The organism is Nocardia sp. NBC_01503 (assembly GCF_036327755.1).
Classification (GTDB): domain Bacteria; phylum Actinomycetota; class Actinomycetes; order Mycobacteriales; family Mycobacteriaceae; genus Nocardia.
In genome coordinates this window covers 461,087-573,752 of sequence record NZ_CP109596.1, presented here as the reverse complement: position 1 = coordinate 573,752, position 112,666 = coordinate 461,087, and the positions used below count along the sequence as shown (strand labels likewise).

At 66.9% G+C, this 112,666-nt stretch carries 107 protein-coding genes (2 of these 107 cut by a window edge); 64 read left to right on the top strand and 43 right to left on the bottom strand.

The genetic code is table 11. The features are described 5' to 3' along the window. On the top strand, window positions 1–1,068 hold the 3' portion of the coding sequence (locus OHB26_RS02565; RefSeq protein ID WP_330182628.1) for a glutamate ABC transporter substrate-binding protein. Its footprint begins 153 nt before the window's first position; 1,068 of the gene's 1,221 nt are visible here — the last part of the coding sequence; its start codon lies beyond the left edge, outside the window; it ends in the stop codon at window positions 1,066–1,068. 91 nt (window positions 1,069–1,159) lie between these two features. After that, window positions 1,160–2,380, top strand: coding sequence for an RtcB family protein (locus tag OHB26_RS02560; protein WP_330182627.1), 1,221 nt, complete (start codon window positions 1,160–1,162; stop codon window positions 2,378–2,380). Window positions 2,381–2,383: 3 nt separating this feature from the next. Here the strand turns inward: OHB26_RS02560 and OHB26_RS02555 are convergent, their stop codons facing one another. The 5 genes from OHB26_RS02555 to OHB26_RS02535 form a co-directional block, all read right to left on the bottom strand. After that, window positions 2,384–2,863: a hypothetical protein gene (locus tag OHB26_RS02555; protein ID WP_330182626.1), complete on the bottom strand. Its 480-nt coding sequence runs from the start codon at window positions 2,861–2,863 to the stop codon at window positions 2,384–2,386. Window positions 2,864–2,966: 103 nt separating this feature from the next. Continuing rightward, on the bottom strand, window positions 2,967–3,428 hold the full coding sequence (locus tag OHB26_RS02550) for an MBL fold metallo-hydrolase (protein WP_330182625.1): 462 nt from the start codon (window positions 3,426–3,428) through the stop codon (window positions 2,967–2,969). A gap of 33 nt (window positions 3,429–3,461) precedes the next feature. Beyond that, window positions 3,462–4,424: an alpha/beta hydrolase gene (locus OHB26_RS02545; RefSeq protein ID WP_330182624.1), complete on the bottom strand. Its 963-nt coding sequence runs from the start codon at window positions 4,422–4,424 to the stop codon at window positions 3,462–3,464. 117 nt (window positions 4,425–4,541) lie between these two features. Next, entirely contained in the window at window positions 4,542–5,294 is a 753-nt protein-coding gene (locus tag OHB26_RS02540; RefSeq protein WP_330182623.1) for a glucose 1-dehydrogenase, read from the bottom strand. Window positions 5,295–5,314: 20 nt separating this feature from the next. Further along, window positions 5,315–6,442 (bottom strand): LLM class flavin-dependent oxidoreductase, encoded by a 1,128-nt coding sequence (locus OHB26_RS02535; RefSeq protein WP_330182622.1) that lies wholly within the window; start codon window positions 6,440–6,442, stop codon window positions 5,315–5,317. 175 nt (window positions 6,443–6,617) lie between these two features. On the opposite strand from OHB26_RS02535, the gene OHB26_RS02530 reads away from it, so the two are divergent. From OHB26_RS02530 to OHB26_RS02515, 4 genes are read left to right on the top strand one after another with little or no spacing between them, the layout of a single operon-like run. After that, window positions 6,618–7,373, top strand: coding sequence for a glucose 1-dehydrogenase (locus OHB26_RS02530; protein WP_330182621.1), 756 nt, complete (start codon window positions 6,618–6,620; stop codon window positions 7,371–7,373). A 13-nt stretch (window positions 7,374–7,386) separates the two neighbouring features. Continuing rightward, the gene (gene kstD / locus OHB26_RS02525) at window positions 7,387–9,138 is read left to right on the top strand and encodes a 3-oxosteroid 1-dehydrogenase (protein ID WP_330182620.1); all 1,752 of its coding nucleotides are present in this window, start codon (window positions 7,387–7,389) and stop codon (window positions 9,136–9,138) included. 9 nt (window positions 9,139–9,147) lie between these two features. Next, window positions 9,148–9,879, top strand: coding sequence for a glucose 1-dehydrogenase (locus OHB26_RS02520; protein ID WP_330182619.1), 732 nt, complete (start codon window positions 9,148–9,150; stop codon window positions 9,877–9,879). 11 nt (window positions 9,880–9,890) lie between these two features. Further along, the gene (locus tag OHB26_RS02515; protein WP_330182618.1) at window positions 9,891–10,706 is read left to right on the top strand and encodes an SDR family NAD(P)-dependent oxidoreductase; all 816 of its coding nucleotides are present in this window, start codon (window positions 9,891–9,893) and stop codon (window positions 10,704–10,706) included. Window positions 10,707–10,771: 65 nt separating this feature from the next. On the opposite strand, the gene OHB26_RS02510 is transcribed toward OHB26_RS02515, so the two are convergent. After that, a complete protein-coding gene (locus OHB26_RS02510) occupies window positions 10,772–12,394 on the bottom strand; it encodes a FadD3 family acyl-CoA ligase (protein ID WP_330182617.1) in 1,623 nt (540 codons plus the stop codon). Between the two features lie 703 nt (window positions 12,395–13,097). Between OHB26_RS02510 and OHB26_RS02505 the strand changes: the two genes are divergently transcribed. Together OHB26_RS02505 and OHB26_RS02500 are read left to right on the top strand one after the other, a co-directional pair. Continuing rightward, window positions 13,098–15,260, top strand: coding sequence for a pyruvate, phosphate dikinase (locus OHB26_RS02505; RefSeq protein ID WP_330182616.1), 2,163 nt, complete (start codon window positions 13,098–13,100; stop codon window positions 15,258–15,260). After that, window positions 15,250–16,023, top strand: a complete 774-nt coding sequence (locus OHB26_RS02500; protein WP_330182615.1) for a tyrosine-protein phosphatase — start codon at window positions 15,250–15,252, stop codon at window positions 16,021–16,023. Before OHB26_RS02505 ends, OHB26_RS02500 begins: the two co-directional genes overlap by 11 nt. A 55-nt stretch (window positions 16,024–16,078) precedes the next feature. Here the strand turns inward: OHB26_RS02500 and OHB26_RS02495 are convergent, their stop codons facing one another. Both OHB26_RS02495 and OHB26_RS02490 read right to left on the bottom strand, forming a co-directional pair. Further along, window positions 16,079–16,483 (bottom strand): hypothetical protein, encoded by a 405-nt coding sequence (locus OHB26_RS02495; RefSeq protein WP_330182614.1) that lies wholly within the window; start codon window positions 16,481–16,483, stop codon window positions 16,079–16,081. Window positions 16,484–16,492: 9 nt separating this feature from the next. Further along, complete coding sequence (locus OHB26_RS02490; protein WP_330182613.1) at window positions 16,493–17,584, bottom strand: winged helix DNA-binding domain-containing protein; 1,092 nt, start codon at window positions 17,582–17,584, stop codon at window positions 16,493–16,495. A 163-nt stretch (window positions 17,585–17,747) separates the two neighbouring features. Here OHB26_RS02490 and OHB26_RS02485 point away from each other — a divergent pair, with 163 nt between their 5' ends. The 4 genes from OHB26_RS02485 to OHB26_RS02470 all read left to right on the top strand — a co-directional run bounded on the left by OHB26_RS02485 (window position 17,748) and on the right by OHB26_RS02470 (window position 21,461). Next, window positions 17,748–18,887 carry a DUF6236 family protein gene (locus OHB26_RS02485; protein ID WP_330182612.1) on the top strand — a complete coding sequence of 380 codons (1,140 nt, stop codon included), beginning with the start codon at window positions 17,748–17,750 and terminating at the stop codon, window positions 18,885–18,887. Window positions 18,888–19,313: 426 nt separating this feature from the next. Then, complete coding sequence (locus OHB26_RS02480; protein WP_330182611.1) at window positions 19,314–19,676, top strand: hypothetical protein; 363 nt, start codon at window positions 19,314–19,316, stop codon at window positions 19,674–19,676. A 2-nt stretch (window positions 19,677–19,678) separates the two neighbouring features. Further along, on the top strand, window positions 19,679–21,181 hold the full coding sequence (locus OHB26_RS02475) for an FGGY-family carbohydrate kinase (RefSeq protein WP_330182610.1): 1,503 nt from the start codon (window positions 19,679–19,681) through the stop codon (window positions 21,179–21,181). Between the two features lie 109 nt (window positions 21,182–21,290). Next, window positions 21,291–21,461: a hypothetical protein gene (locus OHB26_RS02470; RefSeq protein WP_330182609.1), complete on the top strand. Its 171-nt coding sequence runs from the start codon at window positions 21,291–21,293 to the stop codon at window positions 21,459–21,461. Between the two features lie 75 nt (window positions 21,462–21,536). Here the strand turns inward: OHB26_RS02470 and xylB are convergent, their stop codons facing one another. The 5 genes from xylB to OHB26_RS02445 form a co-directional block, all read right to left on the bottom strand. Then, a complete protein-coding gene (xylB, locus tag OHB26_RS02465) occupies window positions 21,537–22,925 on the bottom strand; it encodes a xylulokinase (RefSeq protein WP_330182608.1) in 1,389 nt (462 codons plus the stop codon). Window positions 22,926–22,941: 16 nt separating this feature from the next. Continuing rightward, window positions 22,942–23,949, bottom strand: a complete 1,008-nt coding sequence (locus OHB26_RS02460) for a zinc-dependent alcohol dehydrogenase family protein (protein ID WP_330182607.1) — start codon at window positions 23,947–23,949, stop codon at window positions 22,942–22,944. Window positions 23,950–24,061: 112 nt separating this feature from the next. Then, window positions 24,062–25,066 carry a glycoside hydrolase family 172 protein gene (locus OHB26_RS02455; protein ID WP_330182606.1) on the bottom strand — a complete coding sequence of 335 codons (1,005 nt, stop codon included), beginning with the start codon at window positions 25,064–25,066 and terminating at the stop codon, window positions 24,062–24,064. A 115-nt stretch (window positions 25,067–25,181) separates the two neighbouring features. Then, window positions 25,182–26,123 carry a tyrosine-protein phosphatase gene (locus OHB26_RS02450; RefSeq protein ID WP_330182605.1) on the bottom strand — a complete coding sequence of 314 codons (942 nt, stop codon included), beginning with the start codon at window positions 26,121–26,123 and terminating at the stop codon, window positions 25,182–25,184. 251 nt (window positions 26,124–26,374) lie between these two features. Further along, complete coding sequence (locus OHB26_RS02445; RefSeq protein ID WP_330182604.1) at window positions 26,375–28,768, bottom strand: PEP-utilizing enzyme; 2,394 nt, start codon at window positions 28,766–28,768, stop codon at window positions 26,375–26,377. Between the two features lie 169 nt (window positions 28,769–28,937). Here OHB26_RS02445 and OHB26_RS02440 point away from each other — a divergent pair, with 169 nt between their 5' ends. After that, on the top strand, window positions 28,938–30,446 hold the full coding sequence (locus OHB26_RS02440; RefSeq protein ID WP_442942979.1) for an FAD-dependent oxidoreductase: 1,509 nt from the start codon (window positions 28,938–28,940) through the stop codon (window positions 30,444–30,446). 4 nt (window positions 30,447–30,450) lie between these two features. On the opposite strand, the gene OHB26_RS02435 is transcribed toward OHB26_RS02440, so the two are convergent. Then, on the bottom strand, window positions 30,451–31,062 hold the full coding sequence (locus tag OHB26_RS02435) for an SRPBCC family protein (RefSeq protein ID WP_330182603.1): 612 nt from the start codon (window positions 31,060–31,062) through the stop codon (window positions 30,451–30,453). Between the two features lie 92 nt (window positions 31,063–31,154). On the opposite strand from OHB26_RS02435, the gene OHB26_RS02430 reads away from it, so the two are divergent. From OHB26_RS02430 to OHB26_RS02420, 3 genes are read left to right on the top strand one after another with little or no spacing between them, the layout of a single operon-like run. After that, complete coding sequence (locus OHB26_RS02430; RefSeq protein ID WP_330182602.1) at window positions 31,155–31,709, top strand: TetR/AcrR family transcriptional regulator; 555 nt, start codon at window positions 31,155–31,157, stop codon at window positions 31,707–31,709. A gap of 38 nt (window positions 31,710–31,747) precedes the next feature. Then, window positions 31,748–31,906, top strand: coding sequence for a hypothetical protein (locus OHB26_RS02425; protein WP_330182601.1), 159 nt, complete (start codon window positions 31,748–31,750; stop codon window positions 31,904–31,906). Further along, window positions 31,907–32,656 (top strand): PCRF domain-containing protein, encoded by a 750-nt coding sequence (locus tag OHB26_RS02420; protein WP_330185468.1) that lies wholly within the window; start codon window positions 31,907–31,909, stop codon window positions 32,654–32,656. Here the strand turns inward: OHB26_RS02420 and OHB26_RS02415 are convergent. Then, entirely contained in the window at window positions 32,651–32,875 is a 225-nt protein-coding gene (locus OHB26_RS02415) for a hypothetical protein (protein ID WP_330182600.1), read from the bottom strand. The two genes, OHB26_RS02420 and OHB26_RS02415, sit on opposite strands and share 6 nt — an antisense overlap. A 282-nt stretch (window positions 32,876–33,157) precedes the next feature. On the opposite strand from OHB26_RS02415, the gene cutA reads away from it, so the two are divergent. The 3 genes from cutA (at window position 33,158) to OHB26_RS02400 (ending at window position 34,938) form a co-directional block, all read left to right on the top strand. Beyond that, the gene (gene cutA / locus OHB26_RS02410) at window positions 33,158–33,469 is read left to right on the top strand and encodes a divalent-cation tolerance protein CutA (protein WP_330182599.1); all 312 of its coding nucleotides are present in this window, start codon (window positions 33,158–33,160) and stop codon (window positions 33,467–33,469) included. Between the two features lie 68 nt (window positions 33,470–33,537). Continuing rightward, complete coding sequence (locus tag OHB26_RS02405; RefSeq protein WP_330182598.1) at window positions 33,538–33,756, top strand: hypothetical protein; 219 nt, start codon at window positions 33,538–33,540, stop codon at window positions 33,754–33,756. 177 nt (window positions 33,757–33,933) lie between these two features. Further along, entirely contained in the window at window positions 33,934–34,938 is a 1,005-nt protein-coding gene (locus tag OHB26_RS02400) for a PHP domain-containing protein (RefSeq protein ID WP_330182597.1), read from the top strand. Window positions 34,939–34,941: 3 nt separating this feature from the next. Here the strand turns inward: OHB26_RS02400 and OHB26_RS02395 are convergent, their stop codons facing one another. Continuing rightward, a complete protein-coding gene (locus tag OHB26_RS02395; protein ID WP_330182596.1) occupies window positions 34,942–35,301 on the bottom strand; it encodes a hypothetical protein in 360 nt (119 codons plus the stop codon). Between the two features lie 163 nt (window positions 35,302–35,464). Between OHB26_RS02395 and OHB26_RS02390 the strand changes: the two genes are divergently transcribed. The 4 genes from OHB26_RS02390 (at window position 35,465) to OHB26_RS02375 (ending at window position 40,082) form a co-directional block, all read left to right on the top strand. Then, on the top strand, window positions 35,465–37,222 hold the full coding sequence (locus OHB26_RS02390; protein WP_330182595.1) for an alpha/beta hydrolase: 1,758 nt from the start codon (window positions 35,465–35,467) through the stop codon (window positions 37,220–37,222). Between the two features lie 132 nt (window positions 37,223–37,354). Continuing rightward, window positions 37,355–38,515 (top strand): 3-hydroxy-9,10-secoandrosta-1,3,5(10)-triene-9,17-dione monooxygenase oxygenase subunit, encoded by a 1,161-nt coding sequence (gene hsaA, locus OHB26_RS02385; RefSeq protein ID WP_330182594.1) that lies wholly within the window; start codon window positions 37,355–37,357, stop codon window positions 38,513–38,515. Further along, the gene (locus OHB26_RS02380; RefSeq protein ID WP_330182593.1) at window positions 38,516–39,370 is read left to right on the top strand and encodes an alpha/beta fold hydrolase; all 855 of its coding nucleotides are present in this window, start codon (window positions 38,516–38,518) and stop codon (window positions 39,368–39,370) included. Window positions 39,371–39,560: 190 nt separating this feature from the next. Then, window positions 39,561–40,082 (top strand): DinB family protein, encoded by a 522-nt coding sequence (locus OHB26_RS02375; protein ID WP_330182592.1) that lies wholly within the window; start codon window positions 39,561–39,563, stop codon window positions 40,080–40,082. Here the strand turns inward: OHB26_RS02375 and OHB26_RS02370 are convergent, their stop codons facing one another. The 7 genes from OHB26_RS02370 to OHB26_RS02340 form a co-directional block, all read right to left on the bottom strand. Next, window positions 40,083–42,383, bottom strand: coding sequence for a LuxR C-terminal-related transcriptional regulator (locus tag OHB26_RS02370; RefSeq protein ID WP_330182591.1), 2,301 nt, complete (start codon window positions 42,381–42,383; stop codon window positions 40,083–40,085). Between the two features lie 324 nt (window positions 42,384–42,707). After that, the gene (locus OHB26_RS02365) at window positions 42,708–43,652 is read right to left on the bottom strand and encodes an alpha/beta hydrolase (RefSeq protein WP_330182590.1); all 945 of its coding nucleotides are present in this window, start codon (window positions 43,650–43,652) and stop codon (window positions 42,708–42,710) included. A gap of 23 nt (window positions 43,653–43,675) precedes the next feature. Next, window positions 43,676–44,266 (bottom strand): hypothetical protein, encoded by a 591-nt coding sequence (locus tag OHB26_RS02360; protein WP_330182589.1) that lies wholly within the window; start codon window positions 44,264–44,266, stop codon window positions 43,676–43,678. Between the two features lie 33 nt (window positions 44,267–44,299). Beyond that, the gene (locus OHB26_RS02355) at window positions 44,300–45,520 is read right to left on the bottom strand and encodes a bifunctional 3,4-dihydroxy-2-butanone-4-phosphate synthase/GTP cyclohydrolase II (protein WP_330182588.1); all 1,221 of its coding nucleotides are present in this window, start codon (window positions 45,518–45,520) and stop codon (window positions 44,300–44,302) included. Between the two features lie 131 nt (window positions 45,521–45,651). Then, complete coding sequence (locus tag OHB26_RS02350) at window positions 45,652–47,367, bottom strand: MFS transporter (RefSeq protein WP_330182587.1); 1,716 nt, start codon at window positions 47,365–47,367, stop codon at window positions 45,652–45,654. A 123-nt stretch (window positions 47,368–47,490) separates the two neighbouring features. Then, complete coding sequence (locus OHB26_RS02345; RefSeq protein ID WP_330182586.1) at window positions 47,491–48,120, bottom strand: PadR family transcriptional regulator; 630 nt, start codon at window positions 48,118–48,120, stop codon at window positions 47,491–47,493. 59 nt (window positions 48,121–48,179) lie between these two features. Then, window positions 48,180–49,016, bottom strand: coding sequence for an IclR family transcriptional regulator (locus OHB26_RS02340; protein WP_442942841.1), 837 nt, complete (start codon window positions 49,014–49,016; stop codon window positions 48,180–48,182). Window positions 49,017–49,264: 248 nt separating this feature from the next. Here OHB26_RS02340 and OHB26_RS02335 point away from each other — a divergent pair, with 248 nt between their 5' ends. The 8 genes from OHB26_RS02335 to OHB26_RS02300 all read left to right on the top strand — a co-directional run bounded on the left by OHB26_RS02335 (window position 49,265) and on the right by OHB26_RS02300 (window position 55,935). Next, on the top strand, window positions 49,265–49,801 hold the full coding sequence (locus OHB26_RS02335; protein ID WP_330182585.1) for a flavin reductase family protein: 537 nt from the start codon (window positions 49,265–49,267) through the stop codon (window positions 49,799–49,801). An 85-nt stretch (window positions 49,802–49,886) separates the two neighbouring features. After that, the gene (locus OHB26_RS02330; RefSeq protein ID WP_330182584.1) at window positions 49,887–51,032 is read left to right on the top strand and encodes a Rieske 2Fe-2S domain-containing protein; all 1,146 of its coding nucleotides are present in this window, start codon (window positions 49,887–49,889) and stop codon (window positions 51,030–51,032) included. Between the two features lie 11 nt (window positions 51,033–51,043). Next, window positions 51,044–51,289, top strand: coding sequence for a hypothetical protein (locus tag OHB26_RS02325; protein WP_330182583.1), 246 nt, complete (start codon window positions 51,044–51,046; stop codon window positions 51,287–51,289). A gap of 92 nt (window positions 51,290–51,381) precedes the next feature. Further along, window positions 51,382–52,461, top strand: coding sequence for a ferredoxin--NADP reductase (locus OHB26_RS02320; protein ID WP_330182582.1), 1,080 nt, complete (start codon window positions 51,382–51,384; stop codon window positions 52,459–52,461). A gap of 18 nt (window positions 52,462–52,479) precedes the next feature. Further along, a complete protein-coding gene (locus OHB26_RS02315) occupies window positions 52,480–53,358 on the top strand; it encodes a VOC family protein (protein ID WP_330182581.1) in 879 nt (292 codons plus the stop codon). A 96-nt stretch (window positions 53,359–53,454) separates the two neighbouring features. Beyond that, window positions 53,455–54,666 (top strand): LLM class flavin-dependent oxidoreductase, encoded by a 1,212-nt coding sequence (locus tag OHB26_RS02310; RefSeq protein ID WP_330182580.1) that lies wholly within the window; start codon window positions 53,455–53,457, stop codon window positions 54,664–54,666. Between the two features lies 1 nt (window position 54,667). Further along, window positions 54,668–55,699 (top strand): zinc-binding dehydrogenase, encoded by a 1,032-nt coding sequence (locus OHB26_RS02305; RefSeq protein WP_330182579.1) that lies wholly within the window; start codon window positions 54,668–54,670, stop codon window positions 55,697–55,699. Between the two features lie 62 nt (window positions 55,700–55,761). Further along, complete coding sequence (locus OHB26_RS02300; protein ID WP_330182578.1) at window positions 55,762–55,935, top strand: hypothetical protein; 174 nt, start codon at window positions 55,762–55,764, stop codon at window positions 55,933–55,935. 14 nt (window positions 55,936–55,949) lie between these two features. On the opposite strand, the gene OHB26_RS02295 is transcribed toward OHB26_RS02300, so the two are convergent. Continuing rightward, complete coding sequence (locus tag OHB26_RS02295) at window positions 55,950–56,789, bottom strand: class I SAM-dependent methyltransferase (protein WP_330182577.1); 840 nt, start codon at window positions 56,787–56,789, stop codon at window positions 55,950–55,952. A gap of 109 nt (window positions 56,790–56,898) precedes the next feature. Then, window positions 56,899–58,641, bottom strand: coding sequence for a nitroreductase family deazaflavin-dependent oxidoreductase (locus tag OHB26_RS02290; RefSeq protein WP_330182576.1), 1,743 nt, complete (start codon window positions 58,639–58,641; stop codon window positions 56,899–56,901). 118 nt (window positions 58,642–58,759) lie between these two features. Here OHB26_RS02290 and OHB26_RS02285 point away from each other — a divergent pair, with 118 nt between their 5' ends. Beyond that, window positions 58,760–59,338 carry a TetR/AcrR family transcriptional regulator gene (locus tag OHB26_RS02285; protein WP_330182575.1) on the top strand — a complete coding sequence of 193 codons (579 nt, stop codon included), beginning with the start codon at window positions 58,760–58,762 and terminating at the stop codon, window positions 59,336–59,338. 1 nt (window position 59,339) lies between these two features. Here the strand turns inward: OHB26_RS02285 and OHB26_RS02280 are convergent, their stop codons facing one another. Next, entirely contained in the window at window positions 59,340–60,197 is an 858-nt protein-coding gene (locus OHB26_RS02280; RefSeq protein ID WP_330182574.1) for a ribokinase, read from the bottom strand. Between the two features lie 111 nt (window positions 60,198–60,308). Between OHB26_RS02280 and OHB26_RS02275 the strand changes: the two genes are divergently transcribed. Then, window positions 60,309–60,965, top strand: a complete 657-nt coding sequence (locus OHB26_RS02275; protein WP_330182573.1) for an SgcJ/EcaC family oxidoreductase — start codon at window positions 60,309–60,311, stop codon at window positions 60,963–60,965. A gap of 16 nt (window positions 60,966–60,981) precedes the next feature. Here the strand turns inward: OHB26_RS02275 and OHB26_RS02270 are convergent, their stop codons facing one another. Continuing rightward, the gene (locus tag OHB26_RS02270) at window positions 60,982–62,502 is read right to left on the bottom strand and encodes an MFS transporter (RefSeq protein ID WP_330182572.1); all 1,521 of its coding nucleotides are present in this window, start codon (window positions 62,500–62,502) and stop codon (window positions 60,982–60,984) included. A 225-nt stretch (window positions 62,503–62,727) separates the two neighbouring features. Here OHB26_RS02270 and OHB26_RS02265 point away from each other — a divergent pair, with 225 nt between their 5' ends. The 4 genes from OHB26_RS02265 to OHB26_RS02250 are packed head-to-tail and all read left to right on the top strand — an operon-like array spanning window position 62,728 to window position 66,749. Beyond that, a complete protein-coding gene (locus OHB26_RS02265) occupies window positions 62,728–63,996 on the top strand; it encodes a glutamate-5-semialdehyde dehydrogenase (protein WP_330182571.1) in 1,269 nt (422 codons plus the stop codon). Window positions 63,997–64,022: 26 nt separating this feature from the next. Further along, on the top strand, window positions 64,023–64,904 hold the full coding sequence (locus OHB26_RS02260; RefSeq protein WP_442942839.1) for an AAA family ATPase: 882 nt from the start codon (window positions 64,023–64,025) through the stop codon (window positions 64,902–64,904). Window positions 64,905–64,953: 49 nt separating this feature from the next. Then, complete coding sequence (locus OHB26_RS02255) at window positions 64,954–66,405, top strand: vWA domain-containing protein (protein ID WP_330185466.1); 1,452 nt, start codon at window positions 64,954–64,956, stop codon at window positions 66,403–66,405. A gap of 11 nt (window positions 66,406–66,416) precedes the next feature. Continuing rightward, window positions 66,417–66,749: an MmcQ/YjbR family DNA-binding protein gene (locus OHB26_RS02250; protein WP_330182569.1), complete on the top strand. Its 333-nt coding sequence runs from the start codon at window positions 66,417–66,419 to the stop codon at window positions 66,747–66,749. On the opposite strand, the gene OHB26_RS02245 is transcribed toward OHB26_RS02250, so the two are convergent. From OHB26_RS02245 to OHB26_RS02225, 5 genes are all read right to left on the bottom strand, one after another. Beyond that, entirely contained in the window at window positions 66,746–67,795 is a 1,050-nt protein-coding gene (locus OHB26_RS02245; protein WP_330182568.1) for an ABC transporter ATP-binding protein, read from the bottom strand. The genes OHB26_RS02250 and OHB26_RS02245 overlap by 4 nt on opposite strands. After that, complete coding sequence (modB, locus tag OHB26_RS02240; RefSeq protein ID WP_330182567.1) at window positions 67,792–68,607, bottom strand: molybdate ABC transporter permease subunit; 816 nt, start codon at window positions 68,605–68,607, stop codon at window positions 67,792–67,794. The genes OHB26_RS02245 and modB overlap by 4 nt, the downstream gene beginning before the upstream one ends. Window positions 68,608–68,818: 211 nt before the next feature. After that, on the bottom strand, window positions 68,819–69,607 hold the full coding sequence (gene modA, locus OHB26_RS02235; protein ID WP_330182566.1) for a molybdate ABC transporter substrate-binding protein: 789 nt from the start codon (window positions 69,605–69,607) through the stop codon (window positions 68,819–68,821). Between the two features lie 5 nt (window positions 69,608–69,612). Then, entirely contained in the window at window positions 69,613–70,014 is a 402-nt protein-coding gene (locus OHB26_RS02230; protein WP_330182565.1) for a TOBE domain-containing protein, read from the bottom strand. Window positions 70,015–70,316: 302 nt separating this feature from the next. After that, window positions 70,317–71,633, bottom strand: coding sequence for a helix-turn-helix domain-containing protein (locus tag OHB26_RS02225; RefSeq protein ID WP_330182564.1), 1,317 nt, complete (start codon window positions 71,631–71,633; stop codon window positions 70,317–70,319). A 190-nt stretch (window positions 71,634–71,823) separates the two neighbouring features. Here OHB26_RS02225 and OHB26_RS02220 point away from each other — a divergent pair, with 190 nt between their 5' ends. From OHB26_RS02220 to holA, 9 genes are all read left to right on the top strand, one after another. Beyond that, window positions 71,824–72,177, top strand: a complete 354-nt coding sequence (locus OHB26_RS02220) for a hypothetical protein (protein WP_330182563.1) — start codon at window positions 71,824–71,826, stop codon at window positions 72,175–72,177. Window positions 72,178–72,451: 274 nt separating this feature from the next. Further along, window positions 72,452–73,096, top strand: a complete 645-nt coding sequence (gene nadD, locus OHB26_RS02215) for a nicotinate-nucleotide adenylyltransferase (RefSeq protein ID WP_330182562.1) — start codon at window positions 72,452–72,454, stop codon at window positions 73,094–73,096. Continuing rightward, complete coding sequence (gene rsfS / locus OHB26_RS02210; protein WP_330182561.1) at window positions 73,093–73,506, top strand: ribosome silencing factor; 414 nt, start codon at window positions 73,093–73,095, stop codon at window positions 73,504–73,506. The genes nadD and rsfS overlap by 4 nt, the downstream gene beginning before the upstream one ends. After that, on the top strand, window positions 73,506–74,165 hold the full coding sequence (locus OHB26_RS02205; protein ID WP_330182560.1) for a histidine phosphatase family protein: 660 nt from the start codon (window positions 73,506–73,508) through the stop codon (window positions 74,163–74,165). The genes rsfS and OHB26_RS02205 overlap by 1 nt, the downstream gene beginning before the upstream one ends. Further along, entirely contained in the window at window positions 74,155–75,021 is an 867-nt protein-coding gene (gene octT / locus OHB26_RS02200; protein WP_330182559.1) for a diglucosylglycerate octanoyltransferase, read from the top strand. Before OHB26_RS02205 ends, octT begins: the two co-directional genes overlap by 11 nt. A gap of 32 nt (window positions 75,022–75,053) precedes the next feature. Continuing rightward, window positions 75,054–75,896, top strand: a complete 843-nt coding sequence (locus tag OHB26_RS02195; protein WP_330182558.1) for a DegV family protein — start codon at window positions 75,054–75,056, stop codon at window positions 75,894–75,896. A gap of 149 nt (window positions 75,897–76,045) precedes the next feature. After that, window positions 76,046–77,332 (top strand): ComEA family DNA-binding protein, encoded by a 1,287-nt coding sequence (locus OHB26_RS02190; RefSeq protein WP_330182557.1) that lies wholly within the window; start codon window positions 76,046–76,048, stop codon window positions 77,330–77,332. Between the two features lie 319 nt (window positions 77,333–77,651). Next, window positions 77,652–78,932 carry a ComEC/Rec2 family competence protein gene (locus OHB26_RS02185; protein WP_330182556.1) on the top strand — a complete coding sequence of 427 codons (1,281 nt, stop codon included), beginning with the start codon at window positions 77,652–77,654 and terminating at the stop codon, window positions 78,930–78,932. Window positions 78,933–78,974: 42 nt separating this feature from the next. Continuing rightward, entirely contained in the window at window positions 78,975–79,946 is a 972-nt protein-coding gene (gene holA, locus OHB26_RS02180) for a DNA polymerase III subunit delta (protein ID WP_330182555.1), read from the top strand. A 134-nt stretch (window positions 79,947–80,080) separates the two neighbouring features. On the opposite strand, the gene OHB26_RS02175 is transcribed toward holA, so the two are convergent. Then, window positions 80,081–80,824 (bottom strand): LGFP repeat-containing protein, encoded by a 744-nt coding sequence (locus OHB26_RS02175; protein ID WP_330182554.1) that lies wholly within the window; start codon window positions 80,822–80,824, stop codon window positions 80,081–80,083. Window positions 80,825–81,150: 326 nt separating this feature from the next. After that, window positions 81,151–81,414: a 30S ribosomal protein S20 gene (gene rpsT / locus OHB26_RS02170; protein WP_067568804.1), complete on the bottom strand. Its 264-nt coding sequence runs from the start codon at window positions 81,412–81,414 to the stop codon at window positions 81,151–81,153. Window positions 81,415–81,623: 209 nt separating this feature from the next. Between rpsT and OHB26_RS02165 the strand changes: the two genes are divergently transcribed. The 4 genes from OHB26_RS02165 to OHB26_RS02150 all read left to right on the top strand — a co-directional run bounded on the left by OHB26_RS02165 (window position 81,624) and on the right by OHB26_RS02150 (window position 86,160). Continuing rightward, on the top strand, window positions 81,624–83,258 hold the full coding sequence (locus tag OHB26_RS02165; protein ID WP_330182553.1) for a circularly permuted type 2 ATP-grasp protein: 1,635 nt from the start codon (window positions 81,624–81,626) through the stop codon (window positions 83,256–83,258). Window positions 83,259–83,435: 177 nt separating this feature from the next. After that, window positions 83,436–84,404, top strand: a complete 969-nt coding sequence (locus OHB26_RS02160) for an alpha-E domain-containing protein (RefSeq protein WP_330182552.1) — start codon at window positions 83,436–83,438, stop codon at window positions 84,402–84,404. A gap of 70 nt (window positions 84,405–84,474) precedes the next feature. Next, window positions 84,475–85,317 carry a transglutaminase family protein gene (locus OHB26_RS02155; protein WP_330182551.1) on the top strand — a complete coding sequence of 281 codons (843 nt, stop codon included), beginning with the start codon at window positions 84,475–84,477 and terminating at the stop codon, window positions 85,315–85,317. Between the two features lie 63 nt (window positions 85,318–85,380). After that, a complete protein-coding gene (locus OHB26_RS02150; RefSeq protein WP_330182550.1) occupies window positions 85,381–86,160 on the top strand; it encodes an aquaporin in 780 nt (259 codons plus the stop codon). A 459-nt stretch (window positions 86,161–86,619) separates the two neighbouring features. Here OHB26_RS02150 and OHB26_RS02145 read toward each other — a convergent pair whose 3' ends face one another. From OHB26_RS02145 to OHB26_RS02125, 5 genes are read right to left on the bottom strand one after another with little or no spacing between them, the layout of a single operon-like run. Continuing rightward, entirely contained in the window at window positions 86,620–87,894 is a 1,275-nt protein-coding gene (locus tag OHB26_RS02145; protein ID WP_330182549.1) for a DUF7373 family lipoprotein, read from the bottom strand. Window positions 87,895–87,910: 16 nt separating this feature from the next. Continuing rightward, the gene (locus OHB26_RS02140) at window positions 87,911–89,524 is read right to left on the bottom strand and encodes a serine/threonine-protein kinase (protein ID WP_330182548.1); all 1,614 of its coding nucleotides are present in this window, start codon (window positions 89,522–89,524) and stop codon (window positions 87,911–87,913) included. 9 nt (window positions 89,525–89,533) lie between these two features. Then, entirely contained in the window at window positions 89,534–90,790 is a 1,257-nt protein-coding gene (locus OHB26_RS02135; protein WP_330182547.1) for a DUF7373 family lipoprotein, read from the bottom strand. Next, on the bottom strand, window positions 90,777–92,240 hold the full coding sequence (locus OHB26_RS02130; RefSeq protein ID WP_330182546.1) for a serine/threonine-protein kinase: 1,464 nt from the start codon (window positions 92,238–92,240) through the stop codon (window positions 90,777–90,779). Before OHB26_RS02130 ends, OHB26_RS02135 begins: the two co-directional genes overlap by 14 nt. A 55-nt stretch (window positions 92,241–92,295) precedes the next feature. Then, window positions 92,296–92,871, bottom strand: coding sequence for a type II toxin-antitoxin system PemK/MazF family toxin (locus OHB26_RS02125; protein WP_330182545.1), 576 nt, complete (start codon window positions 92,869–92,871; stop codon window positions 92,296–92,298). Window positions 92,872–92,996: 125 nt separating this feature from the next. On the opposite strand from OHB26_RS02125, the gene OHB26_RS02120 reads away from it, so the two are divergent. The 4 genes from OHB26_RS02120 (at window position 92,997) to OHB26_RS02105 (ending at window position 99,905) form a co-directional block, all read left to right on the top strand. Continuing rightward, entirely contained in the window at window positions 92,997–93,425 is a 429-nt protein-coding gene (locus OHB26_RS02120) for a hypothetical protein (RefSeq protein WP_330182544.1), read from the top strand. A 95-nt stretch (window positions 93,426–93,520) separates the two neighbouring features. Continuing rightward, window positions 93,521–95,374 carry a translation elongation factor 4 gene (gene lepA, locus OHB26_RS02115; protein ID WP_330182543.1) on the top strand — a complete coding sequence of 618 codons (1,854 nt, stop codon included), beginning with the start codon at window positions 93,521–93,523 and terminating at the stop codon, window positions 95,372–95,374. Between the two features lie 419 nt (window positions 95,375–95,793). Beyond that, window positions 95,794–98,091 (top strand): hypothetical protein, encoded by a 2,298-nt coding sequence (locus OHB26_RS02110; RefSeq protein WP_330182542.1) that lies wholly within the window; start codon window positions 95,794–95,796, stop codon window positions 98,089–98,091. Next, window positions 98,088–99,905, top strand: a complete 1,818-nt coding sequence (locus OHB26_RS02105) for a hypothetical protein (protein WP_330182541.1) — start codon at window positions 98,088–98,090, stop codon at window positions 99,903–99,905. Before OHB26_RS02110 ends, OHB26_RS02105 begins: the two co-directional genes overlap by 4 nt. A gap of 140 nt (window positions 99,906–100,045) precedes the next feature. Here OHB26_RS02105 and OHB26_RS02100 read toward each other — a convergent pair whose 3' ends face one another. After that, window positions 100,046–102,100 (bottom strand): glycoside hydrolase family 15 protein, encoded by a 2,055-nt coding sequence (locus tag OHB26_RS02100; protein WP_442942978.1) that lies wholly within the window; start codon window positions 102,098–102,100, stop codon window positions 100,046–100,048. 66 nt (window positions 102,101–102,166) lie between these two features. On the opposite strand from OHB26_RS02100, the gene OHB26_RS02095 reads away from it, so the two are divergent. Then, complete coding sequence (locus OHB26_RS02095) at window positions 102,167–102,403, top strand: hypothetical protein (RefSeq protein WP_330182539.1); 237 nt, start codon at window positions 102,167–102,169, stop codon at window positions 102,401–102,403. 151 nt (window positions 102,404–102,554) lie between these two features. Beyond that, window positions 102,555–102,809 (top strand): hypothetical protein, encoded by a 255-nt coding sequence (locus tag OHB26_RS02090; protein WP_157556817.1) that lies wholly within the window; start codon window positions 102,555–102,557, stop codon window positions 102,807–102,809. On the opposite strand, the gene OHB26_RS02085 is transcribed toward OHB26_RS02090, so the two are convergent. Next, the gene (locus tag OHB26_RS02085; RefSeq protein WP_330182538.1) at window positions 102,810–103,871 is read right to left on the bottom strand and encodes a M48 family metallopeptidase; all 1,062 of its coding nucleotides are present in this window, start codon (window positions 103,869–103,871) and stop codon (window positions 102,810–102,812) included. Window positions 103,872–103,939: 68 nt separating this feature from the next. Here OHB26_RS02085 and OHB26_RS02080 point away from each other — a divergent pair, with 68 nt between their 5' ends. The 7 genes from OHB26_RS02080 to OHB26_RS02050 all read left to right on the top strand — a co-directional run bounded on the left by OHB26_RS02080 (window position 103,940) and on the right by OHB26_RS02050 (window position 108,784). Beyond that, window positions 103,940–104,029: an Ms4533A family Cys-rich leader peptide gene (locus tag OHB26_RS02080; protein ID WP_328601465.1), complete on the top strand. Its 90-nt coding sequence runs from the start codon at window positions 103,940–103,942 to the stop codon at window positions 104,027–104,029. Window positions 104,030–104,219: 190 nt separating this feature from the next. Next, window positions 104,220–105,257, top strand: a complete 1,038-nt coding sequence (locus OHB26_RS02075) for a sulfate ABC transporter substrate-binding protein (RefSeq protein WP_330182537.1) — start codon at window positions 104,220–104,222, stop codon at window positions 105,255–105,257. A 123-nt stretch (window positions 105,258–105,380) separates the two neighbouring features. After that, window positions 105,381–106,181, top strand: a complete 801-nt coding sequence (gene cysT, locus OHB26_RS02070) for a sulfate ABC transporter permease subunit CysT (protein WP_330185465.1) — start codon at window positions 105,381–105,383, stop codon at window positions 106,179–106,181. Then, window positions 106,178–106,984, top strand: a complete 807-nt coding sequence (gene cysW, locus OHB26_RS02065; protein ID WP_330182536.1) for a sulfate ABC transporter permease subunit CysW — start codon at window positions 106,178–106,180, stop codon at window positions 106,982–106,984. The genes cysT and cysW overlap by 4 nt, the downstream gene beginning before the upstream one ends. Then, window positions 106,981–108,000, top strand: coding sequence for a sulfate/molybdate ABC transporter ATP-binding protein (locus tag OHB26_RS02060; protein WP_330182535.1), 1,020 nt, complete (start codon window positions 106,981–106,983; stop codon window positions 107,998–108,000). Before cysW ends, OHB26_RS02060 begins: the two co-directional genes overlap by 4 nt. 224 nt (window positions 108,001–108,224) lie before the next feature. Next, window positions 108,225–108,539 carry a MarR family transcriptional regulator gene (locus tag OHB26_RS02055; protein WP_330182534.1) on the top strand — a complete coding sequence of 105 codons (315 nt, stop codon included), beginning with the start codon at window positions 108,225–108,227 and terminating at the stop codon, window positions 108,537–108,539. Further along, the gene (locus tag OHB26_RS02050) at window positions 108,491–108,784 is read left to right on the top strand and encodes an MTH1187 family thiamine-binding protein (RefSeq protein ID WP_330182533.1); all 294 of its coding nucleotides are present in this window, start codon (window positions 108,491–108,493) and stop codon (window positions 108,782–108,784) included. The genes OHB26_RS02055 and OHB26_RS02050 overlap by 49 nt, the downstream gene beginning before the upstream one ends. 232 nt (window positions 108,785–109,016) lie before the next feature. Here OHB26_RS02050 and OHB26_RS02045 read toward each other — a convergent pair whose 3' ends face one another. Next, entirely contained in the window at window positions 109,017–110,381 is a 1,365-nt protein-coding gene (locus tag OHB26_RS02045) for a uracil-xanthine permease family protein (protein ID WP_330182532.1), read from the bottom strand. 182 nt (window positions 110,382–110,563) lie between these two features. On the opposite strand from OHB26_RS02045, the gene pucL reads away from it, so the two are divergent. Further along, window positions 110,564–111,484 (top strand): factor-independent urate hydroxylase, encoded by a 921-nt coding sequence (gene pucL / locus OHB26_RS02040; RefSeq protein ID WP_330182531.1) that lies wholly within the window; start codon window positions 110,564–110,566, stop codon window positions 111,482–111,484. 169 nt (window positions 111,485–111,653) lie between these two features. Here pucL and OHB26_RS02035 read toward each other — a convergent pair whose 3' ends face one another. Beyond that, window positions 111,654–112,666: the 3' portion of a PucR family transcriptional regulator gene (locus OHB26_RS02035; RefSeq protein WP_330182530.1), read on the bottom strand. Its footprint extends 505 nt past the window's final position; only the last 1,013 of its 1,518 coding nucleotides appear in the window; its start codon lies off the right edge, out of view; the stop codon is at window positions 111,654–111,656.

Genomic DNA, 112,666 nt, shown 5'->3' with positions numbered 1-112,666 from the left:
GCGGGCGGTAAACCGCAGGGCTTCGATGTGGATACCGCCGTCTATATCGCCGGGAAGCTCGGTGTCGGTCCCGAGCACATCACCTGGCGCGAGGCCCGCTCCGAACAGCGCGAAAACCTCTTGACCAGTGGTGCGGTCGATTTCGTCGTCGCCTCGTACTCGATAACCGCCGGCCGCCGGCAGCTGGTCTCCTTCGCCGGGCCGTATTTGATGGCCGGGCAGGACCTATTGGTCCGGGAGGGCGAGAGAGCCATCGAACGACCCGAAGACCTCAATGGCCGCACCGTCTGCACCGCCGAGGGCTCCACCTCCGCGGAGAAGATTCGCCGAAGTTTCGCTCGCACGGTAAAACTCGGTACCCGCGACACCTACGCGCAATGCGTCGCCGACCTGATATCCGGCACCGTGGACGCCGTCACCACCGATGATGTCATTCTCGCCGGATTCGCTCGGGAACATCCCGGTGTGCTGCGATTGGTCGGACATCGCTTCACCCGTGAACGCTATGGCGTCGGCATCAGAAAAGGCGATCTCGACCTACAGTCCCGAATTACCGATGCGATTCGCATGATGGTCGACGACGGCAGCTGGCGTCGCGCCATGCAGGTCCATCTCGTCGCCGATGGCTACCAACCACTTTCGCCACCCACCGTATTCAACGCACCCGACAAAGCTGTCGCCCCCGGCGACCCCACCACCCTCGACCCCGAATTGGTCAGCACCGCCCGCGCTGTCGCCGCCACCTCCAACGCTCGCGATTGGGAAGGCTTCCGCTCCCTGGTCTGCCCCGAGAACGCCGACGCCATAGACGAAATCGTCCTGCAATACACCCCGCAGTACGACCGGGATATCGGCACCGAGGTCAAATCCGCCGGTTTCACCAACAATGTCACCGGCATAACCCAAAACGACCCCGACTCCGCGACCTTCATCCTCCGCGAATCCTTCACCAACGTCCCCGAGAAATACAGCCACTACTTCAAGGACATCGACTACACCGGCACCATGGTCCGCCGCGCCGGCGCCTGGAAACTCTGTTCCCTGACAGCTGATTTCGTCGAACCCTGAGGTTTACGGGCGGCCCGGCACGCGGAAAATGCGATGCGCTCGGCCGGACCGCCACCTACGGTGAAGGGCAATCCGAAGGAAGGAATGTCCAATGTTTCCCGTCGAGCTGCGCGGTACCCGAGCGCAGACCCTCATGTGGGCCCATGAGTACGAGGTCGAGCCCGCCGCCCTGCAGCAGCTGCGCAATATCGCCGCGCTGGAGTGGGTATACGGGGTACGGGTCATGCCGGATGTGCACCTCGGCAAGGGGGCCACGGTCGGCTCCGTCATCGCTATGCGGGAGGCCGTTTCGCCCGCCGCGGTCGGGGTCGACATCGGCTGCGGGATGGAGGCCGTGCGTACTTCGCTGAAGGCTTCCGATCTGCCCGACAATCTGCATGCGCTGCGCTCGCGGATCGAGGCGGCGGTTCCGGTCGGCTTTGCCGCACATCAGGATCCGGTGAATGTGAATCGGCTCAATGCCGAGGTCTCCGGACACCGCGCGAGTAATACCCTGCGTTCGGGGTGGGACCGCTTCTGGAAGTCCTTCGATGCGTTGGATCCGGCCGTTCGGTCGCGGGAATCCAAGGCGCACAAGCAGATGGGGACGCTGGGCGGAGGGAATCACTTCTGCGAGGTATGTCTGGATTCAGACGGGCAGGTGTGGGTTCTGCTGCATTCCGGAAGCCGGAATATCGGTAAGGAATTGGCGGAGCGGCATATGGCTGTTGCGCGAGCCCTGCCGCATAACCAGGATCTGCCGGATCGGGATCTCGCCGTATTTGTTTCCGGGACACCGGAAATGGATGCGTATCGGCGCGATCTGACCTGGGCGCAGGAGTATGCGGCGCGGAATCGTGCCGTCATGCTGGCACTGGTCTGCAAGGCGGTGCGGGATGAATTCTCCGAGCGTGAGGTGTCTTTCGATCAGCCGATCTCGTGCCACCACAACTATGTGGCAGAGGAGATTATCGATGGGATGAAGATGCTGGTTACTCGTAAGGGTGCGGTTCGGGCCGGGACGGGTGATCTGGCATTGATTCCGGGGTCGATGGGTACTCGATCGTATGTGGTTCGGGGCAAGGGGAATCCGGACTCGTTCTACTCGGCATCGCATGGGGCGGGACGGCGGATGAGCCGGAACGCGGCCAAGCGGCAGTTCACGGTTGCCGACCTCATTCGGCAGACCGAGGGGGTGGAGTCGCGCAAGGATGCGGGGGTCGTCGATGAGATTCCGGCCGCGTACAAGGACATCGATCAGGTGATCGCGGCGCAGGGGAATCTGGTGGATGTGGTGCATACGCTGCGACAGGTGTTGTGCGTCAAGGGATGACCGCTATCGGCGTCGGAGGGTTGCGGCTCCTCCGGCGCCGATGAGCAGAATGCCGACTATCAGTGGGAATCCGGTTTGCAGCCATTGGAACAGGGCGATATGCATATCGTCGGAGACCGGGAGGTCGCCGATCAGGCGGAAGGTGTCGTCGGGGAAGATCAGGTAGATGATTCCCGGCAGTACGCCCCAAACCAGCCCTGCCACAATGGTTCCCGCCGCTGAATAGGCGGCCAGCGCCGCCACCAGCAGGAACAGCACCGCCGCCACCAGGATCTGCAGGGTGGCGCCCAGGCGGTCGGTGAGATCGCCGAGGATCACCCACTGCCGGGTTCCGGCGGCCCCGCGCGCCGCGAAGCCGATACCGATCGGCGTCACTATGAGACCGATGAGCGCACCGGCGATGGTTCGCGAAAACCCTCCACTGCTTCGAAACTGCGCCCCCGGCGGAGTCCACCCCGCGGGTGACGGAAACTTCTCCGGCATCACCGTCTCCCTGCTCACCGGCAGACCGCGCGCTCCCGGTACCCCATTGTCCGCCGCCCCGGAGGTTTCCGCGCGATCTTGACCGCACCGCAACCGAGAGCGATCAGACCGTGAGCGAAATGCCCGGATCCAGTACGTGCACCGTGGTTTCCGGCGCGAGATCGGCCGCGGCATCGCGATACAGATCCGGGCGATTGCGCACGGATTTGGTCATGACGCGATCGCCGAGCGGGCCACTGGTGAAGGCGTAGTGAATGGGAACCGCCAGACGCGGACGCAGTGCGCGGGTGAGATCGGCGGCCTCGGCGGCGTCCATGACGACCCGATGATTCAGCAGCGGCCGAATGCTCAGACCATTGATGGGCAGCAGCGCCAGATCGATCTCGGGGAAGCGGCGCGCGACCTCGTCGAGCTCGCGGATGCGCAGGGTGTCGGCCCCGAAATAGACGGTGTCGCCGTCGGCGCGCAGTACGAAAGTCACTTCGGGGACACCGTGTTTCGCGGGTGCGGCGGTCACCTGCACCGGGCCCAGGTGGGTGCGCTGCCAGGGTGCCAACTCGGTCATATTGGCGCACCTCGCGGCGGCTCGATAGCGGGATCAGCGGGCCTGGGAGGCAGTCCGGGCCAGTGCCTGTCGCAGTGCCGCGAAGGCGGTCGCGTTGGCGCGCTGGGTTTCCGGCAGCTGCCAGGCCATGGACATGAAGCCGTGGATGGTCCCGGCCCAGCGCCGGATTTCGGTGCGGACGCCCGCCTCGCGCAGCAGCTTCCCGTAGATCTCACCCTCATCGCGCAGTGGATCGAATTCGGCGGTGGCGATATGGGCGGGTGGGAGACCGGTGAGATCGGCGAGCATCGGATTGGCGTACGGGTCGTCGGCTGCGGTGGGGGAGTTCAGGTATTGCTCCCAGTACCAGCGCAATTGGGGTGCGGTGGTGAAGTAGCCCGCGGCATTCTCGGTATAGGAGGCGGTATCGCAAGCCGGGTCGAGCATGGGGTACATCAGCAGCTGGAACACCAGATCCGGTCCGCCGTTGTCGCGGGCCTGCAGGGCGGCGACGGTCGCGAGATTACCGCCCGCGCTGTCACCGGCGACCGCGATGCGGGCGGGATCGCCGCCGAGGGCCTCGGCATTGTCGGCGACCCATCGCAGTACGGCATAGGCGTCCGCGGCGGCGGCGGGGAAGCGGGCATCCGGCGCGCGGCGGTAGTCCACCGAAATCACCAGCGCCCCGGCCGCATTCGCCATGACGCGGCAGAACTTGTCGTGGCTGTCGAGATCGCAGAGTACGAAGCCGCCGCCGTGATAGAAGACGACCACACCGGGGACGTTCTCCGCGTCCAGCGGACGGTAGATCCGAACCGGCACCTCGGGTGCGTCGGCGGGCCCGGGTACCAGCCAATCCTCCACCGCCGCAACGGGAACGGGTTCCACGGCGGGCGGTGCGGGGCGCGCGGCCAGGAAAGCGCGCGCCTCGGCGGCATCGACCACCTCGGTGCCCAGTTCGGGGAAGGCGGCGGTCGCCGCGTCGACGAAGACTTGCCATTCGGGCGACAGTGGCATCGCGAACTCCTCAGCTGGACAACGATTTGCGAGTGGAGTGGCGCGCCGCCCGCCTCGCAGGCGCGGGCGGCGCACCGATCCGCGCGGAGCGTTCGAAGACAGCTCCGCGCGGATGGACTACATGCCGCGCGGAATGAACTTGCCCGCGGCCAGACCGCCGTCGATGGCGACCTCGGCGCCGGTGATGTATCCCGCCGCATCCGAGGCCAGGAATGCCACCAGTTCGGCGACCTCCTCGGGCAATCCGCTGCGCTCCAGCGGCAGGTTCGGGAAGCTGCCCGGACCGGTGGTCAGATAGGGCACCATCGGGGTGGCGATCGGGCCGGGATACACCGAGTTGACCCGGATCTGGGACAGACCCAGCTCCAGCGCGGCGACCTTGCTGAGCCCGCGCAGACCCCATTTGGAGGAGCCGTAGGCGGCATGGTTCATCAGACCCTCCAGCCCGGACTGCGAGGAGATATTGACGATGGAGCCGCCGCCGACGGCCTGCATGGCCGGAACCACGGCCTTGATGCCGTTGAACGCGCCGATCAGGTTCACTTTCAGAATCCGTTCCAGCTCAGCGGATTCGGTCTCCATGAGCGGCTTCATGGTGTAGATCGCGGCATTGTTGACCAGGACGTCGAGCTTGCCGAAGGTCGAGAGGGCCACCGCGACGGCGGCATCCCAGCTGTCGGTGTCCGAGACATCGTGCTTGACGAAACCCGCTGCGTCGCCGAGGGATTCGGCGAGCTCCTTACCCTCGGTCTCGAGTACGTCGGTGATGAGCACCCGCGCGCCGCGCTCGACGAACAGTCGGGCCTCGGCCGCGCCCTGGCCGCGCGCGGCGCCGGTGATCAGGGCGACTTTGCCTGTGAGATCAGCCATTTCGATTCCTTCTACTCGATCTACTTGTTGCGGAAGTGGGGAATGACGTGCTCGCCCCACTGACGGATGGTCTCCATACAGGCGTCCTGCGGCACCGTGCCCATCTGGATCAGGCACAGGATTTCGTCGGCACCGGCGTCCCGCAGTCGCTCCACATACGCGACGGCATCCTCGGCATTGCCGTAGGCGTGCTCGGTATTGAAGATGGCGGTGGATCCGGACTTCACCGGAATCTTGGCTTCATGCAGGTAGGCGACGTGTTCCTCGGCGGCCTCGCGCATCTTGGCCATTTGATCGACGCCCGGTTCGACCGCCTCGTCGGGCACCGGACCCGCACCGTAGTAGTGCTTGATCGCCTGTGCGAAGAACCGCTGCCCGCGCGCCCCGATCTGCCGGGCGCGCTCGCGATCATCGAGCACGATGGTCGGGCACAGCGCCGCGAAGTGATCATTGACCACGGTGGAGACGAAGCGTTCCCCGGTGCGCTCGGCAAGGGCGGTGTCGTAGATGCGCCGCAGTTCGGCGATCTCCTCGATACCGGCGAAGCCGAGTACCAGTGCGCCGATTCCGTAGTCGGCCGCCAGCTTCAGCGTGTCCTTCTTCGTGCACGCCATGAACAGCGGCGGATGCGGGCGCTGCACCGGCCGCGGCAGCAGATGATGCGGCTCGATATCCAAAAGCTCACCGTGATAGGAGAATTCGTTCTCCGGATGCTGCCAGGCGGCGGCGATCATCCGGAGTGATTCCTCCACCTCCTGATAGGTGCGCGCGGGATCGACACCGCACATGGAGGTCTCCACGGCGGTGGCTCCGCGCCCCGCGCCCAGGTTCACCCGTCCGCCCGACAGCACATCGAGCATGGCGGCGCGCTCGGCCGCCCGCACCGGATGGTTGAAGTTGAACGGCATACACACCACGCCGTGCCCGATGCGAATCCGCTCGGTCCGCGCCGCCACCCAGGTCAGGAAGATCTCCGGCGCGCTCATATGCGCGTACCACTTGAGCCCGTGATGCTCGACCGCCCAGACGGTGTCGAATCCGACCTGATCGGCGAGCACGGCCTGCTCGACGCTGTCGCGCAATACCTGCGCCTCATGCGCGGCGGTGGGGTCCGTCATCTGTGCTTCGAAGATCATCGAGAACTTCATCCGGGTACTCCTTGCCGCCTCGAGTCAGGCCGGTGCGGCCGCTATGCCTAACCGGAATAGTTCAGGACTCAAACCTTCAGGTCATTCGGTTGTCTCAGTGGCCGGGACCACACCGTGCCGCCCTTGCGCCCCGGTCTTAGCGTCGGTTCAAACGCTGAGGAAGGACGGTTCACCGGTGGGACAGCTGGACGGGAAGGTCGCCCTGGTTACGGGTGGTGCGCGCGGTATGGGTGCCGAGCATGTGCGCCGCTTCGTGGCCGCGGGCGCGCGGGTCGTGTTCGGTGATGTGCTCGACGACGACGGTAAGGCGCTGGCCGCCGAGATCGGCGACGCGGTCCACTACGTGCACCATGATGTCACCAGCGAAAGCGATTGGCAGGCAGCGGTTTCCGAGACGGTAACCCGTTTCGGCCGCCTCGATGTGCTGGTCAACAACGCGGGCATTCTTCGTTTCAGGAAGTTGCTCGAAATGAGTCTGGACGAGTGGAACCTGATGCAGGGCATCAATGTGACGGGCGCGTTCCTGGGTATCAAGAGCGCCGCGCCCGCCATGATCGAGACCGGCGCGGGCTCCATCGTCAACGTGTCCTCGGTAGAGGGTTTCGTCGGCGCTGCCGGACTGTCCGCCTACAGCGCGAGCAAGTTCGCGCTGCGCGGGCTCACCAAGTCGGCCGCTCGGGAGCTGGGGCATTCGGGTATCCGGGTGAACTCCATTCATCCCGGCGGTATCGCCACCCCGATGACCGCCTCCGTGGCCGGTGCCACCGGGTTGGACGGCAATAGTTTCTTCTCCGATCTGCCCATTCCGCGCTGGGGTCAGCCGGTCGAGGTGTCCGAGGTGGCACTCTTCCTGGCCTCCGATGCCTCGAGCTATTGCACCGGCGGCGAATTCGTCGTCGACGGCGGCATGCTCACCAGCTGCGGCTACTAAGGACTGATACGCAATGGAATTCGAATTCGACGTCGTCGTCGTCGGCTCCGGCGCGGCCGGTATGACCGCCGCCCTGACCGCCGCCTATCGCGGACTGTCGGTAACCCTCATCGAGAAGAGCCGGTTGTTCGGCGGCTCCACCGCGCGCTCCGGCGGCGGTGTGTGGGTGCCCAATAACCCGGTGCTGCAGGCCGCGGGTGTGCCGGACAGCCCGACCATGGCCAAGACCTACCTGAAAGCCGTTGTCGGCGAACGGGTTCCCGAGGCCAAGCAGCAGGCTTTCCTGGATCACGGCCCGGAGATGTTCTCCTACATCGGCGCTCGCTCCAAGCATTGGGAATTCGTATACGACCGTGGCTATTCCGACTACCATCCGGAGTTCCCGGGCGGTCTGGCACAGGGCCGCAGTATCGAGCCCGCCGTCATCGACGGCCGACTGCTCGGCGGTGATCTGCACAAGATCAATCAGCCGACCATGTCCGCGCCCAAGGGCATCGCCATCACGGTCAGTGACTTCCACGACCTGAATATGATCGCCCGCACCTGGACCGGCAAGAAGACCGCCATGAAGGTCGGCGCGCGCACCGCGCTGGCCCTGGCCAAGGGCGCGCTGCCGCTGAGCCTGGGCAAGGCCCTGGCCGCTCGGCTGTGGTTGTCGCTGCGCGATGCCGGGGTGCCGGTGTGGCTGAATACGCCGCTCACCGAACTGATTACGGAGAACGGTGTGGTGGTCGGCGTGCGCGCCGAACATGAGGGCCGCCCCGTGGTCATCAAGGCCAAGCGCGGCGTCGTACTCGCCGCGGGCGGCTTCGAGCACAACCTCGAGATGCGCAAGAAGTACATCTCCGGTCCGCAGTCCACCGAATGGACCGTCGGCGCGATCGAGAATGTCGGCGAGGGCATTGTCGCGGGCCAGAACATCGGCGCGGCAGTCGATCTCATGGATGACGCCTGGTGGGGTCCGTCGGTGCGCAGCCCCGAGGGCCGTCCGCCGTTCTTCTGCCTGGCCGAGCGTTCACAGCCCGGCGCCATCATGGTCAACAACAATGGTGAGCGCTTCGTCAACGAATCCGCGCCGTATGTGAATGTCGTGCACAAGATGTACGAGGACGAGGCGAACGGCACCGGCAGCATTCCGGCGCACTTCATCTTCGATCAGAACTTCCGCGACCGGTACCTGTTCCTCGGCAACTTCCCCAAACGTCCACTGCCCCAGGCGTACTTCGACAAGGGCATCATCAAGCAGGCCGACACCCTGGAAGAGTTGGCGCGCAAGCTGGATATTCCGGCGGAGAAGCTGGCCGCGACCGTGCGGCGCTTCAACGGTTTCGCCGAGGCCGGACGCGATGAGGACTTCCTGCGCGGCGACTCCGCCTACGACCGCTACTACGGCGATCCGACGGTGAAGCCCAATCCGACCCTGGCCCCGCTGACCCGAGGTCCGTTCTACGCGGTCGAGATGGTGCCGGGTGACCTGGGCACCAAGGGTGGTCTGGTCACCGATGAGCACTCGCGGGTGCTCGACGAGAACGGCTCCGTGATCGCGGGTCTGTATGCGGCGGGCAATAATTCGGCCGCCGTCATGGGTAATGACTACGCCGGCGCGGGCGCGACCATCGGCCCCGCCATGGTGTTCGGCTATATCGCCGCCAATCACATGGCCGATGCCGAGCCCGTCGAGGCGGTTCCGGCTCCCGTCAAGAAGACCGCGCGAGGTGGTGCGGCGCAGCGCAATGCGGCCTCGACCGCCGTGGCGCAGAACTAGGAGGACGAGATGGGACGGGTAAGCACCAAGAACGTCATCGTCACCGGTGGTGCGCGCGGTATGGGCGCGGCCTTCGCGCGCAAGCTGGTCGCCGAGGGCGCGACCGTGGTCATCACCGATGTGCTGACCGCCGAGGGCGCGGCTCTCGCCGCCGAACTCGGCGACTCGGCGCTGTTCCTGCCGCTGGATGTCACCGATGAATCGGCCTGGAATGATGTTGTCACACAGGCGGAATCGACGTTCGGTCCGGTCTCCGGCCTGGTCAACAACGCGGGTATCGTGCACGTCGACCCGATCGAGAAGCTGTCCGAAGCCGACTACCGCAAGGTCATCGACGTCAATCAGCTCGGCGTGTTCCTGGGTATGAAGGCCGTGATCGGCTCCATGCGCAAGGCCGGGGTCGGATCGATCGTGAATATCTCCTCGACCGGCGGCATCATCGGCTACTCGAACATCATCGGATATGTGGCCTCCAAATGGGCGGTGCGCGGTATGTCCAAGACCGCCGCACAGGAATTCGCGCCCGACAATGTGCGCGTCAATTCGGTCCACCCGGGCATTGTCGCGACCGAGATGGTCGCGACTTCCGAACGCTCGCAATCGATTGCGTCCAAGCAGCCGATCGCGCGGCCGGGCACCCCCGAGGAACTGGCCAATCTGGTCCTGTTCCTCATCTCCGACGAGTCCTCCTACAGCACCGGGTCGGAATTCATTGCCGACGGCGGCTTCACCACTCAGTAAAAGGAACAGCTATGAAGGACTTCCACGGCAAAGTCGCCGTAATCACCGGTGCCGGTGCGGGTATCGGCCGCGCACTCGCCCTGGAGCTGGCGCGGGGTGGCGCGCAGCTGGCGCTGTCGGGCCGCAATCTGGAGAGCGTCGCCGAGACCGCGGCGCTGTGTGAGAAGGCCGGCGCCAAGGCCCGCGCCTACAAGCTGGACGTGACCGATCGCGCCGCCGTCTACGCGCACGCCGATGCGGTCGTCGCCGACTTCGGCAAGGTCAATATCGTGGTCAACAATGCCGGAGTCTCGCTGACCGCCAATGTCGAAGACGTCAGCTGGGAAGACTTCGAGTGGATCTTCAATATCAACTTCTGGGGTACCGCGAACGGCACCAAGGCATTCCTGCCGCATGTCATCGCCTCCGGTGACGGGCATATCGCCAATGTGTCCTCCATGTTCGGGCTCGTGGCCTGCCCGAGTCAGAGTGGTTACAGCTCTTCGAAGTACGCCATGCACGCCTTCACCGACGCCCTGCGTCAGGAGATGATCATCGCGGGCCACAAGGTCGGCGTCTCATCCGTACACCCGGGCATGATCAAAACCGAAATCGCTTGGAAGGCAAGGGCTTCGGCCAATCGCGACCGGGACGCGCTGGCGCAGAACTTCGACGGCCTGGCCAAGACCACCCCGGAGCAGTGCGCCCAGATCATCGCCAACGGTATGAAGAAGAACAAACCACTCATCCTGATCGGCACCGACGCCAAGGCCATGAACTGGATGCGCCGTCTGCTCGGCTCGGCTTACATGAAGCCGCTGACCGCGCAGATGCGCAAGGAGATCTGAACCCGGTTCACGACCGCGATCCGCGACCGGATTCCCGACGCCTCGCACCCTCACCCGGTGCGGGGCTATCGGGTTATGGTCCGCAGCCGCCCCTTGTTCACCTTGCCGCCCGCGTTGCGGGGCAGACTCTCGGTGAACACGACTTCGCGCGGCACCTTGTAACCGGCGAGCTTCGCCTTCGACCACTCGATTATCGCGTCGGCATCCGCGTCGGCGGCGTTCTCGGGAACGATGACCGCGCGTCCGACTTCACCGAGTCGGTCATCGGGTACCCCGATAATGGCGACATCCCGAATTGCCGGGTGTTGCAGGAGAACTCGCTCGATCTCGGCGGGGTAGGCGTTGAATCCGCCGACAATGAACATGTCCTTGAGTCGGTCGGTGATGCGTAGGTAACCGTTCTCGTCCAGGGTACCGACGTCGCCGGTGTGCAGATAGCCGGCGGCGTCGATGACGGCGGCGGTGGCCTCCGGATCGTCCAGATAGCCGAGCATCACATTGGGGCCTTTGACGACGATCTCACCGGGCTCGCCCACCGGCGCATCCGAACCGTCCCGATCGACAATGCGGATTTCGGTGTCGGGCAGTGCTTTTCCGACCGTAACGGAGAGAAGTTCGGCGGGGGCATCGGGCGGGCAGACCGTGACGACGCCTATCGACTCGGTGAGACCGTAGGCCGTGAAGACGGAGGGCACACCGAGATCGGTGCGAATCCGCTCCACCAGCTCGGCGGGGATGGTCGAACCTCCGGTGCCCGCCAGCCGGAGTGAACCCAGCAGATAGTCGCTGTGATCGGCGTTCAGCAGATCGGTGAAGAGTGTTGGGGGACCGGCCAATACGGTGATCCGCTCGCTCTCGATCAGGCGAAGCGCGGCATCGGCGTCGAATCGCTCGACCGGGATCATGGTCGCGGTGCGTAGCAGGCAGGCGACGATGCCCGCTTTGTATCCGAAGGTGTGCGAGAACGGATTCACCAGCAGATACCGGTCACGCGGGCGCAGCGCCACCGCATCGGCCCAGCGCGCGAACACCGCCAAAGTCTGCTGGTGCGTGGCGAGTACGCCCTTCGGGACGCCCGTGGTGCCGGAGGTGAACAGAATGTCCGAGACGGATTCCGGATCGATCTGCGCCGCCCGTTCGGCGACCGCCTCCGGCGGCACCACCGTCTCGGGTGCGAGAAACCCTGCCCAGGAACTGATATCCCAGCGTTCGGCGGCCTCACCGCGCGAATCATCCAGCAGGATAAGGTGTTCCAGCGACGGCAGCGGATAGCCGGACTCCGCCAGCATTGCCGGATAGTCCCGGCCCAGGAACTCCTGCACCGTACAGACCGCCTTGGCCCCGCTGCGGGTGAGCACCTCGGCCGCCTCGGCCCCGCGCAGTCGCGTACTGATCGGCACCAGCGTCGCCCCCGCGCCGAGCATGCCCAGCGCCGTCACAATCCATCGAGTGCTGTTCGGCGCCCAGATCCCCACCCGATCCCCGGCCTCGATCCCCGACGCGATGGCGGCCCGAGTCACCGTACCCGCCGCATCGGCCAACTCGGCGAAGGTCAGCCGCCCCATCGGCCCGGCAATGGCGACCGCATCGGGATACCGCCGCGCACGATCGGCCACCAGGGCCGGAATTGTCGATACCGGTGCGGTCGCGGAACCGCCACCGATGGACGCCGCATGCCGCCGATCCATGCGCCCATCCTGCCGTACGACCCCGCCCTGGTTGCCCGTTTTTCGAGTGCCATCCCGCTGACCGGGCGGGCTGTGTCTAATTTGCCCTCCGCTTCGCTACGGGCGGGTCGCGGCCCCTGGAGGCTCGGTTCTTCACTCCTCCGGTCAGTCGCTCCAGAACCGAGCCGGGCCGCGACCTTGGGGTGGATGTTGCTGCCCTGTCATGTCGGGTGGAGGCCCCCGTGGTGCGGGCGTGCTTCGGTGGAGGTCCCGGTGGTGCGGGCGTGCTTCGGTGGAGGTCCCGGTGGTGCGGGCGTGCTTCGGTGGAGGTCCCGGTGGTGCGGGCGTGCTTCGGTGGAGGTCCCGGTGGTGCGGGCGTGCTTCGGTGGAGGTCCCGGTGGTGCGGGCGTGCTTCGGTGGAGGTCCCGGTGGTGCGGGCGTGCTTCGGTGGAGGTCCCGGTGGTGCGGGCGTGCTTCGGTGGAGGTCCCCGTGATCCGGGCGTGCTTCGGGTTGAGTTCTTCTGTCATCCCGGCATGGGTTCGGCCGGGATTCGCTTGCCGCGGGGTTCCGCTGATCGGGATGGCAGTTGGGGGTGAGGGGGGTCACGCGGCACGCTCGATGGCAGAGAAGGCCGCCGCGTCTGTGTGCGGCATGGGCCCGGCGGGCCGCGGTGAAGTGGCGAGCGCTGGAGTGCTGATGAATTCAGAACATCGAAGGAGTGACATGACCGCCGGAGCGGAGCTTGCGCAGCGACCCGATGTGGCGGCCGACGCCGTGACCGTCGTCGAACTCGACGGTGCGTGCGAGCTGTCGCGGCAGCGGATCGGCGGCAAGGCGTGGAGCATCAATCACATGCGGGCCCTCGGGCTGCCGGTGCCGCCCGCGTTCGTGATCACCACCGCGGGCTGGGCGGATTACACGCGGCGCGGTGCGATCGCGGCCGAGATCTGGGAGCAGGTGCGCGCCGGGGTCGCCATGATCGAGCGTGGCACCGGGCGGCGGTTCGGCTCGGCCGATAAGCCGCTGCTGGTGTCGGTGCGTTCGGGCGCGGCGATCTCCATGCCCGGCATGATGGATACCGTTCTGAATCTCGGCATGACCGACGAGGTGCAGCGGGCGCTCGCGGACGAGACCTCGAATCCGGTGTACGCCAACGACACTCGCCAGCGTTTCGTGCACCAGTACCGCGAGACCGTACTCGGCGACGCGAACGGCTCGGTGCCGGTCGATCCGTGGGATCAGCTGCGCGGCGCCATCGAAGCGGTCTTCCGCTCCTGGGATTCCGCGCGCGCCAAGACCTATCGCCGCAATCGCGGTGTTCCCGACACCCTGGGCACCGCGGTCACCGTGCAGGCCATGGTGTTCGGCAATCTCGACGAGCGCTCCGGTACCGGTGTGCTGTTCAGCCGCAACCCCAATACCGGTGACGGACCCGTCTACGGTGAATGGCTGGTCGGTGGACAGGGTGAGGATGTGGTCTCCGGCCGCCTCACCCCGCGCCCCCTCGATGAGCTCGCCGCCTCCCAGCCGCAGGTGCATGAGCGCCTGATCGCCGCCACCCAACTGCTCGAGCGCGACGGCCGTGACCTGCAGGATATCGAGTTCACGGTGGAGTCCGGGACGCTGTGGATGCTGCAGTCGCGGGCCGCCAAGCGTTCGGCGCGGGCCGCGGTGCGCACCGCCGTCGCCATGGTCGCCGAGGGGCTGATCTCCGCCGCTGAGGCGCTCGATCGCGTCACCGCCGATCAGGTGCGTGAGGTGCTGCGCCCCGCATCGGGTGAAGCCGCCGGTCACGAGCGGCTCGCCCGTGGTGAATCCGCCTGTCCCGGACTGGCTTCCGGTGTGGTCGTCACCGATCCCGATGAGGCCGAGGCCCGTTCGGAGGCGGGTGAGGATGTCATCCTGGTGCGCCCCACCACCAGTCCGGACGATCTGCACGGCATGATCGCCGCGCGCGCCATTGTCACCGAATTGGGCGGCACCACTTCGCATGCCGCGCTGGTGAGCCGGGAACTCGGCCGCCCCTGCGTGGTCGGCTGCGGCCCCGGCGTGGTGGACGCGCTGGTCGGCCGCACCGTCACCGTCGACGGCGGTGCGGGTCTGGTGCTCGCCGGTGAGATCGTCGCCAAACCGGTCGAGCGGATCATTCTCGACGATGTCGCCCAACTGGCCCAGTGGGCCGGGGTCGACGGCGCGCACCTGGCCGACCGCCTCGAAGAGCGTGCCACCACCCCGGAAAGCGCCGAGCAGGAAGTGGTTTCCGTGCACACCCCCGTCACCGAACTGGCGCTGCTGCGCCTGGTCGGCATCAAGGGCCGCGTGAACGCCGACAATCTGGCGCTCAGCCTGTTCGCCGATGCGGCCGAAATCGCCTCGCACTGTGCGGGTCTCGTGGATGCCGGACTCTGCGCCAGCACCCCCGCGGGCTTCCGCCTCACCCCGGAGGGCCGCCCCCGTCTGGAGCAGCTGCTCACCGCGGAGCGCGGCACCGTCGACGCGGCCGCGCTGACCGCCGCCTATGACGAATTCTGTGTCTACAACGCCGATCTCAAGGTGATCATCACCGATTGGCAGATGAAGGATCCGGCCACGGTCAACGACCACGCCGATGCCGATTACGACGCGGCCGTTCTCAACCGCTTGGCCGACACCCACCGCGCCCTGCGCCCCCTGGTGCGGCGACTGGGCGGCCTGGCCCCGCGCCTGACCGGCTACGCCGCCCGCCTCGACCGCGCCATCGAGCGCATCGCCGAGGGCGATCACACCTACGTGGCCCGTCCCATCATGGACAGCTACCACACCGTGTGGTTCGAACTGCACGAAGACCTGATCGGCCTGTGCGGTCTCACCCGCGCCGAAGAGGCAGCGGCCGGTCGTGCCCACTGATCCCGCGGCCGCCCTGGCCGCCGACCGCTGGATCGACTTCGCCGAGATCGACAATGTGCGCGATCTGGGCGGCTTGCCCGTAACCGGCGGTGGCACCACCCGTTTCGGCGTGGTCTTCCGCTCGAGCACCCTGCAACAGGCCACCTGCGAGGACCGCACCCGACTGCTGGAGCCTCTCGGCCTGCGCACGGTCATCGACCTGCGCCTGCCCGACGAGGTGGAGCGTGAAGGCTACGGCCTTTTCGCGGACGCGGGCGTCCACATCGCGAATCTGCCGATTCGCAAGTCTCCCCAGTCCTCGCTGGCCGCAAGGGATCTCGTTCCGGACAAGACCCGCGTGGACCTCACCGAGCTCTACGGCCTGCTACTCGCGGGCAGTGGCGACCACATAGTCGAAGCCGTCCGCCTCATCATCAACCCCGACCGCCGCTCGGTCCTATTCCACTGCGCCGCGGGCAAAGACCGCACCGGCGTCCTGGCCGCGGTCCTGCTCGACGCGGTAGGCGTCCCCGCCGACGTGATCGCCCACGACTACGTCCTGACCAACGACCGCATGCAACGAGTCCGCGACCGCCTCGACGCCCTCCCGTCCTACGCGGGCCTCCCGCAAGCGAACACCGGCATCCTGGCCATCACCGCGCAGGTCATGCTCGGCTTCCTGGAGAACCTCCACGCCGACCACGGCGGCGCGGCCGAATGGCTGCTCGCCAACGGCCTGTCGGAATCCGAACTCGAAGCGCTGCGGGAGGCCCTCGTAGCCTGACTCCTGGCGCAGACTGCTGTCAGGACGGTACCGACCATCGCATTAGTGTCGGCGTCTAACCGCGGACTTCGCCCCGGCGCATGCGTTCGATCGCCGACCCCGACGACAGTTCGTCCCGCAATTCCGGGTGCTGCCAATAGAACCGGAGGGTGTAGTAGAGCAGTCCGCCGTCGATCGGATAGACGGCGGGCTGAACGGAGATCACGTCGAGGAATGCGCGTTGGCGGTAGCGTCCGTAGCGGCCGAGTACCGCGACCTCCATTCCCTGGTCGGGACGAAGCAGCACCATGGGTACGCGTCGCCGATTACGGGCGTCGCCACTCCCGGTGGGATCGCGCAGAGTCGGTTGGACCGTAGCGACGGCGCTCCACGGCAGGTACTGATGCTGTGCGCCATTGTGCTGATGGACACCGGACGCCGTCAGTGCGAGTCCTCGTGGTGCCCGCAGCGAACTCGGCATGAGCGGTGTCTATGCGGGGGTGATGGCGACGCCGCCGGTGGTGTTCGGTAGCACCATCGGTAGGAGTTCCTCGGCGGCGGCGCGGACCGCGGCCTCGTCGGTGCTTGTCATGGGGTGCCACGGAGTGATGCGGAGGGTTTCGCCGCGCAGGTCCCAGCGGCCGTGGACGAAGCCGTCGACCAGGTACATGGGGACGCCGCCCGAGGCGATTTTGGTTATGCGGGAGCGGTCTTCGTCGGTGATGGCGCGGCGGCGGTCCTTGTGGGCCAGGAGTGCGTTGTCGAAGGCGGGGAGGAAGCGGACCGGGACCGGGAGGTTCGGGTCGGCTAGCGGGGCGTCCGGGATATCGAAGAGTTCGCGGCCGGTGTCGTCTCGCAGGACTCGGAGTTGGGGGCGTAGGCGAGCTACCACCTCCGCCAGTTTGGTTACCCCGGACCAGGATTGGATGTCCGCGACGGTGGCGGGGCCGAAGGCGGCGAGGTAGCGCAGGATCAGCTGCTCGGGGTCGGGGCGTTCGGCCAGGGGCGCGCCGATCCATTCCTCGGCGAGCGATACCGAGACCCGGCGGTTGCGCCAGGCGCCCCAGGTACCCGCCTCGGCGTGGTGTACCAGGGGGGTGATCTGGCCCAGGATCGCGGACAGGCGATCCGGGTGCGGGGTGGGGAACCGTTCGGCCAGGGTGCGGCCGATTTCGGTGCGGGTCAGGGTGCGGCCGGTGAGGAGTCGCCTTCCGGCGGTGGCGAATTCGGTGTGATCGAGGTGTTCGCAGGCTTCGCGGTAGTAGGCGAGTCGCAGGGACTGTTCGACCGTCGGGCGGACCGTCGGATACAGCCAGCGGTAGTCCTCGGCGTGCGCGAGGTGGACGGTGCGGCGAATCATGGTGCCGCGCACCACGGTCCGATCATGCAGGAGTGAATTCAGCTCCGCTGGTTCGAAATCGGTGAGGCGGGTCCACAGGCCGATGAAGGGCCAGTTGGCCTCTTGGCCCTGGACCGCGATCAGGTGGCGGATGAGGTCTGCCGCGGGCATGGATACGCGCTCGGTGAGCATTTGGCGCGCGAGCAGGGTCCGGTTCAGCTGGCGCAGGGAGAGCTCCTTCATGAACCCGGTGTCGAAGGTAACTAGGACAGGGAATGTCCTATCTCGGCGCGGGCTTTGCGGCCGCATTTCGACTGTGCATCTGCGAATTCGAATGCACTGGCGCGCAAGGGGAGTCGTAAAGAATCTGGAACCGGGGCGGTATCGGAGCTGTCATGCTGGGGCGGTGTCGACGATTGCGCTGTACTACCCCTGGATGCGTTTCCGAAGCGAGGAGTGGCTGAAGCTGGCCATGCTGACCTGGGATCAGGTGGGGCGGATTCGGCCTCGACTGACCATGGACACCGACTCCGACCTGGCCCGGCAGTTGCGCGCGGAAACGGATTTCCTCTTCGACCTGGAGCCGAGCGAGCAGGATCTCGACACCGTCGGAGAGCTGTTCGGGCAGATCGTCGAACTCGGTGGCGCGCGGCTGCGCGGCCGGTTCTCCGTGCGCGCGGCCGTCGAGGCGGCATCGCCGACTCCGGCGGCGACCGGCCTGCGCGCCAGGTATCCGGGTCTGGTGTGGGTGTACGCCGGTGGGGCCGGGCGCAAGATGACGCAATCGCTGCTGCTCGCGCTGGTCAACGCGGAGCTGGCCGTGGTCCGGGACGAGGACGGTGTCACCCATGTCGGGCTGCATCCGTTCCTCGCTCGGGTCTACATGACCGCGCTCGCGGATGCGGTGGCGGCGAACGCGCTGCTCTCCCCGGTCACCGACGACCTGGACGCGTACAGCGCGGTAGGCACCCTCGACAGGTTGTACGAACTGCTACTGGAGAAGGGCGCGGCGCGACCCGCCATCGGCGATCTCGACCATGCCTATATCCACCTCGCGGTGGAGGCCGTCGTCCGGCCCACGAATATCGCCGATGTCCCGGTGCGCAAACTGATCGACTTCCGCGAACGCTGTACCGGTGAGCTGGCGGCCTTCCGAAAACACGTCGGCTCGCTCTCGGAGGAGCTGGCCGCCCTCGCCGCCATCGAGAATCCCATTGCGGCACACGCGCATCTGCACAGCGTCTACCGCTCCACCACCCAACCGCAGCTGGACGAGCTGCGCCGCGCCATGCGCGCCTTCGGAGTCGAATCGAGCACCGGCATGCTCGGCCTGAAGGTGGATCTGGTCTCGGGCACCATAATCGGCGGTCTGGCGGCGACGGCCGGACAGCCGGTGGTGGCCGCCGCGGGGGTGACCCTTACCGTCGCCCCGTACGTGGCCGGGCGCATCAAGGCGCGGCGGCTACTGCGCGAACAATCACCGGTGGCCTACCTGCTGGCCGTGGACCAGCGCCTCGCCAGCAGATCCCTGTTCAAACGCCGCTGAATCGAGCAGGGCGCGTTGCCGAATCCCGCCGGGTGCCGCGCCGGCGCGCACACGCGGAGCATGAGTCGGCGGGTCACGGCGGGCCGGTTCCGGCGCATCTTCGAACCGGAGCGCGCTGCCGGTCGCTGGTACGTCAACGACCACACCGTGATTCGAGACGCCCGGGGCGTATGGGCACATGTTCGGAATCACCCGTCGCGAACCCGCGGACCCCTCGCGGGCCGGGTCGCGGCGCATGCGGCCGAGGTCATCCGCGATGGGAGACAGTATCGGATCTCCCGGGCGGGTTGGGGGCAGCGGGGAGTCCGGCTGGCCCCCTTGTCCTTCCCGTCCGCAGTCGATCTTCCGGATTCGGGCATGCGAGCCCCGGCGAGCTGAGATTCTGAAGGGGAGTCGAGAGTCCACCCACTGTGGGGAGGCAAGGCAATGGCCAGGATCGGCGTTATCAGCATCTCCGATGGTCGTGACCATGCGCACGGGGGAATCGTCGGATTCATTCGTACGGTGGAGGAGGCTCAGCACCTCGCCCGCGTGCACCTGTACCCCGCGATGTTCTTCGTCCCCGCCGGTGCCGCCTCCGTACATCACCTCGCCGCACCTGGGCAGCCGGCCCTGGCGCACCTGACCCGCAAGGACGGCGATAACCGAATGCAGTTGATACCGGGCGATTTCCGGCCCCGCTTCGGAGCCAACCACATTCACGCGATTCCGGGTGATCACAGCCCCGCCGTGCATGCGGCCTGTGAGCTGCTCGGCGTGACTGTGCACGAGTTCAGCAGGGCGGCCTGATCATGCTGCTCGGCATCGATATCGGAACCTCCGGATCCAAGGGTGTACTGGTCGACCACGATGGCATGGTGTCGCTGAGAGCCGAACGCCCGCACCGTGTTTCGACACCCCGGCCCGGCTGGGTGGAGCATGACGCGGAGACGGTGTGGTGGGCGGACTTCCTCGCCATCACCCGGGACCTGGTGGCCGCCACCGCCGGTGAGCCCATAGACGCCATAGCGGTGAGCGGTATCGGTCCGTGCCTGCTGCCCGCCGATCGGGACGGACGGCCGTTGCGGCCCGCCATCCTCTACGGCGTGGACACCCGCGCGGGCATCGAAATCGAGGAGCTGACAGCGGAATTGGGTGCCGACACGGTGCTGGAGCGCTGCGGTTCCCCGCTCACCAGCCAGGCCGTCGGACCCAAACTGCGCTGGCTCGCCCGACATGAACCGCAGGTTTGGAAGCAGACCCGAATGCTGTTGATGGCCAGCTCATTTCTGGTGCATCGGCTCACCGGGCGCTATGTGCTGGACCATCAATCGGCCAGTCAGTGCGTACCCATGTACGACCTCATGGCGTGCGATTGGGCCACCGACTGGGCCGATTCGGTCGCCCCTGGCCTACCACTGCCCGAATTGGCCTGGCCCACGGAGACCGTCGGACGGGTCACCCCGGAAGCCGCCGCGGCGACCGGACTTCCGGTGGGGCTGCCGGTCACCACCGGCACTATCGACGCCTGGGCCGAGGCCGCCGGTGTGGGCGTCCGCGCGCCCGGTGACGTCATGATCATGTACGGCACCACCCTGTTCCTCACCCAGGTGCTCACCGAACCGCGCCCGCATCCGGGACTGTGGACCACCTGTGGAACCTGGCCCGGCACATACACATCCGCCGCGGGCATGGCGACCTCCGGCGCGGTCACCGATTGGCTGCGCACCCTCACCGGCGGCGATTTCGACGATATGGTCGACGAGGCCGCCGATGTGCCGCCCGGCAGTCGCGGCCTGTTGGTCCTGCCCTATTTCGCGGGCGAACGCACTCCGCTCTTCGATCCGGACGCCCGCGGCATCATCGCCGGACTCACCCTCACCCATGACCGCGCCGACATCTATCGCGCGGTCCTGGAGGGCATCGGTTACGGGGTCCGGCACAATCTCGAGGCCATGGCCGCCGCGGGCGGCACCCCGACCCGCCTGGTAGCCGTCGGCGGCGGCACCAAGGGCGGCCTGTGGACCCGCATCGTCTCCGATATCACCGGTCTCGCACAGCAACTCCCCGCGGATACGGTGGGCGCGGCCCTCGGCGATGCCCTGCTGGCCGCCGAATCGATCGGCCTGGACACCTCCGCGTGGAATCCGATCACCGCGACCATCGAACCGGACCCCGCCGCCACCGCTCACTACGCCCCCTACTACCGCCACTACCGCACCCTCTACGAATCCACCCGCGCCACAACCCACTTCCTCGCGGCCGAACAACACCGCGCCGCCCACACCCACCCGAAGCGGACCGGCGGGAGCTGAGGGCGGCGAAACGCGAGTTCGCTCCGCCCCGAAGTCCCGTTGATCACATGACCAGATCGGCGTGGTCGATCGGAGGACACGGCGGCGGCGAGGTGGTACAACTTGCGCCGTGGCATGGACGTTGCGGCTCAGCGAGCACGAAGAGGCTGCGCTGCACGCGCAGGCGGTACTGGAGGGACGGTCGAAACAGGAGATCACCCGGGACGCACTGCGCACCTATCTGGAGCGCCAGCGCACCTGGGATGAATACCTCTCCGACGAACCGGTGGTGTTCAGCTAACGCGGGTGTGGAGCCCGGCCAAAGACATGCCGGGATGACGGGAGGGGTCGCCGCGACCGCGCGGGGCTTCCGCGCTCAGTTGTAGTAGCTGTCGCGGATCTGGGCATAGCGGGCACGGATCGCCGCGCCCGTCGCGGGCGTGGCGGTATGGAATTCGGTGGCCTGGGGAATCGGCCAGCGCGGTGGGCGCGGGCCGCCGCGCAGGGCCCAGGCGGCTTGGCGGGCCGCACCCAGGGCGACGTATTCGCTGGGGTTGGGGACCGTCACCGTGCGGCCGAAGATGGTGGCCGCGGCGTGGGCTATCAGGCGGGAGCGGGAGGCTCCGCCGATGAGCAGAATGCGCCGGGGTGTGGTGGGCAGGTGGTCGAAGGCTTCGGCGATATTGCAGAGCATGCCCTCGATGGCGGCGCGGGCCAGATGGTGCGGGCGCATGGTCGCGGCGCGCAGACCGTGCAGACTGCCGGTGGCGTTCGGCAGGTTGGGTGTGCGTTCACCGGCGAGGTAGGGGAGCAGGGTGAGGCCGTCCGCGCCCGCGGGGGATTGGGCGGCAAGCACTTCCAGGCCGGAGAGATCGGTGCCGAGCAGGACCGCGGTGGCCTCCAGGACCCGGGCCGCGTTCAGCGTGCAGACCAGGGGCAGGAAGGCTCCGGTGGCATCGGCGAAACCGTTCACCGCGCCGGAGGGATCGGCGCTGGGGGAGGGTGAGCGGGTGAAGATGGTTCCGCTGGTGCCCAGGGACACCACCACATCACCGTCCTCGATACCCAATCCCAGTGCGGCCGCGGCATTGTCACCGGTGCCGGCGGCGATCACCCGGCCGCCCGGGGTATGCCCGGCCACCCCGGCGGGTTCGAGAACCGTTGGGAGCCCCGGACTTCGCCCGCGCAGCGCCATGGTGAGCAGATCGGGCCGATAATGCCCGGTGGCGGGCGACCAGTATCCGGTCCCGGACGCCTCCCCGCGATCGGTGGTCGGCTCCGAGTCTGGGTCCCCGCCGCGCAACTGCCAGGTCAGATAGTCGTGCGGAAGCAGTACCCGCGCAGTGCGATCGGCCAACTCCGGCTCATGGTCGGCGAACCAGCGCAGCTTGGCCACGGTATGCGCGGCCAGCGGCACACTGCCCACCGCATCCGCCCACGCCTGCGGCCCGCCCAGCTCGGCGACCAGCTGCTCGGCCGCCTCCGCCGAGCGAGTGTCGTTCCACAGCAGCGCATCCCGCACCGGCATCCCGTTACCGTCCAGCGCCACCAGTCCATGCTGCTGCCCGGCGACCGCGATCGCCTCCACGTCACGCATCATGCGATCGCAGGCCGCGCGTAGTGCGTCCCACCACAGCGCGGGCGCCACCTCGGTGCCCTCGGGATGCGCGATCTGTCTCTGCCGCAACACCGTTCCGGTGTCGGCGTCGCACACCACAAGTTTGCAGGATTGCGTCGAAGAGTCCACTCCGGCAACGACCGTCATTGGTCCTCACCCGTCCCTATCGTGCCGCCCGTCCGGGATGCAGCTGGATTTTGCGGCCGGTGCCCGCGCGGAAAGTCCGCAGGGCATCACCGAATTCGTCGAGCGCGAAATCGTGGGTGATCATGGTGTCGGCGTCGATGACGCCTTCCCCGAGCAGATCCACGGCTCGCCCGAAACTGTGCAGGACCGCCATCGAGCCGACAATGGTGATCTCGTCGTTGTAGATGCGGAACGGGGAGATGACCGCGCGCGCGTCGGCCGCCGCGACCCCGAACTGCTGATACGTGCCACCGCGCCGCACCCGTGCGAGCCCGTCCTCGATGGCGGCGATCGTTCCGCTGCAATCGATGACGATCTCCCAGCCCTCCGGCCGATCCATAGCGGCGGCGGAGACGGTGGCCGCGTCCGCGCCGAGCGTGCGCGCCACCGCGAGCCGATCGGCATTGGTATCCACCATCGAAACCGAGGCCGCCCCCGCCGCGATGGCCAATTGCAGCATGAGCAGACCCATGGTGCCCGCACCGTAGATCAGATAGTGCGAGCCGAGTTGCCTTGGCAGCACATCGAATCCGTGCACGGCGCAGGAGAGCGGCTCAACCAGCGCACCGTGCGCGGCCGAGAGATGCCCGGGGAGTCGATAACAGTTGGCGGTGGGCACTTTCACGTACTCGGCCATCGCGCCGTCGACGGTATCGCCGATGGCACCCCAGTTCTCGCAGAGATTTCCGCGCCCGATCGCGCAGTAATGACATCTCCCGCAGAACAGTGACGGATCGACCGCTACTCGATCTCCGATGCGCACGCCGGTCGAGCCCGCACCGAGAGCCACGATCTCCCCGGCGAATTCGTGCCCGGGGATGATCGGATAGGGCGTGGGCGGGAATTCACCCTCGACGATATGGATATCCGTACCGCAAATCCCGACCGCATCGACCCGTACCACCGCTTCCCCCGCCGACGGCACGGGATCCGGCACCGTTTCGACCGAGAACTGCCCTGGCTTCTCGACCACCAACGCGCGCATACAAATACCATGCACCCGATCGCCGCCCGCCCGGCGCGTTTTACCCAATAGCAATCACATCGTCGATCTCATTTCGTCCTGATTGCGGGCGGCATCAGTGGATTCGGGGGCATTACCCAACCGATTGATACCACAGCGCGGTGGTCGCCACATGTGCGTGTTCGAGCGGCAGATAGTGCCCGTCCTCGCGCCAGCCCAGCGCCTGCACGGTCGCGCGCAGGCTGTGCTCGAAACAGATCGGATCGGGAATGTGCCAGCGGTACATGCCGAATCGCTGCTGCGGCTCGTAGATGCGATCGCGCGGCTGTACCTGCACCAGGCCCAGATACGGTGTCGAGTAGGGCACCTGCGCGCCATTGAGATCGAAATTCCAAGCGCCGCCGAAATAATCCTCGGTACCGGTACCGCAGATGGTCGGGAATTCGCCGTCGTCATCGAGATAGAACTTGAGCTCACCCTCACCCCACCAGCCGGGGACACGCGGTTCGATCGCCAAATAGGTGCCGACATAGCGACCCGGACCACCCATGACTTCGACGAGTGGATGTACCGCGGGTGAACCCAGAGGATCACTACAGCGCCAGCGCGCGTGCAGATATCCCGACTCGTGTGGTACCTCTTCTTCCAGATAGGTGATCTGGTAGTACACCGGTGCCGTGCGTTCGGTGCCATTGTGCAGGGTGATGAGCGCATTCGTACCGAACGGCATGGGCCAGTAGCTGTTCAGACCGCCCGCCGGCGCCACCACCACCATCTGCGAGTTGACCAGTGCGAGTTGCTCCCAGCCATTGCAGAAGAAATCGCCGAGCGGTACCGCGATGGCCGGTTCCAGCGCACCGTCCCAATAGACCTGAAGGGTGAAGTGCCGCAGCAGGGTGCGATCGGTGGTGAGCCAGATATGCCGGATCACGCCGGGTCCGGTGATATCGGCGAGGGTGACGGTCTGCCCGGGCCCGATATCGACCGAGGGCGAGACCTTCCACCCGCGACCCAGTCCGGCGGCCGCGTAGGCCCCGGTCCCGGAGATGGCCCGCCCACCCGCACCGGGCTCACCGGTGGGGTTTTCCGCGCTGATCGAGCGGGTGCGCCGCCCGTCGAGATGCCAGATCTCCTGCACCGTGCGAATTTTCGCACGCGGTATGCCCGGGTGTCCCGGACATGCGGTCCCGGGAGTGTCCCGGATATGCGAATGCCGACGCCATCCCACACGTGGCGTCGGCATTCGAGGTGGATCAGCTACCGAACGAACCGGTGGAGACGCCACCCTTCTCGATCAACTTGTCCTGCAGCAGCTTGTAGGTCTGCGCATCGATGCCCAGGCCCTTGGAGATGAAGTCGTTCACCGAACCGAAGGACGCCACGGCCTGCGAGAACGCCGCTTCCAGGTAGTCCTTCTGTACACCGAGAACCGGCTCGAGCAGCGTACGGTCCTTCACCAGGCCCTGCGCCACGAGCGCGTCGAGGGTGGCCTTGTTACTGCCCGCGAGGCGATCGTTGGAGAGCAGGAAGTTACCGAAGATCTGATCCTGCGGGGTGCCCAGGATGGTCATCAGGAACGCGGCCATCATGCCGGTCCGGTCCTTACCGGCGGTGCAGTGGAACAGTACGCCGCCGGAGGTGGTGGCGATCTCCTTCAGCGCGGTGCCGAACTGCGCGCGGGAGGTCGGGTCGTTGACGACCCACTTGTAGTAGTCGCGCATGTACTGCGCGGCTTTGCCGTCGCCGAGCGCCGCCTGCTGGGCGTCCGGACCCGCCTGGATGAGTCCGCCGATGTAGGCGTAGAAATCCTGGTCGGGGTTGTAGATCGGCAGGGTCATGGTCGAGATCCCCGGCGGCACCTTGTCGGGGCTGGCGGCGCGCTCGGCCGGGCTGCGGAAATCGATGATCTTGGTGATGCCCGCGGCGGTCAGCGTCGACTGATCGGCATCGGTGAGCCGGTTCAGCGCGTCGGTGCGGAACACCAGACCCGACTTGATCTTTCCGTTCTGCGCACCGACGCCGCCGATGTCACGGGCGTTCGGTGCGGCCTGGAGCTTGAAGTCCGCACCGACCGGAGCCTGATGCAGGATCGCGATCGGGGCGGCGGACGCGGGGGTCATCGCGATCGGGAAGACGGTGATGAGCGCGGCGGCTACACCGGTCAGTGTTCCGCGTACTGCGCGCGTAATCGTCACTAGCGGTATTCCTTTCAATCACGGGCCGGATAGTGGGTATCCGGCCCGGGTTCATGGGCGTGCTGGCGTGGTTCGCCTGGCGGCCTGCGTGCCCACGTCGCCCGGGTGTGCCCGGGCCAGAGCAGGTTCCTGTGGATTCTTGGCCGGATGGTGTACGGGGGATGAGATCCCGGCGAACTGGCCGGCCTGCGGACTTCCAGTCCCGCTCTGCGGGATTCGAGTTGCGGCCGGGTGTTTCCCCGGCCGTGCGCTCACTCCGCGTCGGCGAGCAGGGTGATGGTGCCCGCGGCACCGTCCACCCGCACCCGCTGTCCGTCCTTCAGGCTGGTGCTGGCGGTCTTGGTGTCCACCACGCAGGGCACGCCGAATTCGCGGGCCACGATCGCGGCATGGGAAGCGGCGCCGCCGATATCGGTCACCACCGCGCCCGCGTAACCGAACATGGCGGTGTGGCCGGTATCGGTGACGGCGGCGACCAGGATGTCGCCGGGCTCGATATCGTCGTCCAGGGACAGGATTCGCTTGACGGTGCCCTCGACCACGCCGGGGCTCACGCCCAGACCGGTGAGGGTCTCGCCGACCGGGAGCGCACCGGAGATCTCCTCCGGCTCCCAGACGCCGTTGATCACATCGGGCATGCGCACGCCCTGGAAGCGAATCCGCTCGGCGCGGCGGCGGGCCACGCGCTCCTTCAGATCGGCGGGGGCCCAGAGGATTTCATCGAGGGTCAGGAAGGCCGAATCCTCGATCTCGGTGAGCTTGCCCGCCTTGATCAGGCGCGCCGCCCGCTCCTGGGTGGCCAGGCGCAGGCAATTGGTCACGCGCACAACGGCATCGCGGGCGCGCTCGCGGTAGACGGTGGCGCCGACCGCCATCTTGGCGGTGCGGCCGGTCGGCTCGGCGACCGGTTCCCGGTGCGGTGCGGGCATCTCCGCGGCGCGACCGGCGGCGGTCACCAGCAGTTCGGGGCGATCACCGAAGGTGGCGTTGACGAGTTCGCACTCACCCGGGCCGCGGTGGCCGATCCGGGCCAGCTCCTGATCCAGGGCCTTGGCGAACTCCGGCGACTTCTCCCGGGCCGCCGCGACATCACCGCTCTTTGCGATGGCCTGCAGCCCGGAGTCCTTGCGGCACAGCGCCGCCAGGCGCTCCACGGCGAGCATGGTCTTGGCCGACTCCAGGCGTTCGAGGCTGATCTTCACCTCGCCCTTGTGTGCGGCGGTGGCGGCGCCCGTCATCATGACGCCGATGGAGGCGGCCTGCCACGCCTGGTTCAGGCGGTCCCGCCACAGCAGCGCGCGGGCATGCAGCTGCTCATCGGTGAGCTCCGAAATCCGGTCCCGGTCAAGAGCTTCCGCATGCGAGGCGGCATTGATCAGCTCCGCGGTCTTGCGGAAGCTCATGGCGGTCGCGCCGACCCGGCCCAATGCTTTGAAGGTGCCCAGCTTGGCCGCGAAACCCGAGGCCATGGCGGGGCGACCCTTCGGATGCAGCTCCACATCGCCGATCGCGCCGTAGACATCGCGGCGCACACTCTCCTCGTCCCAGCCGGGCATGTTCTCGGCCGAGAAGACGCCGATGGAGGCGTTGATGTACATATGATGGCCCATCACGCCGGTCACACGAGAGACCCAGTGCTCCAGCGCTTCTCCCTCGATGGCGATCATATGGCCCATGGCCTCGTTGCCCAGGCGGATCGCACCGGCCTGCAAATCGATGGTGAGCGGAGTGAGCGGGCCGGGCAGGGCCTCGGAGGTATTGGTGGCGGTGAAGACCGGGATGCGGTCGTCCATCAGATCGTCGAATTCGCCCTGAAGTCCTTGGGGCGCGGAGTCTTTGAGCTGATAGCCATCCGAGGTGGGCGCGTTCTGCGGCACCACGTGCGAGGGCAGCGGGATCGCGCCCCGGCGATCGCGAATACCGGAACCGGCGGCCTTGCGACCGTGCAGGCCGCGCGCCACATCGGCGACGGTCTCGCGGGCGGTCCAGCCGAAGCGGAAACCCCACTCCTCGCGGGCGGCGGTGGTATCGACCTGCGCGCGGTTCGATGCCGAACGGGGCAGCCACGCGGCGTATTTCACGCCCGCGTCCTTCAGCGCCGCGCGCACGTCATCGCCGGAGACCTCACCCGGGGCGGCCAGGCCGACCGTACCGCCGCGCTGGGAGAGCGCCGCGAGCACCAGGAAGCGCTCCAGATCGTCATAGTGCAGCACCTGTAATGCGGTATTGCCGCGCGCACCGGCCAGATTCTCCAGCGCGCGCCAGCTGCCGGCGTCCATGCGGCGGCCCGCGACCAGGGCGGTGCGCACGATCAGCGCATCCACGCCACTGCCGCGCAAAGTGTTCTCGACGGTCGAATCCGAGCCCGCCGCAACGGGAATCACCAGACGCGCACCGGCATCCTTTGCGGCCGAGGCGATTGCGGCGACCGCGCGGCCCGCGAGATGCACGACGGCATCCGCACCGGCCACCGCGCGGGCGCAGATCTGCTTATCGGACAGATCGCCGACGATCACCTCGACACGCGGGTCCACCAAACGGTTGCGCTGCCGGTCCAGGCCGACGACCTCGTGCCCGGCCGCCAGCAGCATGCGTGCCACGGAACGACCGCTCAGCTCGGTGACTCCGGTGACCAGAATCCGCATTGACTCTCCTCCAACTCGTGCGACGCCCCCAACCACAGTGACGCCGTTCACACACCATCCCCAGTGCGCTGCTCCGCTACTGGTCGCAGTCCCGGTCAACGGGATCTGAGAGTCGGTGAGCAAGATGGAGAGCTATGTCCACCGCACCCGAGAGGGCACCGTGCAGGACATGACAGCGCGGAATTCGGTGACGCCCCGGGCGGCCGTCGAGGTGAGCCACTACGACTTCGAGACCGATGTACTGGTCGTCGGCTACGGTGCCGCCGGTGCCGCGGCGGCGTTCGAGGCCGCGCGCACCGAGGCGCGGGTGCTCATCATCGACCGTTCCGGCGGTGCGGGCGGGGCCTCGGCCATGTCCGGCGGCGAGATCTACCTCGGCGGCGGCACGCCGATTCAGATCGCCTGCGGATACGACGACACCCCCGAGGCCATGGCCGCGTTCCTGAAGGCCGCCATGGGCGCGGGCGCGGATCACGCCAAGATCGACGAGTACAGCGCGGGCAGTGTCGAGCATTTCCACTGGCTGGTGGATCGGGGCGTGCCGTTCAAGCCGATCATGTGGGATGCGCCCACCTGGGTGCCGCCCACCGATGACGGGCTCATGTGGTTGGGCGAGAACAGTTGGCCCTTCACCGAATCGGCGCATCCGGCACCGCGTGGGCATCGGCCGACCGCCAATGACTTCGGCGGGAAGCTGCTCATGGAGTGCCTGTCGGCCGCTGCCGAATCAGCCGGTGCGACAACGCTGTTCGATACCCAGGCGGTGACGCTGATCGTGGACGAGGACGGCGTGGTCACGGGTGTGGTCGCGCGGCGATACGGTGCCGAGATCACCATTCTTGCCCATCGCGGCGTCATCCTCACCACCGGCGGCTTCGTCGACAATGACGCCATGCTGAGCGCGCACGCGCCGGAACTGTTGGGACACACCAAGGTCAGTGCCGGTACCGATGACGGCAGCGGTATTCGGATGGCACAGGCGCTGGGCGCGGCCGTGCGCCATATGTCCTCCGGTCAGGTGGGCATGTCATTGATTCCCGGCCTGGCCGCGCGCGGCATGGTCGTGAACGCGCGCGGTCAGCGCTTCATCAACGAGGACACCTATCCCGGCCGGATCGGTCAGGCCGCGCTGTACCGAAACAATATGGGCGGCAGCTGGGCCGGGGGCGATACCGCGGTCTGGGTCATCGTCGACGAGGAGGGCTTCGAAGACGTCCCCGAACCCCAGCGCTGGGGCGTGCGACCCACACATGTCGCCGAAACCCCCGAAGAGCTGGAGCAATTGACCGGCCTGCCGACGGGATCGCTCACCGCCACCATTGCCCGCTACAACGAATCAGCAATGGGCGGAGCGGATCTCGATCTGCACAAGGCCGCACGCTGGCTCCGCCCCCTCACCCCGCCGCTGGCCGCCATCGATGTGAAGGCGGGGATCCGCCCACCGGCCGAGGCGGGCGATCGTCGCGGCACCGGAGCCTCGGTCTTCACCCTCGGCGGCCTGCACACCGACCTCGACGGCCACGTCCTGGACCTCAACGGCGATCGCATCCCCGGCCTCTTCGCCGCGGGTCGCGCCGCCAACGGCCTGCACGGCTTCGGCTATATCTCCGGCACCTCCCTCGGTGACGGCACCTTCTTCGGCCGCCGCGCCGGAACGGCTGCCGCCCGCACGGAATAGGCGACTAGTTCTCGGCGGCGGTGCGCAGATTGGCCAGCCACGCCTCGAGTCCGGCGCCGAGGTATTGGGTGGAGGTCGGCACATCCGCCTCCACCTGGGCTCCACTCCAGTTCTCCTCGGTGCGCACCAGCGTGCCGCCCGGGACCGGGATGAAGTTCCAGACGTGGATGCCGCCGTCGATGCTCATGCCATCGCCGAGTGCCGGGCCGCTCCAGCGCAAGCACTGCTGCGGCTGCGCCTGATGCACCGTCGAGGTGATGGTCAGCGTGGTCGCTGGCGTCGTGGCCGTGGCGGGAACCGGTGTGGTCCACCGGAATTGCGAATTCGCCTGGAGCGGACCGGAATCCAGTCGCTGCATGCTCGTGACGGGTTCCTGCCAGGACGGCCACCCCTGCACATCGGTCTGCAGATTCCAGATCTTGTCCAGCGGCGCTTCGATCAGGGCCTCGGTCCGGTAGTGGATCGGCGCGGTCGTATTGATGGTCTGCCCCTCGCAGGAGAGCGGGGTCTTGTCGGCGGTGGAACCATCCGCCAGCGTCGGTGCGGCGGTCGCGCCCAGCGTTGCGACGCTCAATGCGATCCCGATCACGGCACTGGTGAGTCGAGTGGAGGTCATCGTCCTGCTCCTAAGTAATTGGTTATTGTGTTAGTTAGAGGGTATAACTCCTGTCGGTGATAGGCAAGAGCAACAGTGATACCCTCTAACTCATGACGAACGCCGAGGTGAAGACCCCCCGCGAGCGCTACCGCGAACAAATGCGAGCCGAAATCAAGCAGTGCGCCCGCGACCAGATCGCCACCGCGGGCGCCTCCGCCCTCTCCCTCAACGCCATAGCCAAACACCTGGGCATGTCCGGCCCCGCCCTCTACCGCTACTACGCCAACCGAGACGCCCTGATCACAGACCTGATCCGAGACGCCTACCGCTCTCTGGCCGACACCTTCCGCACAGCCCGAGACGCCGGAGCTCAACCCCCCGAACTAGCCGCCGCCCTGCGCGATTGGGCACTCGCTGATCCCCACCGCTACCTCTTGATCTACGGCACCCCCGTCCCCGGCTACCACGCCCCCGCCGACACCACCGCAATCTCCGACGAAGTCATGCACGCCCTCCTCGAAGTCATGCTCCCCGCCCAAGCACTGACCTTCTGGACCCGCCTACACGGCGTCCTCTCCCTGGAACTCGCAGGCCACTTCACCGGCATGAGCGTCGACCCCGCCACCCTCTTCGCCAACGAAGTGAATTCCCTTGTGGGCGAGTGACGTCCGATGGAATAGTCGGGCGCGGAAGGAGTAATCCCGTGTTCTCGAACGAATCACAGCTCAGCGACCTCCTCGCCGAGTATCGATCCCTGGAAGTCCGCCTAGCCGACCCGTCGCGCTACGTCGACCCGGTCGAGCTGCGTCGCGTATGCGATCGCTTCGAGCAGCTCGAGCCCGTCGCGGTCGCATACACCTGACTGCGCGCGGCCCAGGACGACCTCACCGCAGGTGAACAGCTCGCGGTCGCAGACCCGTCATTCAGCGCCGAACTACCCGAACTCCACTGTCGGGTAGTCGAATTGACACACCGTCTCACCGAGTTGTCGAGGGCCTTGGATACCAACGGCCTGGACAACGCCCTGCTGGAAATCACGGCGGTTCGAGACGATATCGACTCCTGCTACTTCACCGCCGATCTGGCTCGTATATATGAGCGCTTCGCTGAGTCCCGCGGCTGGCGAACCGAGATCCTCGAGACCCGGAGCCTCGGCTACCACTGGACGCACGTCACCCTGTCTATCGCCGGCCGCAGCGGCACCTGGCCCGCCTTTGAGTTCGAGAGCGGCTTGCATCAGGCGCGTCGTTACTCGTTCGACGGACCGCCCGGCCGAATCGTGAAGGTTGCCGCCGAGGTCCTCGCCTACCCCGAATGCCGTTGGTGGACAACAAGCCACCTCGATCCGAAGGATATCCGCATCGACCAGTACAACTACGGCCGCAGTTGCTGTGGCAACGGCAGCCGCGGTGCTGTCCGCCTGACCCACCTCCCCACCGGCATCACCGCCGACAGTGAAGGCGCCTACACCCGGGCCCCCAGCAGGCAACGCGCCATGGAACTGCTATCCGCCCGCCTGTCCGCTGTCACCGAAGGCCGTGCCCGCACAGCGCAATACGGCAGACTGCGCACCAACTCCGCCACCGACCACATCCGCCCGCTCGGGTTATAGGGCATTGGCGAGGCGCATCAGGCCCCCGAGTAGAGCGATCCCGGCCAGAACGAGGAGCGGAATGAGAACTCTCGGCCCGCCCCAACTCTCGCGCCAATAGCGCTTGATCAGCGGGATATCGTTGAGGCGGCGGTACAGGGGTGGGATCCAGTAGATGACGATCAGGACGGTCATCGCCGCGATGTCCATGACGGCGAGTATCAGCACCAGGTTGATCATCGATTCCGACTCCCGCACTCACCATGGGAATGAATTGCCTTGTCGTTCAAGTGGAGTGGACGATACCGGGGATCAGCGGATCTCGCGCGGGTGAAGAGCCCGCCGAGGATGAGGAAGGCCTAGGCATGCGATCACCAGGAACTGGTGGCGGGATTTTGTCCGTATGCCCCTCCGTGAGTTCCTGGTGATCAAGCGTCCAGGGGCGCGAGGGAGTGGACGAAAACGCCGTCTGCGTTCAGTAGCGCCTAGTGTTGCCCCATGGCAGCCGCGAGGGTGTGGTCAGTGACGTCGGCGACTCCAACCGAGGAGGATGCGCAGACGATCGCTCGAACCGTAGTCGCGGAACGGCTTGCCGCTGGTGCTGAGGTGACCGGACCCGCGATGTCGGTGTTTTGGCACAACGACGAGCTGGGCGAGGGGCAGGAATGGCGAGTGACGCTCAAGACCTCGGCTGTCGTTCGAGACAGGCTGGCGGCCCGGATTCTCGAACTGCACCCTTGGGCAGGTAGCTCCGAAATCACCGCTTCCCCGGTGGAATGGGCCATGGACCGGTACGCCGACTGGGTCGAAAAGTTCACAGCTGCAAAGGAATAGGCGCACGCGCGGCTTTGGCCCGGCGCGCGAGATTCCCGGCCTCGGCCACTCCCGCCGCCGATGCCCGTGTGCTGAGCACCGCCGACGGGCTGGGAGTCGAACAGATCGGGAAGATCGTCGCAGTGCCGCGGCTCGGCCCCGGGATGACGCTGACCGATGATGCGGTGCGCCGGACCCTGCTTCGCCTCGAGGCTCGTGGTTTGGCCGAGAATCGTTCCGGGGGTTGGCAACTCACCGTTCGTGGTCGTGTTCTGTGGGCGAGCAAGGGAAGCCTTTTCACGCTTTAGGCGGCCCCCGAGCACCGTCGTCACCGGTTGCTGTCAGCAGGGGGGGCGCGGGCGAGGGGGTCGCGGCGAGGTAGGCGTCCACGTCGGCTGCTTCGCTGCGGACCATCGGGTCGGGGTATCGGCTGCTGGGGTGTAACCCTCGCCTCCAGCCTTGGGGTGTGGGGGCACACTGGAGGGATGGATCCTGTCGTGGCTCTGCGTCAGATCGCGTACTACAAGGACCGTGCCCGCGAGGACACCAGGCGGGTGATGGCCTATCGGAAGGCCGCCGATGTCGTGGAGGCGCTGGACGAGGGGCGGCGGCAGGAGCTGGGGCGGACGAACGGGTGGCAGTCGCTGGCGGGGGTGGGGCCCAAGACGGCGGCAGTGATCGCGCAGGCCTTGGCGGGGCGCGAGCCCGATGTGCTGGTCCAATTACGAGGTGCGGCAAAGGATTTGGGTGGCGGACCGGTGCGCGCGGCGCTGCGGGGGGATCTGCATCTGCATTCGAATTGGTCGGATGGGGTCGCGCCCATCGCGGAGATGATGGCGGCGGCGCGGGCGCTGGGGCATGAATACTGCGCGCTCACTGATCACTCGCCGCGGTTGACGGTGGCCAATGGGTTGTCGGCGGAGCGGTTGCGGGAGCAGTTGGATGTCATCGACGGGCTGCGGGAGCAGTTCGCGCCGATGCGGATTCTCACCGGAATCGAGGTGGACATACTCGATGACGGGTCGCTGGATCAGGAACCGGAGCTGCTCGAGCGGCTCGATATCGTGGTCGCCAGCGTGCACTCCAAGCTGAAGATGGAGTCCGCCGCCATGACCAGGCGCATGGTGCGCGCGGTCTCGGGCGGTCAGGCCGACATACTCGGGCACTGCACCGGCAGGCTCGTCGAAGGTAATCGTGGTACCCGGCCCGAGTCGGCCTTCGATGCCGAGCAGGTGTTCACCGCCTGCCGGGAGTACGGCACCGCGGTGGAGATCAACTCCAGACCCGAACGGCGCGATCCGCCGACCCGGCTATTGCGCATGGCCCTGGAGATCGGCTGCGAATTCTCCATCGACACCGACGCGCACGCGCCCGGCCAACTCGACTTCCTCGGCTATGGCGCACAGCGGGCCTTGGACAATGGCGTGCCCGTCGCGCGCATCATCAATACCTGGCCGGTCGATAAGCTGCTGACCTGGACCGATTCCTGAGCCCTAGCCGACGGCCGCGATGAGCAGCGCGCCGATCAGCGCCAGTCCGAATCCGGCCACCACCGCACAGATCAGTCCGCGAATCAGCCACGGCCCAATGGCTTTCGAGATGAAGTACCCCGCGGTGCCGCCGAGCGCGGCCAGCGCCACGCCTTCCCCCATGACCAGATAGAAGATCGACGCCATCAGCGCGTTGATGGTGTCGCCGAGCCCGCTGGCATAGTCGCCGAACGGAATCGGGAACCGGAGCAGAATCCCGACGATCGCCGCGGCGATGGGAGCGGTCAGCACGGCGGCGATCCCGCCCCAGGCCGATACCGCCCACGGCACCAGGATGGTGGACCGGTCACCCTCGATTCGCATGCGCGCCAATCCTCCCGACTCGTCGTAGCGCAATCGTAGATTCCGCGACCCGAGCGGCCGCGCCGGAACTCTCGCACCGCGCGCCGTGACTGCCCGGGTATCGACAGGGAGGCTGCGCGTGTCGCTTAGCCGAAGGGTTGCTGAAGGCGGGAAGACTCGCGGTATGACTACCGAGTCGCGGCCGGGGGAGTCGCTGCCTACGCGCATCTGGGACTGGTTGCGGACGATCGAGCACACCATCAGGCCCAACTACACCGGCGTGGTGGTCGGCGCGATCTTCTTCGCCTGGTCGGTCTCGCCGTCCCTGCTGCCGCGCGAGTGGATCTTCCAGGGCCTGGTCAGCGGTATCAGCGCGGTGATCGGATACGGCGTCGGCTGCGTCCTGGACTGGGCGTTCCGGCGCTGGGTACGACCGCGGCTGCCCGCCTCGGTGACGCGATGGGCAGGGCTGTGGCAGCCCTCGGACCGGGCCCGGCAGCTCACCAAGATCGTGATCATCATCGGCGCGGCGGTGGGCGCCGCGGCGGTGCTGGCCCGCTCCGCGCGCTGGCAGCGCGATCTGGAGACGCTGATGGGGATGGCCCCGACCGCCACCTCCAGTTATCTGCGCACCGAACTGCTGGCGGCCGCGACGGTCGCCCTGGTGATCGGCGCGTATCGCGCGGTGCGCTGGTTCTTCCGGTGGCTGATCCGGGTGCTCAATATCGACTGGCGGATTCCGCGCGCGGTCGCGGTACCGGGCGCGGTGGTGGTGATCGTGGTGCTCTCGGTTCTGCTGTTCCAGGGTGTCCTCGCGAAAGCCTTCTTCTCCGTGGCGAATTCGGCCTTCAGCGTGCGCAACAGCAATACCTCACCCGCGGCGATCCAGCCGCAGCTACCCGAGCGCTCGGGCAGCCCGCAATCACTCGCACCGTGGAATACCCTCGGCTCGGAGGGGCGCTGGTTCGTCTCGTATGTGCCGACCGCCGCGCGTATCGCCGAGGTGACGGGAAAGCCCGCGCGCGAACCGATTCGGGTGTACGCCGGATTGGAATCGGCCGAGACCGAGCAGGATATCGCCGATCTGGTGGTCAAGGAGCTCGATCGCACCAATGCGTGGGAACGCCAGGCGCTGGTGGTGGTGACCACCACCGGCACCGGCTGGGTGGACTCCACCACCGCCGAATCCATCGAATTCATGTACGGCGGCGACAGTGCCATCGCGGCGACCCAGTACTCGTATCTGCCGAGCGTGCTGTCCTTCCTCTCCGATAAGCAGAAGGCCGCCGATGCCGGGCGGCTGGTGGTGCACGCCGTGCACGAACGCTGGGCCACCCTGCCGCCGGAGCATCGCCCGAAACTGCTGATCTACGGCGAGAGTCTGGGCTCGCAGGGTTCCGAGGCCGCCTTCACCGGACTCGATGACATTCGCACCCTGGTCGACGGCGTGCTGTGGGTCGGACCGCCGAATTCGAATCGGTTGTGGACGCAGTTCACCGAGCGCCGCGATCCGGGCACGCCCGAGATCCTGCCCATCTACGCGGACGGTCTCGCGGTGCGCTTCGGCGCTACCGGGGACGACCTGAAACGTCCTGACCGGCAATGGCTTTCGCCTCGCATCGTATATCTCCAGCACGCCTCGGACCCCATCGTCTGGTGGTCGCCGGATCTGCTGTTCACCCAACCGGATTGGCTGAAGGAGCCGCGCGGTTCGGATGTCTCCCAATCCATTCGCTGGTGGCCGATCGTCACCTTCTGGCAGATCAGCGCCGACCTCGCGCACGCCCAGAAGGTCCCCTCCGGTCACGGCCACCGCTACGGCACCACGGTGCTGGACGCGTGGGCGCAGGTCGTCCAACCCGCCGACTGGACACCCGAACTCACCGAGCGCATTCGTCAAGCCCTCGATGAGAACATCACCTGGGAGTATGCGCATAAATAGCTGATCGACCGGGCGCAAGGCTTTGGCAGCTACCTGCCAGGAATTCCGTTGACCGGGACTTTTCGACTCGGCATAGTACCGCGCGCCATAGCGTCGGGTGCAGGAACCACTGCACGAGGAGGAAACACCCGCATGACTAACAAGGTGCTCGATCGGGTTCGCGATCTGCTGCCCGCGATCCGGGAACGCGCGGTGCAGGCCGAAGAGCAGCGGCGGGTGCCCGACGCCAGCATTGCCGAACTCACCGAGGCAGGTGTGTTCCGCATGCTGCAGCCCAAGCGATTCGGCGGCGCGGAAACCTCCCCGGTGGACTTCTACCAGGTGGTGCGCGCGGTCGCGACGGCCTGCCCGTCCACCGCGTGGGTGACCTCGGTGCTGGGCGCGCACCCGTGGCAGCTGGCGCTGTTCGACGATCGCGCACAGCAGGATGTGTGGGGCGAGAATCCGGACATTCTGGTGTCGTCCTCCTACGCGCCGACCGGCAAGCTGGTCGCCGTCGAGGGCGGGTTCGAGATGTCCGGCCGCTGGAGCTTCTCCTCGGGCTGCGATCACGCGCAGTGGGTGTTCCTGGGCGCGCTGCTGCCCACCGAGCAGGGGATGGACTACTTCACGGTGCTGGTGCCGCGCACCGACTACCGCATCGACGACGTCTGGAATGTGTCGGGCCTGTCCGGCACCGGCTCCAATGACATCGTCATCGAGCAGGCTTTCGTCCCGGCCTACCGCATGTACTCCGCCACCGATCAGGCCAATCTGATCGGACCCGGCCAGCAGGTGAATACCGCTCCGCTGTACAAGATCTCGTTCGGCAGCGTCTTCTCCAACACCATCACCGCGCCCATCATCGGCGCGGCCGAGGGTGCGTACGAGGCGCATATCGAGCGGCAGCGCGAGCGGGTGCGGCTGTCCTACGGCGGTCAGAAGGTCTCCGACGATCCGTTCGCGCATGTGCGAATCGCCCGCGCCGCCAGTGAGATCGACGCCGCCATTCTGCAGATGGAGCGCAATACCTCAGAGCAGCTGCGCTATGCCGAAGCGGGCGAGGAGATTCCGTTCGAGCTGCGGCTGCGCGCCCGGCGCGATCAGGTGCGCGGCACCGAACGCGCTTTGGAGGCAATCGATCTGCTGTTCAAGAACTCCGGTGGGCACTCCATCAAGAAGCCCAATCCGATCGAACGGCACTGGCGCGACGCGCACGCCGGCAGCGTGCACGCCATCAATGACGTGGAGCGGGCGCTGGCCATGTTCGGTAAGGGAGCGATGGGCCTCGAGGTCGCGGATCGGATGCTGTGAATGACTCCGACCGTTGAGAATACCGAGCGCTGGGTCACCGTCGACGGGCACGAGTTGCGGTATCACGAGGCGGGCTCCGGTGCGCCGCTGGTGCTGCTGCACGGCTCCGGCGCGGGTGTTTCGGGCTGGGCCAACTTCGGCAACAACCTGCCCGTCCTGGCCGAGCACTTCCGCTGTCTGATCCTGGATCAGCCCGGCTTCGGTGCCAGTGGACGCCCGGAAGTGTACGAGCGCAATTACCTTCGCATCGCGGCCGATGCGGTACTCGGGCTGCTCGACGAGCTCGGCATCGAAAAGGCGCATCTGCTCGGCAATTCCATGGGCGGCGGGGTGGCGGCTCTGCTGGCGCTGGATCATCCGGACCGGGTGGACCGCGTGGTGCTCATGGCACCGGGCGGTGTCGGGGTGAATGTGCTCGGACCCGAACCGTCCGAGGGCATTCGGCGGTTGATGGAGTACAACGCCAACCCGAGTGACGAGCGCGCCATGGGTTTCCTGCGGGCGATGGTCTGCAACGAGGCCACCCTCACCGAAGAGCTCGTGGCGACGCGGCTGAAGGCCGCGGCCGACCCGCGTGGCCAGGCCGCCCTGCGCGATGCCTACGCCACCTTCTACAACCCGAAAATGGCTGAGCCGCTCCCGCTCTGGGCGCGACTGAAGAGCCTGCGGCATGAGGTTCTCATGCTGTGGGGCCAGGACGACCGCGTCACACCGGTCGAGGGCGCGCTCTTTCCCGCTCGCCAGCTTCCCAATGCCGATCTGCGCATCTTCTCGCGCTGTGGGCACTGGGTGATGGTGGAGCGCAAGGACGCCTTCGAACGGGCTGTGATCGAATTCCTGGAGAACGGCCTGTAAGACAACGATTCGCGCCCGCCCTGGACTGTTCCGGTGGCGGGCGCGAAGTCGTTCATCGAGACACGCTGTGGTGCTGCGGGTGTGGATCCCGGCCAAAAGCGCGCCGGGATGACGGAGGACCTCTCTCGAGGTGGGGCGGGACGAACGGTATTTCGGTTGCGGCCGAGGTGCGCGGCGATACAGTGCGGGGATGACGTGGACAGCGCCTGAGATCGAACGCACCGCACAACTGCTCGTCGGTGACGAGCGCGCCATGCTGCAAGCCATGCTGGACCGGGGTCGCAATATCCTGCTGTGGAAATGCCAGGGGCTCAATGGCATTCAGCTCGCCACCCGCAGCGTGGAACCGTCCTCGATGTCGCTGCTCGGCCTGCTGCGGCATATGACCGAAACCGAGCGCGGCTGGTTCCGTATGCGCGCCGCCGGTGAGCGCCTCGAGTACATCTACAGCGACGACACCAACCTCGACGGCGATTTCGACGATACCGTCCCCGCCGAGGCCGAAGCCGACTACGCCCGCTACCTCGAGGAAATCGCCCTGTGCGACAAGGCGATCGCCCCGCTGCCGCTCGATCACACCACCGCACATCCGCGCACCGGCAAGGACATCGCACTGCGCTGGATCTATCTGCATCTGATCGAGGAGTACGCCCGCCACGACGGCCACGCCGATCTGTTGCGCGAACGTATAGACGGCACTACCGGCTACTGATCACAGCCCGTGTTCGTGTGCCCAGGCGGCGACCTGGGTGCGCGAGGTGAAGCCGAGTTTGGTCAGGATGTGCTCCACATGGGTCTCCGCGGTGCGGATGGAGATGACCAGGTCGGCGGCTATGCGCTTATTGCTGTGACCGGCGGCGACCAGGCGGGCCACATCCTTCTCCCTGCGGGTGAGGATATTGGTCTCCGAGGCGGTGGCGGCCGATTTACGCGGAGCGCGTTTGGGTGGCTCGGGTAATTCGAGGGCGGGCGCGGTGGTGCGCCCCAGGGCGTAGTCGATGGCCTCGTTGAGCGGCAGGTTCGCCCCCGCGCCGAAGGCGGCGCGGAAAGCGTCCTCGCCCAGCGCATCTCGGACCTTGAGTCGTTCCTTGTCGCCGACCGCGACTGTGATGGTGTGCGCCAGGCGAATGGTGCTGCGCTGCAGGGATTCCGCGGCGCCCAGCAGACGGGCGGCGCGCTCGTAGTCGCCATTGGCGGAGACCGTCCAGGCCAGGCCCTCGAAGGCGGAGGAGAGCCAGACGCAGCGTTCGAACAGGGCGAGTTGTTCGATTGCGCGGCTGTGGAATTCGGCTGAGGCGGTGAGGTCGCCCAGCCGCCAGTGATCGATGCCGACCGTCCACAGGGCCAGACCGCCCAGCAGGTGCGAGCCGCTGGCGGTGGTGAGTTCGAGGAAGCGGTTCGCGAGCTCGGTACGGCCCGGGGCGTCCAGGACCATCGCGCACATGAAGGCGAAGGCGTGGCTGTCCATCTCGATGGCCTGCTGGTTATGCTCGACCGCCAATTCGATGGCGGTGCGGCCCAATTCGAGTGAGTGCTGCCGGTCGCCCTCGGCGAACGCGAGCAGCGAGCGGTCCAGGGCCGCCTCCGCCATGATGTCGGAGCTCTCCAGTGTGGCAGCCAGTTCCAGGCACTCCTGGACCAGTCTCGCGGCCGATACCTGATCGCCCAGCAGCGCCGCCAGCGAGGCCGCGGAGGAGAGTGCCTTGGCGCGTTCGGCTGTCGGCTCCGGATTGCGCTCCAGCGCTTCGGTGAGCCAGCGGTACCCCTCGGAGAGGAAGCGATTGTGCTCCCAGAACGGCCGCAGCACCGTCACCGTGGCAATGGTCTCCAGCGGCTCGTCTTGGAGCCCGGAGCGCAGGGCCGCACGAAGATTCGCGTGTTCGCGGGTCAACTCGCGGAACCACTGCACATCCGCGGCGGTCCAGTACGCGGTCTGCCCGCGCATGGCCAGATCCCGGTAGTGCGCGCGATGCCGCGCCCGCACGGCCTGCGCGTGCCCGCGCTCGGTGAGCCGGTCGGCGGCGAATTGCCGAATCGGCTCCAGCATGGAGTATCGCGCGGCGTCACCGTCATAGCGTTGCGCCACAACGGATTTGTCGACCAGTCCGGTGAGCGCGCCGACCAGCGAGCCCGTGCCCAGGTCGCACACCGCCTCGGCGGCCTCGATATCGAATCCGCCCGCGAAGACCGAAAGCTGTTCCCACAGTGACTGTTCGGCAGGCGTGCAGAGGTTGTAGCTCCAGCGGATCGCGCCCTCGATGGTCTGCTGACGTTCGGGCGCGGTGCGCGGCCCGGCGCTGAGCAGCCCCATGGTGTCGTCGAGCCGGTGCAGAATCTGTTCGGGGGTGAACATGCGCAATCGCAGCGCCGCCAACTCCAGTGCCAGCGGCATACCCTCGAGCCTGCGACAGATTTCAGCGAGCACCGCGCGATTGGCCGGGGTCGCCTTGAATGCGGGATTGGCGGCGCTCGCGCGTTCGATGAACAGTTGCAGCGCATCGCTCTCGCCGCCGGTATCGGCATCCGGCACGGTGAGCGGGGGTACCGGCATCACCTGTTCGCCGGGTATGCCGAGCACCTCGCGGCTGGTGGCCAGTACCCGCACATCCGGTGTGGTGGCGATGATCCGTCCGACCAGGGCCGCGCACGCCTCGATGAGGTGTTCACAGTTGTCGAGAATCAGCAGCAGCCGTTTATCGGCGAGGAATTCGGTGAGCCGGGGCAGCGGCGCGGTGGACTCATCGCGCAGGTTCAGCGCCTCGGCCACGCTGAGCGTCACCAGATTCGGATCCTGGAGGTCGGCGAGTTCGACCAACCACACCCCGTCGGGAAACGCGCGCGCGACCAATTGCCCGATCTGCCGAGACAATCGGGTCTTCCCCATGCCGCCGGGACCGAGCAGCGTCAAAACCCGTGTGGTGGGCAGCAGCCTTTTGGCGGTAGCCAGCTCGTCGCGGCGGCCGACGAAACTGGTGACCTCCGCGGGGAGGTTTCCATTGACACGCCGCGCCATGGAGTCCAACCTATGTGATTCGCGACGCTCCCTGCTACCACCGGGGCCATAAACCCAGTTCGCGCCGTCTGGTAGGCGACTTGCCGAGCACTGTGCCCCCGCTTACAACGGGTTTTCCGCGGACCTGCCACATCGCCCTCGGCCTATCCGATTTGTCCGGTCCGGCCATACCTGTGGCGAATAATTAGCGAACTTCACCGACCCGCCTTCACCGCCTGTGAAGCCGTCCCGGAAACGCGACTGGACGGGGTGCCGACCACTGGCTCTCACGGGCACCTCCGGCCGCGGGCGCGGCGGTGGCTCGCGGAGAACCCGCACAGGTAATTACGGCGCAGTCGTTTTCGCCGGGGCCAGTGCCTTGCTCAGCGCATCGAGAATCTGCTGCTTGCCGAGGCGCCCCTCACGGGTCGGGGTGAGCGGGTAGACGTGCACCAGCCCCGCGCCCTCGTGATAGTCGACCTCGACGCCCGCGTCGCGCGCCTTGTCGACCAGTAGCCGGATATCGGGGAGCACGATGTCGCGGGTGCCGCTGAAGACGGTCAGTGGGCCCAGGTCGCGCATCTCGCCCAGCAAGGGGCTCACGCGGGGATCGGTCAGGGGCAGTTCGCCACGCCAGAGCTCGATGAAGACGCGGGTGCCCTCCTTGCCCAGCCATGGATCGGTCGGCAGCACCACATCGATCTCGGGATTGCTCAGCGACAACTCCAGCGCGGGGGAGATCAATACCGTGCTGGGGAGCACCACCTGATGCTGGTCCCGCAGCACCTGTGCGGTGGACAGGGCGATCTGACCGCCCGCGGAATCTCCGGCCAGGCAGACCTCGCCATAGCGAGACCTGTTGTCCAGCACCAGCTTCGCAATGATCGCGACGACCTGCTCGGCGGTCCCGAACGGCACCAGCGGATAGATCGGCACCGTGACGGTGGTGCCCACCTCGGCGGCGATATCGGCCGCCAACTGCCAGTGCTGCGGTGCGATCTCATTGACCCACGCACCACCGTGCACATAAACGACATTGCCGCGCGGGCGTCCGGTGCGGGGGATGAGCGTGTATATCGGCAGACCGCGGCTGTGATCCACCGACACCACCACATCCGAGCGCAACCGCCGCGGCGGCCCGTACGCCTTGGGGCGCAGACTCCGGTCGCGGAGATGTTCGCGCGCGGGCTCGGCCGTGAGGAATGCCCGATTGGCCCGGATGATCCGCAGATAGGCGGGGACTACCCGGCGGCTCAGGAAGCTCGCCCGAGAGGTATGGAACGCCGTCATGCGGCGACCATACCGTCCGGCCGCTACGCCGTGGGCACCTTCATTTCACTGACCAGCCAGCGTCCGTCCGCCTGCTCGTCGAGGTGCGTCACCGTGGAGAGCGAACTGGCATGCGAGTCGATGCCCGCGGTGGTCACGACCTGCGTCGTGTACACCAGCACCTCGGCATTGTGCGCCCCGAGCGAGGAGAGTCCGCAGTGCGTCTCACCCGCCTTGCTCCGGGTCTGCATCTGTGTCATCACCGACCGCAGCGAAGGCCAGTTCTGCGTGAAGGTCTGCCGCCACTCCCCGGTGGACCCGTCCAGCATCGCCACCCGATACTTCTCCATATCGCTGTAGTCGTAGGTCGCCATCGACACCGCGAAATCACATGCGGCGCGCTGCGCCGCCGCCCGCCGATCCGAATTCCGATTGGCCTCCGAAAGATCCTGCCGCAATTGGCTTTCGGTGCTCTCCGCCCGCTGCACCGCATCATGCTCCCCGGAGTACAGCAGAAACACCCCGATGGCCGCCGCCACGCACACCAGCCCCAGCACCGCCGAAACCCAAGACACCACCACCGGCGATCGCAACCCCCGCCCCGGCCCCGGCGACCCATACCCCGGCATAGACATGGCACTTCCTTCGGTCATGACTCTGCCGAGATGCTATCCCGCCGCGTTGATTTCTCCGAGGTGGTGACTCATACGGTCGCGCTTGGTGCGGAGGTAGTGGACGTTGTGTTCGGTGGGCTGGGTCCGCAATGGGATACGGGCCACCACCGTGATGCCGTGTGCCTCGAGGCCGGACTGCTTGGCGGGGTTATTGCTCAGTAGGAGAACGGAGTTCACCGAGAGATCGGCCAGGATTCGCGCGGCCGCACCGTAGTCGCGGGCATCGATGGGCAGACCCAGTCGGACGTTGGCGTCGACGGTATCGGCACCCTGATCTTGAAGTTCGTAGGCGCGCAACTTGTTCAGCAGGCCGATGCCCCGGCCCTCCTGGCCGCGCAGGTAGACGACCACGCCGCGGCCCGCGTCGACCACCGCGGCCATGGCGGCATCGAGTTGTTCGCCGCAGTCACAGCGCTGGGAGCCGAAGGCATCTCCGGTGAGGCATTCGGAGTGCACGCGCACCAGGGCGTCCGCGCCGGAAGGATCGCCGTAGACCAGGGCCAAATGCTCTGCGCCGGAGTGCTCGTCGGCGTAGCCGACCACCTGGAAGTCGCCGAACCGAGTGGGCAGCCGGGTCTGCACCACCCGGGTGATGCCGTTCTCCAGGGTCCGGCGGTACTCGATGAGATCGGCGATGGAGATGATCGGAATCGAGTGTTCGGCCGACATGGCAAGCAGTTCGGGAAGTCTCGCCATCGAGCCGTCGTCATTGACGACCTCGGCGATCACCCCGGCGGGGCGCAGCCCGGCCAGGCGCATGAGATCCACCGCGGCCTCGGTATGACCCGGACGGCCCAGCACCCCACGGGGGTTCGCGCGCAGCGGGAACACATGGCCCGGCCGCGACAGCTCATCGGGGGTGGTGCGCGGATCGGCCAGCACCCGCATGGTGCGCGCGCGGTCGGCGGCCGAAATCCCGGTGCTCACACCGGAGATCGCATCCACCGATACCGTGTACGCGGTGCCCTTGGGATCCTGATTGACCGCCGTCATGGGCGGCAGTAACAGCCGGTCGAGATCCTCGCCCGCCATCGGCACGCACACCACACCGCTGGTGTAGCGCACCAGGAACGCGATGTTCTCGGGCGTGGCCTGCTCGGCGGCGAGTATGAGATCGCCCTCGTTCTCGCGGTTCTCGTCATCCACCACGAGCACCATGCCGCCCGCGGCGATCGCGGCCACCGCCGTGGCGATGGTGTCGAGTTCACCGGTCATCGTCGACCACCTCCTCTGTTATGCCTAATAGAAATATGCGGACGGCAGAACAGCGAGGTGAGATCCCGCTCACCGGATAAGAAAATGGCTCGGAGGCGTGGCCTCCGAACCATTTCACGCGATCACGGCGCTCAGAACGCGGTACCGCCCGTGGCGGGCGTGCGCCCGGCCCGCATGATGATCGCGCCGATCAACGCGATCGCCGAGGTGGCCGCGATGACATAGAAGCTGATCTCATAGCCCTTGTCCGCGAACAGCATCGGGATTTCCTTGGTGACCGTGGGCGCACCCATCACCGTCACATCCGCCTTGACCGGATTGGCATTGAGGAAAGCCGTGGCCACCGCGAGTCCGACGGCCGCGCCCATGGCCTGCATAACGCCCAGCATGCCCGCGCTGATGCCCTGCTGTTCCGCGGGCACCGCCTCGACCATGAGGTTCGGCGTCGCCGCGTAGTACAGACCGAACGCGATACCGAACACCGCGCTGATCAGCGCCTGCATACCCCAGCCGTGTGAGGTCGCACCGTAGGCGATGGCCGCGCCGACGAAGATCACCAGCGCGAACACCAGCGGCTGCCGGCCACCCGAGCGCCGAATCCACAGACCGCCGAGGAAACCGAAGGCCATGGCGATCAGCGATTGCGCGAGGGTGATGTGTGTGGCGAACTTCAGCAGACTGAACCCGTCGCCGTAGCTGTAACCCGGATTCAATTGCACATCAACCATATTCGGCGGCAACTGCGAGTACACGGCCTCGGGCGGCACCACCACCGCACCCGGCGGCAACTCCACACCCGGCGGCAGCGCGGCCTTGGCCTGCGCCTCGGCCTGCGCCTGCGCCTGTTGCAGCGCACCGGCCTTCACCTGATCCCAGGTCGCGGTCTTGACCTGCTCGACCACCTCGGCGGACGGCGGCGACTGCGTCATATAACCGGTGGCGTACGACTGGTAGCCGATCATGAACGAGGCCAGCAGCGCGATGAACAGCAGCACACTCACGCGCGGGGTGAACAGCAGCTTCATATCCATGATGGGCTGCTTGACCCGCATCTCCACAATCGGGAAGAGCGCCAGGAAGATAATGCCGCCGATGAGCCAGGCCAGGCTGGAGGGCTTGCTCCAACCCCACTGCTGACCGTTGTCCAGGTAGATGAGCGTGAGCACCAAGCCCGCGCCGAGCAGTACCGCGCCGACCAGATCCAGCTTCTGCGGGACCCGCAGCTTGGACTCCGGCACGATGGCGATCACCAGCGGAATCATCACGACGGTGAAGGCGAACAGGAACCAGAAGATTGCGCGCCAGCTGTGGTTCTCCACGATCCAGCCGCCGATCAGCGGACCGGCGAGCGCGGAGACGCCCAGACCGGTGGAGGCGATACCGAGGCCGACCGGAACCAGCTTGCGCGGCATCAGGTCTCGAATGAGGCCGTACGAGATCACCGCTGTCGCAATGGCTGTCGCCTGCAGTCCGCGGCCGATCAGGAAGAGCATCCAGTTGCTGGTGATCGCGCAGATGGCGCAGCCGATCATGAACAGCACACCGCAGACCAGGAACATCCGCTTCTTGCCGACAATGTCCGACAGCTTGCCGATGACCGGTGAGGTGGCGGCGCCGACGACGCCGAAGATGATGATCGCCCAGTTGATGTTCGCGCCATGGCTGGGGAACGTGGGCGCGATTTGGCGCAGTGCGGCCGAGACCATCACGTACTGCATGGGCGCGACCTCGGTGAACAGCACGATCACCGCGAGGACGGAGAAAATCCGAAGCTTTGACGCACCGTCGAGGCGACCGGTGTCATCGATGGTGCCGGGCGGCACCTCGGGGGCGACGGAGGTGGACATATTGCGTCCTCCAGTGGGTAGGTAACACGATTTCGTGAACCGTGTCACAGGCCCGGGGCGCCGCCTATGGATGAATCCGCTGAGTGGAGAATTTCGAGGATTCTGATACGAACTTTATTGATTTTATTCCTTGGATGGCTTGCGGCGCGTACGCTGCTTCGCCAACTTGTCCAAATCGGTCAGCAGATCCTGTGCGAATTCGCGTTCCGCCGCGTAATGGCGTACGCACCACCGCAATACCGCGCTCGGGTACGCCCACTCCGGATTGGCGTCCGCGCCATCGGCGTCGATCTGTGCCCTGCGCTGCATCTTCTCGGCGTAGTCGATGTGCTGGGTGAGGATCTCGCGCATGCGATCGGGTTCGGCCAGATGACCCAGCCAGGCCCGCAGCATCACGCTGTGCTTGAGGACGGGAGCCTCGACGGGGGAGTGGTTCACCCAGTGCGCGGCGGCTTCCCGGCCGCTCTCGGTAATGGCGTACATGCGCTTACCGCGCATACCGTCCTCGGAGACCACGGTGCGCGAGGTGGCGTAGCCGTGCTTCTCCAGCCGTTTGAGTTCGGCGTAGATCTGGCTGAACGACGGACTCCAGTAGAAGAACTGCAGACTCCAGTCCGCCCACTTCTTCAGGTCGTAGCCCGAGAGCTCATCGGCGTGCGAGAGCATGCCGAGCACCGCCCACGCCGTGGTGGGCAGATCCGGAATCGCCTGTGACTCTTCGTCATGCGCCCCGTGTGCCGCGCCATCGGTCATGGCTGAAGGGATTCGCCCCCGCATAAGTCTGCCTTCTCTGTCCTGAGCAACGGGTCCGGTCAGCGCCAGTGCGCGCGACGCGGGAACAGCGTGCGCCCGGCCTCGTGCGCGACCTCGAGCACGACGCGGGCCAGCCGGTCATAGCTCATACCGTCGGCGCGACCCGAGAGCGAGAGCGCGGCGGGTGCGGTGCCCCGGCCACGCAGTGGCGCTGCGACACAGGCGATTCCGACCACGGCCTCTTCCCGGTCGATGGCCACGCCCTGACGCAGTCGGATCTGCGCGAGTTCACGTGAGAGCGCCTCGGGCTCGCAGATGGTGCGCGGGGTCAGCCGCGGCAGGCGATTGCGCAGCACGGCCTCGGCGATATTGGGCTCCAGACAGGCGAGCATGGCCTTGCCGACACCCGTTGCGTGCGCGGGCATCCGGCCGCCGAGCCGGGTGGGCAGGCTGGCGGCGAAGCGGCCGCCGGCCTTGTCCAGATAGACCACATCGCGGCCGTCGAGCACCGCGAGGTGACCGACCATGCCGGTGCGCTGGCTCAATTCGTGCAGCAGCGGGCTGACCGCATCGCGAATCTCATTGTGATCGGCGGTGAGTCCGCCGAGTTCGAGGGCGCGCATACCGAGGCGGTAGCCGCCGGAGGTGTGCGCCAGCCAGCGCAGCTTGATCATCTGATCGAGGATGCGGTGCACCGTGGAGCGCGGCAGGCCGGTGCGCTCGACCAGGCCGAGCAGGGTGAGCGTGGGGGTGGAGGCGTCGAAGGCATCCAGGATGAGAGTCATGCGCTCGATCATCGAGACCGGAACTTCGGCGCTGGTGTTGCGAGAATCCTTGGCGCGCATAGGGGTGTGGGTGTTTCGTGTCTCCGCCGAGGGGAGCATGGCGACGGACATTCGAGCCTCCGTTGGTGCAGACATCCAGTCTAGGGATATGCCGATTAGGTATGTTCCGGTTTCGGAGCTTGTGCTACCCATCACAGTGCCCTGGACCACACGCGGGGGAATCGGGAGAACTACGTAGCTTTTGTCCCGTTCTACGGATTCATGTCTCGGTGACCGAACCCCGATATTGACGCCTCCCGGCGCTGACCTGCTGTTATGACTGGCAGCCATATTTCGAACCGAAATAAGAGGGAGTCACCGTGGAACCGGTGCTGGAGGTGGATCGGGTGTCAGCCGAGGGCGTTGGCGGCACCGCCGCCGCAATCGATCCGGGTGCGTTCAAAGCAGTTCTCGGGCGCTTCGCCTCGGGGGTCACTGTGATCACCGCCATTGACGACGGCGAACCGGTCGGCTTCGCCTGCCAATCCTTCGCCTCGCTGTCCATCGATCCGCCGCTGGTGAGCTTCTTCCCCGCGCGGACCTCGAGCACCTGGCCGCGCATTCGCCGCGCCGGGCGCTTCACCGTGAATATCCTGGCCGACCACCAGGATTCGGTGTGCCGTCAGCTCGGGCGACCGGGCGCGGACAAATTCGCGGGCGTCGAGTGGACCCCGTCGCGGAATGGCTCACCGCTGCTGACCGGCGCGCTGGCAACCATCGACTGCGAACTGCGCGACGAGGTCGACGGCGGCGATCACACGGTGGTCATTGCCCGCGTGACCGGTCTGAACGAGCACTCCGAGGCCACCCCGCTGCTCTTCTACCGCGCGAGCTTCGGGCGTCTCGCACACCAGTAGCTACCTCCCGGCCAGTGGGACAGCCATTGTCGTCGGCGTCACATGGGCCGCAACCATCGATACAAGGCAAGGGAGAGGAATTCACATGACCACCACCACGGATGCCGAGGTGCGAGTGATCGACGCGGGCGCGCCGCCCACCCGATTCGCGCGTGGCTGGCACTGCCTGGGCCTGGCCGACTCGTTCCGCGACGGAAAGCCGCACACCGTCAAGGCCTTCGGCACCGAGATCGTGGTGTTCGCCGCCGAGGACGGCACCCTGAACGTGCTCAACGCGTACTGCCCGCATATGGGCGGCAATCTCGCCGACGGCACCGTCAAGGGTGACTCGCTGGCCTGCCCGTTCCACGACTGGCGCTGGAACGGCAAGGGCAAGTGCACCGGCATTCCCTACGCGCGCCGGGTTCCGCCGCTGGCCCGCACCAAGGCGTGGCCGACCATGGTCGAGAACAAGCAGTTGTTCGTATGGAACGACCCGGAGGGCAAGCAGCCGCCCGCCGAGGTCGCCATCCCGCGTCTGGACGCCGCGTTCGATGACGAGTGGACCGACTGGACCTGGAACTCGATGATCGTGGACGCCAACTGCCGCGAGGTCATCGACAATGTCGTGGATATGGCGCACTTCTTCTATGTGCACTACGGCTTCCCGACGTTCTTCAAGAACGTGTTCGAGGGCCACACCGCCAGCCAGTACATGACCTCGGTCTCGCGCGAGGACATGATGGGCGCGACCGCGAAAGCGCTGGGCGGCAAGAACGTTCTGCAATCCGAGGCCGCCTACTACGGGCCCTCCTACATGATCGATTACCTCAAGAGCGAGAGCGCGAACGGTCTGGTCGTCGAGGGCTACCTCATCAACTGCCACTATCCGATCAACGAGAACCAGTTCGTACTCATGTACGGCGCGATCGCCAAGAAGCCCTCCGGTGTCTCGCCGGAGCAGGCGCGGGAGATCGCCGAGAAGTTCGTCGGCGGGCTCGGCAAGGGCTTCGAACAGGACGCGAATATCTGGAAGCGCAAGTCGCGCATCAACAATCCGCTGCTGTGCGAGGAGGACGGGCCGGTCTACCAGCTGCGTCGCTGGTACGAGCAGTTCTACACCGATGCCGCGGCGGTCACCGAGGAGATGACCACCCGCTTCGAATTCGAGGTGGACACCACCCGCGCGGTCAGCGCTTGGGAGGCCGAAGTCGCCGACAACCTGGCCAAGCGCGCCGCCGCCGACGCCTGAGAGGCATTGCCATGGACAAGGTTTCGTGCCGGTCCTGCGGGACCTGCGTACTGGTGGAGAAGTTCAGCCCCCAGCACACCAGCGTGCAATGGAACAACGCCGCCGTGGCGGCCTGCACGGAGCTCTCCACCACCGGCCTGAAGTCGCACACCTGCCACGCCCTGCGCGACAGCATCGACGCGGCGGTGGCCGCCGGTGAACTGGGTTCCAGCACCCGCGATGTGGACGTCCGCACCCGCGGCGGAACCTTGGCATAGCTGCCCCCGTCACCGTAGGCAGAAGACCGCGGGGCGGCGAGGGATGACGAAGGCAGCACGACCGAAATGGACAGCATAGGAATGGAATCGCGATGACCGTGACAGACCTCGAACCGGAACTGGCGCGACTTGCCGGTGGGATCGCGTCGGTGCGGATCGTGCGCGTGGTGCGGGAGACCGACGACGCGGTGTCACTCGAGCTCGCGCCGGAGGATGCCCACGCCGGGCGGTTCGGGTACAAGCCGGGCCAGTTCCTGACCCTGCGCATTCCGAGTGAACTGACCGGATCGGTGAGTCGGTGCTACTCGCTGTCGAGTGCGCCGCACGAGGGCGGGCCACTGAAGATCACCGTCAAGCGGACATACCAGGGCTACGGCTCGAACTGGTTGTGCGACAACGCCGTCGAGGGCATGTTCTTGGATGTGCTGCCGCCCGCCGGGCTGTTCACACCGGGGTCCCTGGACGCCGATCTGCTGCTGTTCGGCGGCGGCAGCGGTATCACCCCCGTGCTCTCCATTCTGAAATCCGCGCTGGCGCGGGGCACCGGCCACGTCACGCTGATCTACGCCAATCAGCACGAGAACTCGGTCATCTTCGCGACCGAGCTCGCGGAATTGGCCGCCGCACATCCGGATCGGCTGCTGGTGCTGCACTGGTTGCAGTCGGTGCAGGGCCTGCCGTCGGTGGAACAGCTTGCCGCGCTTGCCGAGCCGTGGGCGGCGCGTGAGGCGTTCGTCTGCGGTCCCGGCCCGTTCATGGACGCGGTGAGCGCCGCCATGACCTCGCTCGGCGCGGACCACAAGCGCGTACACGTGGAGAAGTTCGTCTCCCTGTCCGGCAATCCCTTCGAAACCGACTCCACCCCGGTCGATCTCGAAGCCGTCGAGGCCGCCGGTGACAATGCCACCGTCGCGGTCGAACTCGATGGCGAAAACCATGCACTCACCTGGCCGCGCAGTCGGACACTGTTGGATGTGCTGCTCGCCAAGGGCATCGAAGCGCCCTTCTCCTGCAAGGAGGGTGCGTGCAGCGCCTGTGTCTGCCGCGTGGTCTCCGGCGAGGTCACCATGCGGCGCAATGAAGTCCTCGAAGAAGACGACCTGGCCGACGGCTATGTGCTTGCCTGCCAGGCGGTTCCGGTGACCGACGACGTCTCCGTCACCTATTCCTGAAATATCAAGGAGTGCAACATGGCTGCCTTCAGCTCCCTCGGCTACGTGCGGGCCCGCATCGCGGACGTGCGAGCCTGGCGCGAATTCGCTTTCGACACCATCGGTTTCGCCGAGGGCACCGGACCGAATCCGAACTCCATCTATCTGCGCACCGATGAGCACACCTACCGTCTGGAACTGGTGCCGGGTGAGCGCGACGAGGTCATCGCCATCGGCTGGCAGGTCGCCGACACCCGCTCGCTGGCGCTGGTGCGCGAGACCTTGGAGAAGGCCGGAATCGCCGTGGCCACACTGTCTGTCGCGGATGCCGCGAACCGTCATGTCGAGGAGGCGATCAGCTTTGTCGACCCGTCCGGGTTCACCATCGAGGTCTTCCACGGACCGCTGCTCGATCACACCCCGGTGCTGACCAAGCACGGCGCGCGCTTCATCAACGGCGATCTGGGTCTGGGCCATGTGGTGCTGCCGGTGCGCGATATCGAGGACGCGCGCAAGTTCTACACCGAGGTATTGGGTTTCGCCGCGCGCGGCTCCTTCCGCGTCGGCCCGCCCGAGCATCCCATCTGGATTCGCTTCATGGGTGTGAACCCGCGCCACCACAGTCTCGCGCTCATCCCGGGCTCGCGGCCGGACGGTCCGGGCATCGTGCACATCATGGTCGAGGTCGATTCGCTCGACGATGTGGGCCGTGCGCTGGATCGCGTCACCAAGGCGGGCTACCACATCTCTTCCACGCTGGGCCGCCACACCAACGACAAGATGATCTCCTTCTACGTCCGCACGCCCGGTAACTGGGATCTCGAATTCGGTTGCGAGGGAATGCTGGTCGGCAACGACTACGTGGCCGAGGAGATGACCGCGGACAGCTACTGGGGCCACGAGTGGGCTAGGGGCTGATCCGCTCACGGATCCGGCCGCGTATCCGCCAGAGCCCCGGCGGATACGCGGCCGTTTCGGAGCACAACTGAATACATCGCAAAGGAGCGTCGAAAGTTGTCTCTGCCCAATACCTCCGGACCCACGCGGTTCGGATTCTTCATCGCGCCCTATCACCCGCTCAATGGCAATCCGACCCTGCAGATCCAGCGGGATCTGCGATTGGTCGAGCTCGCGGACGAACTCGGGTTTCAGGAAGCCTGGGTCGGTGAACATCACTCCGCCGGAATGGAGATCATCGCCGCCCCGGAGGTCTTCCTCGCCGCCGCCGCGGAACGCACCGGCCGGATCCGCCTCGGCACCGGCGTGAATTCCCTGCCCTACCACCAGCCCATGATGCTGGCCGACCGCCTCTGCCTGCTCGACCATCTCACCCGGGGGCGGGTCATGATGGGCATCGGCCCGGGCCAGTTGGCCTCGGACGCCTCCATGATGGGTGTGCCGCAGCCGCGCCAGCGCGACATGATGCACGAATCCATGGAGACCATCGTGCGGTTGCTGCGCGGTGAAGTCGTGACGGCCAAGACGGAGTGGTTCGAGCTCAACGAGGCTCGCCTGCAACTGCTGCCGTATCAGCGGGACGGGTTGGAAATGGCTGTGGCATCGACCATTTCACCGTCGGGTTCGGTGCTGGCCGGTAAGCACGGTGCGGGCCTGCTGTCGTTGGCCGCCTCCGATCCCTCGGGATATGAAGCGCTGCTGCCGAATTGGAAGGTCTACGAGCAGACCATGGCCGCCAATGGCCATACCGTCGATCGTGCCAAGTGGCGACTGGTCGCGCCCATGCATATCGCCGAGACCCGGGAGCAGGCGCGCCGCGAAGCCGAATGGGGCGTAGGGCATCTGGTGGACTACATCAAGCGGCTCAGCGGGATGGAGGTGCCGTGGGGCGATACCGCCGCCGAGGCCATCGAACAGTGGACCGGGCCGGGCTTCCCCGCCTTCGGTCGCGCCACCATCGGCTCGCCGGATGACGCCATCGCGGCCATCGAAGCCCTGGCCGAACAGTCCGGCGGTTTCGGCACCTTCCTGGTGCTGGCGCTCAATGTCGCCGACCCCGAAGCCTCCCGCCGTTCGGTGAAACTCTTTGCCGAGCACGTGATTCCGCACTTCACCGGCGCGAACCGCAGCCGCATCGCCTCCCTGGACTGGGCCAACGCCAATAGCGAACGCCTCATGTCGGGCATGCGCGCGGGCGTGGAAGCCGCGTTCGAGCGGCACGGCCAGGCGCTGGCCGCCGCCCTGACCCCCGAATCCGAAGGGAAGTGACATGCGCGCGGTAGTGATGCGCAATCGCGAACTCGTCGTCGACGAGGTGCCCGATCCCGTACCCGGTCCCGGCCAGGTGCTGGTCGAGACGATCGCCTGCGGAATCTGCGGCTCCGACAAGGCTGCCCTGGACTACACCGACGAGTTCTTGCAGGCTTCCCGCGACAGCGGTGTGCCCACCTTCCTGTTCGATCCGTGTCGCGACATGGTGATGGGGCATGAGCTCTCCGCCCGCGTCATCGGTGCGGGCCCGGACACCCCATTCGTGGAGGGGCAGAATGTCGTCGCCCTGCCGTGGGCCTTGGACGCGGCCGGTGGTATTCACGGCGTCGGCTACTCCAATGACTATCCGGGCGGCTTCGGCGAGCGAATGGTGTTGCAGGCTATGGCCTTGGAACCCATTCCCGAACATGTCCCGCCGCATGTGGCCGCCATGACCGAACCCCTCGCGGTCGGCTTCGGCAATGTGGCCCGCACGGGCATCGGCCCGGAAGGCACCGGTATCGTCATCGGTTGCGGCCCTGTGGGATTGGGGGCGGTCGCGGCCCTGGTCGAACGCGGTGTAGCACCCATCGTCGCGTCCGACCCCTCGAAACTTCGCCGCGAGGCCGCGCTGCGCCTGGGCGCGCACCGCGTGGTGGATCCGTCCGTCGAAGATCCGGTGGAGGTCTGGCAGGAGCTCGCCTCCCCGGGGCAGAAACTGCACGTCTGGGTGTGCGCGGGTGTCCCCGGCCTGCTCAATGAACTCATGTACAAGGTCCCCAGGGAGACCGCGATCCTGCAGATCGGCTCGATCATGTCCGATGACGTGATCCGCCCGATCGTCGGCATCTACAAGGACATCTCCCTGCAAATGTGCATGGTCTACCCCCACGAGGAGTACGCCAAAACCCTGCACCGCATAGCCGACGGCGTCATCGACGCCGAATCCCTGATCACCACCCAGGTCGGCTTCGACGGCGTAGCCGACGCCATCGAATCCCTGCGCCACCCGGACGACCACATCCAAATCCTGGTCCGCCCCAATCTGTAACCACCCGAACAGCGCAGACCCGATGCCAGACGGGTCGGCGTTGTCGGGCGCATAATTTGGTTGTGACGGCCAACCGCATGGACCTGGACGACGACGGATCGAAGCGAGCCGCGGCGTTCGACAGGTTGCTGGAGATGGGGCAGCGCGGCGATTTCGATTCGGCCGCCACCGCCCACGCTGCTCGGAAGGCCGCATGGCGGCAGTCGCAGCAGCTCCTACCTCGCCGCGACCATTGACCAACGGTGAGTGGTCAATCGCTCACGGATGCGCGCAACAACCGGCACAGATCAGCAGGACGCAGGTTGTCCGCGCGCTGCCACAGGTCGGGGGAGACCGTCTCGCGTTGTGAAATATGTTCGGCCACGGTGAATCCGTGTTTGTCGAGTAGGTCGGTGAGGGCGTCGGGGGTGAAGAAGCTCAACCAGGGCTCGCCCTGATCGGCGGCGGCCGGGAGTGCGAATTCGGCGTAGGCGGTGCCGGATTCGTCGCGAAGCTCGGGCGGGAGCGCGTATTCCAGCACCAGTTCGGTGCCCGGGGCGAATGTGCCCAGTACGGTCAGCACCGCGCTGATCGCCGCCTCGGTCAAATACATGCTCACGCCGAGCCAGCTCACGAGCGCGGGGGTCGCGGAATCGAATCCCTGCGCCGCCAATTTCGCGGCGAGATCATCCCTTTCGAAATCGACGCCGACGAATCGTGTTGCGGTGGCGTCGATTCCCGCCGTCTCGAGTAGGCCGCGTTTCCATTGTTGGGTCGCCGGATGATCCACCTCGAAAACGGCGATCTGTCTGGCGAGTGGGGAGCGATAGGCGAAGGTGTCCAGGCCCGCGCCGAGGATCACGTACTGCCCGAAGCCGGTGCGCACGCGCGCCTCGGTATAGCTGCTGCGGGCGTTGACCTGCGCTCGAGTGCCGCTGAGTACCACGTGATCGCCGAACTGCCGGTGATAGCCGATGACTTCTCCGGCCTGTGCACCGAGCAGGTCGGCGGCCACGGTGTCCTGGAACAGGTAGGGGGCGCTGTCCACGATGAGATGCGCTGCTCGCCCGCCCGCCGCCATCATCGCGGTTCTGCTGGGTCCGCCATCCATTGAATTCTCCTTCGAAGCAGTCGGGAAAACCGATGCTAGAGAAGAAAAGTCGGATTCGCATTCATCATATCACACGAAAATAAATATCCGATAACGCAATTGGCGCTCTTCAGTTGTCGGTGAAGGTGATGCGGACGGTGACGGGATTGGTCTCCAGGGCGGCGAAACCCCGGGTGGCGATGGGAGCCAGCAGGGGGTGTGGGGCGAAGGTGGCGGCGCGGGTCACCACATCGTCCTCGGGGAGGAAGACCGCCGTACCGGTGCGCCAGGTATTGCCTTGGCGGACACGGATTTCGGGATTGGCGGCGAGGTTCTTACCCCAGCCGGAACGGGAGCCGTGCTGGCAGATGGCCCAGGCGCCCTGGTCGTCGAAGAGTATCGACACCGGGACGCGGCGCGGCTGACCGGTCTTGCGTCCGATGGTCTCGATCTCGGTGGCCAGTGCGGTGCGCAGGCCGACCCGGCTCAGCGCGCGGACGGTCGGGTTCATGACATAGCGGCCGAGGGCGCGCTCGCGTCGGAATTTGGCGGCGGTGCGGTCCGGAGTGGGTGTACTCGCCGAGCGCTTACTGCGCAGGGCGTCGAATCCATTGCGACGCAGCATGGTTACCGCGGTGCGCCAGGGGGAGCGGTCGAGATCGGGATCGTTGCCCGCGCCGAGCAGATGCAGCTGGTCGGTGTGCCATTGCAGGTCCAGTGCCCCGTCGAACGCCTTGAGGCCATTGTTGGCCGCGAGCCGCGCGGGCAACCGCAGTGAGATCGCGGGGGCGTACAGCTGTTTCGCGCCATTGAGCAGATCGGCTGCGGCGGAAGGAATTACGGCTGCGGGTCGGCCCAGTCCGACCATATCGCAGTTGCCCTCGGCGATCGCCTCGATCATGGCGCCGCGCGAGCGGAATCCGCCCGTGACCGCGATCGGCACCGCACCGGCGGCCGCCCGGGCGGATTCGGCGTACTCCAGGAAGTACGCCTCGCGGGCCTTCGTGCTCGCCGCCACCGTGCGCGGCCGATTCAGCATGGCGGGGGATTCGTAACTGCCACCGCTGATTTCGATGAGATCCAGCTGCTCGGCGGAGAGCTTCTCGATGACCGCACGCGATTCGTCCTCGGTGAAGCCGCCACGCTGGAAGTCCGCCGAATTGAGTTTGATGCCGACGCCGAAACCGGGGCTCACCGCAGCGCGAATACTGCGCGCCACCTCGAGCACGAAGCGCCTGCGTCGCTCGGCGTCACCGCCCCAGGCGTCGGTGCGCTGATTGGACAGCGGGGACAGGAACTGCGACACCAGGTATCCGTGCGCCCCGTGGATCTGCACCCCGTCGAATCCGGCGGCCTCGGCGACCCGGGCCGCGGTGCCGAAGCGCCCGATGATGTCGAGGATCTCGTCCTCGGTGAGTGCGCGCGGTGCGGGTACGCCCGGAATGCTCATACCGATCGCGGACGGAGCCACCGCGCGGTTGCGGGTCACCAGTGGATTGGCCTGCCGGCCCGGATGATTCAACTGCATCCACAGCTTGCTGCCGCCGTCTTTGCCCGCTTTGGCCCAGCGGGTCAGTGCCTCCAGGTGCCGTTCGTCCTCGATGGCCACATTGCCGGGTTCTCCCAGGTGGCGGCCGTCGACCATGACATTGCCGGTGACTATCAACCCGTACCCGCCGGTGCTCCAGCGCGCGTAGAGTCGTTGCAGCCGTTCGTCGGGGGCGAGGGCGGAGTTGCCGAGCCCCTCGCTCAGGGCGGATTTCATCAGTCGGTTCGGCAGTACCTGGCCACTGGCCAGCGGCAGGGGATCGTGCAGGGCCGGGCTGGCCTTGCCGGTGCGTTCGGTCGGCTCGGACTCGCGGTTTGCAGGCATAGGTGGCCCCGATTCGTCGTCTGGTGAGTGGCGGCGGTCTACACTCGAGTGGTCGACCAATCGGTATATCTCGAACGGTAGTACACCGATCGGTATACGGCAAGGAAGGAAGTCGACCATGGGAGCCCGCGACCGCCTCATCGACAGCGCCATCGCCCTCATGCGTTGCAAAGGAATCGCCGGAACCGGCATCGCCCAACTGCTCGAGCACAGTGGCATCTCGCGGCGCTCGGTCTATCTGAACTTTCCGGGCGGCAAGTCCGAACTGGTCGCCGAGGCCACCCGCACCGCCGGACAGGCGTCCAGTGCGCTCATGCGCACGCTCACCTCCGGCGCGGATCTGGCCACCGTGCTCGCCGCCTTCCCCGCCATGTGGCGCGAGGTGGTGGTCTCCAGCGATTTCACCGCGGGCTGCCCGGTGGTGGCCGCGGCGCTGGGCCGCTCCGAATCCCCGGAGGCCGCCGATATCGCGGGCGCGACCTTCCTCGAATGGGAGGGCATCCTCGCCGACCGGCTCGAGGTCGAGGCCGTCGAGCCCGATATCGCCCGCTCCCTCGCCACCACCATCGTGGCGGCGGTGGAGGGTGCGGTCATCATGTCACTGGCCACCCGCTCCACCGATCCGCTCGAGCGCGCCGGAAAGCAGCTCGCCGACCTGGTGGCCGTGCACACCGGTAAGAGCACCACGGCCGCCTGAGTCAGCGCGACAGCAGCCGTTCGATCGCATTGCGCGTCGGAATCGACGCGCTGGCACCGAGTTTCGTGGTCGCCAGCGCGCCCGCCGTACACGCCCAGGCCAGCGCGATCTCCGGGCCGTCAGGCCAATGCGCCGCGAGCGCACCGGTGAAAGTGTCTCCGGCGCCGGTGGTGTCGACCACCTCCACGCGAACCCCCGGCTGTGGCAGCGTGATTCCATCGGGCCCGCGATAGATCGCGCCATCCGCGCCGAGCGTGGTGATCACATGCGGAACCGCGTCCAGCGCCGCGCCGAGCTGCGCCGCCTCACCCTCGTTCACCACCGCGATATCGATCTCGGCCCACACCTGCTCCGGAAGTTCGCGCACCGGCGAGGGATTCAGTATCACCGTGGTGTCGTGCGCGCGGGCGTGCCGAGCCGCCTGCAGTACGGTCGGCAGCGGAATCTCCAACTGGCACAGCAGTACATCCGCCTGCGCGATCGCCTCGAGATCATCCTCGTCGAGCGTGGTCAGTCGCGAATTGGCCCCGCCCACCACGATAATGCTGTTCTCCCCACCGTCATCGACGATGATGGCCGCCACTCCGCTCGGCCCGTGCGCCCGCCGCAGCCGCGAAACACCCACGCCCGCATCGACCAGCACCCGGCGCAGCTCATCGGCGAATACGTCATCCCCGACCGCCCCGACGAAGCCGACCTCACCCCCGGCGCGGCGCGCCGCGATCGCCTGATTCGATCCCTTCCCGCCGGGTACCAGCGAGAACTTCTCCCCGGATACCGTCTCGCCCGGCTCCGGTCGCCGCTTGACGGTCGTCACCAGATCCATATTGATGCTGCCCACCACCACAATCCGCGCCATGATCGCCACGGTAGTCGTGCGGAGGGGTTGACACGGGTAGGTCGCGCTCGTAATCTCTTCTTTAACGAAGAAACATCTTTCAAGAAGAAACATCTTGGAAGAAGAGACACGATGCGAAAGGCTACCGCCATGACGATCGCCACCGCCGCCGAATCGACCACCGCCCCGCGTAAGTCCCGTCACCGCACCGTCTTTCGCGCCCTCGGTGTCGCCACCCTCGCCCTGGGCATCACCGCGGCGGGCGGCTACGTCTGGCTGAGCCAGACCTCGGATGTCCGAAATGTCGGTGTCGCCGAATGCGCCAGCCTCATCCCGGACGGCGGCAGCGCCGACGACCTCCGCGGGGTCTGCGGAACCCTGACGAATATGACCGCGGCCTGGGGCCGCAACGATGCCGACGCCTACGGTGCGACATTCACCGAGAACGCCACGTACACCACATTTCTCGGCACCCATTACGAAGGCCGCGACGATCTCACCGAGGCGCATCGCGCACTCTTCAGCGGATTCCTCAAGGGCACCAAGCTCGCCGACTCGTACCTGGATGCCCGCTTCTACGGCGGGAACGTCGCCATCGTCACCACGCGCGGCGACCGCTACGACGACGATCGACCGTCCGAACTCTCCAAGACCCAGACCTACACGCTGGTGCGGGAACAGGACGGGCAGTGGCGGATCGCCAGCTTCCAGAACACCCAGCGGCAACGGGTGATGGAGAAGATCTCGTTCCTGTTCGATCCGGCGACCAAGCCACAGGCCGAGCGCTGAGCATCCCGGCGGTCGATCAGCCGTCCTTGCCGCCGGTCGAGGTCAGGGCTCGGCCGGGCTCCAGCGGGGGTGCGCCGATGGGGCAGTTCACCTTGCATAGCGGCTCGGCCGTGGCGGGGGCGATGGCCAGGGCGTCGTCGCGGACGGTGAGGAAGGCCAGCGCGGCCGCACCGACCATGAGGACGACGCAGGTGATCAGGGCGATACGGAAGCCGTGCTGAAAGGTCGAGGGGTTGCCGTAGGCGTCGCCGGTGAGTCCGGCCAGCGGTGGAATGGCCGCCACCGCAAGGAGTCCCGCTGCGCGGGCCACCGCGTTGTTGACCCCGCTCGCCACACCCGCGTGCCGTTCATCGGCGGTGGCCAGCACGGTCGCGGTGAGCGGTGCGACGGCCAGGGTCAGACCGATGCCGAAAACGATCGCGGCGGGCAGCACCACGGTCACGTAGGAGGAGTCCGCACCGATGCGGGTCATGAGCAGCATGCCCAGCGCGGCCAGTAGGACACCGGCGGTGATGGGTTTGCGCGGACCGATCTTCTGCGCGAGTGCACCGGCGCGCGCGGAGAACAGCAGCATGAGGACGGTGCCGGGCAGCATGGCGGTGCCCGCCGCGATCGGGCTGAAGCCCGAGACCACCTGGAGGGTGAGCACCAACAGGAAGAAGACCACGCTCATCGCCCCGTACATGACGAAGGTGACGCCGTTGATCGCCGTGAACTGTTTGGAGGCGAAGACATCCACCGGCACCATCGGCGAGGGTCCGTCATCGCGGGCCGAGCGCCGGCGTTCGATCAGGACGAACGCGATACCCGCGGCAATGCCCAGCACCGCGCTGCCTATCACCAAGGCGCGGTTGGTATCTCGCTCCGGTGCGGTGGTGAGCGCATAGGTGATTCCGGCCAGGCACAGCGCCGCCATGGCCGCGCCGAGCACATCGAACTTGCCGTGCGCCCGCGAATCGTAGGTTTCGGGCACATGCCGGGCGGTGACCGCGATAACCAGCAGGGCCAGCGGCACATTCAGCAGGAAGACCCAGCGCCAGCCCGCGTACTCCACCAGATAGCCACCCAGGAACGGTCCGATGGCTCCGGCCACGCCGCCCAACCCGGACCAGGCCCCGACCGCGCGGGCCCGATCCTGCGGTTCGAACGACGCCTGAATGATCGCCAGCGATCCGGGGGTGAGCAGCGCGCCGCCGACGCCCTGGAGCGCTCGCGCCGCGATCAGCATCGAAACATCCTGTGCCGCACCGCAGAGCGCCGAGGCGAGCGCGAACCAGATGACACCGATAATGAAGACCCGCCGCCGCCCGTACCGGTCGCCGAGCGCACCACCGAGCAGGATCAACCCGGCCAGGGTGAGTGCGTACGCATTGACGGTCCACTGCAATCCGGCCATGGACGAGCCGAATTCGTCACCGATCCTCGGCAGCGCCACATTCACGACGGTGGCGTCGAGCATCGCCATTCCGGAGCCGAGCACGGTGGCCAGCAGAACCCAGCGTCCGGCGGCGGAGGACAGCTTGATACTCGCGGTCATCCGCTCAAACTAGCCCGCCGCACCGACACCGGCCCGGCGAATCTCCTTCCGGGCGGGTCGGTCCCGCCGCGCTGCTCCCCAGCACACCCCGTGCCGTGGCCGCACACCCCCGGGTAAAGGGTGTGCGGCTTCGATGCGGGATGGGTCGGCTCCACGGCGACGCGGGGAGTGCGGCGGTGTGAAGTCGCTGAATGACCGCTATGACCGGGTAAGTAGGCTGTACCCATGACAGCTTCGACCACCACTGAACTGGACAACGTCCGCGAGGTGGTGCATGCCGCGGCGCGCCGGGCTCGGTTGGCGTCGCGCACGCTCGCCCAGCTCACCACGGCGCAGAAGGATGCCGCGCTGCACGCCGCCGCCGACGCCCTGCTCGCCGCCAAGGATCGGCTGCTGATCGCCAATGGCGAGGACATCGAACTCGCGCGCGCGGGCGGCACCGCCGAGGCGCAGCTGGATCGGCTGCGGCTGACCGAGGCTCGGATCGACGGGATCGCCTCCGGCCTGCGTCAGGTCGCGGGGCTGCCGGATCCGGTGGGCGATGTGGTCCGCGGTTCGACGCTGCCGAACGGTCTGGAGATCCGGCAGACGCGGGTTCCGCTCGGCGTGGTCGGCATGGTCTACGAGGCGCGGCCCAATGTCACCGTGGACGCCTTCGGATTGACGCTCAAATCGGGTAACGCGGCGCTGCTGCGCGGTTCCTCCTCGGCGGTGCGCTCCAATGTGGCGCTGGTGACCGTACTGCGCGAAGCGCTTACGGCGCAGGGCCTTCCGGAGGACGCGGTGCAGCTGCTGCCCGCCGACGACCGCTCCAGCGTGACCCATCTGATCCAGGCGCGCGGTCTGGTCGACGTGGTCATTCCGCGCGGCGGCGCGGGCCTGATCAATGCCGTGGTGCGGGACGCCCTGGTGCCGACCATCGAGACCGGTACCGGCAACTGCCATATCTTCGTGCACCGCGATGCCGATCTGGAGATGGCCGAGGCCATTCTGATCAATGCCAAGACCCGGCGTCCCAGCGTCTGCAATACCGCCGAGACGGTGCTCATCGACGAGGCCATCGCCGAGACCGCGGTACCTCGCCTGATCAAGGCCCTCGCGGACAAGGGCGTCACCATCCACGGTGACCTGCCCGGGCTGGTGCCCGCCACCGATACCGACTGGGCCGATGAATACCTGTCCCTCGATATCGCGCTGAAGGTCGTCCCCGATCTGGACGCCGCCGTCGAGCACATCAACCACTGGGGCACCGGCCACACCGAGGCCATCGTCACCGGTGATCTCAAGGCCGCACGCGAATTCACCGGCCGGGTGGACGCCGCCGCCGTCATGGTCAATGCTTCGACTGCCTTCACCGACGGAGAGCAGTTCGGCTTCGGCGCGGAGATCGGCATCTCCACCCAGAAATTGCATGCGCGCGGCCCCATGGGTCTGCCGGAACTGACCTCCACCAAATGGATTGTGTGGGGCGACGGCCAGATTCGGCCCGTCTAGCTACATTCGAAGAAAGGGCAGCATCCGTGGCTCCTACAGCACCGATCCAGGAGCCGATCTTCTCGTCGGTCGACGATGTGATCGAGCGCCTCGCCGGAACCGGCTATCTGGCCGACAAGGCCACCGCCACGTCGGTCTTCCTCGCCGACCGGCTCGGCAAACCGCTGCTCATCGAGGGCCCCGCCGGTGTCGGCAAGACCGAACTGTCCAAGGCGGTCGCCGAGGTCGCGGGCGCGGAACTCGTTCGCCTGCAATGCTATGAGGGCGTGGACGAGGCGCGGGCGCTGTACGAGTGGAATCACGCCAAACAGATTCTGCGCATCCAGGCGTCCTCGGAGAACGATTGGGCCGAGACCAAGTCCGACGTCTTCACCGAGGAATTCCTGCTCTCGCGGCCGCTGCTGACCGCCATCCGGCGCACCGAGCCGACCGTACTGCTCATCGACGAGACCGATAAGGCCGATGTCGAGATCGAGGGCCTGCTGCTCGAGATCCTGAGCGACTTCTCGGTCACCGTCCCGGAATTGGGCACCATCACCGCCACCCGCAAACCGTTCGTGGTGCTCACCTCGAACGCGACGCGCGAGCTGTCGGAGGCGTTGAAGCGGCGCTGCCTCTATCTGCACATCGACTTCCCGGACGAGGATCTCGAACGCCGCATCCTGGCCAGCCGCGTCCCCGAGCTCAAGCCCGCCGTGGCCGCACAACTCGTGCGGGTCGTGCACGTACTGCGCGGCATGCAGCTCAAGAAGCTGCCGTCGGTCGCCGAGTCCATCGACTGGGCGCGCACGCTACTGGCTTTGGGCGCAAAGGATCTCGACGACAAGACGGTGCGCGCGACGCTCGGAGTGGTGCTCAAGCATCAGGCCGATCATCTGCGCGCGCAGTCCGAGCTGAAGCTGGCCTGAGGCCATGGCGGGCGCAGCGAATACGCCTCGCGGACTGGTTTCGGCGGCGATGCGGGCGGTGAGCGGGGGAACGGGAACCGCCAAATCCGCCACCGCGCCCGGACCGACGGCCGAGCACGGATTCTCCGGGCATCTGGTCGGGTTCGTGGAGGCCCTGCGCGGCAGGGGAATTCCGGTCGGCCCCTCCGAAACCGTCGACGCCGCACAGGTTGTCACGGTGCTGGATCTGATGGACCGCGAGGTACTGCGCGAGGGTCTGGCGTGCGCGCTGCTGCGGCGCACCACCCAGCGCGCCACCTTCGACGGACTCTTCGATCTCTGGTTCCCGGCCGCGCTGGGCGAGCGCGTCGGGGCCGAGGAGGTCGAGATCCCGTACAAGCCCGATGGCGCGGTCGACATTATCGAACTGCGGAAGATGCTGGCGGAGTTGCTCGTTCAGAGTCCCTCCGGTGAGCAGGAGCGACAGCTCCAGGCGCTGGCCGCGCAGATGGTCGAGCAGATGGGCCAGTATCAGGCGGCGGGTGGTCCGTCCTTCTCGGCGTACCAGACCATGAAGGATCTGCAGCCCGAGATCCTGGTGGCCAAGCTGATCGCCGGGCTCACCGCGGGTATGGACAACTCCGACTTCGATACCGAGGTCGCCCGGCGCACCGCCCGCCAGCGCATCAAATCCTTCCGCGGCACCGTCGAGGCCGAGACCCGCCGCCGCGTCGCCGAACGCATCGGCCGCGACCGCGTCGCCACCTACGGTGTCGCCCGCCAGGCCGAGGATGCCGACTTCCTGCGCATCTCCCAGCACGAACTCGACGATCTGCGCCGCTCCAGTCAGCGACTGGCTCGAATCCTGGCCTCCCGCCTGGCTTCCCGTCGTCGCCGGGCTCGTCGCGGTGAGATCGATCTGCGCAAGACGCTGCGCAAATCCATGTCCACCGGCGGTGTGCCCATTCACCTGGAGACCCGCAAGCCGCGCCCCGGTCGGCCGGATCTCGTACTGCTGTGCGACATTTCGGGCTCGGTGGCCGGATTCTCCAGCTTCACCATGGTTTTGGTGAACGCGCTGCGCGAACAGTTCTCCCGGGTCCGGATCTTCGCCTTCGTGGACCGCTCCGACGAAGTGACCAAACTCTTCGATTCGGTGACTCCGCTCGATCAGATCACCCGCCGCATCTTCACCGAAGCCGATGTCGTTGGTATCGAAGGACATTCGGACTACGGTTCCGCCCTGGAGGGCTTCGCCGAGAACTTCCCCGACGCGGTCACCAGCCGCACCTCCCTGCTGATCCTCGGCGACGCCCGCAACAACTACCGCGATCCCGCCCTGGCCACCCTCGAACAACTCGTCTCGGTGGCCAAACACGCCTACTGGCTCAACCCCGAAGCCGAGAAGATGTGGGGCACAGGCGACTCCGCCGCCAAGAAATACGCCGAGGTCATAGAAATGCACGAATGCCGCTCGGCCCGCCAGCTGACCGCCGTCGTCGGCCGCCTACTGCCCGTCTAGAGGAGGCCGCCATGGACGTTCTCGCCTATTGCCTCACCAAACCCGGTGCCTGGCAGGACGAACCGTGGGAAGGCGATATCGTCGCCAAGGTCGGCGACAAGATCTTCGCCTTCATCGGCAGCGGCGAGGCGGTCAGCCTCAAATGCGGAACGCGGCCCGAGGCCGACGAACTCGTCGCCATCTACCCCGACGACGTCTCGGTCTCGCACTACATCGGCAGGTACGGCTGGAACCTGATCAAGGTCGGCGGCAGAGTGCCCGACGACGAGCTCCGCGAACTCATCGACCAGTCCTATGACGCGATCGTCGCCAAACTGCCGAAAGCCAAACGGCCGCAAGTCTAAGCCGGGTATGTGTGTACCTCGGTGGCCTTGACCGCCGCCCAGACCCGCATACCGGGTTGTAGGCGCAGGTCGGCGACGGCCGCCGGGGTGATGTCGGCCAGCACCGGGGGTGCGCCGTCCAGACGAACGCGAGTGATGTTGGCGTGCTGCTCCATTCCCGCCACGGTGACGGGCCAGGTATTGCGCGCGCTGCCGGTGGGTTTCTCCGGATGCAGGCCCACCGCGGTCGGGGGGAACGCCAGAAATACCGGGCCCGTGGAGTTTTCGGTGATGGTGAGACTGCCGCCGGTGTCGATGTCGACGGTGGTTCCGCTGGCGGTGCCGCGAAACAGGTTGAGTCCCACAAGATTCGCCACATATTCCGAGCGCGGTCGACGGGCGATCTCGGTGGGCGCGCCCTGCTGGATGATCGCGCCGTCCTCGAGGATGATCAGCCGATCGGCCAGCACCATGGCATCGAGCGGATCATGGGTGACCAGGACGGTATGCCCGGAATAGTCGCGCAGATGATGCGACAGCTCGGTGCGCACCTGGAGGCGAGTGCTCGCATCGAGCGCGGCGAGCGGCTCGTCCAGCAGCAGTAATTGGGGCTCGGTAGCCAGGGCTCGCGCCAGCGCGACCCGTTGCGCCTGCCCGCCGGAGAGCGCGCGCGGGGTGGCGTGCGCGCGATCGGTCAGGCCGACCCGGTCCAGCCATTCGGCGGCGCGCGTACGGGCATCGGCGCGGCGCACACCACGGGCGCGCAGTCCGAAGGCCACGTTCTCCAATGCCGAAAGGTGTTGAAAAAGCAGGTAATCCTGGAATACAACACCGACCTGGCGCTGCTCGGCGGGTACGAAGACCGCGGGCGGCTCATCCCACACCTGATCGCTCACGGAAATCCGCCCGCCGGTGAGCGGCAGCAGTCCGGCCAGCGCCCGCAACGCGGTGGACTTGCCCGCGCCATTGGGGCCCAACAGCGCGACCACTTCGCCGGGCTCGACGGTCAGCGCGATATCGAGCCCGAAACGCTCACGCTCGACACGCAATTCGGCCCGCAATGTCATACCGAACCTCGAATCCAGCGTTCCCGCAAACTGACCAGCACCACGACCGAGACCGTCAGCAGGACGAGACTGAGCACGATCGCGGCATCCGGATCGGTCTCCAGAGCGAGGTAGACCGCCAGCGGCATGGTGGTGGTCCTACCGGGAAAGTTGCCCGCGAAGGTGATGGTCGCACCGAATTCGCCGAGCGCGCGCGCCCAGCACAGTACGGCTCCGGCGATGACACCCGGCAGCACGGACGGCAGGGTGACGCGGCGGAAGATGTACCAGGGTGATGCGCCCAGGGTCGCGGCGGCTTCCTCATAGCGCGTATCGGCCGCGCGCAACGCGCCTTCGACCGAGATCACCAGAAACGGCATCGCCACAAAGGCTTCCGCGACGACGACACCGGGAGTGGTGAACGGCAGCGATACCCCGAACCAGTCGTAGAGATACCGACCCAGCAGACCGCGCCGACCGAAGACCAGCAGCAGCGCCACACCACCCACCACGGGCGGCAGCACCAGCGGCACGGTCACCAGGGCGCGAATAATGCCCTGCCCCGGAACGTGCGCCCGCGCCAGCAGCCAGGCCAGCGGAATCCCCAGCACCATGCAGATCGCGGTCGCGAGCGTCGCGCAGACCAGTGAAAGCCGCAGCGCCTGACCGACTTCGGCACTGAACAGCCGATCGGTCAGGGTGGGCCAGGGGGTGCGCACCAGCAGCCCGATCAGCGGGGTGATCAGAAAGGCCAGCGCCAATACGGCGGGCAGTACGAGGATGACCGGTCGTCGTCCTCGCACTGCCCGCCGTCGAGTCGAGGTAGCCCTCATCGAGGCATCTCGGCGAATGGGAAGCGCACGGCCCGCACGCTCTCACCTGCGTGGTGTGCGTGCCACCGCGGTGGAACCGAACCGTGCTTTGCTCGGTCGGTGCGGGGTGGCGCGGGCCGTGGTGATGGGACCGAACCGTGTATCGCTCGGTCGGTGCGGGGTGCGTGCCATCGCGGGATGGCACCGGCTGCATCGTGGATCGCCCGATCGCTCACGGGGTATCGAATCCGGCGGAGGCGAACACCTTCTTCGCCCGATCGGACTTGATGAAGGTGACGTAGGCGTTGGCGGCGGCCGCGTTCGGGGCCTTGGCCAGCGGGGCGATCGGATAGGTGTTGACGGCCTCGGTCGACTCCGGGAAGTCGATCCCCTCGACCTTGTCACCGGCGGCCCGCACATCGGTGCGGTAGACCAGCGCCGCATCGACCTCACCCAAGGTCACTTTGGTGAGTGCGGCCTTCACATCCTGTTCCCGGGTATCGGGCTGTGGGGTGATGCCCGCGGTCTCGAACACCTTCTCGGCGGCCGCGCCGCACGGCACCTGCTCGGCGCAGAGCGCGAGCTTGGGATCGGTCTTGCCGAAGTCCGCCAGTCCGGTGATGTGCCCCGGATTGTCCTTGGGCACCGCGATCTCCAGCCGGTTGCTCACGAAGGTGGCGGGCTGCTCGGTGACATCACCGGCGTCGACGACCTGCTGCATATTGGCCGGTGCCGCCGAGGCGAACACATCGGCGGGCGCGCCCTGCTTGATCTGTTCGGCCAGCGCCGAACTGGCCCCGAAGCTGTACACCACCTTCACACCGGGATGGGCGGACTCGAATTCCTTGCCCAGTTCGGTGAAGGTCTCGGTCAGCGAGGCCGCCGCGAACACCGTCACCGTCCCGCCGATCTGATCCGAACCGGACGAGGTGCTCGTCTTGTCGTCGGAACCGCATCCGGCCAGACCCGCGGTGACGGCGAATGCGGCTGCGACCGCGCCGAGGGTGCGGAGTGTCTTCATGCTCGTCAACTTTCTGGTATCTCGACCACGACGTGGGTCGATTTGACCGAGGCGACGGCGATGCTGCCGACCTCGAGACCGAGTTCGTCCACCGACTCCCGACTCAGCAGCGAACTCAGCCGAAACGGCCCGGCCTGCATCTCCACCTGCGCCATCACGGTGTCCTTGACAATGCGAGTCACGATGCCGCGCATCCGATTTCGCGCCGAGGCCGCGACAATCACACCCGGAGCGGGGGTTTCGGCATGTGTGGCGCGCAGCACCTCGACCAGATCCTGCCCGCGCACCCCCATCCGCCCGTTCTCGAGCCGGATCGATTCGAGCCGCCCCTGCTCGATCCAGCGACGCACCGTGTCATCGCTGACACCCATGAGCGCCGCCGCATCACTGATCCGCAAATTCGTCACAATAGGCAGCATATTGCCGTATGTACGGCGTGCAAGTCGGATCAACACAGCATCTGCCGGATTCCGGCCCAACTATTCGGAGGAACGTCCGAGTGAGTTCGCCCATGGTCAGCTGGAACCGACCGCGGCCGGGGTCGGTACCTGCGGTTATGGCGAATTGGCGGGCGGAGTCGGCGCTCAGCGACCGGAGGTGAGGGTGCGGGGGCTCCGAGTTGCTGGACGATCGATCACCGGAATTGAGCGGGCGACACGTCGTGGTTGTGCACGGCGAGTTCCTGGTGATCGCATGCCCAGGGTGACGATCAAGCGGCTCGGATGAGGGCGTTGAAGCGGTGGGTGAAGTGTTGGGCCGCGGTGGTGTGGAGCCGTTCGGCTGCGCGGTGGACCGGGCGGAGTTCGGCTACCAGGCGGGGTGAATTCACTGGGGATTCGAGGAGATCGAGGGCCGAGTGGGCGGCGGTGATCGCGGTGGTGGTGTCGCCGAGGCCGGTGAGGCAAGCGGCGTAGTACGCGCGGTAGGAGGCTTCATCGCGCGGGAGGTTCTCGGGGCGATCGATGCATTCGCGGAACAGGTCGGCGGCCTGGGTGTGCTGGCCCAGGAGCTTTCGGCCCCGCGCCTCATGAACTCGGAGTTCGGCCTCGGTGACGAAGTGCAGCCAGATCGGGTCATCGGGATTGTCGAAGCCGCGGTCGAGTTCATGCCAGACCCGGGTCATCGCATGGGTGAAGTCGCGCTGTTCACCGATTGCCGCGTATGCGACGGCTTCTCGGGCCAGGCGCAGGGCATTGAGGCGGGGTGAGGGGATCGTGCTCGCGAGTTCGGTCACTCGGCGGGCAAGGCGCACGGGCTCGCGGCCGCGGCGTGGATGGTCGGTGGCGGTGATGGTCAGACCGCCGAGCGCCGCGGCCAGCAATTCGGTGTCGCCGGTTTGTTCCGCCAGCAGTACCGCTTCGGTGTAGCACCGGCGTGCGAGGTCCGGGTGGCCACCGTCGTGGGCAAGCCAACCGGCGCAGCTACACAGTCGGCCGGTGGTGGCGGCGAGTGCCTCGCCGGTACGCGGACCGTAGTCGCCGTGGTCGAGCATTCGGCGGGCCAGGCGGTATTGCTGGAGCGCGTAATCGGCCACGGCACCGCCACCCAGGCGATTGTCGTGGTCCCACAGCTGGTCGGTGATGGTCCGAATCGCGGCGATATGGTCGGTGCCGACGGTCATCGGCTCGGTCGCGGCGGTGACCGGCACGGCAGAACCCATGAGCGCCATGGTCGCTGCGATACCGAACTCTCTGCGGTCCACGTCGTCGACTCCTTCGCCACACCCCACTTCGATCGTCCACGGGGTGGCGGTTCCTAGCAAGGCCGGTAGGAGTGCGGTGCGCGGGATTTCGAGTGCGTCCGCCGCGCGGACGAGTTCGCGGATATCGAATATGGTGTCCACCTCGCCGCGTTCGACGCGACCGGCATGCGACCGATCCCAGTGCAGCAGCTCACCGAGATCGGCTTGGCTCAAGCCTTTTTCGCGGCGGATGGCGGCCATTGCCCTGCCGAATTGTCCGTTCGCGAGTAGCTGGCGGAACTCAGTCGACGCCCAAATCGCTGGTACGGCATCCTCACTGGCCATTCGAGCCCTCCCGACGCGACGGCTGATGAGAGTGACTGTAAAGCCGCCCGGATGCCCAAGGCGGCGTGATCACCGGATTCGCTCGGTGTCAACGGCAGATCGTGCGCAGCGCCCGGCGAATTCTGCCGTCGTGCCTGCTCTGTGGGTGGATCAGGCTGAGTTCATGCACACCGGCACAGGGAGGTTCGGGATGACTCGTCCGTATATGGCTCCGAAGCCTTTGAGGTCGTCGCTGCCGAAGGCGGTTGGTTATCTGCGGTTGGAATTGAGTGGAAGCGCTTGGGAGCGGGCGGAATTGGACCTGCTCGAGCTGGCGGGGCAGCACGGGTACGACCTCGTGAAGACCTTGCGGATCGGTCCGGAGGTGCGGGAACCGGTGTCACGGTTGCTGATTGTGGTGCGCCGGTTCGGAGCGGGCGCGGTGGTTACGCCGACGCTCGAGCATGTCGGCACGCCCGAGGTGATCCGGCGGGCGTGTCATCTCATCGTCGGCGAGCCGGGGCTGATCCTGCCGCGGCTGCACAGCTGCGGCGGTGGGCGGTGAATGGGATGGGGGAGTGGGTCACCTGCGCGATGATCGTCCTCGGTCAGTTGGCGGTGGCCGCCCCGATACTCGTTGCCGGGATTTGGTGGCCGCCGTCGGAACGGGCTCGTGCACCCCGGCATATGCGGGGCCGTCACCGGGCGGTCCGGCGTCGCGGGTACATGCTGTGGGGAGCGGGCGCGCGGGTCCGGAAGGGCAGGCGAACCGCTCGGTCGGCATGGTCTGGACCGCCGCTTCCGAGTTAATCCAATAGCCCCCGGTAAGCTCGGGTTTTGTGCATAAGAACGGGCGCCGCAAGTTGGGGGTGATGGGCGGAACCTTCGACCCCATCCACCATGGGCACTTGGTCGCCGCCAGTGAGGTGGCGAATCGGTTCGCGCTGGATGAGGTGGTGTTCGTCCCGACGGGACAGCCTTGGCAGAAAGCCGACCGGTACGTCTCCTCGGCCGAGGACCGATATCTGATGACCGTGATCGCCACCGCGAGCAATCCGAGCTTCTCGGTCAGCCGCACCGATATCGACCGCGGCAAAAAGACCTACACCGTCGACACCCTGCGTGAGCTGCGAGAACAGTATCCGGAGGCGGATCTGTACTTCATCACCGGTGCCGACGCGCTGGCCAGCATCCTCACCTGGCAGGATTGGGCCGAATTGTTCGAACTGGCGAAATTCGTCGGAGTGAGTCGTCCGGGGTACGAATTGAATATCGACCATCTGGCCGAACACCTCCGCGACTACCCCGCCGACGCCGTCACCATGATCGAGATTCCCGCCCTGGCGATCTCATCCAGCGAATGCCGGAAACGGGCGAGCGAAGGTCGGCCGGTGTGGTACCTCGTCCCCGACGGGGTCGTGCAATACATATCCAAGCGGCACCTGTATGTGCCGGACAGCAACGGGAAGGTAGCAGCAGGGTGAGCGCATCCGTCGAAGCGGTGAAGATGGCAACGGTGGCCGCATTGGCGGCCGACGAGAAGCTGGCATCGGACGTAGTGATTCTCGACGTCTCCGAACAGCTGGTGATCACCGACTGCTTCGTGATCGCGTCCGCGCCCAACGAGCGCCAGGTCAACGCCATCGTCGACAATGTCGAGGATAAGCTGCGCGACGCCGGGTACAAGCCGGTGCGCCGCGAGGGCACCCGCGAAGGTCGTTGGGCGCTACTCGATTACGTCGAGATCGTCATTCACATCCAGCACAATGACGAGCGCGATTTCTACGGCCTCGAGCGGCTGTGGAAGGACTGCCCGCAGGTGCCCGTCGAAGGACTCGAGGACCAGCGCGCCAAGGCAGAGGCTGCCGGAGACGACGAGGCCGGAGTCGAGTAGTGAGCAAGCTTGCCGGCGTCCGCCGGTTGATCCTGTTGCGGCACGGGCAAACCGAATGGAACGCCACCGACCGCATGCAGGGCCAGATCGACACCGAACTCAGCGATATCGGCCGCCGCCAGGCCAAGGACTGCGCGCCGGAGATGGCGACCGGTGATGTCATCGCCATCGTCTCCTCCGATCTGCGGCGCGCGCATGACACGGCGCTCTGCGTCGGCGAACACGCCGGACTACCCGTCGTCACCGATACCCGGCTGCGCGAAACCGACCTCGGCCAGTGGGAGGGGCTGACCCACTACGAGGTCGACGCCATTTCCCCCGGGGCGCGCAAGGAATGGCGACTCGACGCCACCTTCACCCCGCCGGGCGGCGAATCCAAACTGCAGGTCGGCGCACGCGCGCTGCCCGTGGTGCACGAACTCTTCGACGAGCGCGCGGATTGGCCCGGCCGTACCATCATCCTGGTTGCGCACGGCGGGTTGATCGCGGCATTGACCGCGGCCGTTCTCGACCTCCCACCGGAGAACTGGCCCGCCCTGGGCGGGCTGGCCAATACCAGCTGGGTGCAGTTGACCAGCCACGGTCCGAGCCTGGATCGGCCCGGCTGGCGTCTCGATGTATGGAACGCGCTGGCGAAGGTAGCTCCCGATGTCCTCTGACAATGCCGGCGAACGGCAAGTCTCCGATGAACTGCTGCGGCGGGCATCGGAGGTGACGAGTGTTCGGCAGGTGCCGGACGCGCTGTTGGGCGCGCCCGCACCGGCATTCGGCGATACCGCCGCACCGGCGGAACGGCCGGTGCTGCTCGTGATCGCCGACTCGCTCTCGTACTTCGGGCCCAAGGGCGGGCTGGCCGCGAACCATCCCAAGATCTGGCCGAATCTCGTTGCGGCCGAACTCGGCTGGGACGTGGAGTTGGTCGCGCGCATCGGCTGGACCTGCCGCGACGCCTACTGGGCGCTGATCGGTGATCCGCGGGTGTGGGCGACCGTACCGCGCGCCGGAGCGGTGGTGTTCGCGACCGGCGGCATGGATTCACTGCCGTCGCCGTTGCCCACCGCGCTGCGTGAGCTGATCCGTTATGTGCGACCGTCTTTCGCGCGGCGACAGGTGCGCACCGCCTATAACTGGTTGCAGCCCAAGCTTTCTCCGCTGGGCTGGCCGGTGGCGCTGCCGCCCGCGGTGAGCGTGGACTATCTCGAACAGTCGCGAAACGCGCTGGCGGGCTTGCGGCCCGAACTGCCCATGGTGGCGGTACTGCCGTCCGTGCACCAGTGTGACGCGTACGCCCGGCATCACAGCGGACGCGAACCCATGGTGCAGGCGACCCGCAGATGGGCCGAGGCCAATTCGGTCCCACTGGTGGATCTCGGAGAGGCCGTGCGCGAGAACGTCTTCCACGGTGACGCCAATCCCGATGGCATCCACTGGGGTTGGGAAGGGCATGTCGCCGTCGCCCAGGCCATGGTGAAGGTGCTCTCCGAAGTGACGGCCGGTCAGGTTCGGACTGTATGAAAGGCGTTGCACGCGAGGAGGATCGCTAGCCGATGGCCGTCGTGGTTGTCACCGACTCGTCGGCCAGCCTGCCCGCCGATCTCGTCGCCGAACTGGGCGTGCTCACGGTACCGCTGCATGTACTCGTCGACGACCGGGAGATTCGGGAGGGCGTGGACGACTGCGATATCGACTACAGCTCGTCCACCGTCACGACCTCCGGGGCGTCACCGGGCGACCTGAAGGCGGTATACGAGCGGGCACTGGAGCTCAGCGACGGGGATGGTGTTGTCGCGGTGCATATTTCGCGGCAACTCTCCGGAACCTGGGAGGCCGGGCGGCAGGCGGTGCGCGATATGGACGCCGCCGATCGGGTGCGGCTGGTCGATTCGCTCAGCGCGGGACTCGGCACCGGGCTGCCGGTGCTGGCCGCCGCGCGCCGGGCCCGGACCGGGGCACCCCTGGATGTCGTCTACGACTCGGCGGTGGCCGCGGCCAGTCGCGGGCGCGCCTTCATCGTGGTCAACCGCACCGAACAACTGCGCCGCGGTGGACGATTGAGCACCGCGGCCGCGTTCTTCGGCACCGAGCTGGTGACCAAGCCGATTCTGCAGATCGTCGAAGGCCGCCTGGAGCTGCGGGAAAAGGCTCGCACCCGCTCCAAGGCCTTCGCCAAACTCGTTGCGGCGGCGGTCGATGCGGCCGGTGACGACGGAGCCGCGGTGGCGGTACAGCACCTCGGCGCGGAGGAGGCCGCGAACACGATCGCCGGTCAACTCCGCGATCTGATCCCCGGTATTCGAGAGCTGATCGTCACCGAGTTCGGACCAACCCTGGGAGTACACCTGGGAATGGGTGCGGTAGGTGCGCTCGTGGTCCCCGGCGGCTGCGGCTGACACCGCGACCGCGCAGCTCACAGCGTTGAGCGTGGGACCCGCTGGTTGTGGAATCCCGTTGTCCACAATGCCGAAAACCATCCACAGGCTCAGCGAAACCCCAGGTCGACCCCGAGGCAGAGTTCGCTCCCGGTCATACCGTCGGTTCCATGCCAAGAACCGACGAACGCAGCGAGGTCAGCCGCCGCCTCGGCGGCCTCATCGACCCACCGCCGCAATTCACCCCGACCCCGCCCCATCCACCCCGTTGGAACGCCGAATCCCTGCCCGTTCCCGGGCGAATTATTCGCGGCTGCGACGCCGACGGCTGGGACACCGACCGCTCGGACAATGAGCGGCACTCAGAGCCCGATGAGTGGACGGAGCCGAATTCGTCCCGGCGTGAGCGGGACTCGGACTTCGACGAGCGCCCGGAGCATCCGAGCACGTCCGCGCGTGAGCGGGGCTCGGCGGATCGAAACGACACCGTCCCGCATGCCGACCCATACGGCGGCGGCGGGACATCCACGCCCGCATGGCTTTCCGAGCCGTGTGGTCCGGTCTCGCTCTGGCATGAACGCCTGGTGCCCGAGCGCTTCCGTGGCACCAGGTGGGATCCGGGTCCGCGTGGCGCACTCGTGCTGGCGGCGGTGGCCGCGGTCGCGGTCGTTCTGGCCGCACTGGTCTCATTCCGGGAAAGGCCCGTGGCGCAACCGGTTCCGCCGATAACCGTCGGGGAAACCGCGATGCCCGACGCGGCCACCACGCCCGGTGAGAACGCCGCTGCCACCGTTGCCGGGGTTGCCCCGAATGGATCGGCTCCCCAATCCGGTGGGTCCACGGTACCCACCGGGCGTGCCGCCGCACCGGCGGTTCCTCCCGGCGCGATTCCCGGGGCGGAAGCCCCTGTCGCCGCGCCGAATTCGTCGGCCGGGTCGCCCAACGAGGCGAACGGTCATCCCGCCTCGACCGGTGAATTGGTCATCAGCGTGATAGGCATGGTCGAGCACGGCGGCCTGCGCCGTTTCCCGCTCGGAGCGCGCGTGGCCGATGCCCTCGCAGCGGCGACTCCCCGTCCCGAAGCGGACCTGTCCGGCCTCAACCTCGCCCAGCACCTCTGCGACGGCGACCAACTCGTAGTCGGCCGCACCGGCCCCCGCACCGCGAACCAGCAGGTCCAAATCGGCAGCAAAGTCATCAGCGCGACCGGAACCCCTTCGGCCGCAGCGGCATCCACCGCCCCGGCCCGCACCACCGGCCCCGCGGCGAAGGTCAACCTCAACACCGCGACCGAAGCCCAACTCGACACCCTCCCCGGCGTAGGCCCGATCACCGCCCGCGCCATCCTCACCTGGCGCACCCAGCACGGCCGCTTCACCTCGATAGACCAACTGGCCGAAATAGAAGGCATAGGCCCGGCCCGCCTCAACCGCCTCCGCACGGCGGTGACGATATGAGCCGCGAATATCTCGAATGCCCACAGTGGCAGGCATTTTACGGAGGGGCGGTCCCGAGATGACCGCCGACGGGGATGCCGAACAGGGCGCTGCTCTCGACGGCGACAAGGTGCCGGAAGAGTTGGATGCTCGGTTGGTGCCCGCTGCGTTCTGCTGCTGGGGGGCGACGATTGTGGCGTTGGTGGGCGGGTGGCGGGTGGGGGTTTGTACGGCTGTGGGGTGTTTGTTGTTGGCGGCGGGATTGTGGGGGTTGATGATTCGGCCGAAGGGGAGGGGGTTGCGGAAAGGGGTGGGGTGGGTGTTGTTGGGGGCGTTTTCGGTGGGGGCCGGATTTGCGGGGGCGGGGGCCTGGCATGAGTGGCGGGTGCAGGGGCATCCGTTGCGGGCGGTGGGGAAGGGGGAGTGGGTGCGGGTACGAGTGGTTGTCGCGGATGATCCGAAGGAGTTGGGCGAGCGGCGATTCGGTGGGAAGAAGGTGCTGGTGCGGGGGGATCTGGTCGAGTTCCGGGTGGGTGGGGAGGTGGTGCGGGGCGGGGGAGCGGTGACGGTGCTGTCGCCCGAGGTGGGGTGGAAGGGGTTGTTGCCGGGGCAGGAGGTGGTGTTTCGGGCGCGGGTGTCGGCGGCGTGGCGGGCGGATTTGACGGTGGTGGTGCTGCGCGCGGAGGGGCCGCCGCTGGCGGTGGGGGTCGCGCCCTGGTGGCAGCGTGGGGCCGGACGGGTGCGGGCGGATTTCGCCATGGCGGCACAGCGGGCGTTGCCCGGCGATGCGGCAGGGTTGTTGCCGGGGTTGGTGATCGGGGATACCTCGCGGCTACCCGAGCGGGTGCGGGAGAACTTTCGAGAGACGGATCTGGCGCACTTGACCGCTGTCAGCGGCGCGAATATCACCATTCTGCTCGGGGCCGTGGTGGTTTCGATGCGAACACTGACCGTTGATCCTCGCGTCGGCGCGGTGGCGGCGGGAATCGCGTTGCTGCTCTTCGTGATTCTGGCCCGGCCCTCGCCGAGCGTCTTACGGGCGGCGGTCATGGGAGCGGTGGCTCTGCTCGCACTCTGCACCGGACGGCGCAAGCAGGCGCTACCCGCGCTGTGCACCGCGATCATCGGCTTGCTGGCGTGGTCGCCACGGTTGGCGGTGGATGCGGGGTTCGCACTGTCCGTTCTCGCTACGGCCGGACTCATAGTGCTCGCGCCGGGATGGTCGGATCGGCTTCGCGCACATGGCTGGTGGCGGGTGCCCGCCGACGCCTTCGCGGTGGCGGCCGCGGCCTTCGTGGTCACCACGCCGGTGGTCATCGCCATCACCGGGCATTTGAGCCTGGTGGCCATCGGCGTCAATGTGCTGGTGGAGCCGGTGATCGCGCCGATCACCGTACTGGGAGCCATCGGGGCGATACTGGCGTGCGGCTGGGCTCCGCTCGGGGAGTTGGTGCTGTACTGCACCGCACCACCCCTATGGTGGCTGCTCACCGTCGCCGATCGGGCCGCCGCGCTCGGCGCCTCGATCACACTCCCGACCGGGGTTCGCTCCGGTGTGATCGCCGCGGTGCTGTGCGGTCTGCTCATAGCGGGATCGCGTCCGCGACTCGGCACGGGGTGACGGGTGCCGGGGTTGTCGGGGCGGGCTCGTAGGATCGACCGCGTGAGCCAACGACCCGCACCCCTGCATCTCGTGCTCGGTGATGAAGAACTGCTGATCGAGCGGGCGGTGTCGGCGATTACCGCACAGGCGCGAGCCGCCTCGTCGGAGCCGGACTCCATGCCGGTGGACCGGCTGCGGGCGGGGGATGCGAGTGCGCCGGAGTTGGCGGAACTGCTGAGCCCCTCACTCTTCGCCGAGGACCGGGTGATCGTGCTCGAGGCCGCCGCCGAGGCGGGTAAGGATGCGGTCGCGGTCGTGACCGACGCCGCCTCCTCACCGCCCGAAGGCGTGGTGCTGGTGGTGCTGCACTCCGGCGGCGGTCGCGCCAAGGCGCTCGCCCCCGCACTGCAGAAGATGGGCGCGGTTGTGCATCAGGCGGCCAAACTCACCAAGGCCGGTGAGCGAATCGAGTTCGTGCGCAATGAGTTCCGCGCCGCGAACGTCCGCGTCTCACCGGACGTGGTGCAGGCCCTGATCGAGGCGATCGGCTCCGATCTGCGCGAATTGGCCGCCGCCAGTTCACAATTGGTCGCCGACACCGGCGGCAAGATCGATATCGCCGCCGTGCACCGCTACTACTCCGGTAAGGCGGAGGTCACCGGCTTCGACGTCGCCGACCTGGCCGTCTCCGGCGATCGCCCGGCCGCCATGGAGGCGCTGCGCTGGGCCACCGACCGCGGTGTCCCCGCCGTCCTGCTCGCCGACGCGCTCGCCGATTCGGTGCACACCATCGCCCGTGTCGGCTCGGCGGGGCGCGGCGACCCGTTCAAACTCGCGGGCGATCTCGGCATGCCGCCGTGGAAGGTGAAGAAGGCCCAGGCCCAGGCCAGAGGCTGGACCGGCGCCACCATCGGCGCGGCCCTCAAAGTCGTCGCGGGCCTGAACGCCGACGTCAAAGGCGGTGCGGCAGATACCAATTACGCGCTCGAGCACGCCCTCGCCCGCATTCTGGATCTCCGCGAATCCGCCTGATCGGAACCACCTTCGGACGCGTCGGCCTGCCGTCCCGCATCGCGCCGGTCGACCCGCGGCCTCGGCCCGTACAACGCGATCCGCCCGAGCACCGTGGTGCTCGGGCGGATTTCTATCGCTTATTCGCGGTGTGCCTACGGCGTCCAGGTGATCTCGCCGCCGACGAACTGCTGCGCCTTGCCGTCCTTGTAGTCGTACTCATCGCTGGTCGGGTAGCCGTAGCGCCCGTTCTCCGAACCGTTGCGCACCCACTCGTCGCGGATGGCGCCCCAGATGGTGCGGGTCCCGCCCTTCTGCGAGGTGTAGATCGCCCCACCCTCGAACAGTTGGTAGCGCCCGTCACCCTTATTGGTCTTGGCCTCATCGGAGATGGGGAACCCCAGCGGGCTGTTCTCCCATCCGGCCGCCGCGTACTTGTCGCGGATAGCGCCGCTCACCACATGCGTGCCCGAGCCGACGGACCAGTAGATCGATCCACCCTGGAAGTGCTGGAACCGCCCCGGCTTGCCGGTGGCCCCCTCATCGGTGGTCGGGTACTTCAATGCCCCGGACTCCGCGCCCACTCCACGCCACTTATCGCGAATAGCCCCGCCGATAGCGTGCGCGTCGGTCGCCGGAGTCCAGTAGATGGCGACGTTATTGGCGAACTCCTGCTTCTTGCCCCCACCCGCCGCATCGCTCTCCGGCCCGGTCGGATCACCGAAGAATCCGGGCCCACCCGCCTGGTCGTACTCGACCTCGATCGCCCCGCCGACATCGAACGGTCCGATCGGCCGGGCGGCAGCCGTGCCAACCCCGCTGATCAACGCGAGAGCGACCGCACCGGCGGCCACCGCCCCACGGGTCAAGGACGAATTCTTACGGCGTAGCGGTGTCAAGAGATCTCCCAACGCAGGTGGTAAACAACGTCCCCCGACGTTCGAACGGGCCCCAGCCCAATCGCAGCCATCTTGCAGGGAACCACGCAAGTCAGCAAGTTGCTGTCCCGCCTCCCCGAGGCTTTGGCGCCCGGCAAGGTGCCGTTGACCGCGGTGCATGCGTCTGTCGGATGGGTGCCGAAACTATTTTGGACGTACCCGGCGAGTTACCCACACCTTGCGAAATCAGTTGTTGCGCCGCGTTCTCGGGAACGACAAAGCCGCCGCGGTCGTCGTGGCCGCAGCGGCTGTTCGATGCATAAAGGGCGGTACGTATACCGGGGTTGTCAGCCGAGCTTGTTGAAGGCCAGCGACAGCGCCGACTTCTTGTTGGCGGCCTGGTTGGCGTGGATAACGCCCTTCGAGGCGGCCTTGTCCAGGCTCTTGCTGGCGGACTGCAGCAGCTCGATCGCCTTGTCCTTCTCGCCCGCGGCAGCGGCCTCGCGGAACTTGCGGATCGAGGTGCGCAGCGCGGACTTGACCGACTGGTTGCGCTGACGCGCAAGCTCGTTGGTGCGGATCCGCTTCATCTGGGACTTGATGTTTGCCACGCTTGTTTCCTCGTGTTCCTTCGTTTGGTGGTTTATGCGGGAAGCAAAGTTCTTCGGGCGCACTATGCAGCCTGTAGCGCAGCACCGACGGTCGAGGTTACCAGGCAACGGTTCGGGGTATGAAATCGACCCCGTCCGCAATCCCCCCGATACGAGAAATTTATCCCGGTCCAACTGCGTGTTGCTCCTGCGTGATGGACCATTTTTGCATGACCCCCGCCGCAGCCGCACGAGCGGCCGCGGCCGCTCACGAAACGAACGGCCGCGCCGCGGTCGACGCCGCGCACACCGGAGTCTTCGCCGGATACCGTGCAGGGCGGTATGCGCGGGCTTATGACGAGATGTTCGATCCCGCGGGCCGGCCGCGCGCCCCCTATCGAGGCATTTTCGCCGCCCTGGCCGCCATCGACGCATCCGATCTGGCGGCTCGGGCCGAGGCGCTGGCCCGCGCCTTCGTGGATCAGGGCATCACCTTCTCGCTCTCGGGCCAGGAGCGGCCTTTCCCGCTGGACCTGGTACCCCGGGTAATAGCCGCCACGGAGTGGACCAAACTCGAGCGCGGCATCAAACAGCGGGTGCGCGCGCTCGAGGCGTTCCTCGCCGATGTCTACGGTGAGCAGACGATCCTGCGCGACCGGGTCATCCCCAAACGTCTGGTCACCTCGTGCGCGCATTTCCATCGCGAGGCCACCGGCTTGATTCCGCCCAATGGCGTTCGCATTCACGTCGCGGGCATCGACCTGATTCGCGATGAGCACGGCGACTTCCGGGTGCTCGAGGACAATCTGCGCTCCCCGTCCGGTGTTTCGTACGTGATGGAGAACCGCCGCACCATGGCGCGCGTCTTCCCGGACCTGTTCGCCTCGCACCGGGTGCGGGCCGTCGGCGACTATCCGAGCAATCTGCTGCGGGCCCTGCGCGCGGCCGCCGCACCCAATGCGGACGATCCCACCGTGGTGGTGCTCACCCCGGGCGTCTACAACTCCGCCTACTTCGAACATTCGCTGCTGGCTCGGCAGATGGGTGTGGAACTGGTGGAGGGGCGGGACCTGTTCTGCCGGGACAGCTCCGTCTATATGCGCACCACGGCGGGGGAGCGGCAGGTGGACGTCATCTACCGCCGCATCGACGACACCTTCCTCGATCCCATGCAGTTCCGCCCGGACTCCATGCTCGGTATCGCCGGAATCCTGAACGCGGCCCGCGCGGGCACGGTGGTGCTGGCCAACGCCGTCGGCAATGGCGTCGGCGACGACAAACTGGTCTACACCTATGTGCCCGCGTTCATCGAGTACTACCTGGGTGAGAAACCCGTACTGCCCAATGTGGATTCGTACCGCTGCTGGGAGCCCGACGAGCGCGATGAGGTGCTCGATCGGGTCGCCGAATTGGTGGTGAAACCGGTCGAGGGCTCCGGCGGCTACGGCATTGTCATCGGCCCGGACGCCACCCATAAGGAGTTGGACGCGGTGCGCCGTAAGGTGCGTGCCGATCCGCGCGGCTGGATCGCCCAGCCCGTCGTGCAATTGTCCACCGTGCCAAGCAAAATCGGCCCCTGCCTGGCACCCCGACACGTGGATCTGCGCCCCTTCGCCGTCAACGACGGTGATGACATCTGGGTGCTGCCGGGCGGTTTGACCCGCGTCGCACTGCCGGAGGACTCGCTGGTGGTGAATTCCAGCCAGGGCGGTGGCAGTAAGGACACCTGGGTGCTGGCCCCGCGAACCTCCGTGGCCGAACGTGAACTCTCCGGCGACCAGCTGGTCAGCGAACAGACCATCCCCGGTGATCGCGATCAGTCGCGAGAACCCTCGCCCGCACGGGCGAATCAACAACAGCAGTGACAGTGCGCTCCATCGGCTCCAGCCCGAAGTTCGTGGCCCGCCCCGGTTCTGGACTGACGGAGCGGAGGAGCGGAGCGGAGGAGCGGAGGAGCGGAGGAGGGAAGAAGCCGGGTTACGAGGGCCACGAACAGCCGCAGCGCAGCGGAGGCAAATTATATACAGCTAGGCGGTTGAATTATGTTGGCGCGCAATGCCGAATCCTTGTTCTGGATCGGCCGGTATATCGAACGCGCCGAGTATACGGCGCGTATTCTCGATGTAGCTGTGCATCAGTTGCTCGAGGACGCGACGGTGGACCCCGACAAAACATCACGAGTCCTGTTGCGGGTCTTGAGTATTGAACCTCCCGAGGAGGAGCTCGATGTCTGGTCGGTGACCGAGTGTGTCGCCTTCGGTCGTGATCAGGACGGCTCGATCGTCGATTCCATCAGTCGTGCGCGCGAAAATGCCAGGGGTGCAAGGGAAGTCGCCTCCACCGAGATGTGGGAATGTCTCAATGCCACCTATAATGGACTCGCCGCCGCGGAGCGCGCCGCCCGCGCGCTCGGGCCGCACGAGTTCTGTCACTACATCACCGATCGGGCCGCCATGTTCGCCGGACTCTCGGACTCCACTTTGAGTCGCGATGACGGGTATCGCTTTCTGCTGTTGGGGCGTTCCATTGAACGTGTGGATATGACTGTGCGCCTGTTGCTTTCACGTGCGGGTGATCGCACCTCCTCTCCGGCCTGGGTGACCGTATTACGCTCGGCCGGAGCGCATGACCCCTATTTGCGAACGCATCGTGGCGTTCTCGACGCCAATCAAATCGCCCAATTCATTTTGCTGGACCGGCTTTTCCCGCGTTCGGTATTCCATTCCCTGAAGGTCGCCGAAACCTGCCTGCAGGAACTGGATCAACGCCCCAACAGTCGTTTCGCGGCGCGGCAGGAGGCGCATCGACTATTGGGCCGGGCGCGCAGCGAACTCGAATTCCTGCCCGCGTCGGTCCTGCTCGAAGACCTGCCCGCTCGCCTGCTCTGGCTCCAGGAGACCTGTCACGAGGTCGGAGAAGCCGTGGCGCTGCAGTATTTTCACGCCGAATCCTGGGTCGCCTGGACCGGTTTGCACGGGCGCAACGGCGTCAGGGTCGAGGAGGCGGTATGAGCGGGTCAGGGCCGGAGGCGGAAGCTCGCGTAACCACGCGAGCCCCCCGCTCATGCCGAAAGGACACAGCATGAGTTGGCGTATGCGAGTGGTGCATACGACCGGGTATGTCTATGACACACCGGTCTCCCGCTCATTCAACGAGGCGCGGCTGACCCCGCGCGCCGACAGCAGGCAGAACGTCATCCTCAATCGGGTCGAAACGGTGCCCTCCACCCGCTCGTTTCGCTATGTGGACTACTGGGGCACCACCGTCACCGCCTTCGACCTGCACGCCCCGCATACCGAATTGGAGGTGACCAGCGCCTCGGTGGTGGAGACCGAACCCTTCGCCGGACCCGCCGAGGAGCTCTCCTGGGAGGAGTTGCGCGCCGACGACGTCGTCGACCGCTTCGACGAATTGCTCACGCCCACCGCGTATGTCCCGCGCGAACGCCGTCTGGCCCCGGTGGCCCGGCAACTCGCGCGCGGCGTCCCGCCAGCCAAAGCCGTTGTGCGCGGCGCGGAGTGGGTGCACCGGGAGATGAACTATCTGGCCGGAACCACCGATGTGCACACCTCCGCGGTCGAAGCCTTCGCCGAGAGACAAGGTGTCTGCCAGGATTACGCGCATCTGACCCTGCTGCTGTTGCGCACCATGGGAATTCCCAGCCGGTATGTCTCGGGCTACCTGCACCCCGACCCCACCGCCGAGGTGGGCCGCACCGTCGCCGGACAGATGCACGCCTGGGTGGAGGCGTGGACCGGGCAATGGTGGGGCTACGACCCGACCAACAACATTCCCGTCACCGAACAACACGTATCGGTCGGAGTGGGCCGTGATTACGCGGATGTACCCCCGTTGAAAGGTATCTTCAGCGGAAGCGGGTCGACTGACTTGGAAGTGGAAGTGGAGGTCACTCGGCTCGCGTGACGCGTGATTCAGCAGAACACAGGTGCTCTCCCATCAGGGCGGGTCGATCCGGGAAGGTGGCTGATGTCTCCCACAGCGCAGGAAGTAACCGAGGAAATCGCCGAGCTGGAACCCATCGCACTGGGCAGGAAACTGTTCGCGGAGGCGCTGGGCACCTTCGTACTGGTGCTCGGCGGCGTCGGCACCGCGGTGCTCGCCGGAAACCGGGTCGGTGCGCTCGGCGTGGCCCTGGCCTTCGGCTTCACGCTGATGTTCCTGGTGTACGCGATCGGCCCCATCTCGGGCTGCCATGTGAATCCGGCGGTCACGGTGGGTCAGCTGCTGCTGGGCCGGGTTTCGGTCGCGGTAGCGGGAATGTACTGGGTGGCGCAGGTCATCGGCGGTCTGCTCGGCGGCACCGTGATCTACGCGATCGCCAAGAACCTGCCGTCCTACAACCGGGCCAAGGATGGACTCGGCGCGAACGGGTGGGGTGCGCACAGCCCGTCCAGCGTCGAACTCGCCGGGATCACCGTGAACGGGTACGGGCTGGCCGCGGCCATCACCGTCGAGGTGGTGCTGACCGCGCTGCTGGTCTTCGTGGTGCTGGCCTCCACCGATCAGCTCTCGGATGTGCCGCTCGCGGGTCTGTCGATCGGTATCACCCTGGCCGTCATCCACCTGATCTCGATTCCGGTGGACAACACTTCGGTGAACCCCGCGCGCAGTCTCGCGGTGGCGTTCTTCCAGGATGGCGCGCCCGCTCAGCTATGGGTGTTCATCGTGTTCCCGCTCATCGGCGGCGTGCTGGGTGCGCTGGTCTACGGCATCCTCTTCGGCCGCTCGCGGAACATGGTGAGCTGACAGCTCTTCGAGATTCCCGGGCCCCCTTTCCTTCGGAAAGGGGGCCCGGTGCGTAGGGGGAGGGTTGCCGGTTCCGCCGGGAGATTCTCGCGGGTGCCCAGGCAGTGTCGGGCTCGTGCAGCGGGTGTTCCGTGTGGGTGTTGGGGGAGTGTCGGGCTCGTGCAGCGGGTGTTCCGTGTGGGTGTTGGGGGAGTGTCGGGCTCGTGCAGCGGGTGTTCCGTGTGGGTGTTGGGGGAGTGTCGGGCTCGTGCAGCGGGTGTTCCGTGTGGGTGTTGGGGGAGTGTCGGGCTCGTGCAGCGGGTGTTCCGTGTGGGTGTTGGGGGAGTGTCGGGCTCGTGCAGCGGGTGTTCCGTGTGGGTGTTCGGGGAGTGCCGGGCTTGGCACCGGGTGTGTTCCGCGTGGGTGTTCGGGGAGCGCGCCGGTCGTGGCTGAGCGGGGGTTCCGCGTGCGGTTTCGGGGTCAACGGTTTTTGACGAGTAGGGCGTATTGGGCGGCGGCGCGCTGGCGGACGGTCTTCTCGTCCGGGGCGGTGATGACCGCCCAGTAGCGGCCGTCGGAGATATAGCAGTGGTAGCGGGTTTCGCGTTGGTTGTCGGTGGCGTCCTTCGACCGGAAGCAGGCCGCGCCGGGGACGCCTTCGGGGGCGGTGGCCGGGATATCGCCGTTCGCGGTTGTTTTGGCCAGGACCCGGGTGTGCATGGCGGTCACATGGGCCTCGTCGGGGAGTCGCAGCAGCCACCAATTGCCGATGAACGCGGCCCGCTCGACATCATCGCGTGCGGGTTCACCGGTCGCGGGGCCTCGCCCGAACAGGTGGGAGACCGCGCGCGGGCCGTAGACCACACCGCTGCCCGGGGCGAACGTGAACCAGGTGGTCTCGGCCGGAGTGCCATTCGGACCCACCGACGGATACGGCCACTTCACCGGGTCGGGGTGCAGGAGACGGCGCAGCATGCCGTCGCCGTCGAAGGGCATGGCGGACAGCTTGTCCGGGGCGGTCGGCTGGAATTGGTCCAGCAGCGGCAACTCCGCGGCGAGGGTCGCCGCCGTGCGCCCGGCGAGCGCCGCGGTATCGGGGATTCGATCGGCCACATAGGTCACCACCACAAACGACCGATGCGCCACGGCGGTGATCAGCACGGGTGAACGGACCCGCGACACCGCGAAAGCGTCCGCGAATCCCGGAATGTCGACGCGCCGGGTATCCGGGCTCAGGGCGGCGGCGGAGTCGGCGATCCGCCCGGCCACCAGTCGGGCGATCGGATCCTCGCGAAAGCTGAGCACCGTCATGCGCAGCGCCTTGGACTCGCCGAACTTCGGTACGCCGCCGCTGGGATCATCGGTGCCGTTGACGATGTATCCGGCGATCATGCCGAACTCGGCGATCGGTTTCAGCGCGATCTCCGGTGCGAGCACCGCGGTGCGGCCGGGGGTGGGCAGCAATGCCGAACCGCCGTAGACCAGGTCCTTGTCGATATCGGTGGGGTTGGCCACCGCCTCGCCCAGGCGCACGGATTCCAGAACACGCCCGTAGGTGTCATTGTCATTCGCGGGCGCGGCTCCTTGGTCGGTCGACACCTCGCCCGTATCGAGTCCGGACAGTGCGGGCTGGGCGGCGTGCGGGGTGCCCGGCACGACCTCACCGCCGCAGCCGCTGAGCACTCCGGCCAGCATGGTCAGGCTCACCGCGATGGTCGCCGCGCGCCGTAGCGCCCGCCGCGCCTGTTCGTTCATCACAACCTGGTCCTCGCTAGATCGGGGCGCTGGGCCACCATTGGTCGTGGAGTTCGCGACCGGAGTTCGCCCCGGTGATCCGCAGTTTGCAGAAGGCGCGCACGCCATCGAAGCGAATATCCAACTGGCCCCGGGGTTTTCCATCACTGTCGAAGGTCTTCCACTCCGCCGTCCCGGTCCCGGAGGCACGCGACCAGGCTTCGCTACCCTGCGTTCTATCGGTGATCTCCACCGCGGGCATGGCCGAGCGATCGGTTGCGCAGGTCGCCCACACGGTGGTGTCACCGTTCGAGCAGACCAGCACCGGCTGATCGAGGACCTCGTCGATGGGCACGGCCTGACTCGCATTGTCCGAGGCGGTACAGCGCAGGTCCTGATATCCGTGACCCGACGGCGTCGACGGCAGCAGCCTCGGGAAGGTGTCGACTATGAAACCGAAAGCGCGCCAGGGAGATCCGGCGACGGTGGGAGGCGTGCCGGGAGCGGCGGTGCCGGACCCGGAATCGGAGTGGTGGGTGGTGATCCCGATGGCGGCGAGGACCACCACGGCACCGGTCGCCGCGGCGAGCAGTGCCATGGTGCGCCCCCGCCGGGTGCGGCGGGGTGGGACGCGGCCGCCCTGCCCACCCGCGGCGGCACCGGAAGCGCGCCGACCGCCACCCGAGATCCAGCCGCGCCGCGTGGGTGCGATCGGCGCCAGCAGCGCCGCGGCGGCGGCCTCGGCCAGTTCACCGCAACTGCGGTAGCGATCGGCCGGGTCGGCCGACATCGCGCGTGCGACAACGGAATCGAGCGCCGCGGGCAATGCCGGATCGACGCTGCTGGGCGCCGGTCGTGGTGCGGTCAAATGCGCGTGCATGACCGCGGCGACGGTTTCGCGGGGGAAAGGTACAGTTCCGGTGAGCAATTGGTAGAGCGTGCCGCCGAGCGCGTACACATCGGTGCGCTCATCGAGAACGCCGCCGCTGATCTGTTCGGGCGCGGCGAACGCGAGCGTGGCGAGCACCTGGCCCACCGCGGTCAGCCCGCCGGATTCCGTTGTCGCGCGCGCTATTCCGAAGTCCGTGACGAGTTCCCGATCCGCTGCGGCGGTCCCACTCGGTCCGATCGCGCCGGGCGCCGCAGCGGCCGCTTCGATCGGATCGCTTACCGTCGGGCCGCCCGCGTCGGATTCACCCGCGCCGTCTCCGCGTGCGGGTTCGATGAGGATATTGGCGGGCTTGACATCTCGATGCAGCAGCCCGGCGCGATGTGCGGCGTCCAGGCCCCGCGCCGCGCCGCGCACAATGGCGACCGCGCGCTCGGCGGGCAGACCGCCGGCATGCTGTTTCAGCAGTTGTCCGGCGTCATAGCCGTCGACGAATTGCATGGCGATCCACAGCATGTCGGCGTCGCCGCCGCAGTCGTAGATGGCGACGATATTGGGATGATCGAGCTGCCCGGCGAGTTCGGCCTCCCGTAGGAACCGTGCCCGGAATTCGGCATCGGCCCCCTCGGTCAGGATCTTGAGCGCATCCTTGCGTGGCAGGCGTGGGTGCTGGGCCAGGTAAACACTGCCCATACCGCCCGCGCCGATCCGGCGTTCGATTCGATATCCGGAGACCACCGCACCCGGTCCGAGTGTGCGCACGCGCGCCGCCTACCGGTTCCGCACCAGAAGCGCGTACTGCGCGGCGGCGCGCTGGTGCACCGACTTCTCATCGGTCGCGTTCACCACCGCCACATAGCGCCCGTCCTGCACGACGCAGTAGTAGACCGGCAGAATTCCTTCCTGCCGAAGGCATTTCGTATCCGGCACGGCCGGATCGGCCATCGGTGTCTGGTTCCGGCCGTACGCGGACTCCTCGGCCGCCAGGCGGCGGGCGCTGGGTGCGTCACGCACCCGGATCAGCCAATTGCGGTCGATCAGGGCGACGCGCTCGATGGCGTCGGCGGGTATACCGGCGGTCTCGGCCGCGCCGGGTAATGCGTGTGCGGCGCCGGTCGGGCCGAACACCACACCGCTGGCTTCGATGTAGTAGCCCTCGCCCGCGGTGGTATCCGGCTGCAACTTGGTGATGTAGGGATAGGACCAGGCGCCACGGGTGGTGGGCACCATGCGCCGCAGCATGTCGTCCCGGTCGAAGCGCAGGCCGGGCAGATCCGCGACCGGGGTCGGCGCGAAGCGGTCCAGCGTGGGCAGCTCCACCGAGACGGCCTTGGCGGCCAACCTGCTCAGCTCGCCCAGATCCGGATTCGGGAAGGTGACGAAGATGGTCACCACGAACGGTCCGTGCGCCAGGGTGATGCCCAGGGTCGGTACGGTGGGCCGCCAATGGCCCTGTGCCGCAGGATAATCGGGCAGGGTGACCGCGACGTTCTCCGGGCTCACCGCGAAGTCCGCCGCCTCGATCTCGGTGGCGGCGCCGCGGGCCGCGGCGTCATCGGGAAGTCGCAATGCGGTGATGCGCAGCGACCACGGGCGGTTGTAGGTCGGGCAGTTGGCGGGTGGGCAGCCGACCACCGAATATCCGCCCAGCATGCCGTATTTCGCGAGAATCGGGCTGGCCACATCGGCGAGAATGCCGGTGGTGTCGGCCGGGCGCGGGAGCAGGGCGGGCATGCGCGGGCTCAGCGACGCGTCGATTTCCCGGGGATCGGCCACGGCCTCGGACATGCGCGCCGATTCGATGAGTCGGCTGTAGCGCTCCTTGTCATTGCGCGGTTCGGTGAGCGTTTCCGCGCCGAATTCGCCGAAGTCCAAGTCGCTCAACGAGATATCGGCGGAGACCGGCGTACCGTCGACGGTGCGCGCACCCCACAGCAGTACCGCGACCAGTATCGCGACGATGAAGCAGGCGACCCCGGCGAGTATTCGGCGACCGGGGGTGAGCGCCGGGAGGCTAGATCGGAGCATCAGGCCACCAGGTGTCGACGATGGCCTGTCCCGAGACCGTCGAGCTGAAGATGTCCAGGACGCAGAAGTTCCGCGCCGGATCATCGAAGTTGATGCGCACATTGCCCTGCCGACGACCGTTGACCATATTGTCGCCCCACATGATTCGGCCGCTGGCGCCCCCACGCGTCCACTGTCGCTCACCCGCCTTCGGAATCGGCCAGGCGACATCCGGCCAGTTCAAGCGGCTGGTCATACAGGTCGCCCAGACCATGTCCACCGGATCGCCGTCGGCACTGCACGCCAGCCAGGCCGAGGCGCGGCGCACATCCAGGGGCAGCGTATTGCCGTCCTGATCGCGCAATCCACACCAGAGTCCGCGATAGCCGCTGCTCGTCGGTGCATGCGGCAGCAGCGCGGGGAAAGCGGCGACGGCGAATCCGGCGGTGCCCCAGGGGCCGGAGTCGTCGGCCACCGGCGCGGGGGAAGTTACTGTGGCAGAAGGGCTTTCGGAGTCGCCCGCGCGGATCACGAAGACCGTGGCGGTGATCGCCAGCGCGAGCGCGACCAGCGTGATCGCGGTCGAGAGCAACCTGCCGCCGCCCGCGCGCGGTGGCGGAACGTCCGCGACCTCCTCGCCGCGCAGTGCCGCGGCGGCGGCCTCGGCCAGTTCGCCGCAGCTCCGATAGCGCTGCTCGGGTTCCTTCGCCATCGCGCGCGCGATCACCCGGTCCAGGTATCGCGGCAGTGCGGGATTGACGGTGCTCGGCAACGGCGGCGGCTCCACCAGATGCGCGTGCATGACGGCCGCGGCCGAGGTGTACGGGAAAGGTGCTGAGCCGGTGAGCAATTGGTACAGCGTCGCACCCAGGGCATAGACATCGACGCGATGGTCGAGGGTTTCCCCGCGCAATTGCTCCGGTGCGGCGTACGCGACCGTCGCCAAGACCTCCCCGGCCACCGTGAGTTCGGTGGCTTCGCCTATGGCGCGGGCGATTCCGAAATCGGTGACCAGCACCCGATCCGGCCCGTCCGGACTGGGCGAGACCATGATATTGGCGGGCTTCACATCCCGGTGCAGCATGCCCGCCGCATGCGCGGCATCGAGCCCGCGCGCCGCCTCGGCGACGATATGCACCGCGCGCTCGGGTGGCAGCCCGAGCGGGTACTCGCGCAGCAGTTCGGCGGAGTCCGAGCCCTGCACGTACTGCATTGCGATCCAGAGGGATTCGCCCTCCACGCCCCGGTCCAGGATCGCGACCACGTTCGGCTGCGCCAACCGCGCGGCGAGTTCGGCCTCGCGCAGGAACCGCGCCCGGAACTCGGCGTCGGCGCTGCTGTTGTCGGAGAGCACCTTGAGCGCGATCTGCCGGGGTAGTCGCGGATGGCGCGCCAGATAGACCGAACCCATACCGCCCGCGCCGAGCTTGCGTTCGATCCGAAAGCCCGCGAACACTTCACCCGCCCGCACGGGGAGAGTCTCGGGGCTCTACCGGAATCCGTCAATACACACGAATAAATATTGGCTAGTACCAGTGGTATTCGGCGCAGAGCCGATGCGCGACCAGGTCGAATGTCTTGCGCGGCACAATGGCTCCCTCACGCCGGATACCGTCCTCCGGCACATCGAGCACCCGATCCAGGCGCACCCAACTCGGCCGCCCCTCGTGATCCCACGCGCCGCCGCCGATGCCGACCCAATTGGCGTGCCGCGCGTGATCGGCGTTCGAGGACAACATCAATCCGAGCAGCGTCCCGCGATCGCGCCCGACGACGAGCACCGGCCGGTCCTTGCCATTGCTCGGATCCTCCTCGTACGGCACCCAGGTCCACACGATTTCCCCCGGATCGGCCCGCCCGTCCAACTGCGGGCTGTAGACAATCTGCCGTGCCCGCTCCCGCGAAGGCACCCCGGCCGACGAGGTCGGCCGCACCGCCGGAGCGCTCGGCTTGGGCGCCACCGCCCGCGCCGCCCGCCCCCACACCGAAGACTGCGCCATTCGCCCGATCAACTTCGGACCCTGCTGTTTGACCAGATGAGACCCCTGCTCCTTGGCCACGAGCCCCAACTGCTTCCCCAGCGCGTTCCACCTGCCTGCCATGCGGGGCAGCTTAACGGCGACGCGCGCGGTTCTCATCCGGGCCGGATTCGCCTGTGCGTACCGGGATTTCGCGGTACCGTCCAGCGGTTCGAAAATTCAATGTTTCACAACAGGGGAATTGTGTGATGCCAAGACGATTCGCGGGTCTGTGCGGGGCGACGGTCGCGACCACCTCGATGCTCGCGCTGGCCGCGCCGCACGCCTCGGCCACGGTGAACACTCTCTCGGTCAGTCATGAGAGCTACCAGACGCCGGGCACCTTCGTCCTGGACGCGTTCACCGACGACGTCGCCCCGGTGTGGTTCCTCGACAATGGCGCACCCATCTCGGGAAGTCCGCTGACGCCCAAACGCATCACCGACGAAACCTCGCCCTGTCCGAGCTCGTGCTGGGTCGGGATGACCTGGTATCCGAAAACCCTCGGCAGCCATCACCTGGTGGCCGAACAGCGCGCCGCCAACGGGTCGGTGCTCAGTTCCCGGGCGAAGGACATCGATGTCACCACGCTGCCGAGCAGCGGTAGCTCCAATCTGCTCACCGGCAGCGCCGGGTAGGCGACCGGCGGCACTCGCCGAGCCGGGGCGCGGAGCGCTCCGGCATGCACCGTAGACTTCGGGGTTGACATGCCGCTGTTTTGCCATGCCGAGGAGTGACTCCGATTAGCAGTTTCGCCGATACGACGTTCACCGATCCGTCCCGGATCAGGAACTTTTGCATCATCGCCCATATCGACCACGGGAAATCGACCCTGGCCGATCGGATGCTGCAACTCACCGGTGTGGTCGAGGAGCGGGCCATGCGGGCCCAGTACCTGGACCGGATGGATATCGAGCGCGAGCGCGGCATCACCATCAAGGCGCAGAATGTGCGGCTGCCTTGGGAGGTCGACGGTGAGGAATACGTTCTGCACCTGATCGACACACCCGGCCACGTGGACTTCACCTACGAGGTGTCGCGTGCGCTGGAGGCGTGTGAGGGCGCGATCCTGCTGGTCGACGCCGCGCAGGGCATCGAGGCGCAGACCCTGGCCAATCTGTACCTGGCGATGGACAAGGAATTGACCATCATCCCGGTGCTGAACAAGATCGATCTGCCGGCCGCGGATCCCGATCGGTACGCCGCCGAGCTCGCCCACATCGTCGGCTGCGAGCCCGAGGATGTGCTGCGCGTCTCCGGTAAGACCGGTGTCGGCGTGGCCGAACTGCTCAATGAGGCCGTACGCGTGGTCCCGCCGCCGGTCGGCAAGGACGACGCCCCCGCGCGCGCCATGATCTTCGACTCGGTGTACGACACCTACCGCGGCGTCGTCACCTATGTGCGTGTGGTGGACGGCAAGCTCACCCCGCGCCAGAAGATCAAGATGATGTCCACCGGCGCGACTCACGAACTGCTCGAGATCGGCATCGTCTCGCCCGAACCCAAACCCACCCGGGGCCTGGGCGTCGGCGAGGTCGGCTACCTCATCACCGGTGTGAAGGACGTCCGGCAGTCCAAGGTCGGTGACACCATCACCAGCGCCCGCGACGGCGCGACCGAGGCGCTCACCGGATATCGCGAACCGCGGCCGATGGTCTACTCGGGTCTGTACCCGGTCGACGGTTCGGACTACCCGAACCTGCGCGACGCCCTGGACAAGTTGCAGCTCAACGACGCCGCGCTCACCTATGTGCCGGAAACCTCCGTGGCCCTGGGCTTCGGCTTCCGCTGCGGCTTCCTCGGACTGCTGCATATGGAGATCACCCGCGAGCGCCTGGAACGCGAATTCGGCCTCGACCTGATCTCCACCGCGCCCAACGTCATCTACCGCGTGGTCATGGAGGACGGCACCGAACATGTCGTCACCAACCCGTCGTACTGGCCCGAGGGCAAGGTGAAGGAGATCTACGAGCCCGTCACCAAGTGCACCGTGATCGCGCCGAGCGAATTCATCGGCACCATCATGGAGCTGTGCCAGGCCCGCCGCGGTGAACTGCTCGGCATGGACTACCTGTCCGAGACCCGCGTCGAGATGCGGTACACGCTGCCCATGGCGGAGATCATCTTCGACTTCTTCGATTCGCTGAAGTCGCGCACTCGCGGTTACGCCTCACTCGATTACGAGGAGGCCGGCGAACAGGCCGCCGCGCTGGTCAAGGTCGACATTCTGCTGCAGGGTGAGGCCGTGGACGCGTTCTCGGCCATCGTGCACAAGGACGCCGCCCAGGCGTACGGGCACAAGATGACCACCAAACTGCGCGAACTCATTCCGCGTCAGCAGTTCGAGGTGCCGATTCAGGCCGCCATCGGATCCAAGGTCATCGCGCGCGAGAACATTCGCGCCATCCGCAAGGACGTGCTCGCCAAGTGCTACGGCGGTGACATCAGCCGTAAGCGCAAACTGCTCGAGAAGCAGAAGGAAGGCAAGAAGCGGATGAAGACCATCGGCCGCGTCGAGGTCCCGCAGGAAGCCTTCGTGGCGGCGCTGTCCACCGACTCGAGTGCGGACAGCAAGCCCAAGAAGTAAGCCCGACCTCTCGGACTCCCGTGCCCCGCTGCCTTACGGCAGCGGGGCACAGTGGTGGATGGGGGTGGTGTGGTGCCCCGCTGCGCGGTGGGGTGGATGGGGGAGGTGTGGTGCCCCGCTGCGCGGTGGGGTGAATGGGGAGCGGGCGGTGCCGCGCTGTGTGATGGCAGCGGGGTGGTGTGGTTTGCGAAGTTCGCGGTCGAGGCGTTCTGCGGTCCGAGCGGGGCGTTCGCTGTGCAGGTCGAATCAGGGGCTTCCGAACTCATATGCAGGGTGACAAGCTATGTGTCGCATCGCTGTACGCATCGCCTCTACCTGGTGGATGTGACAGACCGGATATCCGGAAATAGGGTGTGAAACGAGTTTGAAGACGGCGGTCCGCCAGCGGCGGATCGCCGATCCTTGAGAGCGGAGCCTTGATGACGCGTGAGCGGTCCTTCGACGACGACGCAGCCGGTGACGAGTACGCAGATGACGCCGCGTATCGCATTGCCACCGGCGTGGCGCGCACGGCGAGGGCGGGCGCGTATGTCACTGGCGGGGCGCTCATCGCCTCCGCGGGCACCCGGGGTGGCCCGGCCCCGGCGATCGATAACGACAGCCGCAATGTGAGCTGGTCGCAGGCGAACGATCCGCAGCCGGACGAGCCCAGCCCGACCCTCACCTTCCCGGATCTCACCGCCGATCAGGTGCCGCCCACGCACCTGCCGTCCGGAATCAATCCGGTGGCGCTGCCGGATAATCACCACTTCGGCACCGATGCCGGACTCCTGCCGCCGCAGTACGACGCGCGCGACGCCTCGCACGATGTGAGCATGTCGGGCTTCCACGGCGTGGGCCTGCCCGACACCGAGCCACCCCAGTCCTTCACTCTGCCGGGTTATCAGCAGGATTCCGGATTCGAGCTACCGCAGACCCCGGGCCAGTCCGAGAACCCGTGGGCCGGGCAGCAGCCGGGTACCGGTGCACCGGGCTGGCAGCTTCCGGTCGCCGATGCTCCGCAGTGGCAGCTTCCCGGGGCCGACGGCTCGGGTTGGCACATTCCCGGTATGGACGGCGGCCAGGGCTGGCAGCTGCCCGATATGGAACCGGGGCAGGGCTGGCAGATTCCGGGCGGCGGTCTCAAACTCCCCGGGGTCGACGGCCATCAACCGGGACTCGTAAATCTGCCCCATGCCGGTGACATTCTCGGAAGTGATTCGCACGCGGGCATCTTCGACGGTATCGGCGATGGCCCCATCGGAATCTCGGTCGGCACCAACTGGGCCGTGGATATGCACGTCGGTCTCGACGGCATCCACTTCGAATCGGATCTGAAGGTCGATATCGCCGTCGGCAATGTCGGTCACCAGCTCGATCAGTTCACCCAGGATATGGGTCACGGGATCTCGCACGTGCCGAACGGCATCGACCCGAACGGCAATCCGCTCCCCGCCGGCGCCAACCCGTGGGCCGAGGGCACCGTCCAGCCCGGCGGTCAGTCCGCCGCGGCCGCCAATCTTCCCGGCCAGCAACCGAATTCGTCGGCTGTCCCCGGTCCGCACGGCGCGACCTCCGGATCTCCCTCGGGCGCACCGGGTTCCGCGATTCCGGGCGGTACCGTCGCCCCGGGTGCGTCCGCGCCCGGTGCGGCGCTGGGCGCCCCCGCCGCGTCGGTCCCGGGTGGATTCGCGGCTCCCGCACCGGCTTACGTGGCCCCCGCCGCTCCCGCGCCGGCTTACGCGGCCCCCGCGGCTCCCGCTCCGGTCTCGGCTCCGGCCGCGCCGATCGTCGTCGCTCCGGTGGTTCCGGTCGCCGCCGCACCCGCCGTGGTGGCCCCGGTGGTGGTGGCGCAGCCGGTCGTGACGACCCCGTTGCAGACCACCATTCAGCCCGACGCCGCCCAGCATCCGATCGCGAACCTGCTGACCACGCCCGGCCAGTCGCCGCTGTACGCCTCGGCAGCCAACGCACCGGCGCTGTTCAACCATCCGGGCCACCCGGTGCCGCTGGCCTCGGGTCAGCCCGATCCGTCGGTCGTGGTCGCCAAGCCGGTATCGCCGACCGCCGATACGACCATGCCCAAGATCAGCGTGCCCAAGACCGATCCGCTCACCACGGCACCGCACGTCCCGGTGAACACCAAGGTGCCGGGTATCAATGATCCGGCCTCGACCAAGCTGCCGGGCATCACGGTGCCGCCGGTCACGACCGCGCCGCATGTCACCGTCCCACCGGTGACCGCGGATCCGGACGCGGGCACCACCCGCCCGCACCACCCGTCCGACGACACCGATACGCACGGTAGTTCACCGACCATTACGGTGCCGGACGACAACGATCCCGCGCCGACCCATCAGCCGCCGGTGACCCGCCCCTCGCATCCGGGCGGCTCCGACGTGACCGTCCCGACGGTCGCGCCGACCGTGGATCCGGATCTGCCGACGCATCAGCCCACCGTCACACTGGATCCGACGGTGCCCACCGTTGCCCCGACGGTGCCGACCACGCAGCCGCAGAACACCCCGCCCAAGACCCTGGACGCTCCCAAACCGGCGAAACCCATCGCCGATACCGGCGATTCGGGTCAACATCTGATGCCGATCGCCGACGACTCCGCCCTGCACCCGGTCTACCTGGTGCATGACGCCGGTCTCGGCTCGCATCTGATTCCGGACGCGACACTGGCCGACAGCCACCTCCCGCTACACGCCGCGTTCGACCATACGCTGCTGTGAGCGGAGCCGAACGTCTTGTCGCAGTGAAGAATCCGGACGCGATGGGCCCGCTGCTCGCGCTGCTCGACGAGCTGCTCGAGCCGGTGCACACCGCGGGCCGCGCGGACCTGGCCGGCCGCCTGGGCATCGCCCGCGCCCGGCTCTCCGATCCCCGGGTGCGCCTGGTGGTGGTCGGTGAATCCAAGAGCGGTATGAGCACGCTGGTCAACAGTCTCATCGGGGCGGCGGTCAGCGCCACCGACAGCACCGTCAGCGTGCCGGTGATCGCCGAGTACGGGCCGCAGTCCACCGCCACCCTGGTGCGGGCGGGCCGCGGCGGCATCGCCGAACGCCAAGCCGTCGACCCGCAGCAGGCGGTCGCCGAACTCGTCGACGAACATGTCATCCGGGCCGAATTCACCGAGCCCAGCGCGCTTTTGGCGGAGGGCTTCGTGGTGCTCGACGCACCCGGTTCGCCCGCCGACACCCCGGCCACCTGGTCACTGCTGGCCGTGGCCGATGCGGTGCTCTACGTGGCCGATGCCGCGCGGCCGTTCACCGCCGGGCAGATCGGGCAGTTGCAGCGCATTCAGCAGGTGTGCCCGACGGTGGTCTGTGTGCTCAACAAGATCGACCAGTATCCGCAGTGGCCGGAGGTGCAGCAGCACGATCGCCGCCTGCTCGATGCCGCCGGGCTCGCCTTCGCCGTCGCACCCGCCTCGGCGCGGCTGCATGAGCAGGCCACCGCCACCGGTGATCAGCAGTCGGATCTGGAATCCGGTGTGCCGCAACTGCTCGACCATCTGCGCGGGTATGTGCTCGGCAATGCCGATGCGGTGGCCGCCGAGGCCGCGGTGCGCGATATCGGGCTCATTACCGACCATCTGGCATTGGCGCTGCGCACCGAGGCCGAGACCCTGCGCGATCCGCGCCGCTACGGCGTCATCACCGAACAGTTGCGCCGCACCCGCGAGGAGGCCGAGCAGCTGCGTCAGCGCAGCGCCAACTGGCAGGTCACCCTCGCCGACGGTGCGGGCGAGCTGATGGCCGATACCGAACACGATCTGCGACACCGGCTGCGGAGCCTGATCCGGGATGCCGAGGCCGACATCATGAAGCGCGATCCGGCCCGGCGCTGGGCCGAGTTCGGCGCGGATCTGGATGCCAAGATCTGTGAGGCGGTGGAGGAGAACTTCGTCATCGCGCACTACCGCTCGGTGGAGCTGGCCGAGCAGGTGGCGGCCAAATTCCCGGACCGCGGTATTCCGACACCCGAACTGCGCCTGGACAATCCGGGCGAGGTGGGCGAGGTGCTGGAGCCGGTGACCTCCCTGGACAAGCTGGACAGCGCCAAACCCGCTGTGGCGCAACAGTTCCTGAATATGCTGCGCGGCTCCTACGGCGGCGTGCTGATGGTCGGCCTGGCCACCAGCCTGCTCGGCATGTCCCTGGTGAACTGGTACTCGGCCGGCGCCGGTGTCCTGCTGGGCGTCAACGCGCTCTGGGACGACCGCAAAGCGCGTAAGCAGCGCCGCCAATCCGAGGCCAAGGTCGCCGTCGCGCGGCTCATGGACGATGTGATCTTCCAGGTGAGCAAGGAATCGCGCTATCGCCTGCGCGCGGTACAGCGCAATCTGCGCGACCATTTCACCGAAATCGCCAATGAGACACTGCGTTCGGTGGACGCCTCACTGCGCGCGGCCGAGGAGGCCGCCGCCGTGCACTCGGGTCAGCGTCGCGAACAGCGCCTCACCGAGATCGAATCCTCGCTCATCCGCCTGCACGACCTCCGCGAGCGCGCGGACGCGCAGGGCGGTCAGAGCTCGGGCTACTGACAGGAAGCCCCGTCATCCCGGTGACAAGCCCCGTCATCCCGGCGCGCTTTTGGCCGGGATGCACTGCACCGGTGTGGATCCCGGCCAAAATCATGCCGGGATGACGAGGGGCTGCCGTCCGGGATGGCGAGGGGCCGCCGTTACGACCTTCCCGGATGCGCCGGATTGAACTGTCCGGCGTGATGGGATTCCTCGGCGCGGATCACGTGCATGACCGCGTTGATCAGCGCCAGGTGCGTGAACGCCTGCGGGAAGTTGCCCAGATGGCGTCCGGTGCTGGTATCGATCTCCTCGGCGTACAACTTCAGCGGGCTGGCATAGCCGAGTAGCCGTTCGCACAACTGGCGGGCCCGGGGCAGCTCGCCGATCTCCACCAGCGCGGACACCAGCCAGAACGAGCAGATGGTGAAAGAGCCTTCCGCGCCGGACAATCCGTCATCGGTGGTGTCGGTGCGATAGCGCAGCACCAGACCGTTCTCGGTGAGCTCATCGGCGATGGCGAGCACGGTGGCGCGCACCCGGTGGTCGGAGGGCGGCAGGAACCGCAGCAGGGGCACCAGCAGTAGTGAGGCGTCGAGACTGTCGCCGCCGTAGGTTTGGGTGAACACCCCCTCGGAGTTCACGCCATTGTCGAGAATGTCCTGCCGGATCTCATCGGCGATGTCATGCCATTTCCTGGCGTAGTCGAATTCCCCATGCCATTCGGCGAGTTTCGCGCCGCGGTCCAGCGCCACCCAGCACATGACCTTGGAGCAGGTGAAGTGTTGCGGCTCCCCGCGCACCTCCCAGATACCGCGATCGGGGTTGCGCCAGTTCTCGATTGCCGCCTGCACCTGTCGTTCCAGCATGGGCCACAACGTCTCCGGCACCTGCTGGCGCGATTTCACGTGCAGGTACACCGAATCCAGGAGGGTGCCCCAGATATCGTGCTGTTCCTGGTTGTAGGCGCCGTTGCCGATCCGCACCGGTTGTGCCCCGTCGTAGCCGGACAGGTGCGGCAGTTCGGATTCGGTGATCTCGCGTTCGCCGCCGATACCGTAGAGCACTTGCAGCGGAAGGGCTTTCCCGTTCCCCTCGGTGGTGACATCGTGCAGGAAGGCGAAGAAGTCGTCGGCCTCGCGATCCAGGCCGAGGGTGTACAGACCCCACAGCGCGAAGGTGGAGTCCCGCACCCAGGTGTAGCGGTAGTCCCAATTGCGTTCCCCGCCGGGTGTTTCCGGCAGCGAGGTGGTCGCGGCGGCCATCAGCGCACCGGTCGGGGCGTAGGTGAGGCCCTTGAGCGTGAGCGCACTGCGCTGCAGATAGCCCCGCCACGGGTGATCGGGGAAGCGTCCCAGCGTGATCCACTGCCGCCAAGCTTCGGTGGTGGTCCACATCTTCTCCGCCGCGGCCTCGAAGGTCTTCGGCGGTGCCAGATCCGACCAGGACAGCGCCACGAACACCTGATCGCCCTCTTTCATCCGGGTCCGGGCGCGGGCCTCACGGCCCTCCAGGCCGAGTCGCAGATCGGTGGTGATGGTCAGGGTCGGGCAGCCGTCGATATCGCTGGTGGCGGTCGCCTGTTCGTAGACGTCACCGCTGTACTCCCACATGGCCGCGCCGCGGTGGTAGTCGAAGGCGGGTTCGCAGCTCATCTCCAGCTCGACCACGCCGTTGACGCATTTCACCGTGCGCAGCAGCATGTGCTCGGCGTCCCAGTCCATCGGGGTGCGCTTATGCGTGCGGCTGCGCGAGCGATTGTTATGCCACGGCCCGAGCACCAGGGCGTCGCGCACGATGAGCCAGCCCGTCTCGGTCTGCCAGGTGGTCTCCACGATCAGCCCACCGGGCAGATAGCGCCGTGCGGCGGGCACATTGCGTCCGTACGGGCCGAGCCGGAAGTGTCCGGCACTGCGGTCCAGCATGGCCCCGAAAATGCTGGGGGAGTCCGGTCGCGGTACGCACATCCACTCCACCGAGCCATTGCGGGCGATGAGGCAGGTGGTTTCGCAGTCGGACAGGAAGGCGTAGTCGTCGATGGGCGGGAACGCCGAATAGTGGCCGACGCCGGTCGCGGAGGGGAGGAACCCGTCGTTGAGCGAGACGTCGGGCCGGTCGGTCGAGTCTCGGGGCGGGGCGAGCGTCTCGGTGCCCAGTGGGCCGGTCTCACTGCCGAGCGGCCTGGTGTCGGACTCCGGTTCGTCGTAGGACTCCATGTACACCATCTTGTGTCCTGTCGGCCCGAATCGTCCACCATCGTGACTTCGGCCTAGGCTGATGTCGTGCATCGGATTGCAGGATGGTGGGACGGCGTCGAACTCTGGGTGGCCGGCCTACCCTTTGTTCCCCAGTTCGCCGTGGTGCTGGCCGCCATGGTGCCGGTCTGCTTCGCCATCGCCTACGTGCTGGATCGCGTGTTGCGGGTTGCGCTGCGCGCGCTGGGTCGTGATCGGATTGTCGCCCAGGAGGCCGCGGCGCCCGCCGCGCAGCCGCGTCGTATGCGTAAGGAAGCAGCCTGATGCCCCGCTCTCGTGTTCAGCTCGCCCTGATCGCGCTGCTCGTACTCGTTGTCGTCGCCTGGCTGTTCACGCGCTGATTTCGCCCGCTGTTCATCGGGCGAATCGGACTTCGGGTCCGGTCTGTCGGATGCTGCGCGTACGCTGCTGCACCATGTCAACCGATGAAGGCTTGGAACTGGAAACGCTGCTCTCCGAAGAGGATTTCGAGGAGGAGCCGCGTCTGATCGCCACTCACCTGTGCGGCCCGGATGAAGCCATCGAAATGGTGAAGGCCGCGCAGCTGCTCGGCCTGGGTGTCCGGCTGGTCAACCGCATCCGCCCGGATGAGGAGGATGCCGAGAGTGCCACGGAGGAGTGGATTCTCGACATCCTGGAGAACCCGCCGGTCGTCGAGGGTGACGAGTAATTACGTCCCCGGGGCCTGCTGGTCCCGCCACTCGCTGAAGCGTTTCCCGATCTTCGAAACCGTTTCGCCCACTTCCTGACCCACCGTGCCGACCGCGGATCCGACATCGCGTCCGAGGTTGCGCACGGTGCGGATCAGCGGATCCTCGGATTGGTCGAAGTTCTGCCGGTAGGCGCGTGCCGCCTCCTTGACCTGATCGCTGATCCGCGCCTGCTTGTCGTGCTCGCGTAATGGGTACTGGCCGGACAGGATTCGGTCGTATTCACCGCTGGTGATCCAGCGCCGCAGCTCGGCCGCGCGCAGCACCGAGAACGGGTGCGTCTGCAATTCCAGATTCAGCAGTTTGAGCACACCGTCGCGTAGATCGCCCGCGCGGTCGTAGTCGTCGGCCTGCTGCAGGAACGCCGCGTGGCTCATCTCGGCCACGCGTGAGCCGCCCGCCAGCTTCATATGCACGCGCACCGAGGCGTCCACATCCTGTCCGCAGAGCAGTCCGGCCCGGTCGCCGGAGAGCTCGGATTTGCGGCTCCACTCCATCAGCGCCGCCACGATCGCGCGTAATGCCCAGCCGCCCACCGGAACCCAGCCGATTCCCGCGGCCAGCTGCATCAAATGCATGAGCATGGTCCGATACACCGCGTGCCCGGAGAGCGCGTGCCCGAGTTCATGTCCGACCGTGAAGCGCAGCTCCTCCGGATCGAGCAGATCCAGCAGTCCGGTGGTGAGCACGATGAACGGCCGATCCATGCCGATGGTGAAGGCATTGACCGAAGGGTCCTGCAGCACAAACATTTCCGGTGTGCGCGGGGCGTCCAGAATGCGCACCGCGTCCGCGCGCAGGTGATGCAGGTTCTTGAATTGCCGCTCATCCACCCGCACCGCGGTGGCCAGGTACAGCAGTCGATGCTGGCGTTCGGCGAGCAGTCCGGAGAGCGTGCGCAGCAGTACATCGAAGCCGGACAGCGAGCGCAGGGTCACCAGCGCGGTGCGGTCGGCCGGATGCTCCCAAGCGCGGGTGGAGATGCCGGGAAAATCCCGGCGGAGGCGATCAGGACTCGTCATGTAAATCCCCCGTGTGGATACTCACTCTGATTCGCGGCCTCACCGGCCGCTCTGCTACAGTCTGCCGCGTGTCGTCGAGTGTTGTGCCCCAGGTCCGCCATGAATTGGCGTTGATCGCTGTGGGCTGCCTCGCTGTCGCGGATATTCACTGTCGCTGATCCTCGACCGAGCTCTGCTGCCCGTCCTGTTTGTAGACTGGCGCGCGTGCCTTTCGCAGCACTGCTCGTTCTCCAGCGGCCTCCGGGTCGATAGCGCGACCGCCACGTCATGACGCGGCGGGTCTACGGCAGTCCCCAGATTTCCGCCGGCGGTGTGCGCACCCCGGCGAGCGGTAGGAAAGGTCCACCGATGTCACGCGATTCCCGATTGCCCCGTCGTTATCTGGCGGTCGCGCTCACCGCCGTCGCCGCCACGGTGCTGACCGCGTGCAGCGGCGGCTCCAGCGATGTGATCGGTGGCAGCGGCGGTCCGGATGGCAAGGGCGGCAAGCTGAATCTGTATGCCTACGCGGTCCCCAAGCCCGGGTTCGACAAGGTGATTCCCGAGTTCAACAAGACCGATGCCGGTAAGGGCGTCGAGGTGCTCGGCTCGTATGGCGCCTCCGGCGATCAGTCCCGCAAGGTGAAGGACGGCGCGGAGGCCGATGTGGTCGACTTCTCCGTCGAGCCGGACATCACCCGCCTGGTGGATGCCGGTCTGATCGATCCGACCTGGAATGCCGACGCCAACAAGGGGATTCCGTTCGGTTCGGTAGTGGCGATCGTGGTGCGCAAGGGTAATCCGAAGGGCATCAAGGATTGGGACGATCTACTCGAGCCCGGCGTGGAAGTGGTGACGCCGAATCCGTTCAGCTCCGGTTCGGCGAAGTGGAATCTGCTCGCGCCCTACGCCGCCAAGAGCGACGGCGGTAAGAACCCGCAGGCCGGACTGGACTACCTGACCGAACTGGTCAAGCACGTGAAGGTGCAGCCCAAGTCGGGTCGCGAGGCCACCGACACCTTCCTGCAGGGCGTCGGCGATGTGCTGATCAGCTATGAGAACGAGGCCATCTTCTCCGAGCGCCAGGGTGATCCGGTCGAGCACACCATTCCGCCGACCACCTTCAAGATCGAGAACCCGGTCGCGGTGCTGAAGAATGCCAAGAACCCGACGCAGGCCGTGGCCTTCAAGGACTTCCTGTTCACCCCCACCGGCCAGCTCGCCTGGGCGCAGGCCGGGTTCCGTCCGGTCGATCCGAAGGTGACCGCCGCGTTCGCCGATGACTTCCCGATTCCGGCCAAACTGTGGACCATCAACGACCTCGGCGGCTGGAAGACCGTGGACAAGGAGCTCTTCGCTCAGGGCACGGGCAGCATCGCCCAGATCTACGACAAGGCCACCAAGTAGTCGGGTGAGCTGGGACACACGGGATACTTGGCGATTGTGAACGACAGCAGTGGAGACGCCGGAACGCGCACCGACGTCTCCGATGACAAGCGCAGCACCGTCCGTCCGCGCCGACGGTCCTGGCTGCGGGTGACCGGCTCGGTCGGTCCGCTCGGCATCGCGACCACGGTGCTGTGGCTCAGCATTATCGTGCTGCTGCCGCTGGCCGCTCTGACCTACAACGCCTTCGGCGATGGCTGGGCCGGATTCTGGGACGCCGTCACCGCGCCCGCCGCGCTGGACGCGCTGCGGGTGACGGTGTTCGTGTCGGTGATCGTCGCGATCGTCAATGTCGTGATGGGCACGCTGATCGCGTGGGTGCTGGTGCGGGACGACTTCCCGGGCAAGAGCATCGTCAACGCGCTCATCGATCTTCCGTTCGCACTGCCGACCATTGTGGCCAGCATTGTGCTGCTGTCGCTGTACGGGCCGCAGAGTCCGATCGATATCCACCTCAATGCCACTCAGCCCGGTCTGGTGGTCGCGCTCGCCTTCGTCACACTGCCGTTCGTGGTGCGCTCGGTGCAGCCGGTGCTCATCGAGGTCGACAAGGAAGTGGAGCAGGCGGCCGCATCGCTGGGGGCGGACAACTGGACCACCTTCCGCAGTATCGTGCTGCCGACGCTGGCTCCGGCGATCATCAGCGGTGGTGGGCTCGCGTTCGCGCGCGCCATCGGTGAGTACGGGTCGGTCGTCTTGATCGGCGGCAATATTCCGCGCGAGACGCAAATGGCCTCGCAGTACATCCAGCAGCAGATCGAGATCGATCGGCCGGTCAACGCGGCCGCGGTTTCGGTTGCGCTGCTGGTCATCTCGTTCGCGTCGCTGCTGATTCTGCGGTTGTTCGCCGAGCGTTCGGTTCGCAAGGAGGTGGATGCGCGATGAAACTGTCCACCCCGACCCGTCTTTCGCTGCGCACACTGGCGCTGGGCTATCTGCTGATCCTGCTGGTGCTGCCGCTCGGTCTCATTCTGTGGCGCACCTTCGAGGACGGCATCGGCACGTTCATCGACTGGATCAGCACGCCCGCGGCCATCTCCGCCTTCAATCTGTCGATGATCATCGTGGCCATCGTGGTGCCGGTGAATGTGGTGTTCGGCATCATCACCGCGCTCGCGCTGGTGCGCGGACGATTCCCGGGGCGCAATCTGGTCCAGGGTCTGGTCGATCTGCCGTTCGCGGTTTCGCCTGTCGTCGTGGGTGTTTCACTGATTCTGCTGTGGGGCGCGGGCGGTTGGCTCGGCGGTATCGAGCACCACGGGCTCAAGGTGATCTTCAATCTGCCCGGCATGGTCATCGCCACCATCTTCGTCACCCTGCCGTTCGTGGTGCGCGAGGTGGAGCCGGTACTGCACGAGATCGGCGATGATCAGGAGCAGGCGGCAGCCACCCTCGGCGCGTCCCGCTGGCAGACTTTCTGGCGGATCACCCTGCCCGCGATTCGCTGGGGACTCACCTACGGTGTAGTGCTCACCGTGGCGCGCGCCCTCGGCGAATTCGGTGCGGTGATCATGGTTTCCACCGCGCTGCCCGGTAAATCGCAGACGCTGACGCTGCTGGTGAACAGCCGCTACCAGGACCACAACGCCTTCGGCGCCTATGCCGCGGCGACCCTGCTCATGGGTATCGCGCTCGTCGTTCTCCTATTCATGACACTCCTCGAACGCAAGCGGGGCACTGCCAAATGATCACCGTGACCAATGCCAACAAGCGCTACGGTTCCTTCGCCGCGCTCGACGATGTCAGCCTGGACATTCCCTCCGGGGAGCTGACCGCGCTGCTGGGCCCGTCCGGATCGGGCAAGTCGACGCTGTTGCGGTCGATCGCCGGTCTCGAGACCCTGGACAGCGGGATCGTCACCATCGCCGAGCGCGATGTGACCAATGTGTCGCCGCAGAAGCGCGATATCGGATTCGTCTTCCAGCATTACGCGGCGTTCAAACATATGACCGTCCGCGACAATGTGGCGTTCGGGCTGAAGATCCGCAAGCGGCCCAAGCCGGAGATCAAGAAGAAGGTCGACGATCTGCTGGAGATCGTCGGGCTGGACGGTTTCCAACACCGGTATCCCGCACAGCTTTCCGGCGGTCAGCGCCAGCGTATGGCGCTGGCCCGTGCGCTCGCCGTCGACCCGCAGGTGCTGCTGCTCGATGAGCCGTTCGGTGCGCTGGACGCGAAAGTCCGTGCGGACCTGCGTACTTGGCTGCGCCGGCTACACGAAGAGGTGCATGTGACCACCGTGCTGGTCACCCACGACCAGGAAGAGGCCCTGGATGTGGCCGACCGCATCGCGGTCATGAACAAGGGCCGCATCGAGCAGGTCGGCAGTCCCGAGGATGTCTACGACCGTCCCGCGAACGATTTCGTCATGTCGTTCCTGGGTGCGGTGGCCAAGTTGAACGGCCACCTGGTGCGCCCGCACGATATCCGCGTCGGCCGCGATCCCTCCATGGCGCTGGCCGCCCACGAGGGCACCGCGCAGTCCGCGGGCGTCACCCGCGCCACGGTCGAACGAGTCGTCCACCTGGGCTTCGAGGTTCGCGTCGAACTCCGCAATGCCGCCACCGGCGATATCTTCACCGCCCAGGTCACCCGCGGCGATGCCGAGGCCCTGCATCTGGCGGAGGGCGAAACCGTCTACGCGCGCGCCACCCGAATTCCGGAACTCCCGGTCGCCCCGGTCGCCGTGGTCCCGGTCGCCTGAGAGCCGGGTGCGAGGCCGCCCCGTCGTCGCGGCGTGCGAGTCCATCCGGTCATCCCGGCGTGCTTTTGGCCGGGATCCACTTCCATCGGATAGTGCGACACGCCGGTTGTTGGGATGCGAAGGTCTCCTAGAGCTTTACGGTTGGCGGCCAATGAGCGACGCTGGTAGCCAGCCGATGGATACCAGCCATTTGCTCAGCGATCGACCGATGGAAGGCCCACACCATGGCCTTGACCGAATCCGAAGCCAGAGTGCTTGCCGCATTGGCTCGGCCGGAGTTTCCGGCCGCGCTCACCGTTCGCCAGCTGTGTGCCGCAACGGGTCTCACCGCGGGCGCGGCGCGGCGGGCGCTGCACGGGCTGTCCCAAACGGGGCTGGCTCTGGCGACACAGCACACCCCGGCCACCTGGCAGGTCACCCATCGGGGACGGCTCACCATTCATTCGGCGACCTACAGCGACTACCTCACCCGGCACCGGAGGCCACCGCCATGCTCGCAGCATTCTCGATCACCCCTATCGGCGCAGGTGAAGACGTAGGCGAACCGGTTGCGGCCGCCATTCGCGTCATCCGTGAAAGCGGCCTGCCGAATCGCACCTCGGCGAGCTTCACCGAGATCGAGGGGGAGTGGGACGAGGTCTTCGCCGTCATCAAGAAGGCCACCGATGCGGTACTGGCGATCTCCAACCGGTGCAGCATCATGGTCAAAGCCGATGTGCGGCCGGGGCATACCGACATGTTGACCGCCAAGGTCGCCACGGTAGAGCGCTACCTCGCGGAGTAGTGAAGGGAAGTCGCAACCCTCGTCATCCCGGCATTCTTTCGGCCGGGCTCCACACGGGCTGTGCTCCAGCTGATTTCGGTCGATCCCGGCCGAAAACGCGCCGGGATGACTGGTGGCGACACCGCTCGTACCAGCTCAGTGGTGAGCGCAAGACGGAGCCGCGAATCCCACTGACGCCCAGCTGGCGCGTCGGCGGAATCCGCGGCTTCGATCCCCGATGAGGAGGCGGATTTCAGGCGGCGATCGGATCCTGGGGTTCCGGTTCGGCGGGGACGGATTCGACTGCGCCCCGGGCGATTTCGCCGAGCTTGGTGTGGTTGAAGAGCAGGTTCAGCAGGAATGCCGTAGCCGCCGCCAGCGAGATGCCGCTATTGAGCAGAATCTGTGCCGAGGTCGGGAACTTGTCGAACATGCCCTTGGTGAGCACCGGGACCAGTCCGACACCGATCGACACCGCCACAATCGTGAGATTCACGCGGTCGGAGAGATCGGCGCGGCGCAGGGTGTCCACGCCGATGACGGCGATGGTGGCGAACAGCACCAGGCCCACGCCGCCGACCACGGGCTGCGGTACCGCCGCGACAATCGCGCCGAAACGCGGCACCAGGCCCAGGATTATGAGAATCGCACCGCTGACGGCCGTCACATAGCGGCTGTACACGCGGGTTGCGGAGACCGCACCGACATTCTGATTGAAGACGGTATCGATGAAGGAGCTGAACACACCCGCTAGCACCGCCGAGAGCCCATCGCCGATCAGGCCGCGCGCCAGATCCGCGCGCTCCAACTTCTTACCGGTGATCTCGCCGATGGCAAGCATGCTGGCGGTCGATTCGGCGAAGACCACGGCCATCACAATGCTCATGGCCACCACCGCCGTGATCGGGAATTGCGGTGCGCCGAAATAGAAGATATGCGGTGCGCCCAGCCAGGCTGTGCCCGAGACGCCGTCCAATGTGATCAGACCCATGGGGATGGAGATCAACACGCCGATCACCAGGGCGATGAGAATGCCCAGCTGCGACCAGATTCCGCGGCCGAAGACGGTACCGACGAGTGCGATGAGCAGCACCACCGCGGCCAGCACGATATGGGAGATCGAGCCGAAGGAAGGCGCTTTGGGGTTGCTTCCAACAATCAGTCCGCCCGCCACACCGATGAGCGAAACACCGACCACGGTCAGTACCGTGCCGCTGACCAACGGTGGGAAGAACCGCACCACCATGGCGAACGGCCACGCCAGGGCGATACCGACCAGGCCGCCGATGAGCATCGAACCGTAGACGGCGGGCAGGCCGTATTGCTTGGCAATCAAGATCATCGGACTCATTGCCACGAATGTGGCACCGGTGATGATCGGCAGCCGCGCACCCGCGAAGCGCCCCGGCCCGAGGCTCTGCACCACGGTGATGAGGCCCGCGACCAGCAGATCCGCGCTGATCAGCAGTCCGACGGTGGTTTTGTCCAGCCCGGCGGCCGCACCGAAGACCAGCGGTACGGTCACACATCCGGTGTACATGATCAGCACATGTTGAATACCGAAGGCCAGCAGCCGATGCCAGGGCAATCGGGTGTCGACGGGGTGGGGCGAGGTCATGAGGGCTCCCTACGGCGCGTGCGGTCGACTCAGGCTAGGCAGCCGCTGCCATCCGGTGGTTTGTCCGATATGCCTAAGCGCGGGACGGATGGCGTGCGGTGTTTTGTCTTGCGAACCAGCGTGTGCGGCGGCGCGGATGCGCCACAGTGGGGCAAGGTGTTCATCGACCACGGGAGGCGACCATGACCGAGTTGACCGGCAAGATCGTGCTCGGCCCGCATCAGTATGGCAAGGCCGAGAACCGGGTGGTGCGCATCTATCGCGACACCGCGCGGCACGAGATCCGCGATCTGAACGTATCGTCCTGTCTGCGTGGGGCTTTCGACGAGGCGCATACCGTCGGCGATCAGGGTGGGGTGTTGCCCACCGATTCGCAGAAGCAGACCATCTTCACCTACGCCAAGACGCACGGCGACGGAAGTATCGAACAGTACGGACAGGCTCTGGCACGGCACTTCGCCGATGACATCACGACGGTCGAGTCGGCGCGCATCGAGATCGAAGAGTATGCCTGGCAACGGGTTCCGGTGGACGGCAGCGGCCACGACCACACCTGGACCCGGGTCGGCCCCGAGATTCGCATTGCCGCCGTCACCGTGACGGGAACCGGTGCCGCGCAACGGGAGTGGGTGATCGGCGGCGTCAAGGACCTGGTCATTCTCAAATCCACCGGTTCGGAGTTCGCGGGCTTCCTCACCGACGAGTTCACCGTGCTGGAACCGGCCTACGATCGCATTCTCGCCACCAGCCTCACCGCCCGCTGGCGCTTCGCCACCGAACCGCAGGACTGGGACGCCACCTACGACGGCATCCGCGCGGTCATGATCGCGAAATTCGCCACCCTGCACTCCAAGGCCCTGCAGCAGACGCTCTTCGAAATGGGTCAGGCGGCGCTCGAGGCGTACCCGTGTCTCGCCGAGATCCGCATGTCCGCGCCGAACAAACACCACTGGTCCTTCGACCTCTCCCGCTTCGACGTCGCCAATAACGGCGAAGTCTTCTACGCCGACGACCGCCCCTACGGCCTCATTCACGCCTCGGTCCTGCGCGAGGACGCGCCCGCCGCGGGCCCCGCCTGGGATCCGTACACCGGCGCGGTCTGACTGCTCCGTCATCCTGTACGTCTGCCCCTCGTCATCCCGGCGCGTTCTTGGCCGGGATCCACCGAGACATGTTGCGGCGCTGAGGGTGTGGATCCCGGCCAAAAGTATGCCGGGATGACGGAGGGACGAGGGGATGAGGGGACGAGGGGTAGGTGGGCGTGTATGCGCGTCAGGCCGAGGCGGCCGGTGCGGTGAGTGTGCGCACGGCCAAGTACAGGTCCAGGCGGTCGTCTATGCGACCCAGGTCGCGGCCGGTGAGCTCCTCCACTCGGCCGATGCGGTAGCGGACCGTGTTGAGGTGCAGGTGCATTCGGTCGGCGGCCTGCCGCCAGGAGCCGTCACAGCCGAGGTAGACCTCCAGGGTTTCCAGCAGCCCCGCGCCGTTCTTCCGGTCGTAGTCGACGACCGGACCGAGGACGCGTTCGGCGAAGCGGCGTTGCAGCCCGCCCGGGACGGCGGTGAAAAGTCCTACCGCCGTGTCGATATCGGCGATGCGGACGCTGACCGGCGCATCGTCGTCGAGTGCGGCGGTGGCGGCCGCCGCGGCGGCGGCGATCGCGCCGGAAAGGGATTCGTCGCGTTGCTGGGCGCTGACCCCGAAAGCGAGGCGAACGGCCGATGATTCCGTGCCGGGTCCGGTGGGACGTGGGCCGGTGAGCGCGGGCGCGATTCTGCCCAGGCGGCGGCGCAGCACTTCGGCGGTCTGGTCCTGGGTTCCGTCGACAATGGCGACGAGGCGACCTTGCTTGTCGATCGAGGTGGTGGCGCCGGACAGCGCATCATGCAGAGCCACTCGCACCTCGGAAAGTCCTATGTCGGTTCGGGTTTCGGTGGCCTGTATCGCACAGACCACTGCCACCGCACGCGCGCCGGGTCGATCCGCGGGTGCTGCCGGGAAGCGGTCGATGAGCTCCCAGTCCAAGTGCAGGCGGTCCATACCGCGCTGGCGATAGAGCTCGGCAATGGCGGCCAGGTCCGGGCCGAACGCCTCCGGCTCGGCCGCGGCCGGGCGTATCGCCAAGTACCAGGCGGTAATTCGATCGCTCGCACCGACCTGGAGTACTCGAACAGCCCCTCTGGTGACAGCGGGCAGTCTGGGCGCGGTGAGTGCGGTGGCGACAATCCGGTCCAGTTCATCCTCGGAGATGGGTGCGGTCCCGGCGATCACGCGGCCGGTCGAGG

What these genes read in the sequence shown, in the direction of transcription:
- OHB26_RS02560 (WP_330182627.1), top strand. Translation starts at nt 1,160, where the DNA reads ATGTTTCCCGTCGAGCTGCGCGGTACCCGAGCGCAGACCCTCATGTGG.
- OHB26_RS02555 (WP_330182626.1), bottom strand. Translation starts at nt 2,863, where the DNA reads ATGCCGGAGAAGTTTCCGTCACCCGCGGGGTGGACTCCGCCGGGGGCG.
- OHB26_RS02550 (WP_330182625.1), bottom strand. Translation starts at nt 3,428, where the DNA reads ATGACCGAGTTGGCACCCTGGCAGCGCACCCACCTGGGCCCGGTGCAG.
- OHB26_RS02545 (WP_330182624.1), bottom strand. Translation starts at nt 4,424, where the DNA reads ATGCCACTGTCGCCCGAATGGCAAGTCTTCGTCGACGCGGCGACCGCC.
- OHB26_RS02540 (WP_330182623.1), bottom strand. Translation starts at nt 5,294, where the DNA reads ATGGCTGATCTCACAGGCAAAGTCGCCCTGATCACCGGCGCCGCGCGC.
- OHB26_RS02535 (WP_330182622.1), bottom strand. Translation starts at nt 6,442, where the DNA reads ATGAAGTTCTCGATGATCTTCGAAGCACAGATGACGGACCCCACCGCC.
- kstD (WP_330182620.1), top strand. Translation starts at nt 7,387, where the DNA reads ATGGAATTCGAATTCGACGTCGTCGTCGTCGGCTCCGGCGCGGCCGGT.
- OHB26_RS02520 (WP_330182619.1), top strand. Translation starts at nt 9,148, where the DNA reads ATGGGACGGGTAAGCACCAAGAACGTCATCGTCACCGGTGGTGCGCGC.
- OHB26_RS02515 (WP_330182618.1), top strand. Translation starts at nt 9,891, where the DNA reads ATGAAGGACTTCCACGGCAAAGTCGCCGTAATCACCGGTGCCGGTGCG.
- OHB26_RS02510 (WP_330182617.1), bottom strand. Translation starts at nt 12,394, where the DNA reads ATGGATCGGCGGCATGCGGCGTCCATCGGTGGCGGTTCCGCGACCGCA.
- OHB26_RS02505 (WP_330182616.1), top strand. Translation starts at nt 13,098, where the DNA reads ATGACCGCCGGAGCGGAGCTTGCGCAGCGACCCGATGTGGCGGCCGAC.
- OHB26_RS02495 (WP_330182614.1), bottom strand. Translation starts at nt 16,483, where the DNA reads ATGCCGAGTTCGCTGCGGGCACCACGAGGACTCGCACTGACGGCGTCC.
- OHB26_RS02490 (WP_330182613.1), bottom strand. Translation starts at nt 17,584, where the DNA reads ATGAAGGAGCTCTCCCTGCGCCAGCTGAACCGGACCCTGCTCGCGCGC.
- OHB26_RS02480 (WP_330182611.1), top strand. Translation starts at nt 19,314, where the DNA reads ATGGCCAGGATCGGCGTTATCAGCATCTCCGATGGTCGTGACCATGCG.
- OHB26_RS02475 (WP_330182610.1), top strand. Translation starts at nt 19,679, where the DNA reads ATGCTGCTCGGCATCGATATCGGAACCTCCGGATCCAAGGGTGTACTG.
- xylB (WP_330182608.1), bottom strand. Translation starts at nt 22,925, where the DNA reads ATGACGGTCGTTGCCGGAGTGGACTCTTCGACGCAATCCTGCAAACTT.
- OHB26_RS02460 (WP_330182607.1), bottom strand. Translation starts at nt 23,949, where the DNA reads ATGCGCGCGTTGGTGGTCGAGAAGCCAGGGCAGTTCTCGGTCGAAACG.
- OHB26_RS02445 (WP_330182604.1), bottom strand. Translation starts at nt 28,768, where the DNA reads ATGCGGATTCTGGTCACCGGAGTCACCGAGCTGAGCGGTCGTTCCGTG.
- OHB26_RS02440 (WP_442942979.1), top strand. Translation starts at nt 28,938, where the DNA reads ATGACAGCGCGGAATTCGGTGACGCCCCGGGCGGCCGTCGAGGTGAGC.
- OHB26_RS02435 (WP_330182603.1), bottom strand. Translation starts at nt 31,062, where the DNA reads ATGACCTCCACTCGACTCACCAGTGCCGTGATCGGGATCGCATTGAGC.
- OHB26_RS02430 (WP_330182602.1), top strand. Translation starts at nt 31,155, where the DNA reads ATGACGAACGCCGAGGTGAAGACCCCCCGCGAGCGCTACCGCGAACAA.
- OHB26_RS02415 (WP_330182600.1), bottom strand. Translation starts at nt 32,875, where the DNA reads ATGATCAACCTGGTGCTGATACTCGCCGTCATGGACATCGCGGCGATG.
- OHB26_RS02400 (WP_330182597.1), top strand. Translation starts at nt 33,934, where the DNA reads ATGGATCCTGTCGTGGCTCTGCGTCAGATCGCGTACTACAAGGACCGT.
- OHB26_RS02395 (WP_330182596.1), bottom strand. Translation starts at nt 35,301, where the DNA reads ATGCGAATCGAGGGTGACCGGTCCACCATCCTGGTGCCGTGGGCGGTA.
- OHB26_RS02390 (WP_330182595.1), top strand. Translation starts at nt 35,465, where the DNA reads ATGACTACCGAGTCGCGGCCGGGGGAGTCGCTGCCTACGCGCATCTGG.
- hsaA (WP_330182594.1), top strand. Translation starts at nt 37,355, where the DNA reads ATGACTAACAAGGTGCTCGATCGGGTTCGCGATCTGCTGCCCGCGATC.
- OHB26_RS02380 (WP_330182593.1), top strand. Translation starts at nt 38,516, where the DNA reads ATGACTCCGACCGTTGAGAATACCGAGCGCTGGGTCACCGTCGACGGG.
- OHB26_RS02375 (WP_330182592.1), top strand. Translation starts at nt 39,561, where the DNA reads ATGACGTGGACAGCGCCTGAGATCGAACGCACCGCACAACTGCTCGTC.
- OHB26_RS02370 (WP_330182591.1), bottom strand. Translation starts at nt 42,383, where the DNA reads ATGGCGCGGCGTGTCAATGGAAACCTCCCCGCGGAGGTCACCAGTTTC.
- OHB26_RS02365 (WP_330182590.1), bottom strand. Translation starts at nt 43,652, where the DNA reads ATGACGGCGTTCCATACCTCTCGGGCGAGCTTCCTGAGCCGCCGGGTA.
- OHB26_RS02360 (WP_330182589.1), bottom strand. Translation starts at nt 44,266, where the DNA reads ATGTCTATGCCGGGGTATGGGTCGCCGGGGCCGGGGCGGGGGTTGCGA.
- OHB26_RS02355 (WP_330182588.1), bottom strand. Translation starts at nt 45,520, where the DNA reads ATGACCGGTGAACTCGACACCATCGCCACGGCGGTGGCCGCGATCGCC.
- OHB26_RS02350 (WP_330182587.1), bottom strand. Translation starts at nt 47,367, where the DNA reads ATGTCCACCTCCGTCGCCCCCGAGGTGCCGCCCGGCACCATCGATGAC.
- OHB26_RS02345 (WP_330182586.1), bottom strand. Translation starts at nt 48,120, where the DNA reads ATGACCGATGGCGCGGCACACGGGGCGCATGACGAAGAGTCACAGGCG.
- OHB26_RS02340 (WP_442942841.1), bottom strand. Translation starts at nt 49,016, where the DNA reads ATGTCCGTCGCCATGCTCCCCTCGGCGGAGACACGAAACACCCACACC.
- OHB26_RS02330 (WP_330182584.1), top strand. Translation starts at nt 49,887, where the DNA reads ATGACCACCACCACGGATGCCGAGGTGCGAGTGATCGACGCGGGCGCG.
- OHB26_RS02325 (WP_330182583.1), top strand. Translation starts at nt 51,044, where the DNA reads ATGGACAAGGTTTCGTGCCGGTCCTGCGGGACCTGCGTACTGGTGGAG.
- OHB26_RS02320 (WP_330182582.1), top strand. Translation starts at nt 51,382, where the DNA reads ATGACCGTGACAGACCTCGAACCGGAACTGGCGCGACTTGCCGGTGGG.
- OHB26_RS02315 (WP_330182581.1), top strand. Translation starts at nt 52,480, where the DNA reads ATGGCTGCCTTCAGCTCCCTCGGCTACGTGCGGGCCCGCATCGCGGAC.
- OHB26_RS02305 (WP_330182579.1), top strand. Translation starts at nt 54,668, where the DNA reads ATGCGCGCGGTAGTGATGCGCAATCGCGAACTCGTCGTCGACGAGGTG.
- OHB26_RS02295 (WP_330182577.1), bottom strand. Translation starts at nt 56,789, where the DNA reads ATGGATGGCGGACCCAGCAGAACCGCGATGATGGCGGCGGGCGGGCGA.
- OHB26_RS02290 (WP_330182576.1), bottom strand. Translation starts at nt 58,641, where the DNA reads ATGCCTGCAAACCGCGAGTCCGAGCCGACCGAACGCACCGGCAAGGCC.
- OHB26_RS02285 (WP_330182575.1), top strand. Translation starts at nt 58,760, where the DNA reads ATGGGAGCCCGCGACCGCCTCATCGACAGCGCCATCGCCCTCATGCGT.
- OHB26_RS02280 (WP_330182574.1), bottom strand. Translation starts at nt 60,197, where the DNA reads ATGGCGCGGATTGTGGTGGTGGGCAGCATCAATATGGATCTGGTGACG.
- OHB26_RS02275 (WP_330182573.1), top strand. Translation starts at nt 60,309, where the DNA reads ATGCGAAAGGCTACCGCCATGACGATCGCCACCGCCGCCGAATCGACC.
- OHB26_RS02270 (WP_330182572.1), bottom strand. Translation starts at nt 62,502, where the DNA reads ATGACCGCGAGTATCAAGCTGTCCTCCGCCGCCGGACGCTGGGTTCTG.
- OHB26_RS02265 (WP_330182571.1), top strand. Translation starts at nt 62,728, where the DNA reads ATGACAGCTTCGACCACCACTGAACTGGACAACGTCCGCGAGGTGGTG.
- OHB26_RS02255 (WP_330185466.1), top strand. Translation starts at nt 64,954, where the DNA reads ATGCGGGCGGTGAGCGGGGGAACGGGAACCGCCAAATCCGCCACCGCG.
- OHB26_RS02250 (WP_330182569.1), top strand. Translation starts at nt 66,417, where the DNA reads ATGGACGTTCTCGCCTATTGCCTCACCAAACCCGGTGCCTGGCAGGAC.
- OHB26_RS02245 (WP_330182568.1), bottom strand. Translation starts at nt 67,795, where the DNA reads ATGACATTGCGGGCCGAATTGCGTGTCGAGCGTGAGCGTTTCGGGCTC.
- modB (WP_330182567.1), bottom strand. Translation starts at nt 68,607, where the DNA reads ATGAGGGCTACCTCGACTCGACGGCGGGCAGTGCGAGGACGACGACCG.
- modA (WP_330182566.1), bottom strand. Translation starts at nt 69,607, where the DNA reads ATGAAGACACTCCGCACCCTCGGCGCGGTCGCAGCCGCATTCGCCGTC.
- OHB26_RS02225 (WP_330182564.1), bottom strand. Translation starts at nt 71,633, where the DNA reads ATGGCCAGTGAGGATGCCGTACCAGCGATTTGGGCGTCGACTGAGTTC.
- OHB26_RS02220 (WP_330182563.1), top strand. Translation starts at nt 71,824, where the DNA reads ATGACTCGTCCGTATATGGCTCCGAAGCCTTTGAGGTCGTCGCTGCCG.
- octT (WP_330182559.1), top strand. Translation starts at nt 74,155, where the DNA reads ATGTCCTCTGACAATGCCGGCGAACGGCAAGTCTCCGATGAACTGCTG.
- OHB26_RS02195 (WP_330182558.1), top strand. Translation starts at nt 75,054, where the DNA reads ATGGCCGTCGTGGTTGTCACCGACTCGTCGGCCAGCCTGCCCGCCGAT.
- OHB26_RS02190 (WP_330182557.1), top strand. Translation starts at nt 76,046, where the DNA reads ATGCCAAGAACCGACGAACGCAGCGAGGTCAGCCGCCGCCTCGGCGGC.
- OHB26_RS02165 (WP_330182553.1), top strand. Translation starts at nt 81,624, where the DNA reads ATGACCCCCGCCGCAGCCGCACGAGCGGCCGCGGCCGCTCACGAAACG.
- OHB26_RS02160 (WP_330182552.1), top strand. Translation starts at nt 83,436, where the DNA reads ATGTTGGCGCGCAATGCCGAATCCTTGTTCTGGATCGGCCGGTATATC.
- OHB26_RS02155 (WP_330182551.1), top strand. Translation starts at nt 84,475, where the DNA reads ATGAGTTGGCGTATGCGAGTGGTGCATACGACCGGGTATGTCTATGAC.
- OHB26_RS02150 (WP_330182550.1), top strand. Translation starts at nt 85,381, where the DNA reads ATGTCTCCCACAGCGCAGGAAGTAACCGAGGAAATCGCCGAGCTGGAA.
- OHB26_RS02145 (WP_330182549.1), bottom strand. Translation starts at nt 87,894, where the DNA reads ATGAACGAACAGGCGCGGCGGGCGCTACGGCGCGCGGCGACCATCGCG.
- OHB26_RS02135 (WP_330182547.1), bottom strand. Translation starts at nt 90,790, where the DNA reads ATGCTCCGATCTAGCCTCCCGGCGCTCACCCCCGGTCGCCGAATACTC.
- OHB26_RS02125 (WP_330182545.1), bottom strand. Translation starts at nt 92,871, where the DNA reads ATGGCAGGCAGGTGGAACGCGCTGGGGAAGCAGTTGGGGCTCGTGGCC.
- OHB26_RS02120 (WP_330182544.1), top strand. Translation starts at nt 92,997, where the DNA reads ATGCCAAGACGATTCGCGGGTCTGTGCGGGGCGACGGTCGCGACCACC.
- OHB26_RS02110 (WP_330182542.1), top strand. Translation starts at nt 95,794, where the DNA reads ATGACGCGTGAGCGGTCCTTCGACGACGACGCAGCCGGTGACGAGTAC.
- OHB26_RS02100 (WP_442942978.1), bottom strand. Translation starts at nt 102,100, where the DNA reads ATGGAGTCCTACGACGAACCGGAGTCCGACACCAGGCCGCTCGGCAGT.
- OHB26_RS02090 (WP_157556817.1), top strand. Translation starts at nt 102,555, where the DNA reads ATGTCAACCGATGAAGGCTTGGAACTGGAAACGCTGCTCTCCGAAGAG.
- OHB26_RS02085 (WP_330182538.1), bottom strand. Translation starts at nt 103,871, where the DNA reads ATGACGAGTCCTGATCGCCTCCGCCGGGATTTTCCCGGCATCTCCACC.
- OHB26_RS02075 (WP_330182537.1), top strand. Translation starts at nt 104,220, where the DNA reads ATGTCACGCGATTCCCGATTGCCCCGTCGTTATCTGGCGGTCGCGCTC.
- cysW (WP_330182536.1), top strand. Translation starts at nt 106,178, where the DNA reads ATGAAACTGTCCACCCCGACCCGTCTTTCGCTGCGCACACTGGCGCTG.
- OHB26_RS02060 (WP_330182535.1), top strand. Translation starts at nt 106,981, where the DNA reads ATGATCACCGTGACCAATGCCAACAAGCGCTACGGTTCCTTCGCCGCG.
- OHB26_RS02055 (WP_330182534.1), top strand. Translation starts at nt 108,225, where the DNA reads ATGGCCTTGACCGAATCCGAAGCCAGAGTGCTTGCCGCATTGGCTCGG.
- OHB26_RS02050 (WP_330182533.1), top strand. Translation starts at nt 108,491, where the DNA reads ATGCTCGCAGCATTCTCGATCACCCCTATCGGCGCAGGTGAAGACGTA.
- OHB26_RS02045 (WP_330182532.1), bottom strand. Translation starts at nt 110,381, where the DNA reads ATGACCTCGCCCCACCCCGTCGACACCCGATTGCCCTGGCATCGGCTG.
- pucL (WP_330182531.1), top strand. Translation starts at nt 110,564, where the DNA reads ATGACCGAGTTGACCGGCAAGATCGTGCTCGGCCCGCATCAGTATGGC.